The sequence below is a fragment of the Vibrio sp. KUL80 genome (genome assembly GCF_059725495.1).
On record NZ_AP045843.1, the window covers coordinates 57672 to 173014 of the forward strand.

Sequence of the window (115343 nt, forward strand, 5' to 3'; positions counted from 1 at the left end):
ACATAGCCGATATAGGGCGAGCTATTCATTACTTAAAGACAATGCTTTTCGACAAGGGTTTTTGTAGCGCCAGCACTTTCGATGTATGGGCTGATAACTACCAAGCCGATAGGGGTTCCTTAGTTGCAGAGGCAATGCTACTAGAACAAGCGCTTAATAGTGAACAGGATGAATCACCTGACGCCTGTTGGGTCGATTAGTAGATATTGCGATATGGAGAAAGCTCAATGAGCCACAAAATTAAAGTTAACCTATTGCCGTGGTCATTCGACAAAGCTAAAAGAGTGGCTAAAGAAATTGCAATGGAAATGGAAGTTAACGTGTTCCTTGAGCGTGAAGGTAGTGAGTTTTATGTGTGTGCCATGGCCGATCTTGAGGTGATTGGGTATGAACTAACCTGTATCAGGTATCACAAGAAAAAATCTGGCATTGCTGGTCAATCAACCAAAATCTACGACACTAAAGACCAAGCGGAGCGTGAAGCAGTTCGGTTTATTGGAACAGGGCTTAATAGTGACGATCGAAATACAAGTATAACTACAAAATACGCACCACATCCTTATTTAAAGTGGGAAGATTTTCCACATTAGGTTCAGATAGCAACAACTTTAGCCGCTAACTGACTTTAGACTCGGTGTTATAAACTAACCACACGTTGGTGATGCAAAAAGTAACCCTAACAATCAGCGCATCCAAAGCACTTAACTCACAATTGTCCGGTATGTTAGAACACTCAGAATCAAGGTGTGAGATCAACGTCATCCGGAATCGAGGCTCAATGAGGGACAGAAGCGAGTTGCACTTAAGTGAGGGAGGTGCTAACGCCGTAGCCAATTTCCTGCTTATCAACAAGCTCTAAATCGACAGTCCCTCCAAAACTATCAACAACATGGAATTTCATTTTCACCTTATAATTAGGGTATCGTTGATGGCAGGTCGGCCCATATGTCACCCCTGTTATGTACAGTATTGATTCCGTGAACTCCGTAGTTTCAATTATTTTTACGTGTTCATAAAACTTTCTACCCGGTGTTGCAATGTTGTAGTTTCCCCAATGATTTCTTTTTACGAGGCAGTATGCAGGTCCCCAAGTGCCTGAACCACCTGCAAATCCAATATCTCCAGCCCAAAAGACTAAGTAATCAGCACCCATACCATCGTCGCGAAGTTTGACAATTCGAAAGTTATGAGAGGAGGAGCCGATCGTTTCAGCGTGTTGTAATGCGCAACCCGTAACATCTTCCATTTCTTTAGCAGACAACGAAGAGTGGCCATTACCTTCATAATATTTAATAGCCACCTTTTTAGGGTTGTTCTTTGCTGCAACGCTCTCAACAGAAGCTAAAAATTCAGACGAAAAAGCTTCGAAACTGTGCTCTTTGTTTTTAATCGAGAACTCTTCTGAGCCTTTAATAAAATGGGTGTACTCGATGAAATTTGCTGTAGATTTTTCAGTGTTAGAAGCTCTTTTCAATCGGCCCTTCACCTTGTTATGGTGCTTTTTGTACTCGCTTTCATCTAGGTCATAGGATGAATTTTCATTTAAGTATATATCTGAGAATTGTTTAGAAGACCAATCCATAAATTTCAATAAGATTTTGAACTCTTCAATTTTTTGATTTTTTTTGTTCATCACAGTTCTTATTTGTCTCCGATTGTCCCCAGATATACACAAATGTCGCTAATCCTTCAATCATAATGTCCTTGTCATTAGGAAAAAGGAGAAATGACATGACAAACAAAACACCTGCGAATGGGCCAAGCAAAACGGGAATCCATCTGGTCGAGGCCGTGGGAATAATCCGCCTCGTTCAAAATAACTGTATGGATGAATTCAATGAATGAAAACCTTAACTTCGCCATCCTAGTGGATGGCGAGAATGCTCAATCAAAAAAATATGCTGACATTCTTAACGAAGTCGGGCGTAAGGGAAGCATAGCTATTAAATGGGTGTATGCTGACTGGACTCTACCTAACAATAAAGGTTGGAAAGATATTCTGCTCGATACTGGTTCTTCACCAAAGCAGCAGTTCCATATTGCAAAAGATTCGGTTGATCATGCGCTTATCATGGATGCAATAGAGATTATTTGTACCAACGACAAAATTAATGCGCTGTGCATTGTAAGCAGTGACGGTGGTTTTGCGGGCATCGCACAAAGAACGAGAGAGAAAGGGCTCCACGTTATGGCTGTAGGTAAGTCAGACACGCCCTCTCATTTCCGTAATGCGTGTCATAACTTTGTCTATGTAGAAAACCTATCTCTCGACGAAAATGAAGACGAGGCTAGAGAGCTAGGCAATCAACCAGACGACTTGGAAAGTTTGTTGCTAAAAGCTTATTGGCAGCTTGTTGGTGATGCTGACAGCGTATACTTAGGCGACTTAGGTACAAAGCTAAAACAGCTAGATAGTGCTTTTGATTCACGAAACTATGGTTATCGATCGCTGAAAAAGTTAATTCAAAACGCTTCAACACCTTTGATAACTCACAGTGAGAGGGAAGACCGTTGTTACGTTAGATTGATTGAAGAGAAAGGCCATATCAAAGCTACACCCAGACGAGTCAGCAATTTTGCATTTATTCTCAATGAAGGGAAGGAGTATTACTTTAGAAAAGCAGATTTACTTTACAACAATCAATGGGAAAGAATTAAAGAAGGTCAAGAGGTGTCGTTTCAACGTTCGGCTAAATGCGATGGTAAATCACCATGGGCGTCGAACGTAAAATGCACTTAATGTCATGATTTATCAATATGGAGTCTGGCCGTATGGATAAACTGGGCTCCATAGCAAGGTGTGGGACTACTAGTTCGCCGCCCTCAGCAAATCACTTAGTAAATGTTATCAATGCCCAGTAACGACTTTCTCCCTATCAAGTCCTGATGACCTTTACATATCCCACCTATAAAACAGCTCCGGATTGTGGGCTCACAATGGGACAAAAGTGCCTTAGGGAGTCGATCCTTTCAATGTTATTAAATCATAGATGACATTGGATGAATGTGTGTTCTACGATAAATGTGTGTTCAATGAAACTAAGGTGATTCTATGGCCTATCGTGAAACCTCCCTATGGAATGAATTAAATGAATTACGGTGCTTATTGGCCTTCAAGAAACTGGAAAGTTTGGGATTCCCTAGAGGAAAGCAAAGCGAATTTTCTCGTGATATTTCTCAAAAGTCTGGACTAGAGGTCGGTAATATTAGCGCCAAAATTTGTAACTATAAGTCTGTTGCAGGTGTAAACAATGAGTCCAATGCATCGATCAACACCAAACAACTTTATTCCCAATACGGGCATAAAAGTATAGCTGAATTGGAAGAGTTAATTACACTCCACGAAAGAGCTTAGGTCTTCTGCAACTATGGATTTGACATCGTTGAGCGGCTTGCTCTCGGTTGGTTATCTGCCTGTTTTATCAACAGGTTGTCGAGCCTTCCGACTTTCATTGGGACAAAAGCAAGTGAGGAGGCTACTTTATGGCCATTGACATACTTATTACTCACCTGATACTTTACAGACTAGGTTTGACGCCACCTAGACCTGACTCGTGGTCAAGGCGCTTTCATCTTAACTAACTAATGAATCAGTACTCATTGGGAGTAGTGCATGAGAGTCACATTGCATGTCTTTAGCCCAATTAACGAGGATTGATACATGTCTAAAAAAAACAAGTATCCAGTATACCCTTCACAGCTTAAACAATTTAAAGAATCAGCTAAGCAATTTGCAGTCCTGATTTCTAATGAGTCAGAAACTTCTCTAATTTCAGCTTTCAAGCGAAATGATTGGCTTTCCCTTGCGTTAGGCCATAAAGGCCATAGTGACCTCACCTTTTTTGCAAAATCTTGTAGTGACGCCGACTCTTCTGAAGAGTTGTATTTGTTCTGTGATGATGACCAACTTCAGGGTGCGATTATTGACACTTTTTCTTTAAAGCTTCCGAATGTGTCCAAAGAGGTTATTGAAAGGGCAGCATTTCAAATGAAAATGGATGAATATACAAGAATGTTAAGTATGCCATTGACAGACGAAGAAAGTGAAACTCTATCAAAGCTTGGTAGTTACGGTATGGACGATACGTATCGTGGCTAAGCTTAGAGGGGACGGAAACGTCTCCTCTTTTTATTGGTCTGAGTGTCTTGCTCAGGGACAAAAGCAAGGTACGAATTAGGCAGTTAATCTCGTCTGTTTCGTAGAGTTCGTCTTGCCTCATCACGAGGACCACCAATTCCATCAACGTCCATTGTGCGGTGATAACTGTTGTTTGACTCATGCGTGCTAAGGCACTCTATACACAGATAACAACTGGGGGCGATCTTCACTCGCTCAAAGGGGATGACTTCATCACATTCGGAACAGCGCCGTTGTTTGATGTGAGGCTCATTAAAAAGACACTCAAACTCTTTATCAAAATCAGCTTGAACCGTGAACCTAGATGAATGATTCGGCTTTACAATGACCCCTTGAACACCCTCTTGACAAAGAAATTTTGCAAACTTACTTGCTTCAGTGAATGATGCGAGTTCTTTTGAGAGTATCTTGTTTGGCTTCGCTTCCTTTACTCGCACGGCATTCACTCGGATGACTTTACCCTTTTCGAGTCCAAGCTCAACAACAGTCTCATAATTTTCCGGGCAATTGTACATAAAGCTGCTTTTCTTTAAATAGTCTTTTAGCAGTACTAGGTGCCCGGAAAAAAGAGGAAAGAAGTCGATTCCCCTGATCTCTTTATGGTATTCGCCCGTGACAACTTCTTTCCCACAGACATTTTGGCTAGTGGAATTTGAGCCGATGAGAGATATGCTGCACAGGCTCAATCGGTTGTCGGCGTTGATTTGAAATCTGGAGATAAACCCTCGGCTACACCCTGAGAGGAATGCGGTACTGTTGATACCAAGAAACTCACGTGAAAGGAGTTCGGACCCTTTTACAGAGAAAACAGGACATAACAGAAAATCGTCACCCATGAAGGTGATTTTATCCGGTGCAGCTTGTGTCATTATTTACTTTCCACGCTTTGCCAAAAAATGGCTGTATCTAATGGTTAAACGTTTAACTGTGTATTGGATAGATAATGTCAGCACTACACCTATAAAACCACCAGTTAACATATTTAACGCTGCTACACTCATTTACACACTCCCACTAATGAACTGAATTTATACGGCTTCACACCTAAATATTTTATGCCATACGTGAAAGTATCGTGGAATAATTGAAATTCCTTATGGAATCAGAAAAAATCAACCATGATGACCCGTCTAAACCCCTTCTCACGAGAACGTGTATAACTGGAAAGAGACCTGCTAGAACTCCCATATTATATCGCTCAATGGAACAAAAGCGCAGTACGTTCAGATTCGGAATCTAGCATCAAACTCTTCAACGATTCACTAAGTCTTGTAGTTGGCGTAATATGGTAACTAGTCAGAAGGAGTAGTGATTTATACTCTTTGGAGATTACCTAAACTATCTGTCTTGTAGGGAACTGTTTGTGAAGTTTAAACTGTTAAGTGGTTGGGGGATATCTGCCGGAGCCTCCATATTTAATATTTCGGAAGAGTATAGAAAATTAGCCTTAGCAGAGGCAGAGTCTCTTGGTCATTATAGATGCCCTAATAACTTATGGGAGCGACTGCATACTGAGTTTCCAAAATTAACTTACGCTGAATGTAAGAAGAAACAGCACTTTAAGGAGAAATTTTTCAATCAGTTAAAGAGTGATATTGAAGAGGAAATATCGCGCCTGTCTAAGTTGTATGGCTCAGAGGCTAAAGCTCAACCAAGAAAGCCGAGCAAGCTTAAGCCAATATCAAAAGGTATTGCTCAAGCGAGAAATGATAGACCACGCATAGGGCTTGGCTTGGAATCTCAAGTAGTTATTCCAAGGGTAAATGCTAAGGATGTTGTAATAGACAAACATACAAACGCTGAACTGGTAAAAGATAAGCATATTTTGTATGCGGCTGGTTGGAGCTTGGAAGGAGCGTTTACTAAGTAAACTCTCGTTAGGAACGCTTTTGAATTAAGTCCCTGTAAATTATTTTCACTACTTCGTTCTTAGCGCATGACAATGATCGGGACAAAGGCTCCTCAGGCTCAATTAACTTGGTGTCAAAGACTGGTGGTGTTGTGTCAACCTTTGTGATGATATACTTTCGCTTAGATTTAGCTCAGTCCTAAGCTGTCTTTGTCAGTAAGAGATCAACGAATGAAAGAAATGATTATATTGTCGCTCCTAGTTGTTGCTACGCAGGTAAATGCGACTTCTTGTTACAGCGATAGCTACGGAAACACTTCGTGCTCGAATGGGGTGTCGGCTTATAACGACGATTATGGCAACACTACATACAGCGATGGTACGTCGTCGTACTCTGATGGTTATGGTAACACTACGTATAGTGACGGTACTTCATCTTACTCGGATGGCTATGGCAACACCACATACAGTGATGGTACGTCGTCATACACCGACGACTATGGAAATACAACGTTTTCTGATGGCACGTCATGTTATTCAGATAGCTACGGAAACACTACTTGTAATTGATATTGGTTGGCTTAACGCTGATGCACTTCGCCAACACCGAAGTGCATTGGGACAAAAGCGCCTTAGAGTAGTTAACCTTTTAAATCTGTTATGAAGGTACATCTTTAGCGCTAAATGAGAGGTATGATTAGTCTCGGTTTTGCCATTCTTCTGCAATGAGTTGCCAGTTTACCTCACGAGGTTCCGATGTTGAATTAGACCATACGTTCCAGAAATCAGGATCATCAGATTGCGGCCTTTGCTCTTCAGTCAGTTCTTTCATTCGAACTAGAACGGGTAACTCCGAAGCCCATCCTAGTAAAATTGCATGGCGTGATGGCAACGAAGGAAGCTCCCTTAATAAGCCCCTCATGTTATCGGGAACAAGTCTATGGACTTGTTCTTGGTCTCTATCATTGCTGATTCTGTGCAATAGAAAAGTATTGCATTGAGATAAAACCGTCGGGGATAGTTCAGAAGGTCGCTGGGATGATACGACTAGTCCTAAACCAAATTTGCGCCCTTCACGAGCGATTTTTTCAAATACTTTGCAGCACACATCGGAGACAGATTGGCTCTCACTTTCTTCCTTATAACGTTTGATGAATGTATGGGCTTCTTCTGCAACCATTACTGTTGGAAGTGGTTTTCCAGTCATTTTCCGGTAACGTTGAAGGGCTTCAAATGTTACTCTAGAGATAACCGCTGTTACGAGGTGAATAATTTCATTTGGAACGAGAGAGATCGATCACGGTTATTGCACCATGCGTGTCTTTCCCAAGAAAAGTGTCTAACCAGTTTGTTAGGCTGATAGGTTGATCCGAATCTTTAGTGACAGCACTAATTCGAGTATCACCTAACATTGTACGAATTCGAGTTAAAAGAAACTCTACGAACTGCTCTGTTCCTGTTTCTTGTGCTAAAGCTTCTAGGTATGCGACAAAGTCATCCCCTTCAAAACGAACGGGTGTATCTTCACTTTTAGGAAGTAGTTCTTGTTCATCACCGCCGAGAGCGACATGAGATTCTTTTAAATCAGCGATCAACCTGTCTGTATCACTGACTTCTGGCTTAGCAGGCCACTGTATTCCTCTTCGAGAGGACAGAAAAGTGTTTATAGTGCTTAGTAAGCTGTTGAAAGGTTGGCTAGCAATTTTCTCGTTTAGTGTGGACAGACTACTTTCCCATGAAGTCAAGCTCTCAACCAAACCCTTGGCATGACCGCCATTTACATATATCTGACCTTGACTTGCTAGTTGCCTTATAGAAACGAGAAGTATCCCGCAAAAGTGTTTTGCTTGAATTGTTATGTCGTCTTCTGACAAAACATCATTTCTCATGGCTCTCAAAGCACGGCGCAGTAAAGGGAGCTGCACTTTTGAACTTGCTTGAGTGAAAGCTCCCCATTCGGAGCTGTTCCATAGCCATGAAGGTACTTTTAAATCTAGTTCTCCTGCCTCAGAGTTAGCATCAACGCGTAGTAAATTTCCCTTATATTTTGACAGTGGGCCAAATGCTCGATTGTATTCACCATTAGGGTCTAAAATTATAAATCGCGCATTCGGAGTCTGCTCCTGTCGTAACACAGCGTCTAACGACCATTGGATCAACCCTGCAACAGAGCACGACTTCCCACTTCCGGTGTTACCCAAAACAGCTACGTGTCGCCCAAAAAGTCTGTCGGGATCAATTTTAATTTCTGCATTATTGGCTAAGGGGCTATCACCTATCTTAACTCTTCTATTCTCACCTGATTCGATTATCGATCTTAATTGTTGGTCAGTTGGCAGGAGGACTGAATCACCAACAGAGGGAAATGCATCTGTGCCTCTAGAAAATTTGAATCCATCACTTTTTCTATCGCTTCTCAATGTGCCTACAGGATTGATACTCAGCTTTTTTAGTGGGAAAGGTAGATCGATCAATCCAAAATCTTGCAAGCCTTTTCGTTTAGGGTAAGGCGAATGTTCAATTCCAATCCATTCAACTTGTCCAACAAGAAACCCCTCATCGCTGCTTATCAGGACATAGCTGTTTATTCTCGGGAAATTGCGAGGAGAACCTCCTTGGAGAGACACAGAGTCTGGGGAGTCTATTTCTAAGGATACTCTAATTTCGCTCGGAGATACGAAACCAACAGTTCCGATTCGTAGCTGCTCTAATCTTTCAATTGGTAGGTAACTCATAGTGTTACCTCAGGGGTAGTGGTATAATTTGAGGATTCCGACTGGACGAAACCTCGTTGTTTTAGTAGCTTAGCCATTTTTATTGATGCTTTATCTATGGCTGGTTTGGGTAGATAGTTATCAACTAAAGTTTTGAGGTCTCCTAAGTGATCGCCCATCAGTAACGTGATTTGCGCTTTTCTTCCACTTTTTCTGATGAAACTCATAATTCTTCCAAGTGGGTCACCGAAAGCGATAATTACTAGGTGAGTAGATGGAACTGTTAGCATATCCTCAATTACGCGGTTTATGTGCTCATCACCAAAGCTATAGCCATATGTGACCAGCGTGCTGTTTGGACGACTAGTTGCTGCTGCTAAATCTCTAAATAGCTCAACATAGGGGTACTCTGCGGTTTCTCTGTCTTTGACTGAATTAGGGTATATCATTAGCTGTTCATAGCTATTGCTTTCGTGACCTTCAGCTTCTAGAAACGGCTCAACAGAGCGTGCTCCAAAGGGTAGACCAAAACGCCTTATCGCACCCTCTTGCTCATGCCAGTCAAGAGAGCCATGAAGCTTAGTAAAACGGGCCACACCCTCTAAATATCTTGGTTCCCCACGTATTCCCGGAGGGTTATAGTGATAATCAACTTCTAACCTTGAGGATCTAAAAACGGGAGCGATACTTCCAACAAAACGATCTATGAGTCTTAAACCAGCAAGTTCAGCACCAACCTCGATAATTCGATCGTAGTTCGTTGTGAAAATATGCAACCTATCGCGTGTGGCGGTTCTACTCGCAAAGCTCATTAAGAAGCTCACAAGATAGTTGAAAGTTTCTTCTTTCCGTTCTGGTTCAGCACTTTTAATTAAGTATTCTCCGGTACTGACAGATTTTGAGAACTCACCTAGGCATCGAGACAACTCCCCCTTAATCGCATCTAAATCAGCTTTTAGGTCTCTATAGGCTACAAATGGAGCTGGAGGGTTTACAGGTTGCGGGGTATTCAATACCGTCAGAATCTCAAGTCCCTTGATAAGTTCATTAATAGCTCTAATTTGATCTTCTATATTTCCCTGTGCGCGCCCAGCCGCAGTGGCAGCGTTTGTTGCGGATGTATTTATTTCGCTTTGACAGACTGTTAGATCACTGATCCACCCCATTCCTGCGGGTGGTGCACCCGTAGCAGACATTTGAATAGACGTACTCAAACCTGCACCGATCAATAGATTTAAATGTTCGGATTGGAAAAGAGCGGTTAACCAAGGCTCGATATTTTGGCGTAATTTCTCTATTGATATTTCAGAGCCCTGCTCTCCCCATGTGCTATTCGTTGATAGGGTAAAAGGATGAGAGTCACTTTCCTGATTGGGGTTTGGTGTTAGCTCAATAATATCGGGAACACTGCCAACTTTAATGTGCTGAATAGTCATAAATACACTTCTTATATTTGTGTGAAAGATTTAGCGTTGGGGGACTCAAACGACGACCATTTTGTTTACAACTTAAGCCATTGGCCTTGACCCTCACGTCTCACAACTCTCCGAAATCCTTAGTGCATCTTCAATCTCGACACCAAGGTATTCAATCGTGCTTTCTAACTTAGCATGACCAAGAAGCAACTGGATAGCTCGTAAGTTCTTGGTTTTGGCGTAGATCAAAGAAGCTTTGGTGCGGCGAAGTGAATGCGTTCCGTATTGAGTTTTATCTAGTCCAATGTCAGTAACCCATCGATTAACCAATGTGGTGTAGTAGTGATACGAGATGGGCTGCCCCTCTCTGCGTGGACTAGGAAACAAGAAGTCAGTAGGTGACAACGCATTCTTAATGATCCATTGCGATAACGTCTGCTGAGTCTTGGGAGTGATCTCAAAGTGAACTTCTTGGTGAGTTTTCTGCTGTTTAACTATGGTTTTGGACATCACGCAACCACTGCGACTAACGTCTTGCACTTTCAAGTTCCTTAAGTCGCATGACCGAAGCTTGCTATCGATGGCAAGGTTAAAAAGCGCTAACTCGAACAGTCGTTCTTCAAGCTCCAACCGAATTCGAATCCGCCAAATATCCTCTAATTTGAACGCTTTCTTCTGACCAACTCGTTTACCTTTGTTCCAAGCCACCATGATGTGCTCCTTACTTCATAAAAATCACTATTAAGTAAGGCATAAATCAGTGAAAACCCCATGTTTACTGGTAGAATGCACGCATTATTTTCGAAGCAAAGAAAACCGAAATGAACCAACAAGAACAACAATTCCTGAAGGAGCTTGAAAGCAAGCTCTGGACAGCGGCAGACAAGCTACGATCAACGCTAGACGCAGCGCAGTACAAACATGCAGTGTTAGGTCTAATCTTCGTTAAATACGTCTCTGATGCGTTTAAACTGCGTCAGGACGAGATTAAAGCTGACCTTGCTAACCCAGATCACGAATACTACCTAGACCCTGCTGATTTTTCTGAAGAAGAGTTGGCAGAAGAGATTGCTATCGAGCTAGAGCAACGTGACTTCTACACCGAGAAAAACGTGTTCTGGCTGCCGACGGAATCACGTTGGCAGTTCCTACAAGATAACGCACCACTTGTGATTGGTGGTGCTGACCTCGAAATTGACGGTAAAGTGAAGAAGATTACTTCTGTTGGTCACCTTATTGACAACGCTCTTGAGGGTATCGAACGTGACAACCCGAAACTGAAAGGCGTACTTAACAAATCTTACTCAGGTTTGAAGATCGATCAGGCTAAGTTGAATGAGCTTATCAACCTGATTGCTACAATCCCGTTTGTTCATGCTGATCTAAACAGTAAAGACATCCTCGGTCATGTATACGAGTACATGTTGGGTCAGTTTGCGCTTGCCGAGGGTAAGAAAGGCGGTCAGTTCTATACGCCAGCTTCAATTGTATCGCTAATCGTTGAGATGATTGAACCATTTGAAGGTCGTGTCTATGACCCAGCAATGGGCTCCGGTGGTTTCTTCGTACAGTCAGAGAAGTTCATTGAGCGTCATGCTAACGAAAAGAAAGTTGATGCACTGACGCAGAAACAGAAAATCTCTATCTACGGTCAAGAATACAACCACACGACGTGGCAGCTAGCAGCGATGAACATGGCGATCCGTGGTCTTGACTACGACTTCGGCAAAGAGCCTGCAAGTACATACACTAATGTACAGCACCCTGATCTTCGTGCTGACTTCATCATGGCAAACCCTCCATTCAACATGAAAGAGTGGAATACAGGTGTTGATGATAACGATCCGCGCTTCAAATACGGCCAACCGCCAGCAGGTAACGCAAACTTCGCATGGATGCAGCACATGCTTTACCACCTTGCTCCTGATGGTTCTCAGGCGCTTCTATTGGCAAACGGTTCGATGAGTTCGACAACCAACAATGAAGGTGAGATTCGTAAAGCGCTTATCGAGAACGATCTTGTTGAATGTATGGTTGCGCTACCCGGTCAACTGTTTACTAACACTCAGATTCCCGCATGTATTTGGTTCTTAACTAAGAACAAGACTGCTCGTACTGACAAAGCAGGTCGTAAACTGCGTGCTCGCAAAGGTGAAGTGCTGTTTATTGATGCCCGTAACCTTGGTTATATGAAAGACCGTGTTCTACGTGATTTTAACTTTGATGATATCCGCAAAGTTGCTGACCTTTACCATGCATGGAAAACGGGTGAAGAAGTTAATGGCGTTGGCTATGAAGACCAAGCTGGTTTCTGCAAATCAGTAACACTTGAAGAAATTACCAAACATGACTTTGTGCTAACTCCGGGCCGTTATGTTGGCGCGGCTGAGGAAGAGGACGATGGCGTTCCTTTTGCTGAGAAGATGGCAACGCTGACTTCAAAGTTGGCTGAGCAGTTTGCAGAATCAGCAACTTTAGAAGCTGAGATTAAGAAGAACCTAGCGGGGTTGGGTTATGAGCTGTGATTGGGAAATGATTCCATTAGGTGAACTCATTACTTTGCAAAGGGGGCACGATCTTCCCTCTTCAAAAAGGGCTGAAGGAAGTATTCCAATTATGGGTTCGTCAGGGATAACAGGCTACCATAATGAAGCCAAATGCATTGGTGAAGGTGTCATTGTAGGGCGCAGTGGTAACTCAATGGGCGAAGTTTCGTTTGTAGATGAAGACTACTGGCCTCTTAATACATGCCTTTATGTGACTGATTTTAAAGACAATGATCCTAAATATATCTACTACTTATTAAAAACGGTGAATTTCGATCAGTTTAATTCTGGCAGCGCTCAAAAATCGTTAAACCGAAATGCTGTTTATCCTTTTGAAGTCCATGCTACAAGGAATAAAGAGGTACAAAGGGAGATAGGCAGTAGTCTTTCGCGTCTAGAATCCAAAGTAGCTCTCAATACTCAAATCAACCAAACCCTAGAAGAAATGGCACAAACCATCTTCAAGTCATGGTTTGTCGATTTCGACCCAGTCAAAGCCAAGATGAATGGCGAGCAACCAGAGGGTATGGATGCGGCTACTGCCTCGCTATTCCCAGAAAAGCTCGTTGAGTCTGAGCTAGGTTTGATTCCGGAAGGATGGGATATTTCACCTCTATCTAACTACATCAACATCAAACATGGCTTCGCTTTTAAAGGTACATATTTTTCTGACCAAGAGACAGACGACATCTGTGTAACTCCCGGGAACTTTCGCATTGGTGGCGGTATAAAGCTAGATAAGCTTAAGTATTACGATGGCCCTATTCCTGATGACTATATCTTTACCAAGGGAGACCTGATGGTCACCATGACGGACTTGAGTAAACAGGCGGATACTCTTGGGTATCCTGCTTTTGTTCCTGAAAGTGAAGGTAAAACTTATCTACACAATCAGCGAATCGGAAAAGTCGAACTTAAGATCGAACAAGATATCAAAAATTATCTCTATTCATTTTTCTGTTCAAGCGGCTACAGAAATGAAGTTTTGGGCGGTGTGACTGGTTCCACAGTGAAACACACAGCTCCTAAGAAAATAATGGCAATTGAGGTCGCTCTTGATCTGAAGGTTGCAGACAAATTTAGTCAGTTAATTGCTCCTCTATTCGAAAAGAAAGCTCAAAACTTAGTTGAGAATTCTTACCTTGAAAAGCTTCGAGATACGCTTCTTCCTAAATTGCTTTCCGGCGAAATCGAGTTAGAAACGGCAACCGAGAACTAATCAAAAGGACAATAAGACGTGTTTAAGATTGATACCGAATCTAATCGAATTTCTAGGATCGAAACTAAACGTTTTAGTGACTTGGGGTTCAGAGAGCGTGACCATTTGCAGGAGTGGTTAGCTAATCAACCCGACGCACTTGGTGAAGAGTTGCTTATCATCCAGAAGGAGTTTGATGGCTTTGATGATACGAGAGAGCGCCTCGATTTGTTGGCTTTAGACAAAGACGGAAATCTTGTCATCATCGAAAATAAGCTCGACGACACTGGACGAGATGTCATGTGGCAAGCACTCAAATACGCGTCTTATTGTTCTAACTTAACGAAGTCACAAATCGTGGAAATTTTCCAAAGCTATTTGGAGCGCTTCTGCGGTGGTGGTGACGCACGAGCTCTGCTTTGTGAGTTCTTAGATGCCCCCGATCTAAGTGAAGTCGTTTTAAATTCAGGTATCAACCAACGTTTAATGCTTGTGGCTGCAAACTTCCGCAAAGAGGTGACGAGTACAGCACTGTGGTTACTTAATCATGATATCCAAGTTCAGTGCTTTAAAGTTACGCCGTATGCGATGGCTCAGGAGCTGTTTCTCAATGTCGAGCAAATTATACCGACCCCAGAGGCTAAAGAACTGATGATTGGTATGAATGCCAAAGAAGCAGAAGAAAAAAGCACATCTATCGAGATTAAGCACCGCCATAAAATTCGTCACGAGTTTTGGGAGCGGCTACTCGAAAGTATGACCGATAGTTCGTGTCGCATGTTCGATAATATTAGCCCGAGTAAAGACCAGTGGTTAGGTGCTGGTTCTGGTGTGAGAAATTGTCGGTTCAATTTAATATTTGGTACTAAAGAAGCTCGTGTTGAGCTGTACCTCAGTCGACAGGCCCCAGAGGAAAACAATTTTGTCTTTGATGCGTTATTTAAGCAACGATCTGATATAGAGACGAAGTTCGGCTCTCCGATTGATTGGCAAAGGCTTGATGGCAAAAAGGCGTGTCGAATAAAAGTGAGCAAGGAATTTGACGGCTACAACCGCGAATATTGGCCTGAGATCATCGAATGGCTAATACAAAACATGACAAAGTTTGAATTAGCTTTTAAGTCAGCGTTGCTTGAAGTCAATCGTCAGTTGAAAAGCACCAGCTTTGAGGAGCAAGACGCTATATGAAAATAACGGAAGACCAATTGGAACAACTCTGCCTTGATTGGTTCATCGGTGAAGGCTACCTCTATAAAAATGGCTACGACATCGCACCAGATGGCGACACTCCAGAGCGTGATGACTATCATCAAGTGGTGCTCAAAAAACGTTTGCTTTATCAGTTAGAGATCCTAAACCCTGAACTGCCGGAAGAGACTCTCAATCAGGTCGTGAACACGGTAAGCACCCCTGAAACTCCGGTATTAATAAAAAACAACCGAGCATTCCATAAGCTATTGATTGAGGGGGTGCCCGTTGAATACACCGTCATTGAAGATGGTCAGCCAACCCCAAAGCACACCCATGCCCGTTTGATGGATTTCACTAATTCAGATAACAATGAGTTTTTGGTGGTTAATCAGTTCACCATCACAGGTACTAAAGGCAATCGTCGCCCAGATGTGGTCGTGTTTATTAACGGTCTTCCTATCTCAGTTGTAGAGCTAAAGAACCCAGCGGATGAACATGCTGACATTTGGAATGCCTACAACCAGTTACAGACCTACAAAGATGAAATTGGTGAGTTGTTTGCGTTCAACGAAGCCATAGTCATTAGTGATGGTTGGACGGCTCGTGTTGGTTCACTAACAGCAAATAAAGAACGCTTCTTGCCTTGGAAGACTGTCTCTGGTGAAGATGATAAGCCATTGCTTGAGTTCCAGTTGGAGACAATGGTACGCGGCTTCTTCAACCCCGATCTTTTGTTGGATTACATTCGCTATTTTGTCTTATTCGAAACTGACAACGACAAAATCATCAAGAAAATCGCTGGCTACCATCAATTTCACGCCGTTCGGGCAGCAGTAGAAGCGACAGTAAAAGCGAAGCAAGCCGATGCTAACTTGCCTTTGGTGGCTGACAACATTGCAAAATATCAGGTTCAGGCGACAAAAGGCTTAGATAAAATTAAACCCGGAAGTGGTAAGGCAGGTGTCGTTTGGCACACTCAAGGAAGTGGTAAGAGTATCTCAATGGTGTGCTATGCCAGCAAACTGCTTCAGCAGCCAACTATGAACAACCCAACGATCGTTGTCGTCACAGACCGAAATGATTTGGACGGTCAGCTCTACAACACGTTCGGCATGGCACAAGAGACGCTCAAACAGATCCCACAGCAAGCTGATGATCGTGATGCCTTGCGAGAACTATTACTTAATCGTCAATCAGGCGGCATCATTTTCACCACCATTCAAAAATTCGCACTTTTAGCCGATGAAACCGAACACCCAGTTCTATCGGAGCGAGCAAATATTGTTGTAGTTTCGGATGAGGCACATCGAAGTCAGTATGGTAACAAGTCCAAACTGGTTGAAGTAAAGGACGAAAATGGCGCTGTAAAAGCTCACAAGTACGTTTTTGGTTATTCTAAGTACATGCGTGATGCTCTGCCTTATGCCTCGTTCATTGGCTTTACAGGCACTCCTATAGCCATGGATGACAAAGACACTCGCGGTGTGTTTGGCGAGTACGTATCAATCTATGATATTCAAGATGCCGTTGATGATGGTGCAACCGTTCCGATTTACTACGAGTCACGCTTAGCAAAACTTGATATCAATCAGGACAAGATCGAAGGTCTAAATGATGAAGTTGAGGATGAAATTGGAGAAGACGAAGAGACCGCAGATCGTGAGAAAATCAAATCACAATGGGCTGCGTTAGAGAAGCTTGTTGGTGCGGAACCTCGAATACAGCAAGTGGCAAAAGATCTCGTTAATCATTTCACAACCCGTACTTCTACATTTCCCGGCAAGGCGATGATTGTAGCGATGAGTCGTGAGATCTGTGTCGACCTGTACGATGCTATTGTGGCAATAAAACCAGAGTGGCATAACGATGATCCTGAAAAAGGGGCAATCAAAATTGTTATGACAGGTAGTGCATCAGACAAAGAAAAGATGCAGCCTCATATTCATGACAAGAAAACGAAAAAGCTTTTTGAGAAGCGTTACAAAGATACCGAGGACGAACTTCAATTAGTGATTGTGCGCGATATGTGGTTAACAGGCTTTGATGCACCGTGTTGTCATACCATGTACATCGATAAGCCGATGAAAGGCCATAACTTGATGCAGGCTATCGCCCGAGTAAACCGTGTGTTTAAAGACAAACCCGGTGGCCTAGTGGTGGATTATATCGGTATTGCTAACGAGCTGAAAAATGCCCTTAAGACTTATACCAACAGTCAGGGAAAAGGTCAGCCAACTGTAGACACAGCAGAAGCCTTTGCTGTGTTGATGGAAAAGGTCGATATCATTCGAGGCATGTTTGCTACGCCTGTTGATGGTGACATATTCAACTATCGGCCTGACTTTGAAACAGACGCTCTTCGCTTGCTCCCCGGTGCTGTGAACCACTTATCAGGCTTGTCACACAGCGATAGTAACGGTAAAGAAGTGAGAGATGGCAAGCGTCGCTTCCTTGATATCATGGCGGCGCTCACAAAGGCTTACTCACTCTGTAACACAATGGATGAGACCGCTGGCTACAAAAACGAAATTGCGTTCTATTCTGCAATTAAGGCCGCATTCATCAAGCACTCAACAGTTGATAAAAAGCGTACTGATGAAGAGCGTAATACCGCTCTGAAACAGATATTGGATAACGCTGTAGTTGCTGATGGTGTGGATGATATTTTCTCTATGGTTGGTCTTGATAAGCCTAATATTGGACTGTTGTCCGAAGAGTTCCTTGAAGACGTCAAGAACATGAAAGAGAAGAACCTTGCCGTAGAACTATTAGAAAAGCTACTGCGAGATGAGGTCAAAGCTCGCATGAAGAATGATGTGATTCAGGAAAAGAAATACTCTGACCGTATCATGACTACACTTCAAAAGTATCACAACCGCAACATTGAAACGGCTCAGGTTATTGAAGAGCTGATTCAGTGGGCAAAGGAAATGCAGGAAGATGCGGAGTTACTAGATAGACTTAACCTTTCAGTCGACGAAATCGCTTTCTATCGTGCGTTGGTAGAAAACGAGTCTTCGGTTCGAGAGTTGGGGGATGACAACCTACGTAAGCTTGCTATAGAACTGACTAATCAACTTCGTAAGTCTGCAACCGTAGATTGGCAGAAGCGGGAGAGTGTACGAGCTCGAATGCGTAACCTTGTTCGTCGATTATTGCGCCGCTGGAAGTACCCACCTGATGCCGCAGAGGAAGCCATCAAGCTTGTGTTAGAGCAAGCAGAAGTTCTAGCTGACGGCTGGTATAAGTAAATACCAAAGGCAAGGTTCATACCTTGCCTTTTGAATATCTATGCACTTGTCATTTGATTAAAGATCAACTAACCGCCATTTTCAGTCAAAAATAGTAATCAAAATGGAATAAATTAGAGCTATTGATCTAAGTGATTTATGTCCAGAAACGTGTTTCAGTGGATGGTCAAGACAAGAGTAGGGAAGCATTTTGTGATCAGTTTAATATAAGACGCGATGGTCCTTGAAATGGTGTGTATTTTAAGGACCGTTGGGTCCCGCGGGTTGCAGGGCGGCATAGAGCCCTGTCCCGCTTAGGTGATCCAATTGCTTTGCGAGTCCTTTGGGTCGTTTGGACGATGGCTATCGTCTTTGTGGTCGGGCTCCATGGGGTTGCGCTTTACCTTAATAACCACTGTGCCTGCCATTTTGTCATGCCAACCTTGCTTTCTTTTGTCCCAGATAACCCAAAAGAATCCCAGTCTTATTGGAAGCGTCGAGAGGATATAGCCAAAATAACGAATGACTAAACGAAAGGTGGGCGGCTTTCGACCTGTTCTAGCATCGACGATTTTTGCCGACACCAACATTTTGCCTGGCGTAGCCTGATGCTTTATCCAGAAGGTTAACAGCACCACGACGGGAAAGATTGTGTTCATCAACAAATCGAGCACATCGAACCAAATCGAATCTGGATATTCGTCATACCGCCATAGAGCGCAATGAAGATAACGATAAATGAGATGATGCCCCTAAGAATCGAATCGACAATGGTTTCGCCTAACCTCGCCCAAAATCCGACGTAAGTCACCGAGTGTGTTTGTTGCTCGGGTTGATGATCATTCACTATGCTCACCTTGTTGCTTATAGGTTGTTCATCGTGCCCTTGATTGCCGTGGTTTTGAATGATGGATAGCTAGCGATGTTACGCCGCGTGCACCAGAAGCACGGGTAAAGCGAAAGGAAAAGCACATGGTTATTGATGTAGTGCAAGAATTGCTCAAATAAACACCAAGATTGGGTCAGTGTTAGACGTTTAATATTAACCTGATTACATATTGAGGCTATAGTGGTTTGGTTGACACTGGTGTGATAAGTGAGGGTGATATGAAAATTTTATCCGTAACGACAGAGCAAGCGGCAGCGCTTCTTGAACTGACTGAACCTCAATTGCTGCAATGGACCCAAGGCGGTGGCTTGCACTACAAGGGTAAACCGATCATCACGCCGCCGCTTAAAGTAAACGGCAAAAAAGGCGTCAAAAGACAGTTCAACTACACCGATGTGTTGCGAGCGCAAAAAGAACTGTCGTGTGAGAGGTCTGATCGTGATCTCTCGTGGCTTAAAAGAGAAAGCAGCAAGGCATGAAGGTGGCTGCGGATCGTTGAGAGGAGAGTAGGGATGAATTCAGCAAATAGGGATCTGACGAAAGTTCACCATTGCGGAACAGTGTGTATTTGGATGATGCAACGAGAAATGAGTAAGTCGATTGTCAATTTTCGTAGCGCATGCCAAGGCAAAACTTTGGTACGTGATTATGATCCTAACTCTTCCGATCTGGACAATCGGCTGTTGATGTTAGAGTTGCAGGCGAAGTGTATTGAATCATTGGCCGCGTCTCTGGCTAATGATTGCAGTCCTCGCCATGTCTATGATGATCTCGTGAATCAAGAAGTGCTTTCCATATTTGGCAGTGAGAAGACCTTGAATGCTTGGCAAAACTATTGCTCTGAACTTGCCAAGCTAGTCAATCTACCGCTATGCCTCGGTTCGCATTTCAACGAAACTCATTTGGTTCACTAATGATTGTTGGACGAGTCGAGCGGGGAAGCATGGTAAAACGATGCCTTTCTGTTTTGGTACGGATTGGTACTGGTCTGATGCTGGTTATCGTGCTCCATTTTCTTTTTTACGGTGAGCCGGACATTTACGATTTTCTTACGAACTACATGTTTCTGTTTATTTGACTTCTCTTTTTAAGGATGTATGGCATGGAAGTGTTGGTATTTTTAGTCTTGGTCGGTCTGGGTATCAGTACCATTGGTCGTGTGTGGCTTCAATGGCGACAACTTGATGATAGCAAGTTGTATAAAAACCCACGTCGATTGTTTTCAACCAAGAAGCAAAAGCCTATTTTGAGGCTGTTGGTGGTCGGTATCGTCATCGCGATGCTGTCTTATAAACTGATGCTGATTTCTGCTTAACGTCTTAAAGTCACTCTGTTAGCTTTGTTGGGCGTTCTCCCTTCACTTCGTTTCACTGCGCTTCGCTCGGTTCATTTCGCAGCCATGTTGCTCGTATCGCTAACTTGAAGCACAGGCGTTGAGCCAAGCTCAATGTGCTTCTAAGTTCCAGGTACCCAATCACCCAACGCTGACAGCCGGTGCCTAGCACCTGGCTGCGATTCGTCGTGCTGCCTCATCCTATTTCACTTCTGTTTGCTAACTGCGCCTACGGGCCGGTTTTGTTGTGTCCAATACCCTTTCTTTGCGTCGTCTCACCTCGGATGCTCGCTGCCTGTTAACCCTCCTACGTCAGAGCCCCATTAGCAAGGGTATATGAACGCTGCGCGCCCTTGCGAATGCGAACCATGCCGAAGGAAGGGACAGTCAAGCGGCTCCGAAAAGTGATACGACCAACTAAGAAGGACAGCGTTATGACATACCCAAACCCAACCACTACGCGCAGTAACCCAACAAGAAGCGACCAGCGTCTCGCCGCTGGGCGCGAAAGCTCTCCTAAAAATGATGCTCTAAGAGCAAGTTCTGAGCGTGAAGTGGAACGTGCCAAAGAGGAACTGGCCTTTTTAGAGGAACACCACAGCGAATTGAGCGCCGAGGACTTGAACGCGTATTACGCACGTCTTGCCGCTCTAACTTTGACCATCGAGCAACACCCATCCAACCCAGCATAAGGAATAGCATTATGACAACAGTAATCGAACTCAACGCAAGCAGCGCCTACGACCTCACCCTTTTAGAAGATCAAGGCACTCGCATGCTTCCAATTGGCCACCTGTTCTTGTCAGAACTGAACGTTCGCACCGTGAGAACCACCGAAGAACAAGATGCTGAGCTTAAAGCGTCCATCAAAGCGCAAGCCATTATCCAAAACCTTGTGTGTCTACCCGAGACGCAAGACGGCTACGGCGTAGTGGCAGGCGGTCGCCGTTTTCAGCAGTTGTTGGCACTGGTCGATGACGGCGATTTGAGTCTAGATGATGTCGTGCCTGTGAAGGTGCTCACCGAGCAGCAAGCCGAGCACTACGCCGAGCAAATGTCGCTGACCGAAAACATCACTCGCGCCGCGATGCACCCTGCCGACGAGTTCACCGCCTTTGCCAGCATGATTGAGAAAGGGGCGAGTGTCGAAACGGTCGCGCAGCACTTTGGTAAAACACAGCTTTACGTTCATCAGCGCATGAAACTCGCTGGCGTCCATACCGAGGTATTGGAAGCGTACAAGGAAGGCGAGTTAAGCCTTGAGAAAGTCATGGTGTTTACCATCGCGCCCCCTGAACACCAAGCCAAAGTGTGGGAGAGCGTGAAAAAGAATCCGCGCATGTACAGCGATAATCAGCTTCGAACGGTACTCAAAGAGGAAGCACTGGAAGATAGCCATTACTTGGTGAAGTTTGTTGGCCAAGACGCGTATGAACAAGCCGGTGGTCAAGTGACCTCGGACTTGTTCTCTGAAAAAGTGTACTTCGAAGACCGCGCCCTTGTCGAAACCCTTGCCAATGCCAAGCTCGATGAAGAAGGCGACAAACTCAAAGCCCAAGGGTGGAAGTGGACGCAAAACATCTTGCAGCGCACCTTTAACGAAACCAAAGGCTATCTTGAGTTAACACCCAATAAAGGCCAGTACAAGAAAGCCGAAAAAGCGCTGGCTGGTTGCATCCTGACCATCGGTTGGAGCGGCGAAGTGTCAGTGACAAAAGGGCTGGTTGCTAAGTCTGAACGTAAGGCACTCAAAGCGGTACAAGCCGCCGCGAAAAGTAGTGAGAAAGGCAACGCAAAAGGCGAGGGCGGTTCAAGCGAGAGCGCAGCGAGTTCGGTGGAAGTCGAATCCACTTACTTCAATGCTTTGACTGACGATTTGCAAGCGCACCGTTTGGCGATGGCGAAACATGCATTGATGCAGCAAAGCCAACTCGCTATCGATTTGCTGTACTTTACGATTTGCTTAAAAGAGTTCGAAATGTACACCAGTACCCCCGTTGATGCGGCTTTGCATAGCACCTACACCGAGCCAAAGCAGGGTGATTTTGGCGAAAACCTAGCGCACGAACGCATTTTGGCGCTAAGAGAAACACTGGATTCATCATGGTTAGAAGCCGACTCCTATCAAGAACGATTCGACGCGTTCGTGAAGCTCGATGCAGAGGAAAAACAAAAGCAGGTTGCGTTCGCGGTGGCGTCAAGTCTGAAACCATCGATGGCTACAGATAACCACCGATTCAACTATGAGTTCGTGTACCAAATGCTTGAGTTTGATGCCGCCGATTATTGGAGGCCAACAACTGACAGTTTCCTTAAACGCATCAACAAAACGGCATTGCTCGATATCGCTAAACCCGTGATGTCACCGGAATGGTTGGCAATGGGGGAGGCCATGAAAAAAGGCGATATCGTGGCGCAGCTTGATACGTGGCTATCCGGTGGTGACGACTCGCTCACTAAGAAGCAGAAAGATCACTTTGCCAAATGGATGCCCGAAGGGTTCTAACTCACCATGGCCGCTCTTTCGAGGGCGGCTTTGCGCTTGAGTAAGGCCGCAGCAAGTGGCGCGATGCCGTGAGTTCGCCATCGTGCCTCTCTTTACATTGCTGCCGTGGTTTTTCACTCATTAACCCCTGCAACGCTAGGTAAAAAATCCGCACGGTGCCACTCACCACGTTACGATACAATTCAACAAGGAGAACCACGATGGCTAACGATATGAGTAATTCCGGCGACATCACACAAAAAGACTTGCTCAAACTCCTGTTTGACCAAGCGCAGCACAACGCGACCCGTGAAGAGGTGAACGCGTTGGAAGCGCGTATGGAAAAACGCTTCGACAAAGTCGATGAGCGCTTTGAGAAGCTTGAAACCAAGATGGATGACCGCTTCGATAAGGTCGATGAACGCTTTGATAAACTCGAAACCAAGTTCGACAAGTAATTCGACCGCCTTAACTGGCTACTTATCACCACGCTGGTTGGCGTTATCAGTTCGCTTGCCCTTCAGCTGTTCAACTAATTCGCTCTTATCCCCTCCATCGAGGGGATAGCCTTCACTCTGTTTGTCTCGAATCCGTCCATTGCTAAATGTGCTGCAATGGATGGTGTTTTTGCGTCTCCCTGTTTTTCGTGTCCTTGTTACCCCTCCCCGAATCAACGCACCACGGCAAGGGAGGCTTCGCCGCTGTGCGCCCTTGCCGTGGTGCGCCTCTCGGCGTGCGGTCAGTCAGACACACAACAGGGAGTACCACCATGAAAACGCAATCCATGACACGCATTTTTATTGGCGACGCCAACTGGGACTTGTACCTTGACGCAAACGAAACCGTTTGGGCTATCCCAAAGCCAGAGTGCGCGGGGGCGAAGTCGTCGTATTTCGGCAACAAGCAATACCTTTTGCGCTTGATGCAGCAAGGCATATCACAAGGGGAAGTGACCGAAGCGGGCCTTGAGTTTTTACAAGGTCTGCATCACAAGTTTATGCCGGGTTGGAATTGGCTGACTTTCCATCGAGATTGAAGCACAAAGGGCATTGCGCCCTTTTTCTTGCTTGCCTGTATGCATAGCAGAGTTCAAAAACTATTGGTAAAGTGGTTGCCAGTTTCAGGGAAGTCCATCGTTTTTGGGGAGAATATGAGCTACTACGATCTATACCGTCATTTACTATTTGCTATTTTTGTCGTTTTCTCACTCGTAGCGACATTTGGCGGTGTCTATTTGAGCCGCTACAAGAAAGAAGAAAGTGGGGTCGGAAGATATTTTGAGTCTTTCGCTTTTCTTTTTCTTGATAGTCATAAGCTCACAAAGGAAGGAAAAAAGATCCAAGTCGTGTTGAGAAAAATATTACTGGTCTCTGGCTGCCTGTTCTTCTTTGGTTTTTTCCTGCTTGCTATGGGTTTGGTAAGATAACCATAGCAACTTAACAATACCAAGAACGCCACTTCAACTTGTCTTCTGCTCCCTTTGATGGGCGTTCTCCCTTCACTTCGTTTTACTACGTTTCACTTCGTTTTACTACGTTTCACTCGGTTCATTTCGCCGCGCAGCGGCTCGTATCGCTAACTTGAAGCACGGCTATTGAGCCAAGCTCAATGTGCTTCTAAGTTCCAGATACCCAATCACCCAACGCACTCCGCCAGTCCTTCGTTCATGGCTGCGCCTCGGCCTCGCCTCGTTACCTTTCGCGCTTTGAGCGAACGATGAGTAATTCGGTAGTGCGCACGCATGCCGTCTCTTCCTGGCTCCTATCACCACGCCCATCGACGCTGAACTCTAGCTATCTCAAAACGTTGCCCCATTCGCAAGGGAGGGCGAAGCCGCTATCGCGCCCTTGCCAATGTGTCCCCGCCTTGAGGTAGAGGGTTCAGGCGACAAGCGAAGTGATACTCAGACAACCAAGGAGGCCGGTCATGGCTACACACCACTCTCAAACTCATCCTAATGCTCAAAGCGCAACCAACGTATCGCCGTTGGCCACTCAGACAACTGCACAAAATGATATCTATGAGCAAGTCACGCAGCGCGTGATTGCCGCGCTAGAAACCGGCGTGAAACCATGGGTGCAACCGTGGAATGGTGGCGTCTCCTTCATGCCTCAAAACCCTGTCACGGGCACACACTATTCAGGTATCAATATTTTGCTGCTTTGGATTGCGCAAGATGAGCGCGGTTTTTCTAGCAATCAATGGATGACGTACAAGCAAGCGATGAGTGTCAACGCTCAGGTGCGTAAAGGGGAGAAGGGCACCAAAATCATCTTCTACAAAACGTGGGATCGCGAAGACGACAGCGGCGAAATCGAACACATTCCGGTCATCAAAGTCTTCACCGTATTTAACGCTGAGCAAATCGATGGCCTAGCGATAGAGCCGCCTCAAGAGCACTGTGTTGATAAGTTCGAATCCATCGAGGCGCTGGACCGCCTTGCTGAGTCTACTCAAGCAACAATTCATCACCAAGGTATTGAAGCCTTTTATCGCCCTTCGCAAGATTGCATCGTGATGCCGCCCCGTGACGCGTTTCATTTCAGCGCAAGTTACTACGCGACCCTATTCCATGAGCTTACCCACTGGACCGGTCACGCTTCTCGTTGTGACCGCAACATCAAGAACCCGTTTGGCTCAAAAGATTACGCCTTTGAAGAGTTGGTGGCCGAGTTAGGTGCGGCGTTCGTTCTCGCAGAATACGGCGTGGTCGGTGAGCACATCCAACACGAAAACTATCTCGCTGACTGGCTGAAAACCCTTCGAAATGACAAGAAATTCATTTTCAAAGCGGCGTCCCTCGCCAGTAAAGCGCATCAGTTTATTAACGCGTTCAACGCGCAGCCACAAGGAGCCACATCATGAGATTCTGTGATATCCCTAACGGCGAATCGGTGATTTGCCGCATCAACCCCCTTACCGTTCAGCGCATGGAAGACGATCACCCCCATTTCTTCCTGACCGAGTTGCACCCCTTCACTTCCATCCAAGCGCATAAAGCTGTGATAGGGGAGAGCACGAGCTTTTCCCCGATTCATACCTATCAAGTGAGCGTCGATTTTCTGACAACGTGTCTCGGTTTAACGCTGCCAAGAAAAGCGGGCTGCCTCTATGTGCCCCGTACTTACCTGATTTTGGAAATGATTGACGGCACGCCTGTTAACGTCGATGAGCAAGGTGAAATTACCAAGGCGAAACCACTCTGATGGGAGGGCAAAAAAGTGGCGAGCTGATGTCGGTTATACCGTTATCTGGCTCGCCTAGGTTAAAGAACATAAGAATGTATATTAATTTCTATACGAGTTACCCGAAGGCAAACTATTGAATGATCACATCCTACAGAACGGAGGTTGGCCCTGTAGGACGGGTCGCGCTGTTTACCCCTTCCCGCCTTGTACTCTGCCTAGCCGAATCACTTCATAGGAAAATGGTCAGCCGCAGCGAACACAGCATAAACAACACCGTGCATAATAGTGCGCGCTTTTTAACCAGATTAAAGTGATCGGCTTTACACAATCTGTTCCTTTTGGTGTGTTCGCGGTCAATAAGGTGGTCGCCAGTGCATGGCCCTGGCTCCGCTTTCCACCTTGCGATGCCATTGTCGCCGCGCCAATGTCCTCTTGATTTCACCTTTTGGTGAACGGTGAGCGGCAAAGTTGTAATGTCACTTTATAGCAAAGTTAAAATGTCTCCTTTTTAAGTTCTACAGCTACTCTCATTCTTATGTGAACTCATTTAAGGAGCATTGGGATGTTGGTAACTATGAGTGACAAAGACCTTTCGCGTTATAAAGTAATCAATGATGTGTGTGAACGTCGTTTACGTCGTGTGGATGCTGCCGAAATCCTTAATCTAAGTGAACGCCAAGTACAGAGACTTATGAACCGCTTACGGGAATCCGGTGCAGCAAGTTTGGCTCATGGGGCTCGTGGCAAGCCAAGTAATAATCGTCTACCTAGTCATTATCGTCAGACTATCTTGTCTATTGTCCGAAAGCACTATGCGGATTTTGCTCCGACATTAGCGCAAGAAAAACTGTTAGAAGTCCATAATTTACCTGTTTCCAATGAGACATTACGCCAATGGATGATTGCTGATGGTCTTTGGGTTCCACATTCTCAACGTCAGCCTCGGATTTATCAGCCTCGCTATCGTCGTGACTGTCTTGGAGAGCTGATACAAATAGACGGCTCTCACCATGACTGGTTCGAAGGTCGAAGCCCTAAGTGCTGTCTCATCGTGTATATCGATGATGCCACCGGACGTTTGATGAATTTGAGATTCAGCGATACGGAGTCGGCTTACGATTATATGGTGGCTACCAGACAATATATAGATCAGCACGGTAAACCCGTCGCGTTCTACAGCGATAAACATTCCATATTTCGCGTTAACCAAGAGCAGCACAAGCGTGTAGGTATCACTCAATTTGGACGAGTGTTGCGTGATCTAGGTATAGAGCTAATATGCGCTAACAGCTCTCAGGCTAAAGGTCGTGTCGAACGCGCCAATAAGACACTCCAGGATCGATTGGTAAAGGAAATGCGTCTTCATAATATCGATACGATTGAGCAAGCGAACGCATGGCTACCCTACTTCATCGATGACTTTAATTCCCGCTTTGCTAAACCAGCAAATTACCCCAAAGACTTACATCGCCCTATCAGAGAAAATGCAGACGAACTTGATGATATTTTTTCGTGGCAAGAAACCAGAAAACTATCTAAATCTCTTACATTTCAATACGATAAAGTTGTTTACTTCATTGATGCGACGGAAGAAAACACACGTCTGGTGCATGAGGTTGTTAAAGTACTGGATTACCCAGACGGTAGAATTGCTGTTCAATATGGCGAACGTAAGCTGAGTTTCAAGATTTTCGATAAACTCGCGAGCGTTGATCAAACACAGATCGTTGACAACAAACGTCTCGGTAAAGTATTAAAATTTGCGCAGCAACAGCAAGATGAGTTTGAGAAACAGCAAAAGCGAACCCGTAGTAAGTCAGCACCGAAACGGACGGCACAAAAAAGAGCAATAGAGCAGCTAAAAGCACTAAACCCAGTGTTAGTTAACCCTAACGAGTTTAAAGCCAGTTCTTCTAAATGACAAAGCTATATCAAAGCCTAAACAGTACTAATTCAGACCTAAACTACAGCATAAATTTAGGCTTTGATGCTCGCTTTCTCCCAATACTTGCCATACTATGCCTCAACGTTCCTCTGTATCTAGATGAATGTTTATGCAGTTTTCATGTGATGATCGTTTTTACTGCATAGCCGATAAACAATAAACCAGCAATCCTCTCTAAGAGCGGCATAATACGGACTAAATGCGGCTTTACTTTTGGTGCGGTGAACAAAAATGGCACCAATGAAAACCAACCTAAACATATTGCTGTAATAAGTAACCCGCACCCTAATTGGATGGTTAGTTCGCTGTTTGGATTTAAAAACTGACTGAAGACACTTAAGAAAAACAAAGTGGCTTTGGGGTTGAGAAGGTTATTGAGAAAACCTTGCCGCCAATATCCATTTCTCCTGTTAAAGGTCTTAGCCTCCTCAATGTTTAACGATGAGTTTGAGCAAATAGCACCGATGCCAAGGTAAAAAAGATAACATGCACCTGAATACTTGAGTATGCTCATCAGTAGGTCTGAGTTGGCAGTAGCATACTTCACTGTCAGTATTGAGTATGCTATATGGATCCAAATAGCTGACGAAACACCAAAAGCTGTCCTGATGCCACTGAGCCTGTTTCCCGAAATAGTATTTCTTACTACTACGAGAAAGTCGGGACCTGGGGTTACTATAGTTATTGTTGTGATGCTGATAAGTGCAATTAGTTCGTTCCAGTTCATTTCTATCCTTTCCTCTTGAAAAATTGGCGCTTTATGTAAGTTATGGTTCAATATTGTGCCAAAGAGTCCGTGGAAAAATACGGTTGTTTATTGCGTTAAAATGCGAGAAATTAGGAGTAATATTTCCCAAACCCCTTAGATAATGAAAAATACAACCGATAAACTAACTAAAACTGACTTAAATATCCTTGAGGCTCTCCAAGAGAACAGCCGTATCACGGTCAGTGAACTGGCCGAAAAAGTTAACTCAAGTGACACCCCATGTTGGAGGCGGTGGAAAAAGCTGGAAGATAATGGATACGTGCTTGGCTATAAAGCCGTTCTTGATCGAAAGAAACTTGGCTTATCTGTTGTAGGTTTTAGTCAGATTAAGTTGAACAGCCATCACCCAGAAGATACCGAAAAGTTCGAGATTGCCATCCAACAATTTGATTGGGTTCTAACATGCTTCTGCGTAACGGGTGAGGCGGACTTTATGGTTCAAATGGTTGCTGAAGATTTGGATACCTACTATGAAAAGGTTTCTGAGTTGAGGCGCTTACCTTATGTGTGGTCAATTCAATCAAGCGTCGCAATCAAAGAAATAAAAAACTCACACTCAGTACCAGTAAAGAACAAATCTACCGCATAATACGGCTTTAGCGCTGTAGTCTGGCGTGAAAGGATACTCCGAAACCATGTATTGCGCAATAAACCTCGTTAAGTGCTTACCTCAGGAGCTATAGGGTAAATATGACTCAGGGAGCTAATCCATGCTTTGCATGTTTCGCACAATATATTGCATAAAATGAATCTGATACTACGGTTTGGTGATGCAAGCTAATGTCCAAAAACGTTCATCAAGATAACCTCAATATCTTATTTTGACATTCACTCATATCCTCTCACCAACAGGATATTTCTACTTTGCTGGAGGGAGGACATTTTAAAGTGGGATTGACAGAGTAAGCTCGCCAGTCCACACGCATGCCGCTTCTTTGGTGTTGAACCCCTCGTTATTGCTCACTGACTTTACTCCCTCTCAAATCGCTTCCTGTTGCCAAGGGAGGCTTCGCCGCGTTGCGCCCTTGTCAATGCGGGCCCGCTTTGAGGTTGGGAAGTCAGGCAATAAACGAAGTGATTCTCAACCCACAAGGAGGCCCATCATGGTTATGTACTCGACTCACACTCACCTTAACACCCAAAACGCGACCAACGTATCGTCGTTGGACGCTCAGGCAACTGCACAAAGCGATAGCTCTCGCCGTCAAACCCGTTTGACGGTAAAGGCGTTGAAACAGGTTGGCCAAGATTTCGAATTCTATCCGACGACTCAGGCACAAATTGATGTGGTGACCGGTGACGTGTTGTCACTACTGGAAACCCACAGTTTCGATAAGCGTCATCGTCACGATGTTCGATTGCTCGATGTCGGGGCAGGCGATGGGCGGGTATTGCAGGCCATGACAAAAGCGCTGGCTGTGCATGACGAGTGCGAATCAATGAAGCAGTTCGCCATTGAAAAAGCCACCGTTCACACTGACACGTATCGAAGCAAAGACATTACCTTGCTTGGCACGGATTTCGATGAAACCAACTTTATCAGCAAAAACGCGGATATCGCGTTTTGCAATCCCCCTTACAGCCAGTTTTCTCGCTGGATGCAGGCGCTTATTAGTCAACTTAACTTTAAAGTGCTCTATGCTGTTATCCCTGAGCGCTGGCAGCTCGATGGCGGTATCGCTGAGGCTATTAAGCAGCGCGGCATCACCACGACCAAGGTGCTTGCCGAATCGGATTTCTTCGACGCAGACCGCCAGGCCCGTGCGCGTGTTCACGTGGTGCGCTTTGCTTTCAACGACTTTGAGAAAGAGACCGAGCGACACAACCAGCGATGTTTAAGGCGTGATAGCTATCGCTATCGCCCTACCATTGGCCTTAATGCGACGTGTCCGTTTCAGCAGTTCATTGAGAATGAGCTAGGACTCAAGAAAACCTACAGCGAAACCACCAATAAATTCTATGAGCATGCGGAGAAAGAGCGCATTCGCAAGCAAATGCAAACCGAGGGCACGCCATGCTTTGAGGTGGTGAAATCTCGTGGCGTGCTGTGGGCGCTGCTCGATAGCTACGAACGTGAGTTGGCCCACGTTCTCGATGAGTACAAGAAAATCAGTGCCCTCGATGCGGCGTTGCTGCAAGAGCTTGGCGTGAAATACGATTCGATACGTGATGGCGTCAAAGAAAAGCTGTTCGGGTATCGTAATGTCTATTGGGGCTTACTGTTTGATGAACTCGATACCCTCTCAAGCCGGTTAACCCAATCCAATCGCGAAAAAATGCTTAATACCCTCAAAGCCAATGCATTGGATTTCACCTATACCAATGCGGTGTATATCGTCTCGTTTGCCGTCGAAATGGCCAACGAGCTGATAGAAGAAAGCTTGATAGAGGTTTATAAAGATCTCACCAGTGAAGCGGCGATAAGTCGTCACTATGTGTCGAATCAGCACATGTACCGCGATGACTGGCGACACAATCACGATAACCCCAATCAGCAAGCCAAGTATCTGCTGGACTATCGATTCATTAGCAGCCATTGGAACAACTTTGGTAGCTACTCTTATGAGAAAGGGCTCAACGATGGCGCCAAAGGGTTTTGCAACGATTTGATGGTGGTATTTAAGCTGCTTGGCTATGCCAATATCGGCGGGGATTGTGATTACCGGTCGATGAGTGCGGGCGACAAATTAGTGATCACTGGTATTGACCCTCAAGGCAAACAAGTCGTGCTTGTGCATATTCGTTTCTATCAAAACGGTAATCGTCATTTGAAGTTCAATCAACAAGCCATGCTTCGATTCAACGTGACAGCTTCACGATTGCTTGATTGGGTGCGTAGCAAAGCAGAGTTTGAAGCGGAAGCCGAGGTGAAAAAGTCAATCGATGAGGCAACCTGGCGCGTTGGGGATTCGCTGAAAGTGGCCGTGTCCAGTGTGTTGGCGCTGACTAATAAAAAAGTAGCCTAGTAGTCGGTGAGTATCAGTAAGTTTTGGGACGTGACAGCGTCCCTTTTTTTGTTCAAAGTCAGTAGATGGTGGCTACAGCATGGCTCTCGTATGGCCATGCTGTTCGCTTTCTATTTGTAGGAGCTATATCCGACTGAACGCTTTAAAAAAATTCTTTGGGTGTTGGTGAAACCTGATATGATCGTGGTGATTGACCTTTCTCTTACCCTCAAAAGGCTCTGCGATATAGCCCCAGTTTGAACACCTTGAAAAGTAGACCACGTAGTCTATTTTTACCCCATCCCATTTGCTGGACACAACGGTGTTTTCATCATTGCATTCTACCGACTTCACTTGAATTCTGTAGAACAGCTGGCCATCAGAAATCAATACATCGGTTTTCATACCATGGTCAATCATGGGCAAAAAGACTTCCCAACCGTCGTACATAAACCAACTTGCCAACATTGTCTCGTAAGAAAGGCTTTTGTAGTGGATCTGGGCTTCGGATGGAGTGTGGAGGGTTTTTACAGGCATAGTGATATCCTAATAACATGCTCAGTGTTCCGTCAGCAGGAAACACTCAGACAAGCCCACCATGATATGGCAGAACTCAGATTAGGATCCACAATGTCTTGTTAGAGTGATCATTTGCTAGTAATGGGAGCTACCCTGATCGTCTACCGTGTAGTGGCTGCGTAGATCATTAATACTAGTCTTCACATGATATGTGAGTGAATCGATGGATTGCTTTAAAATTAACCGAAGCTCAATATTTAGTCAACAATGGGGCGCTGGCGTTGGCCTTTTCCTCTGTTGGGCGTTACCCTACGGGCACGGCTTTTCGTCGCTCCACTCCTCGTCTCGCTAACTTGAAGCACAGATATTGAGCTGAGCTCAATGTGCTTCTAAGTTCCAGAGACCCAATCCTTAACACAAACCCTAAAACCAAAACCCAAACCCAATTTCACAGTGATTGAGTAAGTGTCCGTAAGGGCAGGGCAAGTGGTGTCCACGTCCGTTCCTGTTTTCTGCCTGAGTATCCCCCCGGCGCTCGCACGCTGTTAACCCTCCTACACCAGAACCCCATTGGCAAGGGTATATGAACGCTATCGCGCCCTTGCCAATGAGAACCATGGTGAAAGCAGGGACAGCTAAGCGGCTCCGAAGTGATACTCAAACAGAAGGAACTTACTATGACACAACTTCACCCAACCCTAACTACCACTAACTCAATCACAGCGACCAACGTGTTGCCGTTGGATTACAAAAGCTCTCCTAAAATGATATCTCTAAGAGACAAAACCCAAGGCTTTAAAATTGCGCCAGACAGTGAAATTCATCCCCTTGAATTACTCTCTTTTGGCTTTTCTATTAAAAACGGTGAATTCTTCCCTGCCGATATTGAAGAAGTACAACGCCGATTTGAAAACCTGTTTATGACGGGAATCATTGAAAAATCGTTTGCCATTCTCGATTTGTCCACTGACTCACAAAAAATATTCTCTTTCGATAACTGCCCGTTTTAACGGGTGGTTTTACCTGTCCTTTGACCAATAAGGAAAATATGATGAAAAGTCTAACTAATTATACTCAAGACCGTCTGACTCAGGCATTTGATAAAGCGAGCGCTTTCTTTGCGTTTTCAAGTAGTCAGCTTAAAAAATCTGCGAAAGAAGGCGTGCGATATGTCAATGCGGGCGCTGGTTTGATTGTGCCAAAACACAATGCTAAAAATTTGCTAGAAGAAATCGACCAAATTCACAAAGAGGGTATCGCGCAAGATATCAAAGAAAATGGTAAACATGCGATTATTCGTCGCGAGCTATTTAATCATGAATGCTTTTACACCGGTGATATTGATGATTGTGTTGATGCGTTAGCGGATTACGGTTACACCGAATCCGATATTTATCATGTGTTCTGCGAAGTCAGACAGACCGAAGATGTTTAATCAAGATGCCTAGATATTAGCGGTCACTAATATCTAGGCGCGTCCATTTGTATGAAACTAATAAGGATTAAGTAAAAAATGAACATTCAAAATAGTACACTAAATTCCGAAGAAATCAAACCCACAACTTATGTTTGTACTGCTGTGCCATTTGAATTAGGCGCCGTCGTGATGACAATGCACATTGCTGAATTTCTTGCGGATGACCAAGCGGTATTAATTCCACTGCTTTTGCGTCACCAACAAGGTGATTGGGGGGATATCTGCATCGAAGACAAAATCGTCAATGATGGAGCAACAAAAACAGGGCAGCGTGTTATGTCCAGCTTTAAAGTCAAGGGCGAAAAAATATGGATCATTACTGAATGGGATCGCAGTTGTACCACGATATTATTTCCGAGTGATTATTAACCTTTTTGTATAGTAGTGATAAAATGGTGTCCTTTGACAGGGCACCATTTTTTGCTTATGAAATACTCATTAATGACATGGCTGATTTTACCGAGTGTTAGCTTTGCTTTCTGTTTTGAAGAAGCAGGTCAGCACTATGATGTTGATCCGTTTATTCTTAGAGCTATTGCTAAAGTGGAAAGTAATTTTAACCCCAACGCGACAAACGAGAATAAAGATAAACACGGTAACGTCGTTAGTCGTGATTACGGCTTGATGCAAATCAATTCCACTTGGTTTCCTAAATTGAGTCAATTTGGTGTGAATGAATCTACCGTGTTTGACCCGTGTTTTAATGTCTCCCTTGGTGCTTGGGTGCTCAGTTCTAATTTTGCTACGCACGGCACGAATTGGAATAGTGTGGGCGCTTACAATGCAGGCTTTAAAGAGAGCAACCAAGCCGCACGCGACATTTATATTCAACAAGTACAAGCCGCGTATTACAGCATGATGCCCCTTACTCGCCTTCAAAAATAAAACCCCTTCCACGATGTTTTCAGATGGCATTCTGTAAAGAGTGCCGCCGCTCGCTTCACGTCAAGTTCAAATCACTGGCGCGCCGCGCCAGGTTCACGCCGTGAACCACTCCCAAGAGCAAAAAAACAAGCGAACCGAGCAAGGACAAGTCGGGCGACTTGGCTCAGTCTTCAAAAAGACCCACACACCACGACATAATCTGGCGATTATGGGTGGTTGTCTGCGGTAAGTGATTGAAAAGTAAGAGGGCCAGAAGTCATACCTTTGAATGAAATGACACTTTTTTGCGGCGTTTTGGCGATTGAGTGTCCCTAAAAAGGGTGCAGAAACAATGAATAAGATACGATTCACTACATCATTTATCGACCAAGTGGCCCTGACAGGTCGAGTTCAAGAGTTCTTTGATGAGGGGGTGCCAGCGCTTTACTTGCGGGTTTACCCCTCTGGTAAGAAGAGCTTCTATATCCGGTATCAACACGACGGAGTACGAGTGCACCGCAAGTTAGGCAACATCAACGACCTCTCATTATCAACGGCTCGAAAGCAAGTGCGTGAGGAAGTGAACCATTCGCGATACCTAAAAGACATTGAAGACTTACCAAGCATAACGCTTAGTGCGTTCTCAGAAGAGTTCTTTCGCCGTTATCCTCGCCACTGGAAACCGAGAACCTTAAAAAAGAATGAGAGTGCCTTTCGCTTACACATTGCACCGATGTTAGGGGAGCGTCCAGTCCACACGCTCGAACGCAGTGATATAGAACGTTGGTTTGGAAAACTGACACACGTTAAAGGCACGGCTAATCAAGCGCTAGTCTTGTTGTCGGTGATGATGAAGCAGTGTGAATCATGGGGTTATCGACACCCCAATACGAACCCTTGTCGTCATTTCAAACGTTACAAAGAAGAAGGCAAGACGCGATACCTTGATGCAGATGAACTGCGGTCATTATGGCAGGCTCTAGACAAGTTTGAGAGTACTCATCCTGCTGTTGTCATGGTGATTCGTTTGCTGATATATACAGGTTGTCGAAGCTCAGAAGTTCGGTTACTGCAATGGAAAGACTATCGGGGAGGGCATTGGCATTTGCCGGATAGTAAGACAGGGGCTAAGACAGTTTACTTGTGCTCCCAGGTGAGAACCTATCTTGAGGCGTGGTCATCAAAAGGGGAGTACCTATTTCATGGTGAAGATAGCGCTAAGCCTTTGTCGAGCAATCAGTTAACGGCAGCTTGGGCAATCATTCGAAAGCAAGCCAAGCTTGAGGATGTGAGACTACATGATTTACGCCATACCTACGCCAGTATCGCGTTACAGTCGAAGGTTAATCTTCTTGTGCTCAGTCGTTTACTTGGTCACGCTGACCCTGAGACGACATTAAAGTATGCACACTTGAGTCGTACCGATATCCATCAAGCGGCCTCTTGTGTCTCAGAGGTGTTAGCTAAGGGGATGTGCTCATGAACTTTGAAAAGCTCACTCAAAAGCGCGTTGACGGCTTAAAGCCACAAGTGACCCCCTATACACTCTGGGATACCAAGCAAGTAGGATTAGGCGTGCAAGTTCACACTGATTCATTGTTTTATGTCATCAGAGCAGAGAAGGGCACAAAACGGATAGCACCTGTTGACAGTCTGCTTCTAAGGCAAGCTCGTGAAAAAGTGAAGCGTGACTTTGAAAAGGCCGCGAACCGCTCCATAGCAGGAAATGTCCGGTTCGATGTGTTTGTACAAGAGGAGTGGTTATCCAACGTCTGTTCAACGTGGAAACCAAGTTCACAGCGGATAGCGCGAAGTGCATTAAGGTGTCACTTAGTCCCTGAGTTTGGTCGGTATCCTCTTCATCGTATCGATAACCGCCATGTGCAGCGCTGGTTCGATGAACTCAGTCGCACCTTTGCAGGTACTGCCAACCGAAACCTTGATGTGCTTCGCTCAATTTTCAGTGCCGCTGTGAAGTATGGATACTGTGACTCTAATCCATGTGACGGTATCAAGCAAAATCGAAAGCGCACTCTGAATCGGTTTCTAAGTAAAGAGGAGCTCGCCCAACTTGATAACGCATTGAGTACCGTGAGTCAGTATGGCGAAATGGAAATGTGCTGCTGTCTAGTACTTCGATTGATTTTGCTGACAGGATGCCGAATTTCTGAAGTTACAGGCTTGCAGTGGTCATATGTTAAAGGCGAAGAATGGCACTTGCCCGACAGCAAGACGGGCGCCAAGGTAGTGTATGTTGGAAAGGAGGCTCAAGCACTCTTGCGACAGGTACGAAAGCGATACTCTGTATCTATCAACAACGTGCAGGATGATGTGTTTCCGCTGCTCAGTCGTTATGTGTGTCGGAAGGTGAAAGTGTCGGTCGTTTGGCAACACGTTAGAAGGCTCGCCCATATCGAAGATGTGCGTATTCATGACTTGCGGCATACCTTCGCCAGTTATGCCGTGATGGAAGGGTATCCTTTGCCAATGGTTGCGAAATTACTGGGACATCAGCGCATATCATCAACGCTTCGTTATACTCATGTCAGTGATACTCAAGTGCAGGATTCTGCACAGTGCATCGGTGATGTATTGAGTAATATAGTATCTAGTAAGCCCGATAAGCCAACCGACAAAACACCTCTAAAGAAACAGCAGCACAACAAAAGCAATAAGAAGACTAAAGTGGTCAAAAATCGCAATAAAGGATCCAATCAATCGACTTTGACTGATGAGGAAATCAGGCGCATCAAAGATGAGTTGGACTTTGCTAGTTGGTAATTGCTTTGATTTAGGAGCGCGTCACAGAAAGAGCCACTTGACGTGGCTCTGGATTAACTTAGTTTTGAACAAAAGCGTTAATTTCCATACCTGGCTTCTCAGTTGTCACATTTCTCAATCGAGGCATGAATAGTGATTAACTTGTTCAAATAGAGCAACACGTCAGTAACATCACTTGATTCAGGGTTGGTGTGAACTAAATAATCTTCCAATTGAATCAGATATTCACGTGCTTTCTGGGAAAGGAGAGGGTCATAAGCGATTGTAACAGGCATAAGTGCCTCCGAGTGTTGCTGACAAGTATTCACCACTCAGAGGTCGTAAGAATGGGTGGTGAACTGAACAAGGTTAGGACTACCGTACACTCGGATACGGCCTGACCGAAGTCAGCCTCGCTCGGTCCACCATCATTAGGTTAGTTCAGCCTAACAAATAGACAAAACCGTGAAATTCAGGGGTGCTAAAGCATCACGAGTTGTCATCAGTTAAGGTAAAAGCTCGTATCGAGTGTTTAACGGGGTCCTAAACCCGCCACCGGATTTTGTTGTTGAATCAACATGTTATTCGTTGAGAAAATAAAATCGATCAACAAGTTAAGTAGGTGGTACACCTCACACCCAAGCTAACCTCATCTGATTCGTTGAGCTTCAGGAGGTAACATTATATAAGTTCTCACAACAGCTATTTCACGCTGAAAAAAGTAGGAAGTGTGGCATCATTTTTCCTATTGGACCGAAAGCCGTAATAGCGGACTATTTTGAAATGTTTATCCAGATACTTAAGCCAGTTGTGTTGTCGATTGAAATCTCTTTGATGAGCCAATCGTCAGACATTCGTCAACAGAGATCTGTTCGATTGAGAACCTTTGATTTCAGCCATAGAGAACAAATGGAACTATGGGGCTGACTTGGCAATGCATCACTGGGTCATGTCACGTTACCGCTGAGTTTGATGGTTCGATTTTAGGTCTGGTATAGGTGCTGCAAAGCTGAGTTTTGGATTTGCAGTGCGGACAATAATTATGCCTATGCTACACCAGTCCTTTCACATATAATCACGCCCACGATAAAAATGAACATTGAGCTTTTGGCTAACTTTAAGTGGAAGAAGTGAAGAACTTACCACTTGATTTAGCAACTTTACATAAGGGTTATAGATAAACTATGGAATTGAAAGAAGGTTATATCTTCGACTATATCAGTGGAACACAGGTCAAAGCTACACCAGAAGAATTAGAAGCCGTCCAGGTTTTTTCCGAAGTTCTAGTAAAAGACTATGGTTACCCTAAGTCGTTGATACAAACCAGACCTCAATGGCGAGTTAAAGCTCGTCCTTCAGATACTAAGAAAGAGTACCCTATTGATATTGGAGTCTTTTCTAGTGCTGAGCATTCTGATGAAAACATCGAAATTGTAATCGAGTGTAAGAAGAAGAATAGAAAAGATGGTCGTGGTCAACTGGAAGACTACCTACGTTTTTCGAAAGCGAGAATTGGCGTATGGTTTAACGGTAGCGAAAGAGAGTTTATATACAAAACTGAAAAGGATGGGAAAGTCGAGTTTTCTCCATTACCAAACATTCCTCGACATGGAGAGCGTGTTGAAGACATTGGTAAGTTTAAGCGTGAGGACTTAAGACCTGCAACGAACTTGAAGTCTGTCTTCAAAACGATCCGTAACTACTTAGCTGCCAATGCGGTTGGTATAACTCGAGATGAAGTTTTTGCACAGCAACTAATAAACCTCATCTTTTGTAAGATCTATGATGAGCGTTTTACTAGAAAAGATCAGATTGTTACTTTTCGTGCAGGTACCGATGAGTCTCCTGAATCGGTAAAAGCGCGTGTAGATACTCTTTTTGAAAAAGTAAAATCTCAATACGATGATGTAATTGAAATTGCAGACTCTATTTTGTTAGATGCTAAATCGTTAGCGTATGTTGTAGGTGAGTTGCAGTTGTACTCTCTTCAAGATAGCTCTCGTGACGCTGTTGGTGATGCTTTTGAGGTATTCATCGGCCCATCTTTAAAAAGGTGGCCAAGGTCAGTTTTTTACTCCGAGAAATGTGGTAAAGATGATCATTGATATGGTCGATCCTACACCTGATATGAAGATTGTCGATCCAGCTTGTGGTAGCGGTGGTTTTCTTGTCGAGGGCTTAAGGCATGTGTGGAAAAAAGTAGAAGAGTCGGGACGGGAGTTCGGCTGGCCTGAAAATGAAATAGAAGCTGAAAAGCAAAAAGTAGCAATTAAAAACTTTAGGGGTATCGATAAAGATTACTTTCTTAGCAAAGTGGCAAAGGCTTATATGGCGATCCTTGGTGACGGTCGCGGTGGTGTATATTGTGAGAATAGTCTCGAGCGACCTGAAAACTGGTCCAACGCAACAAATGATGGTATTCATTTTGGTACTTTTGACCTTGTTATTACAAATCCACCATTTGGGAAGAAGTTAGCTATTGACTCAGAAGATCTCTTGAAAATTTATGATCTAGGCTATAAGTGGAAGCATGACTCGGATGCAGATGAGTTCCTCAAAGGGAACCTTCAAGATAAGCAGCCCCCACAAATACTGTTTATTGAGAGATGTTTAGACCTGCTGACAGATGGAGGGACACTAGGTATAGTTCTCCTTGAAAGTATTTTTGGAATGCCAAAGTACAGATATGTTGTCGACTATATAGAGCAAAAGACTGACATCAAAGCGATTGTTACTATGCCTGAGGACTTATTTCAACCTCATACGCATGCGAAGTGTTGTGTACTAATTTGTGAAAAGAAACCCACCAAGTATAAAGACTCAGATAAGATATTTATGGCTGATGTTAAATGGTGTGGTCATGATAGTCGAGGAAACCCAACTATCAGAAAGAACGAAAAAGGGGAAGATGAGATCTTGGATGATATTCCTAAGGTAGCAGAGATATACAGAGCAGGGATGGCAGGCAAATGATAGGTTATTGGCTGTCATCCGATGACGTTAGAGATAGAGTCTATATCCCTAAATATTACAATCCTGAGATACAAGAGCAACTTGCCGCTTTATCAAGCAGTCATGATATAGTAAAAATATCAACTCTGATTGAAGATAAGGTCCTTGAGATTAGTACGGGTCATGAAATTGGTAAACTGGCTTATGGTACAGGTGATATTCCTTTTGTAAGAACATCTGACATAACCAATTGGGAAACTAAAACATCGCCTAAGCAAGGTGTGAGCGAAGATATCTTTGCTGAATATAAAAAGAAGCAAGATGTTCAAGTAGGCGATATTTTACTAGTTAGAGATGGTACATACCTTATTGGTACTAACTGTATTATTACTGAGTTAGATGAAAAAATAGTTTATCAATCTCATATATTTAAGTTGCGTGTAACAGATAAATCTAAGATTGATCCTTATTTATTGTTCATTCTAATAAACTCACCATTGTTTCAATCACAGATTAGAAGTGTTCAGTTTACTGCTGATACAATAGACACTATTGGCAACCGTCTTTTCGAATTGAAACTTGCAATACCAAAAGATATCTCATTAAGAGAACGTATTGCAAAAGAGGCTAGAGAAGCGATGAGAGCCAGAGAAGTTGGTAAAGCTTTTATTAAACACGCCCCAACTTTGATGGAAGAATGTCTAAGTAAGAATAGCAAAGCTCCGATAGATTTATTCTTAAGTAGCTCATGGGAAACTATATTAAACAACATGAATTCAGATACTGTTACGTCTGAGTTCGGCGAGTTTGAAACATTTTGGCTTGACAAATCATCTATAAATGAAAGTATTTATTTGCCTAAATACTATGATCCTGATGTTTCTAATGAGCTAAACTCATTGGCTGCTACTTGTGACTGTGTATCTATAGGTCAATTAGTAGAAGATCGTGTTCTGGAAATAAAAACTGGTGATGAAATAGGAAAAATGGCCTATGGTACCGGTGATATTCCTTTCTTAAGAACTAGTGATTTTTCTAATTGGGAGATAAAGCATGATCCTAAACAGGGCATTTCAGAGGAAATTTATCAATCTTATGCTAGCAAACAAGATGTTAAACCTGGCGATATACTGCTTGTTAGGGATGGCACTTACCTTATTGGTACGTCGTGTATCGTAACAGAGGATGATTCAAACTCTCTTTATTGTGGTGGTTTATACAAAATAAGGGTTTGTGACAATTCCAGGCTAAGCCAATGGTTACTGTTAGGTCTATTGAACTCATATATTGTAAAACGTCAAATTAGAACCAAGCAATTTACTCGTGATGTTATTGATACGTTAGGGAAAAGATTAGACGAAGTTGTGATACCTATTCCTAAGTCTGACGTGGTGAGATATGAGTTGAGTAATAAGATCAAATCTATCATTGATGATCGAATGAAAGCTAGAAATGTTATCAGCAATTTAGCTGAAAACATCTAATAGGATAGCACAGAGGAAGATTATCAATATGGTGGCTGATTCTGTGCTTGTAATAAAATCAATGTAATAATCTATCCCATATCAATTTAATAACAATAAGTACGTGTTAATTGATAATAGTTGTAAGTCCATGTGAGAAGGATAAATCTGTTTTTCCGGGTGTAAACGTTTATAATTTCATCTTCAGATAATGTTCTATCCAAAACTCTTTCTAAGTTGCTTGGACTATGTGTGATTACCAAGCGACTCCACGGTACTGTCTAGAAGCTGATTTAGTTAAGGAAAGCTCTTGGATAGCTTTGAACTAACATCAACGAAACTTATGAATACCTAATGAGTCGAAATGGGTTTAGGGTTGATTAGGAAGGTAAATGCCCAATAAGTCTATTTAACCCAATCACTTTAGATAAATGGGTCTGAACGTACCCTGTCACTATCGTTTACTCGATGTGACCATGCCAGACCGGTTGCTCTAAATCAGTTCTGCCCCTTTATGTATATGGAATCCACGTATTTGCAAAGTGACAGAGCAGTAAAAGTTAAGATGCGTACGTATATTCGGCTTCTTCTTAAGGGAGCTACCCTCTAGCCTTAGATGTTTGCGCACCTACTGTCCTCAACGAGTTTTCAGCTTGTTTTAGCATTACAGAACGGCCAGGTTTTCAGTAGGTTGGTCTTACCTTTTGTGCTTCATCATTTTGCAAAATTTATTTAATCAGCGTTCAGTAGAATTGGTTTATGAGCTGTCTCATGGCGAAGCATTGCCCATGCTCTTGAGCGAGCTGCCCCCAATAATGGCAACCACCACATCCTTCCATCGCAACGATGGAGGGTTTTGCGTTAGCAATGAACTCTCTAGCTTTTTGTCGGCTAAAAGCTTTGTTAAAAAGAAGTTCACCGTGAACACTGATATAGCAGACCTGAAGAACGTTTTTAGCTAAATCGATAGCGATAACATTAGTAGTAAGCATGGCGGAATCCTCATGTATCTCAGCACTGAACTAAGTGTAGAGTGCGTAGGGGAAAGTGGATTCCATACATCAAGTTTGGTATCGAGAAATTAGTCAGTATTTTCATTAGTAGACCTTATCAACAAACCTTAACAGTTTGGCCTGTGTGCCTTGCCCGCTAGGAAGCCACTCACATTAGAGTTGGTGGCCTTCTAACGGGAAGTATTGTGATTAACTAAGCGTAATATGCATCGTAGTGTGGTTTGTCATTCGTACGAATTGCTTCATCAATTATGTCCCAAACACCTTGCAATTGTGCTTGTAAGGCATCAGGTAGCTCTACTCCAAAAGATATAGATTGTGCATGGCTACGATCATTTATAAATTCATACAAAGTTGTAGCTTTAGCAGAAGAGTTTTCTATCCCTATTAATAAATGTTTTTCTAAGAAACTATTGTTATTTGCTCTGAATGGCTTATTGAATCGAAAAGTAAAATATACCTCTAAGATTTTTCGTACATATGCTTGAACTGAAACAGCATCAAATCGCTCCGGGTTTTGTACGGCTTCTTTTATCTTAGCGATTAAGTAAGCGTATTCAGATTTGTGGTCTTTTAATTTCTTTGGTAATTTCTCTATCATTGAAGCATTCTGCTTTCGATTTACTAAGTAGAACTCAGCTCGTTTAGGTTTAACAACTTCACCATCACGTTTCACCAGTTTGTAGTAATCAAACCATGTCTTCACCAAGTTGAAGAATTCGAAGTTATGCGTTGATATAAACAACTGTTCAACTTTTTCATGATTCAGTTTATCTTTTATAATCCCAAGTACATTGTAAATGTGATTCGAATCTAAACTACAAATCGGGTCATCCAAGTACACTATCGGCTTCGTGTCTTTTAAAGATTCATCTTCCAGTTCAGTGATAAAATATGCGAATGCTATAGCCGTTCGTTCACCATCAGATAGGTGCTTTGCTGGTCGCCCTTCACGAACGAACTGGTAAGTTTCACCAACAGGTTGTATTTCAATGTCAGTCTTACCGAAATACAACCGAAGATTATCATTCAGGTTATCAGCCCCTTGCTTAACATTCCGAAGTTCTGCCTTAATCTCCCTTACTCGGGTATTCAAGCGGATAATTTCAGTTTGGGTGGCTTGGTACTCATCATTGAACGCTTGAATCTGTTTTATCGCTCCCGGATGATCATATTCACTAGTTTCAACATAAGCATAGTGGCGTTTGATCGCATTACGCGCTTTGGTTTGTTCGGCTCCATGCTGTAATGAACGACGATTATGTTCGTTTATTTGCCCATTTAACATCCACGTTAATTTTGACACATCAGGCATTGGATAATCTGATGGTGAAAATGGAACAACTTCTTCCATACGTTCACGCTTATCTTCCAAGGCTTCAATAAGTGAATTCTTAATAACAGTGACTCGTTCATCTAGTGGCTGAATTTTATCACTAAGTGAATCATAGTCTTGTTGTAAGTCTGAATATAGGTTGGTAGCTTTAGGAATAGAGTGCGTTAGTTTAATATCTTGTACTTGCTTGATTGCGTGGTTAATTTTTTTTGATAAATTTCTGTAGGAATCAGAAAAATACGCATTTAGTTCGTCAATACGTAATTGTTCCAAAGGGTTTTTACAGAAGTGGCATACCTCTGATTTGTGATGATGTTTTAGACCATCTTCAACCCATTTACGAAGAACAGCATTGGCTTCAAGTTCGTCGATGGTTGTACGGGTTACAGATTCCACCAGAATCGATTCTATATTACCTAATAAAGTCGTGATATCAGGGATGCTAATGGATGCAGGTGGTACAGTATCTGCTTGCTTGGAACGTGCGGTATCTATCAGTTGATCAAGTTCTACGTCTGTCTTTAAGTCGCTAGCTGCAACTTGCGTCAATAACGGGGTAACGCCTGTACGTGTAAAAGTAGAACCGCCTAAGACGTTCAAGGCACTGACCACTTGACCGACAGTTTTCAGTCGATTATCTTTTTCAGCCTGTTTCTGGATGGCAAACTTTCTATACTGATCACGTTCGAATTCTTTGGCTGGAACATCAACTTCTTCTATGTGTTTTAGCTCTGCTTCTAATTCGATATTAGGTTCGCCGACTATCAACACTGGATTCACACTTGAATTAATAAAGTTAACGTTGTCCTTGATGTAATCAGAATTGAAGACACGAAGATTTTCGATAGGCTCTAATACTGCACTTGATACCGATTCGCCGTCATTACGCTCAAGAGTAAAATTGGCGCTTGCAAAGTCTTCATGAAGGTGTCCTTGCTGCATGGCTCTGAAGATACGTGATAGTGTCGTTTTGCCTGAATAGTTAAAGCCGTATATAAGGTTAAACTGTAGGAATGGTTGACCTGCATTCATTTTGGTGTCTTTGAAGATACCGAAGTTATTTATTGATTTTATACTCTTAAACATCAAGTGATCCCGACTAAAATAATCGGAATATTGTACCATTTTTATTGCTCTAACTATGTGATTTGGGTGTGATATTGTCTTTAGACTCTAGGCAGATTTCGATACATCAAATAATGCAAATTATTGTCATGGCTCACATTCGTAACTCACATTTGTCCACAAATGAGTTGAGAAGGCTATTTTACTTGTGATCACTATGCAATTCTATCACGCCGAAGAAGTGGGTTATAGACAGGGTTAGATGCCTTAGAATCAACAAAAAAATGGCCCTACAAACCATCTAGCGTCGCACATTTTAACGTAGTGTAGTGAGTTTTACATACCCCAACCCTTTCAAAAGAGCGCTAAATCCCCGATAATACAACTGCAAGATGAAAAAGTATGACCTGACAGTAGATCTGTTCAAATTGGCCCTGAACTCTTCTCTAACTCCCCACACACCATTGTAAATCCATAGGAGAGGTTATTGGACAAAGCTCTAGTAGGGGTCACACGACGATTCGGAAAATATTGTACGCTAAGAACTTAACCAGTTGATTTTACTTAGACGGGGCTAAGGTGCAATGGTGTAGTAAACTTTAATTTAAGTGTCCGAATTGACCGTACTATTACAGTTTATACAGACCTTTTGCTTAAGTTAATTAAGCTTGTGAGTACTTATCTCTCTTATTTGACTCTAGGTACGCTTTTGCACAGAAACTTAGCGCTAGAAGCACATATGTAGCTGTTACAAGCGCTATGACAACCTCAAACTCAAAGTTGAAAGCAGTATTTCCTAAATAAATTAGCAGCCCCGAAGCTGGACACACAATGCAGCATGCTTTAAGCACATAGTTTTCAAAACCCAGCCCATTCAATAAATATCTAGCTATTGTTGCCAAGCCAATCATGAGCTGACTTACGGCAAATATTGCCACATGACTCATGCTGTTCAATATCACAGGACTTTTGTTAGTTATAACCGACGGGGAAAGTTCTCCTGAAAACCAGACAATAAAACTATATACAAGCCAAATAATTATAAAACTGTATGCGCTGATTTTGGCGTATTTTGCTATCTCATTTCGATTGTCCATTTCTTTTCTTGTGATTATCAGCAAGGCGCTTCCATATGAATATGACAACATCACGATAACCATAAATATCGTAGTCAAAACCCCATAAGTTGCAGAATTGATAACTCCTGATTTGGATATCACTGCTAATATAAAGAAGTAGAACACTGTAAACTCAAACAAATCTTGGACGAATAGATTTGAGAATAGCTTGATAAGCCTTCTAGAAACCAATGTATCAAAAACAGGTCTTATTCTTATGTCTTTTTGCCTAAAGAATCCATATGAATAAATAACCAAACTTACACTCAATCCTGTTAACGTTCCTATCGCAACTCCTATTGCACCAAGTCTTGGAGATCCGAATTTCCCAAAAACTAGAACGTAGTTTACCGATATGTTTACCAACGAAGAAATAATTGAGCTGTAAGCAAGGATTTTTGGCTTTTCAACTGACTTGAAATATGAAGAAAATGCAAATATTAATATATTTATTGGTACTCCAAACGATAGAAGAATAAAGAAGTTATATGCTATTTTTGTCACATCTTCACTCATTGAAAAGAAGTGCTCAAAAATATATTCGCCAAACAATATGCAGAAAACGATGAATAGCAAACTGATAGTCATCCCAATAACGAGTGTGGTATTAAATACCTTTTCATATTGTTTGTACTGCTTGTCCTCTAAGTGCTTTGCCCCTTGCATTGTCAGAGCCAAAGAAAATGTTCCAATAGAGCCAATGATGTAATACATAATCGTATTTACTATAGTCACTACAGCGTAGCTCTCTATGTTGTATCTACCAATAATCGCATTATCTGCAAATGTGAATGCAACACCAACAAGATACGAAATGTAGATCGGTATCGATAATCTGTGAAACCTACCTAAACTACTCATAGCGAAATATGCTTGTGTTCTATTCCATACCCCCGAAGCTTGTTCAACGTCAACTTCAGGTCTTCCTCTAACACCTCAAGGTCAGCTTCGTACATCAAATGCATCTTTTTGACAGCATCGCCAATCACGATACTTTCATTTAATGCACACACTTGATCTAATCCCACTTCATTTAACTTTATGATTCCTTTTTTGCAAGATATTACACCAGAATTATCCTTATTCTTTCGCATTTTAAAATTGCCTTTAAAGTTCACAATATTCACTTTCATATTATGATTTCTCCTTTAGTGTTCTTACAACGCAAATCGCTACCAAAAATACTATCTGTTGTGGCTTGTGCACAAGCTCTGCATCCACCTTTGCATTTGGCTAATAGATTGCATGATTTACACTCGCCCTTAATGTCACTCAAACCGGAATTTCTTAGAGTTTTAAACATATCAGAGTTATACCATATATTCTGCAAAGAGCTTTCTAATATATTCCCAGCTTTAAACTCCGGTATTGATACCATCAATGAACAACCATAGACATTTCCATAACCATCTATCGCCATGCTAGTTTTGCCCGCTGTACAGCCAAACGAATTTTCAGAAAATGGTTCGATTGTATTCTCATCGACCCATGCAGATAGCAATTCTGGTTGATTTTTGTTAAGCAACGGAAGATAGAGTTCCCACGGATAATTTGACTCACCTGTAGATACGATTCTCAGATTAATGGGCAGATCCCCATTTAACTTATCAGTACTTAGTCTGATTAGTAGTTCAGCCCATTTGCCGAAAGGAACTATATAAGAAGTGTTTGCTGAGCCTACCGATGCTAACAACATAATTGAGGCTGCTTCTATGCCTTGTTCACTGATAAACTCAAGAGTTTCATATAAATACGAGTAGTTAACTGCGGTAAGTGTGATAATTGCTTGAATCGGCACCTCGTGCTTTTGCAACAGAGAAATGGCATTTTCCATTTTATCAAAAGCGCCAATGTACCCTCTGCAACGGTCGTGAATCGCAGCACTTGGACCATCTATGCTAATGCAAACTTGGTTGACATTGGTTCTAGATAACTTTTCCGCAACTGACTCGTTAATCATGCTGCCATTGGTGTTGATGTAGTAAAGAAAATCCAATTCGTCAGCAACTGATAGAATCTCGAATATGTCTTTTCTTAAGAAAGGTTCTCCGCCTTCAAAGCTAACTCGCAGAACATCCATCTCATCCAATTCATGAAGAGCTTTGGTAATTGAGCTTAAACTTAATTGGTGAGTTTTCTGTTTTTTGTCATTAGACGAGGCTGAACAAAAGTCGCAGGCAAAGTTGCAATTAGGGGTAATTAGAAAATCACAATAAATAGGGTTCTCGACGATATTCATCTTTGTTGCTCCTAATTTTCACGGTCTGCTAAATAGCAGACCGTTTTTTATAGTGGATTAGTGTTTGCCCCACGCACCACCGATTTCAACTACAGGCTTTTTGTATTCCTTCTTCATAACGTATTCCTTAACTTTTTCTAAAATGACAACGACATTGTTGACTTACTCACCATATCAAACATGGCGCATATCGAAAGAGTGAATGGTTAAATTATGAGCAGGCATCACATGTTCATGAAAAAAAACAACCTATGTTTGACGTAAATCAAACATGGTTAGTTCAAGTAGGGGTCTGGAATAAAGAAGTAACTTATGTGAGTCAGGCAGTCGAAACGTTGCAGCGTGGGTAGGTTTGGTTCCTTATCAGTACTCTACGGGAGGAAAGCCCCCGAATGCTTGGCATATCTAAGCCAGGAAATAAGGAGCTTCGAGAGCTATTTGTTCATGCCGCACGCGCAGTCATTTGGCGAGATGCGTCGGCAGAAAAGTATTTTGGCTCTTGGCTGATTTAGCTCAAGCGGAGAAAGCCATTTAATGTCGCTCTTGTAGCGTTAGCTAACAAACTGGCAAGGATTGCATGGTCAGTTATGGTCTCCCACAAGGCCTTTGAGATAAGAGCCTAACGAAGATTTGCAGATGATAATGAAAGATGACATAACGGTTAGACCACCAGATTGAAGACCTGATGGACATTTTAGCACTATTAATGCTGTCACATTTTTGAGGACAATCTGGCGCGGATCTCATCGTAGAGCGAAACTAACGCACGTCTAACAAAGACTCTATATACATTAGCGCAAACCAGCTCCGTTATTTGAAGTTATCAACTTGCAAAACGGGGCTTACCATACATTCTGTCCACAAATGATATACGAAGGTTCTTTTGCTTGTGTGATCACCAAGCGATTCTATCGTTCTGTTGAAGTGGGTCATAGAGAGGAATGGTTGCCTTTGAATAGACAAAAAAATGGCCCTGTAAACCATTTTGCTTCGCAGATTTTAACGTAGTGTGGTGAGTTTTGCATACCCTGACCCTTTCAAAAAGGCACTGAATCCCCGATAATACAACAGCAAGATGGAATGTATGACCTAACAGTAAATTTGTCCAAATTGGCCCTGTTACTTCCTTCAACTCCCCACACACCACGGCCGATTGATTCTCAATCGAAATGGTTGTCTGGAAAAACCTAAAAGCAGTAAAAACATAGACTTAAATGGAAAGAAAATAGTAATTCATTAGAGGGGAAAATTTTCAAAAACTCGTTTGGAACTTTAGGATATTTACAATAACATTATTTGGTTTCTCAATGAATTGCTATTTAGCCCATGCATAGTATGGCTTAGAGACCTATTTAAATTGACTTTGAATTGCTTTTCAATGGATTGTCATTTATCCCAATAATGCTCTTACTTTCAGTATGTTTTTGATATTTTTCACAATGGGTTTTAATTGATACTATATTGATGTTCATTGAAGAAAAAGGACTCAACATGTCTCGTTCATATCCATTGCAGTCCTCTTTAAGAGGGCAGTTAGAGAGAGATTTCATTACTTGGAGAGATAGGGAAAGGCTCAGTGATGCAGAAGCGACCCGTCAGCTTTTGTCCCTCGCCCTTCGTATAAAACTGAATGATGTGGAAGACGATAGGCCATCGAACCGCGAGCTGATGGAAGAGATGTACCGACGGATTCGACAAATTCAGGGTGTAGAAAATGCTACACACAGGCAGACCTTTGATGGCCCGTCTTTTCACAGAAATAAAGATGATGCGTTGGAATTGCGTAATATGGTCGTCGCTGATGTGAATGACAAGGTGGATGCGTATTTGGAAGGGGTGAATAAAGAGTCCTAAATTTAACTCTTTATTCACGGGTTGGAAGGGGAGTTAACGCTCTAATTCTTTTTCGAGTTCACGCTCCTCTCGGTCATTATGTTGATGGTCTTGTTTATCAAAGTCTAGTTCGTGCTGAGATTTCGATTGGCTACTTTCAAAGTGTTCCAGTGACTTCGATTCATTCTCTAACATTATGTCTCTCGACTGCCTGTCGAGTTCAGTTTGCTGTGGTTCCTTGTCCTTATTTAAATCATCACGATGCTCAGGATCTAGCTCAGAATAACGGTCTTTTTCATCCATCTTGCTGATGCACTCTTTAATGTTTCTCTCCAAGTTATTTGAGTCGATAATATCAACGTGGCGACCTTGAAGGTTTTCCATGATTTTCGTTATGTTGTTTTGATTTAAATCCGTATTGCCTTGGCTAAGGATAATTATCACATGTTGGCGAAGTTCATCGGCGGAAAGATTCTGAATGTCATTCTTATGATTCACATTGACAATATCAAACTGGCCGCCCGTGTTATCACGAACCTGATACGCATCACTGACAGAAGTCGTGATAATCGACGTGTGCAAATCGCTGCCCTGATGAAAGTCGGTGTGGTGCTTTGATTTCGTTCCTAATAATCGTGGGTTCACCTTTAACTCGTTATTGATATCACCCTCATAAGTGAGATAAGTTATTTCCACCGCTTTGGTTTCTCCTTTACTATCGTGAATGTTCGTGACCATAGCGGGGTGAGTTGAGCGAGTTTCAGACGAATAGACGGCGCCGTGATAGGTCACATTCGGATTATTAGTATCCTTTATACCAAGTTTGGTCAAATAATGCTCAGCGGGTGTGTCGGTAATGGCAATGCTCTCGCTTTGATATTGTTTCGCTCGCGCTTCAAATTGTGCGATATGTTTGGGTTTGGTGGCGGTGAGTTTGTCGTGATTGAGGTTTGCCTCTAATTGATAGTCTTTGGGGTTATCCAACATACTATTCGCATGCGCCATGGCGTCTTTGTAGGACATTGATTCCTTGCTCATAATAAGGTTAATGAGTGAGCCTTTTTCCCCTGTTGTATAGTCTTTGAAATAACCACGATACTCACCCGTTAAGGTCACTTTTAAGGCGGTTTTTCCGGTGCCAAAGGTTAAATAGTCGCGGTCGGATTTTGAGGCATTGGGTTTGCCTAAATAATGCTTCGCAAGGCTTTCGGTGTACTTAGGCAGTTCGGTATCAATACGCGCTTTGTATTTATTCCAGTCAAAGTCGCCACTGGCATTTTGATAGCGAATGTCTTCATGAGGTAGGGGATTATCATTAAAATAAGTATGAATGGTAGGCGGTATTTGATCCGCAGTTTCAATGGCGCTGGCTTTATTCACCTCTTTCGATAGCCAGCTTTTCATCATCGCTTTAGTATTATCGGTATATAAGCGAACGTGCGTCGTGGCTCGGCCAAAATCAATATAAGCACGGCGCAAATCCGTTAATACCCCTTTGCCTTTAATGGCCGTAATAATGTGGTCATACGTTGCCCCCTGCGCCATATCAGCTGTGCGTGTGTACGCGTAATCCCAGTGACCGTCTTTCAAATCATCTGGCTTAATTGATAGTCTTTGGCCATCTGCGTCGATGGCGGTGATGCGCTGTTTTGTCGCACTGGTGACCGTGTACTCAACGTTGGCTTTGATGCCTCTCGCTTTATCGGTAAAACGCGTCATGATGGCGTCATTGGTTGATAATGGCTTTTGTGAAACCGAGAACAGACCGGTGAACTTATGCTCTCGATGCATGGGTAAGAAGGGTTTTTCTTTGCCTGTGTCGGTGTCTTTAATGGTCACGATACCATGCTCGCTATCGACGTGGGTAATGACGCTGTACTCCCCTGGCTTAGTGCTCAGAACCAACCCCTTTTGATACGGCATCATGGTGGCAAGCTCTTCACGACTCGCACCTGTCGAACGCAGTCGGTTGGTGATGATGTTTTCGGTGCCGAGCTCTTTCATGGTTTGTCGTCCTTCGCGTATCGGCTCGGTAATGTCATCCCGCTCTTGGTTGGTGTAGGCGATGATAAGTGTGTTAGCGCGCGTCTCTGGTGTTCGGCTTAGGTAGTCTTGCGCCACGCGATGAGGCAGCATTTCCGTGGCTTGCTGCGCTGCTAGGCGTTTGTTTTTCTGGTTAGGGTCGAGCGTTGAGATGACGTGTTCGGTGATGCCGTTGGTATCAGGCGCTTGCTGTCGCAGTTTATCTAGTGCACTGTCTGGCTGCTTATCGACAATGTTGTGCACGGCGCCAAGCGTTTGTTTATTTTGCTGACGAACGATGTCGGTCATGTAGGCCGTATCGATGCGGCCTTGGTTCATGGCGAGCTCAAACGGTTTACCCGCACTCAGTGACAAAAGCTGCTCTCTATCGCCCAAAAAGGTCGCTTTGGAGCCACTTTGAAGCACAAGGTTGGTAAATTCTTTGGCTTGCTCGTTGCTTACCATCGAACTCTCATCAAGAAAGAACAGGGTATTGTGATAGTTGTCCGGGACTTGGCGACCGCTTCGGATGTCGGTCAAAAGGCTTTCAAGGGTTTGGGCTTTGACGCCTTTGGCTTCAAGCTCACCTACGGCGGCGTGGGTTGGAGCGAGGCCAATGATGCGGTTGGGTTTGGCTTTGCTCGCAGCCAGAGCGTCTGCAGAAAGGCGGATAAGCTCGATATTGGACTCAAGCATGGTTGATTTACCTGTACCGGCTAAACCCTGCACCGCAACAAAGCGGTCTTCGGTACGAGATATCAGGGTGATGGCGTCCTTTTGCCCTTGAGTGAGCCTCGGTTTGCCGTCAAGGTAGCGCGTGATTTGACGCTGAGTGGCAAACGCCGGTGCATCGTCCTTGCCTTTGTCGATGTTGGACAAGATGTGTTTTTCCATTTCGATGGCGGCGTGCGTGGTCCAGCGGGTGCCATCGCTGTATTCTGCCGATAGGGTATCGGTGTGTGCGTTGAGCGCATCGATAATGCTGTTTTTGGTAACGGCATTGCCTTCGACCTCAAAAGCATAGCGAACCGCTTCGACCACGAGCGCTTTTTGGGTAAAACCGGCCTCTCGCTCGGACAAGTGATTCAAGGCAAACTCTACGGCTTTTTCTGCCGTGGTGCGGTTTTGGATTTTAAACACCGTATCGAACGCGGCGGTAATGTCGCTTTTCAGTGTCTCCGTGGTCACCTCTGATAAGTAGCGGTCGTGGGTGGATTGATACGCTGAGACGACTCGCTCAATTGACGAGGGGCGTACCTCGTTCTTATTAAGTAGCACGTTGGCCTTCTCTTGATTATCCGTAAAGATATCGACGCGCTCACTCTTGAGGCTCAGCTCTTCGGTCAACTGCTTTGACAGGGCGTAGCTCTTGGACGAAACAATGGTGTGGGGTTTGTTGTCAATGTGTGTGGCCATTCGCACGTAGTCGTAGTGAAGCGGTGCGTCTTTTAAATCCTGGCGCGAGGTGGTGAACGGCTCACCTTTGTGTGGCGTCAAGGTAATGGTCTCCCCTTGAATGTCACTCACCACATATTGGTTGTGCGCTTTGAGGCCCGATGCAAAATGTGAGGCGGTCGAGTGAAGCCTTTCGCCAATGGCGATATCGAGTCGGTCGGGTTTAAACAGTTGGTAGTTCGCGGATTTAAACGACGCCGATTGAGGGTTTAGTGTCAGCTCATCGCCAGTTTGTTTGTCCATCGCTTGAACGGTATTGCTGTAGGGATTTGAGCCAATCACAAGGTAGTCCACCGGTTTTTTGTATTTCCATGTGCGCAGCGTCATCCCCGCTTTGTAGTGTTGAGCGATTTGCTTTTGACTTGATGACAGGTAATGGGGCACTTGCGTGTCTACTGAAACCGACACGCCCGAGCGTGCCAATTGCCCCTCGTTTTTGAGCTGGTCTCGGATAGCGGTTTCTAGCTGCTTTTGCTCCGGCTTAGAGGTTGCCAAGACTTGCACTTCGGCTTTGTTTGGGGTATCAGCGTACACCTCAGCAATATGCTGCACGTTTTGCTTGTGCAGGTACAAGTGACTGTTTGATTGGCGGTTGTTGACCCACGAAATGGTATCAACGTGCCCTTTTGAGAGGACATCAATCGCACTGTGCGCCTTAAAACCTTGTCGCTTGGAAACGTTATTAACAAACAGTACCTTGGTTTGGGATATTTTTGCTTTCAGTGAGAGTTCAATGAGCTCGTTGGCACTCATTTTCCCCGCATCATCGATGATAAGCACGTCTTTGTTGGTCATGGAAGGGGTGTTACTTAAAAAGCCCGTCATGGTGTGGCGATTGTCCTTTGTGAATAGGTTTTTTATCCAGGTGGCAAAGGTTGGGCTTTTGCGTGTCACCTTTTGGTTGTTGTCATGCGCGGCTTTGCCCGTTTGAGAAATAAAATGAATCCGTTTTCCTGATGCATTGCCGACATTAAGAAGACTCTCGGCGATTTGCTGTGAGTGACCCGCGACATTAATAAGCTGAAATTGCCCTGTGGACTCGTAAACGTGGGTCACTTTGTTTTGGTTTTCTTTGCTCAGCGATAAGGCTTGCATCACATTGCGCTCTGGCCTCACCCTCATATTGGAGGCTCGGCCTTGAGTCACCTCAATGAGCGCCTTCTCGGTATCAAGCAACTGTTTGGTGGTAAAAGTGCCTTTGGTTTCTAAAGGGATGAGCTCGCCTGATTTAATGGCGTGATCAGCGACCATTTTCAAATCTAGAGCATTGGCTTGCACGCCTCCTTTGGTAAAGTCAGAGGCCGCGAGTTCAATGACCTTTTCGAGCCGCAGGGCAGTGTTGTACTGGCCAAGGTGTGCGATGGCTAAGCCAAAGGCTTCCTTGGCAACTTGATTTGGGTCATGTTCCTGCTTGGTGGCTTTTTGCGCCTCGGTCACCAAGGTTTCGGGCTGATAACCGTTGGCCTTGACGGTCTGTTGCCATTTTGTATTGAGGGTGGCATCACTTTGGTGGGTTTTGGCTTTACGGGTATCGAGGGCGGCAGCATCTTTTGACGCCCTCGACTGATAACCCAAATCCAACACGCTTTGCTCTATCTGTTTGCTTCGGGTTGAGAACGCGTCTTTCAAGTTTTCAGGCACGCCAGAAATATCCATCTGGCCGTTGCCCACGCCGTGGGTTTGATAGCCGATAAGCTCGGCATCATGGGCGAGCTTGCTGTGATATAACGCGCCGTAGTACTTTTGAAAGTTGTAGATACGCTCGCTGGAGCCATTAATGACGCCGCCTTTTTGCTTTATGGTCGAGGCGAGGGTGCGAAGCTTGTCTTCATCGTCACGGGTCATGTTGGCCGCCAACGCATGAGAGTGAACTTGAACATCGTTCTCACGGCTGGTTTTGTGGCGAACGACCGCAAAAATCATCGAGTCGGTGTTCACAAACTCGCGCTCCCCTTTGTCATTCTTAGCGACTACCTGCGCGACGTCTTTCTCGATCTCATCAAGCACGTATTTGACAGCATTGTCGTGCAAATCAATCAGACGGCTATCACCGCCTGCAAGGGCGAGAATGGACACGCCTTTCGGGGCTGAAAAGGTCAAGTCTAACCCGCTCTTGTGGTCGCTTCGTTTGCCTTTGATGGTCTCCTCTCCGAGCTGTCCTGACAGCACCGATTCTAAGGTGGCTTGCTCTACGGGTTTGCCAAGCAATCCGGCTTCTTCGGCCAGTTTGCCGTGCCAAAAGGTGTGCTCGCCTTGGCTTTGCTCTTTGAGGTAGTAGTTTTGGGAACTGGAAGACGATCCGTCTTCACGCTCGCCGCTTGGCTCTAGCACCATGTCGGGCAAGTCTTTGGGATCTTCTTCTTTGAGATAATACTGAGACGCGCCAGCGGCGGATTTTAGTGGACTGATGGACATCATAACGGTGGTTTCCTTGTCGTGGAAATCACCAAAAGTAGGGGCGCTTAGACGTGATATCGGCAAAAGGATAAAGGCAGTCGCAAGGGTTTCCCCTTGCGACCTGACCTTATCTTACTTCGCTTCGTAGGCAAGGCTTATTCGAAGGTCATTGGTTTGGCTCTTATAATGAAGCTCACACAGTGAGTCTCGAAAGAGCGCAGTTAATAACACCGTGGTGCAACACAGCACCACGAGCACCACCAGGGCGGTTTTCTTCGGCATAACTTGCCTCCTAGTAAGTAAGAGGCTATTATCAAGTTGCTTATACATGATAGGGCCTCGTTTGAATTTATAGTTCATCCGGGGCTTTTTCACATCTGCATTTAGGCAACGCTTAAACACAGATGGTCTAAGCGCCCAGAGGCATTGTATCAGAATGAAGCAGCTTGACTACTTTTGGTGACATTGATGATCGACGCGTCGAACTCACTGAGGAAAAGATGCTTAGACAGGGTCATCCAAGGCTTAGTTTTGATGTTGTACGCCACACTCAACAGGTTGAAGTCGGGCCTGAAAAGGGTGATACCAAAACCGCCTAGAATATTTTGTACTGGACGGATGTGATTGAAACCCGCCTAAGCATCCTCCAAGACCGTACCATAAAGCAGTAAGTGAGTGATAACGCCGCGAAAAGTTTGATGAAAAATTCACATTCATTCGTTTTATGAATGTAAAGCGAGTTAGATGGCGTGCGCCAGCTTTGGATGTTGTAGACACAGAGGGGCAAACGGAATGTCGTCGTCAAAATCCATCGGTGGCTCATTGTACTGTGGCTGCTGGACGGGCGGTTTTTGCTGAGCGGGTTGCTGTGGCTGTCCCCATCCTTGCTGCTGTGGAAGTGGCTGCTTTTCGCCATTCGCTCGATTACCCAGCATTTGCATGATGCCATTAAAGCCACGCACGACCACTTCGGTGGTGTAACGGTCTTGACCACTTTGGTCCTGCCATTTTCGGGTTTCAAGTTTGCCTTCAATATAGATCTGCGAGCCTTTTCGAAGATAACTTCCCGCGACTTCGGCGACGCCACCAAAGAGCGCGACGCGGTGCCATTCGGTTTTCTCGCGCTGCTCGCCGGTCGCTTTGTCTCGCCACGTTTCTGAGGTGGCGAGGGTGAGGTTGGCGACGGGGTCGCCGTTTGGCATGTAACGTACTTCTGGATCTTGGCCCAAGTTGCCCACCAAAATCACTTTGTTGATCCCACGTGTTGCCATGGTATTACTCCTTGTGTGAGTGATTAATTAGATATCCGCATAGTGGATATTTCGCCAAAAGGTGTTTTGCTTCTTGAGATGTGACGATGAAGTAACGCCACTCTTTTTCGATAAGAATGTCGAGTGTGACAACGTCACATTATTTAAAATCAGTAAGGTCTGTTGCCCAAAAGATTGAGGCTCAGTTGGAAGGGGGTTGATTCTGCTTGAACGCGGCATCACTCGCCTCCCATGCTTTGGTGTGGGCGTTCTTTGAACGTGGGCTCTAACGATTTAAGCCATTTAGGTGTATCCCAACATTCCACACTATTGGCAACGGCGTCATTGAAGGACTTTTTGGCGGTTTCATTGTCCGCAAGCATGGTGTTTGCGCTGAGTGTCAGAGCATAGATAGGGTGGTCAGTGACGATGAATTTCGCATTATCGACCGTCAAAGGAAAATCGCACTTTTGATTTAACGACTCCAAAGTGAGCCTCAATGCCTCTTCACAATGCGGGCAAAATTGCTGCAAGCTCTGCATAAACGCATCGTATGAGTTCAAGCTTTCGGTATCCTGTGCATCGGCCCACAAAGGTGTTGAGTTAAGGGCTGCGACTAGAATAATGAGATGTTTCATTGAAAATCCTCTTGTGATTAGTGGAGATTAGTTTGAAAGGTCATGGACTTCGGGCTCTTGCTGAATCGCCGCTTCTTCCACTTCACGCTGCGCATTCTCTTGATACTGTTGCTCGCGTTTCGCTTCGTCCTCTCGCAGCGCGGTGTTTCGCATATCATTGACCGTGTCACTGGTCATCACAGGGCGAATTTCATCGGTCTCGAAGTGCATTTGCTCATCGTCTTCAAAGCGCGCACGTTGCGCATCGTAAAGCTTTTGAGCTTCTTCGCGGCTAAGGTGAATGCCTGGGGCCACCACTTCGTGATAGACCGTTTGTTCATACGCTTTTTGCATAGCCTTAGAGAGCACAATGTTGCGCTTATCAAACGCTGCAGCGACATCGCGCATCTTATCGAACTGCAAATCAAGGCGAGTGATGTAGCTTGTGCCTGGACTGCGTAGATAACATTGCAAGTCATCGAGCGCTTGGATTTCACTGGACGAGACGACAGGACGGGTGATGGTTTGGTGACCGAGGGACACACCATCACGCAGGGTATTCGCACCATAGGACACGTTCTCTTTCGAGACATCGACCTCTTGCTCGCCCAAATCTTTGGATGAAATTTGCGCCATTTGTGCCGAGGGTGCGCGGAAGTAGAAACGGGTGTTGAGCAGGTCAAACATTTCGTCAGCGGCATTGCGGCCATAGGTTTTGGTGAGCTGCGCGTAGGATTGAAGGCCAATTAAGAAGCAGCCACCAAACTTACGTACCTCGGCAATGATGGAGCCAAGCTCGGGCAGTTTATGAAGGGATGGCATTTCATCCATGATGACCCAAATACGGCGGTTTTCGTCTTCTTTGAGTCCCAAAATGGCGTTCGAGGCAATGGCCAGCCACATGGAGATAAGCGGTCTAAGCGAGGCGTGTTGCTGCGCGTTACTTGATAGGAACAACAACCCTTTTTGCTCATCGTCTTGAACCCACTTGGTGATAGAAAACCGCTCTCTGAGTTTTTCAGGACGCTCTTTGTCATTGAGTCCATCCAAAAAGCGAAGACTTTTGATGTAAGTCGCCAGTACCGATTTGATTGAAATCGCCGTCTTTTTGATGTCATTCGAAACCAATGACGCCGATTCGGTCCCTTTTAGGAAGCTACCAAGGGTTTCAAGCTCAGAGGTCAGAATGAGCGTGAGCAAGCGCTCGGTGGTGCATGGCTTACCATCGAGTGTCATGCGATAAGCCGTGGAGGAAAAAATCGTTCGTGCGGAATCGACCCAGAACGGATCACCGTCGCCGTGCTGCGGAATCAGTGCTGCGGCCATGTTCTCAAAATCGGGCGCTTCAAAGGCATCACTCCACACATCCCAGTTGGTGCAGCGCTTATCAAAGGGATTGAGAATGATGTCTTCGTTTGGATCATAGAACTTGCTTACAAAGGTGCAGCCTTTATCGTAAACAATCGCCTTATCGCCTCGCGCCTTTATCCAGCGGACGATCTTGCGTATCAGTACCGACTTACCGGCCCCTGTGGTGCCGTCAATCAATAGCTGCTGAACTTCAAAGTGTTGCTTAAGTAAGCGGTGACCATCGAGCGAGAATTTGGAAATAGAGCCATCGCCATAGCCGCGCTTTTTGTTGTCTTTGGCGCAGGCTTTGAGCGCTTTGGTGATAACGGCGGGCTCAGCCAGTTGAAAACCCCGAATGTGAAAATCTTTACTTTGCTCTTGGCCTTGGCGCTTAAAAAACCACAGACAGAGACTAAAAATGCCGAACGCTGCTAATAAGCTAATGAGAAAGTAGACCTTGGCGTCATACCAAAGCGCGTCATGCAAATCGAGCAATACTGGATTGTGGAGCTGATTGCCAAGGGTGTCTTTGTAGCGCTGGCCCTCCCAAATAGTGGTGACGTCGCTAGTCAGAGACTTGCCCAATTTCGCGTACATCCAGTTGCGCCAGTAGTAGAACTCGCCGTAAAACGAGTTCGGTTGGGACCGTATCGCCACGAGCGCAAGGGTCATCGCGACCACGCCCCACGCCAGGTACTTAGCCAACACATTGTTCACTTGAACGAACATACGGATGGAATGGAAGGTGATTTGGCCACCTCGTGTGAAGTGACTGCCTTTTTCTCGACTCGGATTGTGCATACGCTCTCCTTGTAGGCACGTAAATAGGCGCGCAACAGGCTCGGCGGCCCGATACGTGACAGGAAAATAACGGTGTAGGGTGGTGCTTAGTCAGGCCGCAAAGGGTGCGGCCTGTGGTTTAGTAAACCCAGTTCGCGATGCGGTGCTCGACTGGAATAGGTCGGAAGCAAGGGTATTTGACTTGTAGCCCGTATTGAACAAGGCCATTGAGTGGCATAAAGGCTCCAGCGCCATTGTATCGAGTAAACAGGTCGGGCTCTTTTTTAAGTCGGTACTCGATGGTCTCGTAAATCAGATTTTCGATAAACTCGGTGCGATTCTGTGCGTAATAACTCGGACCATTAATTGGACCTCCTGGGGGGCAAAACCACGGCGTGACGTTAGTTCGAATTTGGTTGAGATTACTATCCAGCAGCGCCTTTTGGGTGCCCCAAAGGTACGCTTTGAGTACATCATGCTCCGGCGTGCCCCTCTCATTGATGTGCATTATGAAATAGGAGAGGTTGTCGGGTCGCTTCATGTTTCTCTTGTCGATATCAAAAAGCTCGCTCGATGCGTACTGCGTGTTTAGCTGAACTATCAATGTCTCCAGTTGCGGGCTTTTTTGCCACGGCGCGGCGTGAGCGTGTGCCATGCTCAGTAGCAGCACAAATAGGGTCAGTAGTCGTTTCATCGGTGTGCTCCTTTTGTCACCATTTAGGCTATTGTAAGCGTATGGTTGCACACTTTGCTAGAACCGTTGAGAAATTAAGACGACTTATTAGGGTTTTGGTCATGCAATTGATACCCATCGGTTTTCGCGCTCTTTTTTGTCGGGGTAAGGTCGCCATCAATTTGGTTGTTGACCTCGGTTTGTAGCTCGGATTGACCACCATTACTACTGCTTGGTGGCGGCGCCTCGGCTTGGCCTTTAAAGTGACCGCCTTCAAGGATGATGTTGGCCCTTGCATTACGGAAAGTGGCGTCATAGAACAGGTCATCACTGCCTTTGGCTGCTTTGACCTTGGTTACCGTGGTTTCGGTATCGCCTTGATAACTCGCAGCGGTGTCAGCGGCAACCGCTTTTTGCTGCGAGGTCAAGGTCACAGGGTGGCCATCGGCGGTGATGTAATCGCTTTGTAGCTCAGCATAGCGATGGGCAGGGGGCTCGACATCGAAGTTTTTAATAAAACTGTCGCTTTGCATGTATCGTTGATAATGTCCTTTGACTTCCGCCAGTTGCTCAGGAGTGCGGGCGGTCATGAGATTGGCAACTTCACCTTGCGACATGCCGGTACCTTTTTCCAAATAGTCTTGGAAACCAGCAATCGCACTTTGATTGAAGGTCGCGCTGTCGGTTTTCAGTGTAGAGTTCATTTGCGTCAGGGTATCGAGCACGGCGTTGGATTGATTGACGCTGGTCGCCAGAGATTGATTGCGCTGATAGTTGATGGCAAAGTCGTGGGCGTATTGCTCAGCGCCCGTGCGGTTTTCTTTGGTGTCCACTTGACCGGCAGCTCGAACCATCGAGTTGGCGCCTTGGGTGAATTGCTGCGTGCTTTGAGTGAGCGCTTGTTTTTGCTCAGCGGTCATGTTTGAGTACGCTTCCCTCTCTTCATCGCTCCATTTCACGCCAGCATTGGCACCAATCAATCCAAGTACCTTACCTGTTCCCACATCGATACCAGCACTCGCCGCGTGAAGGTAAGCGCGAGACTGGTCTTTAGTCCAGCCGGTGGTCTCTGACAGGGTGTTGACGGCGCTTTGCATCTGCGATTGCCCTTGTGAAATCGTGCCATCGGTGGTGTGGGTATGGCCATCGCCATAGCTTTGGCTGTGGGTCCAATTGTCGTTCCAACGGTCACTGATATTGAGCCCTTTGCTGATGTTGTCACTCAGTGCGGTCATATGCTGCGTCTGCTTGGTTTGGGCGTGGGTGTATTGGTCTTGGACACTGTTTTGGACCATGCTTTGCACCTGCGCTGACCACAGCGGCGTCGATTGGGTGTTTTCCGCATGATAGGTGTGTCGATTGCCATCGCCGTGGTAGGTTTTCGTCAAACTGCCATTGGGGTTTTGTATCGTGGACACGCCCGACATCATCACCAGGTTTTCATCGAACTTATTGGCGTTGGTGTTGTTGAAACTGTGGTTTTGCATCTGCAAGTTACCAAAATCGATGTTACCGGTGGACGCCGATTGTGACACACGGGTGTTGGTGGCGTTTATCATGCTGGCCAGTTGATAGTTAAGTCCTTGCACTACAGCGGCGCCGCCGCTCAGCACTTTCCCGGCCAAGATGGGTATCGACATCATCAAAAAGCCTGTCATGTAGCCAAATCGCTGATGAAGCTCATCGAGCGCATTGGCGTTAGAGAGCGACAGGCCATTAAACGGGTCAGCTCTAGGTATGGACATTTGCTCTAAGCTGATGGTCATGATGCCGTTTAAGATGGCGAACAACATCGGCCACGTAGCGAGATAGAAAAAGGTGCGAAGATAGTTAACCAGCACTAACTTAGTCAGAGACGGTATCATCGCTGCTGCCGCGACTAAGAACGAGACACTACAAAACACAAATAGCATCAAGGTTTGCATCATGGGTAAGAACTCGCGAGCTTGCATGCCGAGCGTTGCCCACGCTGAGGTTTGCTGCATTTTGTTCGCGGTGTACGCATAATTCATGGCGTTCGCAGAGGGGTCAAGGGTGTTGATGCCGTATCGCAAAGCGTTCATGGCCATGTTTTGTTTAAGAATATTGACGGCGTTGTCGCTGATACCAATATACTTGTCGTAGCTTCGATTCAGCGCATTGTTTAAGTGCGCCTGATAAACTGCGGCATTGGGGCCATAGAGGTACGTCGCCATATCGCCCAACACATCGGTCGCTTCGCCCTCTATGCGCTGCTTGAGTGACGGGTATTCTTCTCGGCATGTCTTAAAGGTGCCATCCATTTTTATGATACCGCGAAGTGGGCTCATGGATTGACTATCCAGAAACGCAAAAATGTCCGGTGCACCAAATAACTGAGACCAGGTGTATTTGCGGTTAATCACGACATCATCAATTAGGCAGCTTTTGAAAAAGTCGTTGAAGTCCTTCCTGAGTTCGAGATTTTTAATGGTGGATTGCCTTGAAAGCCGATACAAGCTTGAACCAAACATCATGCCGGTGCGCCCATAGCGCTCATCGTCTACGGTGGTGAACAGCGCTTCCAAATCGTCGGTGATGCCCACCATAAAGGTCGTTGCGGCCCATGAAGGCAGGGCAACCAAAAGCGGCACATTATCCACCGAGTAGATCGAGTGGGGCTCGGTCATATCAATGATTTGCATGCGTACCTTGGTCTCAATCAGGCAAGCGGGCATTAAGGTGAAAATCGCCGCCCAAATGGCTAAATGCTTCGGGTTTCGCGTCGCGGCAAAGTAGAACGTGGTTAACACGGTCCCAATCGCGGCCGATATTAACATCAAGGACGCGAAATTCTCGGTGTTAAAAAAAGTGGCGATGGCGTTGAGGATGGTCGTTATCACCGCGCCTTGGGTGTAGGTGTAGTACTCTAATGTCATCATGTTATTCGTCTCCAAAGGTGATGTTGTCAACCAAATCGCCATTGAGCGTGGAGTAATAGCGGTCATCGGCCATTTTGTGCGTTTCGATAAGCTGCGCTTCTTCCACTAACCGTCGGATTTCTCGGTCGGCCAATCCAGACGTAAACTGTTTGGCGTGATAGATGTTATTGGTGATGATAACGACGTCTTTGGGATCAATGGTGGACGCGCTCATCGACACCTGCACCACGTTCAACATGTCATTGAGGTAGCGATTAAGTAGCTCGACCGCAATCACTCGCGAATGGGCTCCAACGTCGGGGTATTTATAGGCGCGGATAGCGCTTCTAAAAATCACCAACACCGGCGTGGAGGTGTACTCCAAGAACGACTTTTGTTCGTCGGTCAGTGGCTCATCATTGACGAGCTTGGTGTAGATATCGACAAGCAGGTTATGAATGCGAGTTTGTAGCCCTTTTTCTTTGGCGAGTGTGTATTCATCTTTGGTTGGCGCAAGGCAGTCGTCGTACTCATCACAGCGATAGACGTTCATTTTTCCGCCATCGAGCAGTGCATGCATGATGTTGTTGTTGTCCTCAAGCAAGCTGGCGTAATGGCTCGGATTGCCCGCCGCATCGTAGATAAACGTGCCGGACAGAGACATCAAAAACTCGGCCAGTGCATCGTCGCCACTTAAAAAGCCATTGCCTGCAATGGTGGACCACACGAGGTTTTGACTGGTCTTGGTCATCGGTTTCAATGAGGCGTCGTTGTTGGCGTTGTTGAGCTGCGCGGCGGTTTGGCCACCCACACCACACTCGTGCTGCGCCGCGACCCAATCACTGAACACATTGTTATGAGTACCAATCGACGCACAAACGTGCACCTTGGCTTCGTTGCTGGCAAACCCCATCAGCCCGCCTACCGTGGCTTGCGCGGCTTGGCAGGAGCTCATGGATTGATTGAGCCATTTGTCAGCAATGGACTGCAAATTGTCTCGAATTTGTTTGATTTGTGGTGCCCAGGTTTGCAGCGCTAAGTCCACCGCAAAAGGGACGGCATTTTGAACCACCGCTTTACCAAACTGAACCAGTTCATCGGCGTTGATGTGGGAAAAACCACCCATAAAGGCGTCGATACCGCCACAGCCCATTTTGACCGTAGGGAATGTGACGGTGGCGAGCTGCGCGTTTTTGATAGGCGCGCGCACATACAGTGAACCGCCGTTGTAGTAGTTGGCCGATTGCCCTTTGTAGGCGTTGGGCTGCGACACATTGGTGTGATAGCCCAAATCGTTAAAAAACTCATCGAGTGAGCCTGACACGTTCGCCGCCGGTGACGATGCAATGTAACCCATTGTTAATGCGAGTGTTATCGCCTTTATCCCCCATGTGTTCTGCCAAGTGCGCACCGAAAATGGGGATAAGTGGGCGCAGGTGTTGCGGCAATAAGTCTTTTTCATCGCATCGCCTCAATCACTTCAGGGTCGTTTAAAGCGCCTTGCACGCTTTGTGATAGGTCCCATTCATTTACATTGCCGACCGAGATACGTACATACTTGCGCGTATTGACGTTGATTAAAAAGGTGGCAGGAACGGTAATGTTTCTTGGGTTTTCAAAAAAGCTCGACGCAATATCAGGCGTGGATGGGATAGGGGCCGGGTATTCAGGTAGCGAGCGGCCATCGAGCGTAAACGCGTACGTCTCCAACCCCATCCTTTGCGTGAACCGCTTAAGTGTTGGTGCAAACGTCTGGCATTCATGGCACAAACCGGTAAAGAACAAGACCATGGCGTACTGCGGCTCAGTCGTTGACGCATGGACGTTAGACAGACCGAGAAAAAAGGTGAGCACCGCAACGAGGATACGGTCACGGAGTCGGCGGAGAAAGTGAGTCATAATGGTTACCTCGGCAGCATAGTAGTAGTGAAAATGTCAGTGATGAACTGCGCCACGGCCTTGGCCCGCCACGCAGATACGAGCGTGTTCTGTGTTGTCATGGTTATGTCCTGTAATTGAAAGGGTGGCGCATGGAGCAAGCCTGGAATGCCTTTGTAGAAAAGGCGCTATTGGTGGACGACTACGTCCAGATTTTGGTGTTGGTGTTAGTGACTATGGTGTTGTTGTGGTTCGTGTGGGCCACATTTAAGAATTAGCGCACCCTTAATCCATCGATGTCGCGGTCTGCGGATGGACTTTTATCTGGGTGTTTATGAGACGAAATCGTTAAAAATCGGGCACCTGATAGTCGGTGGCGACGTTGTAAAAGCGGCCAAGCAATTCATCTTGTGCGATGAAGCCATAGGCAAGCGGCTTAAATTCGCCCGTGGTCGGGTTCACCAAAATAAGCGCAGGCTCAAAAGGCACCACGACTTTGCCCTCATTGAGACGGTTCTCTCGTATCCCCTCCACAAACACGCCGTCTTCGGACAGGCCCAACAATTCAATGTCGTAAGTATCCGCAAATTGCTGCATCGAGGGGGCAAGCTCTTGGCTAAGCACATCGCCGCCATTGTAGACAAAGAAAAACCCCCACCCTTCGTCTCGCATCTGCGCGACGGCCAATACCTTCTTCGCCCGCTCCATTTCCACAAAGGTGCCCCGTGCCGCTTGCTGAACGGGGTAGTCTTTGGTGTAAGAGAGCTCGGGGTTTTCTGCGAGCACCTTTTTGAAGGTCATACCGGTTTGGGAGGTTTTCTCGCCAATGTATTGATGCAGCTGCATCACCAACTTTTGTTTTTGCTCATCGTGTGGATTGATGGTGGCATCGGCCAGCGCTTCTTGATACATGGCCTGGAACCACGCCAGTTGCTCAGTGGCGCTCAAAGGCTTTGGCGGCGCCGTCTCTACGGGCGGCGCGGTGTTTTGAGGCAGTGGCTTCGGCTCTGGTTTGGGCTCGATCATTCTTGGCTCGTTATACCATCGCCAGCCGGGGGGCTGCTCGGTATTTGCCAGCCCTTGCCATGACAGAATAAGCATGAGAAGGAAAGCAAGAGAACGTCGTTTCATCCGTTGCCTCCATACGCGCTTTGTAGACGCGATTGGATTTCACTGCTGCTTGGCAAGTCTGCATTGGCGTGCATGTCGCCATAGAAGTCCGAGAAATCAATCACGTCAAAGTTAATTTGCTGAAGCTGCTCAGGCGTGATCGGGTCACATTTAGCAGAATTTGGCCCGCCAAAACTGATGCCCAACTGTCCTCTTACCCCTTGTACTTGAATGATGCGAGCAAGCTTGCTGCCGAACACGCAATAACTTTGCTTTTTGCGAAGACAAACACCCAGAACACTCTCTGCGCAGTAATCCCCCAAATATACGGTCACGCCCGCTTCTTTTGCTTCTCCCAAGGCTTGCTCTTCACCGTCACATCCAGCAAGGCCCATGTTGGTGCCCCAACCGCCGTCATCGCAGCAATTGGCAAACCCAAGGGGCTTGTCGGTGCATTGCAAATTCTCGCCCGAGAAGATAAGCGGCGGGTCCCCTAAACCTTTGGCCGCTTCTCCTAGCGCCGCCAAACTCGAAGCGGCTTTGTCAAAATCACTCGATGGCGTTGGCATTGGACTATAGCAATCCCCATCAAGACAGAATGACACTTCACCACATACCATGTTGCTCGCTCGGCATTCGGTTTCGGTGCACTCCTTGGAGAGTTCATTCTCAACACACACACCGTTTAACATCAAGCTGCACGTGGTGTCTAACGTGGTGCACTCGGCAAACTCCCCACAGGTATCATCGAGTTCGCATTGGTGAATGCGTTCGTATTTCCAGCAAGGGAGGAACGTAGGTATCCCATTGACGGTTCGTGTTTCTTCTCCTTCGACGCAGGTTTCAGAGACCATATGACAATCGGCCAATAGCGTGCATAAGGTTTGCCATGTGAACGTGTTACGTACACAGGTGTGCCCCACTAACGTGTAGCTGTCAGGGCACGTGGGAGTTGCGCGTTCGACGTCTTCTACGTGAGCGCAGATTTCCCATGATTTTGTCCACCCTTTATGCTTGCCTTGTCGGCAACTGTAGCTGGTACTGGCCTTTAACTCCCCTTTCCAAGTGGTTATTGGCGGCATTATTGACCCATCCCACCTACGATATGAGGTGGAGTTCATGCAATTCCCCCCTCTTTGATAGTACCTGTTAGCGAAGTCGTAACGACACTCGGTTCGTGTGCGACGACAATCGATGCCATCCAACGTCCATCCTGACTCACACACATACGTCACCCCAATCGAGTCTACGGTCGCGACGGGAACTCTCTCACAAGGGACGGGATTGTTCGTTGGTGCGTTGCACTTTTTGGTCACAGGGTAGGGGTAGCACTGTTGACCTGATTCGCAATCGACATAAGGGTTGCTGTTGCCGTGGGCGATATCGAAAGCATGCTCTTGGCCAATCAAGGCAAACTCATAGGCCGGATCGTTTTGTACATTGGGTTTGCCTTTATTGAAGTTGTCCTGTATTGCCCCTGCCTGCTCATTCGAGAAAAACTCTGTGGTCTTTTGATCGTTGATTTGCGCGCTACTGAGACCACTTTGCGGTGGATTGTGCACGCCACTGACGCACGCTGCGTCAGCGCAGTAATCATTGACGTTAAGATGTCCTTGAGCTTGGTTGGTGATACCTTGCTGTGCGCTCTGTGCCCAACCCACGTTGTTTTGATAGCGCTGCTCTTGACTCAACGCGCTTGCGTTTAAGACGAGAGGAACACTGAAAACCAAAGCCGCAAGCAGTCGATGAATATTGTTCATTGTGATCCCCTTGCAAGAACGGCATTGACTACCTGTGGGTTATCGCCTCGGCTCAGTGTTTGCAAGGCTTGCTCTAGCGATACATTGCCTCGAACAATGTCATAATCGCTCGTTGTACAGGTCTGTTTTGGTAAGCAGTGTCCTGGCTTAATCGCTACAAAGGTCGGCACGTCGTGGATGTTAAAGGTGTGAAACCACTCGGGATTGATGGCAAAGCCGCTTTCAATCAGTGGTTGGTCTGGCTTTGGGTGTACCAAGGATTGAATGCGATTCGCGGTCGCCGGAAACCCTTCGGGCAGTACCCCTCGGATCACCAAAGGCACTTGCCATTTTGCGCTTTGCGCTAACAGTGCACGCAGCGAGCTATCGGGCATGGTGAGTGACACAAAGACCATCACGCCACTTGGCGCCGCGTAAGGATTGGGCGTGGCCTCGGGGATATCGATAGCGCCTTGAAGATGTCGTGGATCAAGTTGCTGTTGCCAATGCTGCTGCATGCGCAGCGCTTCTTCGGCAAACGGCGCACTGGCGTCATTCGCCGCTTGCGTCCATTGCTCGACACTATCGCGCCCTGCAAGCGCCATTTGCTGTTCACGCTGCGCGAGTGCTTGAAGCTCGGCTTGAGAATAACCCAACTCATTCGCGACCACGTTGGCCGCACCGATAAGCGCAAGTATCACCATTGCCTTGTTTGTCATGTTCACGATGCTTCTCCTTATACTTCGGTACTGCCGACCCACTGCTGACCTAGGTACGCCTCAGCGCCGCACACTGTCCACTGCGGTGGAAAACATGCATTCAAGTCGCACAGCCTTTCGTGACTCCAGCCTTCGCGCGGGGCAATAATGAGCGCAAGTTGCTGACCTTCTAAGCTCATCACCAAGAGGTTTTGGTGTTTACATTCGGTAAGAATGTCGGGCTCGTGAGCGGTGAGTTGATTAGTGATAAAGGTGATCATCGTGACCTCCTAGGTTTAACGAAGACAAATTGGGTTTAAAAGCTACATTGACCCTATTTCAATTGACTTATCGTGGTGAGTTCACAGCAGCGGCCTCAAATACCCATGCATACGTCTTTTCAATCTCTTCAATCGATTGATACAAAGGCGGTATGCAAGTGTATCTGGATGCCCATCGAGTTCTGGGTAAGTCACGACCTATCGTTTCATCATCAATATGGTGCTTGCGATAATGTTCAATGAGCGCAACGTCTAGACACTCACCCTTGCCGTGACATTGGCTGCACCAACTGGTATCCGCAACAGTATACCCATAGTACTCAAACAGCCCAGGCGCGCAGCTATCACACACTTGGCAAGGAAACGCTTGCTGGTCGTGATGGTTCATGGCCGTGAAAAACTCGCCAGGGCCAAGCGTCAATCTTGTTAGTGGCTTTAGCTTATTGAGTAGTCGCTTTCGGCTCTTACGTGATAAATGAAGCGGTTCTATTAGCCTATCCAATGATGGCACTTGCTCCGTATCTTTAAAGCCAAAATAGACATTCTGAGCGTCGCATTGTGTTAAGAAGGCATCGAGCACACTCTCTAGCGACGCTTGGCCGGACGGCGTTTGATGCTGTTTTCTAAAAAAACCAAAAAGGTGTCGGATGCTCATGTTCTTCTCCTATAAGAAAACACAGTTGCGTTTACGCCACTGCACAAACCCGAAGTTGTCACCGGTTGTCGGGTTGTCGTGGCCCATTTCCCAAATGGCGGTGGTCGTCGTATAAGGATGACACCATCCCGCATCAGGATACGGCGCACTCATTTGATAGCGATAGCGTGACTTGGGTAAGATTGGCATGGCGTGTTGATAACAAATCGCGCCGTCTTCGCCGCGTGTTTCCCATACGATGCCCTCACGGTGAAGCTTATAATTGAGCCGTTCCATAATGAGCGTACCGGCTTGTATAGGAGTGTCGCGATAGTTCGTCGTGCCCGTCAGTGGGTAGGCGCTCCCTTGAGAGCCAAGACACCAAAACAGCGCATCAAACGGAAGCACGGCGTTACTGGTTGTGGCAATCGCTTCAGGGACGCAGGCCAGTTGAGCAATCGGGTTACCGAACACAATGGCCTCTGGGTTTAAAATGAACGCGAGTTCATCGTCATCCCACAGTGGGTCGATCTCTGTCATATAAGCCACATCAAAGGCATCGGTGGCCATGCACGCACTTGATTGGATCAGCTGTAACCAATAGATCACGGGGTATTTGTACCAATGGGCGTGATAGAAGCCTCCGTCACTGCTGTCGCCTTCCCTTGATGTTGTGCGTCCGCCTATATTCGGATCATTAGCATCGCCAAGCTCCATGCCCATATTCACCATGCAATAGGGTATTCTGGTGACATCGGTTAGCGCGTAGGGCTCCCAGTACCCAATATTGAGTCCAATTTGCATGTAAACAGGGGGCGGCTTTGGGCAATAAGAAATAGGCATGTTGGGGTTGTTGGTATCTGGGTACTGTGAAGGGATGAGTGGCACTGAACCAACCGTCATTGGAAACATACACTCCCAACAAATATCAGAAATCGGGTTAATAAAATGGCCGGTACACATCGCACCAGCGTGAGCGGGAAGAGTTTTGGTGAGCAGCAACGCAAGCAGCATACTCAGTCCTATTAATCCCATTATTTTTTTAAAGGCCGGTTTCATTGGGTGCCCTCTATTGCTTGGATTGGAGCCGCGGTGTCTAGCGGGGCCGCTGAATCTTGTTCGCTCACATCAATTTCACGCACTTGCCAGTAGTGGCCTTTTTGCCTCACCACGCTTGGCACTGCTTTGATGTGCATGCGGCGAGTCAAATCCCCTTGCTGAGCAAAATACAGTCGGGTGTTGAGCACGGTAGCCACCTCATTAGGACTGCCCCCGGTGAGAATCCATTTGATGGGCAAATTACTCTCAAAGCCCTTCGCCCACTCAAGCTGCTGATGGTCGCGCCCATCGAAGAACACTAAGGTCTTTTGGTACTCAAATTGAGGTAGGTCCACACCTTGGGGCCACGTCTTAGTATCAAACGGGTTGATGCGTTGCCCCGCTTTCGCAATGACGACGCCACTTTGGGGTAGGACGATGTCTTTGGCGAGGGTCAAACTTGGATCGACATAGAACACATCAGGCTTTGACGTGCGTCCAATCTCGACGGGATTGGGGGTGTTCACGCTGCGTTTCACTTGCTCCGTAAATTCGTCTTGCATTTGTGCGAGCTTACCGGTTTCCTCAAATCGCCTGAGCCTGGCCTCAATCCACGACAGCATGTCTACTTCACCAACCTCGAAGGTGGCACCCAGGCGGCCCAAATCCTTAGCATTAATGGTCGCAGAGAGTAAAAGCGGAAGTATGATCAAGGTATGTCGGATCATGATTTGTCTTCTTTTTGGTAGTACTCAATGATGGCGCGCTGTATCTCCGGCGTGACGTCGTGAACGCCTTCCACTACTGCGGCATCAACAAAAATTCTGGCGTTGGTTTTGGCTTGGTAATCGGCCAGCACTTGTTTCATGACGGTGGCAAAGTGATTGAGTCTGCGCGATTGCACGTCAAAATCGTCTTCACTTTCGACAAGGGTCTTTTGGTAGCTATCAAAGGTGCCTTTCATATCAAATCTCACCAATGGCGCCTCAGTAGGGGCGATTAACCAGTGCGTGAGTACGGTCGTGGTGATGCTCACACTGATGGCGATGAGAATGAGGGCGAGGGTTCGGTTCATACAACCTCCTGTTTTCGGCGCATTGCTTGTTCGAATTTGGCGATGTCGTCACCGTAATAATGCTGTGCGGTGGCTTCGATGGCGGGCATGAGCGCCATGCCTTGGTTCATCAAATCCTCACAATAGGTAAACTCGTGAGGCTCAGTACTCAAACAGGCCCGAGAGAACGGATCTGAGAACACGCGGTGATAGCTCACTTGGCTACCCGCCTTGATGCGCGCACAGCTGTATCCGGCTTTATTCGCTCGTGGGAAGTTCTTGATGACACGCTGCTCATATTCGGTGAAGGTTTTCGGGTTTTCTTTAACAAAGGTTTCAAATCCTTCCCCTTGTCTCAATGTGATATGAATATCGGAGTTGTTGTAACAGGCCCGCGCTTCGGCATTAGAGAAGAAGTCCTCAATCCCCTGTGTGACCGTGCAAAATGAGCCACCAAACTTACGCGCGGTTCGATAGCCTTCATTGATAAACGATTGCGCCTGTGCGTTGGTGCCTGACATCAAGCTCCACGCTTCCTCGATGATGCACATTTTCTCGCGAGAGCGGTCCCCTGACAGGTACATTTGTTGGTTGATCGACACGATGAGCGCAAAAATGACGGGTCTTAGTACTTCATCACTGAACCCATCGAGCTCTAGAGTGGTGATGTCGATGTTGGGGTCAAGCATCGACGGTTTGTTGAAGGTTTCCCCGTAAATGCCGTCGGTGCAATACTTGTTTAGCTGAATACCAATGTCACGGATTCGTTGGTCGTTGTTATGCTGCTTCGCGTGCTCAAACAGGGCGTGTTGTACATGGTCCACTAACGTGTCGGTGCCATGGGTTTCCCAAGCGTCCATGATCGCATCACCTAGCACCGCATTTTGCAGACCACTCAATGCTTCATAAGGCGAGGCGATGGTCGCAAAAAGTGCCGTGATGTTACTGAGCACTTCTTTCATCGGATCGACGGTGTTGCCCTCATCGTCCTTATGCATCCCTTTTTTGGAGGCTTGTTCCACCAAGGTGCCCAAATGGGTAAAAGGGTTAAGAAAGATGCGGGTATGGTCGAGATAGGTGCCCTCAAGCATCAGCGTGAGCTTCTTATAGCCCGCGCCTTTATCGAGAATCCACACCTTGCCGCCTTTGGCGTACACCATTTTCGCCAGCTGCTCGACTAAGAAGCTTTTTCCCGCGCCCGAGCCGCCGGTTAGGGCGATGTTTTTGTTGTCGGTGCCACAATTGAATGGGTCAAAAAAGGTGATTTGCCCGCGAAGCGTCGGCAGCATCAATCCATTGGTGAAGCGTTTGGCATCCAAAACAACCGGAAAGAAGTTCACCAAATTACTGCTTTTGAGCGGGTGCATGCGACCGGCGCGCACTGCGTCATTCCAGAACCCATCGGTCATCATGAACGGCAGCGTGGCAAGCAAGGCTTGAGACTGGATCATGATGAGCGGGGTCAGCGTTAATCCTGTCGAGGCGAAGGTGTTGGTGGCCGCCGTGGTATCAATGAGCTGCTGCTCCGGGGTGGTAAAGAGCGTCAAGGTCATCGCCATGGTTGATAAGGTGTAGTCCCTATCGGCGAGTCCTCGCTGCAGCTGTTGACGCTCTTTGAGCTCATCGCCAGCTGTCGGTGAAAACATGGCCATCGGGGATTTCAAGGTCTTGGTTAAATCCGCAATTTTGCTGTTGTTGGATTGCTCAACCTGTCCCGTGACCTCTTGTCTGAAATTCAACGTCAATAAATGGGGGCAGCGAAGGTGCTTGGCAACGTCTCGAATGGAAGAAAAACACTCCGGCATCATATAGAGGCGAAAATCCCCAGGCATGCGCGTCAGCCCAAGCGAGACAATGCGCGATTGACGCTCAAACCCTTGCTCATTGGTGTGACGAGTATCAATGTGACGGCGGTTGATCAAATACTCCCCATCGGGGGCCAGCATTTGTTGATTGAGCGGCGCGTAGGGGTTGTATTGCTTGCCCTTAACGTGGGTTTGCTTGGCATCGAAGTTCAGCACATCGCCCACAAAGCTCTGCAAGGATTCCGGCGTCATGCGCTCGCTGTAAATACCCAACTGCGTAAAGGCGGTTTCGACGGTGTAACGAAGATGGGTAAGCGTCTCTTCATCGTCCACCTTTGTGGTGGAAACGAAGAAGAACGCGTGATAATCGCGTAAGTCAAAATGGTGCGGCTGGTTGTGAAAAAACCTTCGGTGGCGGCGAACTCGGCGTACTCGCGCTCTTGTTTGGCAAGTCTGGCACAAATGCCACCGCGACGGGCCATGACTTCCTCATTGGCGGCGAGGTAATCGGCCACTCGGTTATGTCCAAATAGAGATAATTGATAGTCCCATTTGTCCCCTTGAGGGAGGTCGCTCACCACCTTGTTCAAATCGCGGATAAGTTCGTCATTAGCCCCGCTTAATACACTGAGTGACAGCCCAAACCCAATCGAGCCGGTGTTATGAAACACATTAGAAATAGTGTCAAAGGTGCGATAAGGCAGTTCATGATGAAGGTGCGCTTGCTCGGTTTTGGCATCGTCATAGAGCCCTGAGAAGTCTTGGCCACTCGCTTGCTTAAAAAGCCGATTTAGTACATTCATGCGTTAGTCCTTCCATATAGCGCTGGCAGGGCGACCGGTCCATCGACTCTCATCGAGAATGAAATAAATGTGCGTGGTATCGATGTAACGGCCATCTTTGTCGGTGAACGGAAAGATGGTGACTTTCTTTTTCACTTCCATGGTGCGCTCAGGCTCACCGTGGCGGTTTCGCATTGGGAGAGTGGTGAACGACGGGGCCCCGGCGTTGACCGAAATGTTGGGTTGGGCTTGACCTGGCACATTGCCTGTGGCGTACACATCGAGGTTGTCACGCACCTCGTTCATCGTGGTACAGCCAGCCACGCCGCCGACCTCATTACAGCTAAAGTCTTCACCCAGCCCTGCTGCGCACCCTCCTAGTAGGCATAGAAGCAGTGGCATAGCAAGTGTTGAAAAGGTTGAAAATTGACTCATGGTTTGACTCCTAATGGGTGACACCAAACGAGGTCGGGGTCGAGTTAGACGGTACTGGGGTCGCTGCAGGTACTTGAATGCCGCGTTTTAACACATCGTTAGCCAGTGGGTTCGTTGGGTTGGATGCTGTGGTTGTCCCGCCTTGCTGCGCGCCCACTGGCATGACTTGGCCAATGACATCCAGCACGCTATTAGAGCGAGAGGCGTTTTCAGCGGCGGCCATCACTTTGGCTTCGTAATCGTCAGCAAGCAGCGGATCTAATGGAAAACCGTCCAAAAAGACGATATTGACCACGGCGCCCGGATTGACTTCGACGATAGGGTGGTACATTTCAGCCAGCTTGATGTAGTAATCTGCGAGCTTCGCTCCCACACTGGAGGTGGCGTTACCAAGCAGGTTCAGCGCGGCGTCTTCGCCTTGAATGGTTTGCACCGAGCCAAGCGCTGACGTAGACGTACTTTGAGACAGCGCCTTACCCGTTTCGCCAAGGCCAGTGAGAATGCCCGCGACGCCCGCCATTTGGACAATCTCCCCATTTTTAAGAATGGTGGTGCCGCGTATGCCGTTACGACCAAAGTTAAAGGCGGTGCCTCTCACCGGTATGTCTAGAATATCGCCCTTGGGCTGAATGCAGCTCATACGGTGCGTCCGGGTGATGCCACGGCTTGAGGATATCTCACCGTATACGGAGCCTGTAATGGTGCAGTCACCGAGTTTCGACTTTTGACCGTTCGGGAGTATGCCCTCGTTGACGGTCTGAAACACGATGGGGGAGGTATCGCCTTGACCAAGCACACCCGCATTTGCATCGGCGCCACCGGTGACCACGGCGGTGACAAACGTGCCCGTTGGCACGTAGTTATCAATATTGCGCTTACCCTTGGCTTCATCCACGGACGCTTGCCAGAAAAAATCGAAACTGTCGAAGGCGTTTTGAGCAAAGCGGCCTTCATCGGTTTTGTTGTAGCGAAGCGTGTTCACATCGGCGTCTTTGTAGGTGGCCTCGATAGACGGTCGAGGGGGCAGCGGTCGTGCGCCAAAGGTCTCGCCGCCTACCACGGTGCCATCTGGCGGGGTATAAGTGCTGTCACCCTCTGCCGAGTATGGAGCGTCCTCATCGGCACTTTGCCTGTCAATAAGCCCAGTTAGACGAGCAATTTCCCCTTCGAGGGACGCGATTTTATCTTGGTTCTCACCGCGTACTTGGTCTGTCACGGCGCGTTCGGTTTCTCTGCGGTTTTTACTGAGCTGCTCTAAGGTATCGTTTTTAAGACGGCGTAACTCCCCGACCAGCCCTTTTACCGTGTCAGTCAAATCGTCGATGGTTTGCTGCTGAAGCATTAGAGCGGATTGATTGTCTTTGTCGGTAAAGTCGGACTCGATAATGGCCCCGAACTCCACAGGTTCGACTTGCTTGGCCTCGACTGGGGCTTTCTTTTGCGTCAGTTTGTAGACGCTCAGCGCGGCCACGGCGACCAAGACCAGTGCTATCACGGTAATGGATTGGTTTCGTGAGCGGGTTTTTTTGTTGATGGCGCCGCCATCTTCAAAGCCGCCTTCTTCATCGCGAAACCACTTTTTCTTTAGGTTATCGAACATGCGACGCTCCTCCACCGGTAATGAGGTAAAGGACAGTGTGCTCACCTGGCTTTAGGTCGTAATCATCGAGGGCAGCGCTTCGAGCGGCATAGCTGTAGAACTGCGCGGTGGTTAAGGTCATCGCTTTATTCGATTGATTGCGCACTTCGTAAATGATGCCGGAATAGTCTTTACCCACGAGGACCGTCTGTGGCACCACGGCGAGCGGTGAGGTGTCTTTGGGTAGCGTTTTTGGATCAACAGGGTGAATGCTAAACCCCGACACTGGCGTGCCATCACGATAATGTATCATCATCGCCTCAGTGAACGCGGCGATAGCCGTAGGGTAGTCGAACTCCAAATCAAACACTGTCGGTTCGCTGTGCTGATGAAATTGCGGCACAAACTCGGTGACAATCGACGGGGTTGCCTTGGGTGTGATGAACAGGGCGAATAAGCGCCCTTTTTCTGTGGTTAAGTGCGCGGTAAAAGGCAATCCCACATTGAGCTTGACTGAGACGGAGCCAGTTTTATCGTTTTGGTTACCCGTGGCGGTACAAAATCCTGGCGGGCAAGTGATGTTGATGATGCGATCATTTTTCACCACCAAGCGGTTAATGTTGACCGATGACAGACTCACAGTAATGGTGTCGCCATCGGTAAAGGTGTAGGACGCTTTGGAGACGTTGTCCGCCAGAGCGGTCGCCGACAAGACCAGCGCGAACCACGCCAGTAACGTTTGTTTGACCATGCGTTAATCCTCTTTTTTGATGCCGACGAGCTCTATCGTGCCATTGGTGTAGGCCATCTGGACCCAATAGGTGACTTGCTCTGGTTCAAGGGGGCGTTTGCCCACTGCTTTGGACAAGGTGCCGGTTTGTTTAAATTGAAGGTGCTCTAAATTGACTTCGGTTCGATTGGGGGCAGGCGCAAAGGTGCTTGATACGCCGCCCTGTTTGATGTTTTTCGCATCCAACATCAATACCGGTTGCACGCTCGGGTACGAGGTTGGCGAGACGTAATCGAGTAACAATCCATATTGGCGTGTTACGTTTTGTGGTGTGACGTTGAGTTTTAAGTAGAGAAAGTATTCCCCCATCATCTGTAAGTAGGCCGCGTCTACCGTGCCATGAGACACCGAAAAAGCGCGAGAGAGAGTAGGGGGCGTCAGTGTGTTCGTCTTGGTTTTGTAGGCGTACACAAGTCCGAGCCCCAAGAGTGCGTTAAGGACGCACATCACCAGAAAGCCTGTTTTTAAAATCGCGTTGAGATTTTTTACTCGGGTGATGGCGTCGTGTTCATGGTGAATATCCATGAGCAACCATCCTTTGACATTGATGAACTAAGAGAGCCAGTAACGGCGAAACGCAGCAGGCGTTCGTTTGAAGAAGGTTTTATTGGCAGAGGCGTCCCCCCACCAATAAAAAGCCAGTGCGATGATGTGTTGTCCGTATTGCAGTTTGATAAAGCCCAACCCGAAGAACCAACCCACAGCAAGACACAGTCCCACCATTTGGTGCTTCGCCATGAACAACAACACAAATATCACCGCAGCAGGCAGTCCTTGGTCTAGAGGTAGACCAAATAACGATTTTCCTCTGTTCAAATACTTGGGTATGACATATTTGTTGTCGTTCTCGTTGGACATGATGTCGTCTCCTTAGGTTAGGCCAACCAATGGTTTCGCGATTTCCCAGAAAATCATCGTACCCGCAAAGCCACCGATACCGACAAGCCAGTTGCGCTGCATACCACCGGCAATCAAACCGATAACGGCGGCAACCACCAACAGAACAAGCTCAACGGTCGAGTCTTCACCGGCGGTCTCTTGCACGACTGATTTACCCGCCGCAAAGAGGTCGGCGGCATGTACAGGAGACACCAACGTGAACAGTGCAAAACAAGCGAAAAGTAGCGCGGTTTGCGGTTTCTTAACGCATTCAAGTAATTGATTCATAATAACTCCATGATCTATCAATAAGATCTTCTATCATTAAAAACTACGCATTTGGCTCTTGGATGGGTTGCTCCCAGCGAGGGCCAAAGCGAGTGAGGTGGTCAGAGAGCCGTCTTGCGGCCTCTTCCCGTTTTGTACAACCGCTCGCTGCTTTTGAGCGGTTGAGCAAATCGTTGACTGTCGGCGTAAGCGTAGCGATGACAGACGTGCCACCATCTACAACCGAATGTTTCGCCGGTAACCCCCAATGAGCACCGAAGCGCGTGAGGTGATCAGACAGTCGTTTGGAGGCTTCTTGCTTTTTTCGGCGGCCGCTGAGTCGTGCTGAACGATCGAGCTTGTCGTTCATCGCCGACTCAAGTACAACGTTAATGGTGATTGTGGTATTTCCCATAGACCCTTCTCTACGTTGATTATTTTCCTTTAGACAAAGCTACCGCCGGAATGTGAACACATACTATTTTGAAAAAAAATGAATTGTTGTGGCAATATAATGACCAGTAAAACGATGTCGTTATTTGCGTTATCTGTGTGATTAGAAAATACGTTCAAAAGGAGTGAGTCATTCTCGTTTGAATGTTTATTTTCTACACTTTATAACTCTTACAAATTTTTATATTATTGGCTATGGGTCAATTGGCCCGATTTCGCAAATAATTTTTTTTGTTGACGAATTGTCGACGAACTGTCGACGAGTTTTCGTCAACAAAATTCATTAATTCATAAAGTTACAACGGTTTTCTAAAAATATGTAAATTGTCCGCAATGTGATATAAATCAAGGAAACGATATGAGTATGTACAGCAAGAACGGGGTATTATGGGGTATAGTTTTATTAGTAGTAACATTCTTTATTTATGATTTTTACAATAATACAACATCTGATAGTATTAACAATAAATTGAAAGGGAAACCACTCGCCGCTTATGAGTTTTATCCCATCATTGAACTAGAGGGTGGAGCGATAACTCTAGATAGAAATAAGCTCAATGAGGCCATTACCGTTCTATCAAATAAAGCAACAGAAGATCCAAAAGCAGCCAATGACTTGGTGTACCTCATCGAAAGTAACTCCGCCTCTCTACTCGTAGATGGTGATAATAATGGCAAGGTTGCAGACTTGAAGAAGCGTTACTATCTAGGCGAACCCGATCACCAGGAAATGCTATTGACGTTAAAAGAAATTGTCGCCGGTGTCGGGAAAACACTGAGTGGGACGCCAATAGAAGTGGTTCTTCATGATACGCGAAACCCAATCAAATCGATCGTTGCAGTGGAGAACACGATTACTGGTAGACGGGTTGGGGATAGCGTCACCAATCTCGGTGTAGAGTTGGTTAAGAAGTACGCTAGAAACGATATTAAGAACACCAATATTGTTGCTTACCCTTTGAAATTGAGTGATGGTCGTCTTGTGAAAGCGACGACAATACCGGTTTATGAAGATGGGATTTTGGTAGCGTTCATTTGCATTAACATCGATGTCTCGCAGTTCAGAAATAAAACAAAGGTGAACGAGATAATTGATAATTTAGTTAGGTTGTCACCAACAGAAAATTACACGGAAATTCAGGAGCTTGTATATATGCTGAGTCAAGAAGAGTCGTTCTTGTCATCGGATCGACTAAATTATCAATTAGAGAAACCATTACTGATAATTCAGGAAAAGAACGGCTTGCTAGCCTGTGCTTATATTAACCCTGAGACTTGTACGAAAACAGGTGAGGCTTGTGCTATTGTTTCTGGTGTGAATAAATACGAAGACATGTTGAACGCAAAGGTTATTGCGGTGTCTGAACGGGCTAGTGAGCTAGGTATCAATGTCGGAGATACAGGGCAGTCTGCATTAAATAAATTTAAATAATAGTAGAGTTAATATAATTATAATGGTCGATATTGTCAGTCTTCATCATTTTTTGTTTCTAATAGTGTTACTTATATTGATACATTTAACAAATGGCCGATGTGTACCAATTGTGGTTGCGTTCGGAGGTGTGGAAGCACTTAGTCATTTGATTAGAATCGATTTACTGCTCAAGATATCTTTATTCGTCAATGTTGTGGTGTTGTACTATCTTGCTCGATTGGTTGTTTTCCAACGGTGCAATAAAGACTATAACGAAGTTGAGACTGAGCTGGGTAAAGTAACGCCTAACATTGTAATTGCTATCTGTCGCACCCCTTATGTCTACGCTTACTTAGAGACAGGAGAGGTCATCAGGTTACGTGATTCTCTAAAAAAGGTAATCAAAAAAAATATATATTTGAATAGTCTGTCCAGAGCTATAGCGACCTGCCCCGAAGTTACGTGCGTTGGGACAGGTCGTTACCTCTATAATGGTATTACTTTAACAAGTGAATCCATAGTAGCAAGGGGTAAAGAGGCGAGTAAGAAACACAGTTCTTAAGTCTGAGTTTGTCTCTGCTTCGAACAAGCTCCTCATGGTAAAGATATTGTTTCTTACCGTTTTGGGAGAGCAACCCAGTAGTTTGCTGGTATTTAAGCTCGACATGCCGAGAGAGTAAAAGAACAAACATCTAAACTGATGTTCCGTGAGTTCAGGAAACACTCGATGCAACTGGCTCTCTTTTTCTTCTGGTAAAAGTTGGCGCAGATTCATGACACGCCTCCATTTTCTGATACAAAAATGCAGGTAACGTGCTGAAAAAAAAGGCAAATGGGGTTAACGATCGTGACAGATTCACGACGAGCAGGTACTATCAACATAGCTCTTTCCTTATTTACGGATAAGGTTGAGTTAGCTTGTTGTCGGTGTTCCACCACCGGCAGCAAGCGCCTGTCGATTAGATTACCACCAATTAGTATAATAAACAATCAAAGCACTGTATTTAAAAACAGTCATTCGTATGCATATACAAACTACCTCCAGTACTATTTAAGTTCTTAAAATCAGCAAGCTACAGTTCGAAACATTCTCCACGCCGAATTTCTGGTTAACTTTTGATCAAAAAAGCACTTGATCTTCGCTCGATCTTTGTTTACCGTAAATATGCAACATGTGGCCTAGTCAACCACGTGGATGTGCTTTCCGGAAGGCGTTGTGTGTGGGTCGAAAGACCTATGCACAACCTCCGAGTTACGTTGTAGGTAATATTTGCGCGAGAAGGTTTGCGCAATGAAGGAAGTTCACCATGAAAATGACTAACCCAATACAAAAGAAAAAGCCAAGTGTTCTTCTCGTTAACGAGAGCACTTGGCTTTTTTGCGTTCTAAGGAGGCCAACACAAGCGACCATACCTTAATTATTGCAACGAATCGGTATCTTTTGCGCCACAGCCTTTGCCCCATCACAAGCGAACGCTAGCAAATAGATACTCATCGTCGTTGTCTACAACTGATTTTCCAGAGAAAGGAGACAGATTGTAGAAAGCTATTCATTTAACACGAATCTTGCCAATTGAGTGTAACTGGCGAGAAGGCTTTTTACAACCCAAATTTATGGGACTAATTGCTTATAATGCCAATGCGCACGCTCAAGCCCCCTTGAGTAACAAAGAGCGGTTCTTTGATGAACTGCCTTACTACTGTCATTGCTCATTAATGAAAGGGGCAGTAGTGTCGCGCTCACGATTGGAAGCGGTGCACTATCCTTTCGTTCAAGCGAATCGCAAGGACATGCGGTCTTGGATGATTTTTGATCTCGACCACGACAACGCGTTTATTTGGTCTGATGTTGGTTTGCCGCCACCAAACATGATCGTGTCGAACCGTCACAACAATCGCTCTCACCTCTACTATGCCATTGACCCCGTTTACTTTGGGCCAAGAGGACGGCAAGGGCCGAAGAACCTATTGGCAGCGGTCTATTACAGAATGCGCACCATGTTACAGGGTGACGTTGGCTATTCCCACTACATTTCAAAAACGCCCTTTCATCCTCGATATCGAACCTCTGAAATTACAAACCATGTATATTCATTGGTTGAGCTCGCGGACTACGTGGACTTTAACCAAAGCACCTTCACGGTGGTGAACGCTACAAAGCAACTCGACCATTGTAAAGAGGGGCGAAACTCAGCGTTATTTAATGCAATTCGACATTATGCCTACTCGCTGGTTAGCGACTATAGAGAAGACCGTAACTACCAAGGTTTTTTCCATGCGCTGTTGAGTTACGGACGTTCGATCAACCAGACCTCATCGTTTTCAAAGTTGAAGAATCAGACGCCGCTCGATGCCAAAGAATTGAAAGGGATCGTTAAATCTGTGGCGAAATGGACGTTTGAACGCTACGAACGCGCCACCATCGTTAAGAAAGTCGCCAAGGGCGTGATGAACCTGGCAGAGACTGACCTAAGTTTGGTGGACAAGCAATCTCTGTCGGCAGATCGCACCAACCAATGTAGAACTCAGGGAACGCGTCAGGCCATCATCGATGCGACCTGGAAATTGGCTGCGTCTGTGGGAAAACAGCGTATTACTCAGATACAAGTTGCTAAGGTCGCGGGAGTTTCAAGACAGACAGTGAGTCGTTATCGTGGGGTAATCCACGAAGTCATTGGCAAGGCCAGCTACCACATTCCTTTGCTGAGTCTTGGCCAGTGTTTTGGAGCGAAGCCAGTTGTCAATTACGGTGGTTTTCAGTTACTACGCCTTTGCGAAGGCACGGTTAATCAGTTCAAGGTAAAAGTCGCTCGGTTATTGATTGTACTGCCTAAAGGGTTCGCTTTACGCCGGACTGATTTTTGGCCTCGTTCGTTGAACGATTGTCCTTGATTGACGAAGCTCAATTAGAGGGTTGATTGTGTTCGACACGACATTAAGGCAGTAAGGAGTGCGTTGAAAATACAGCAGTGGCCACTAGGGTACTTTTTGTCCCCTTGGTAATTAAGATGCGACAGAATCGCTTGGTGATCACAAACAAAACCTGGGGCCCGGTAACTCGGTTATGGACACAACCTAGTTAGAGTACTGAGTCTAACTAGGTTCGTCCAGATGAGAAAAGTGTCTTACAACCTTAAACACTTGTATGTTTATTCATCACCAGGGGGAGCATTGACATTTGATGGGCTATTGTCACTGTTTTCAGGTGGTTGATAGCCAAACCTCCCGTTGTCACTAGATGAATCTGATGATGGTTGATAACCTTTTTTATTTCGTTCAGGTTGATAACCATTATTTTGCTGCTGTTTGCCATCAGACATATTTACTCCTTTATCCTTTTCGTAACTCTACATGTGAGATTTCACTCGCTAGTATGATAATACCAGCTGTTCCATTTTTCGGTCTTTCAAACTTTCCAGTTTCAGATAGGATCCAAGTTTCTTCAAGATAGATTTGTTCTTCATTGGGAGCACTTGAGGCGAATGACTTATCTGAGTATTTTCCGCCTAACACTTCTCCATTTTTCAATGTCACTTTTACCCAAAACGGCTGCTCTTGAGAAAAAACGTAATCCCACGGCTTACCAATAGGATGAATGGAGTTACCCTTGATGATTTTCAATTTCCTTACTTTTATCCAGATCCAGGATAATAATATTGGGTTAATCAAAATCATGTACAAACTAGAAACGATAAACCAGTGTTCATGAGACTTAGTGAATTCTTGGTTGGTTGTGGCAATGAGCAATGGAAGGCAGACTGCGTAGTTTATACAGCTATATGCAACCGTATCGATTAACTGCTTACTTGTATCTCTATTAGTATCGGCAATGAAAATAGAGTACACCTTCAGGCTTATAAAGCCAGGTATAACAAACGCGATAAAGATTACTAGCTTATCAAATTCCCAGATACTCATAAATTCCCTTGTTTAAACATTACAAGTGACATCGGCCTCCCCCATAAGGTACTGCTACACTTAACGTGATGTGTAAAGCACCTGAGACACCATGTCACACCACAACTATTTCGTCGAATTCAACTTAGCTAGTTGTTGCGTTTTCTACAGCCTTTTCTCATTTACCAAGCGCCAATATTGATAGCCGAGTGCGGTTAATCGGCAGGAAGTAGAATTAATGGCTGCAAAGTACATAAATTCTGCGTCTACAGGTACTACTAAACCCACACTTTGGTACTTTTGCAGGTCTTTGAATATCTTAACCTTCTCAGGATCTGCGCTTGCATCAGTATCTTCGTAGGAAGGGTCTAACTTATGCTCAGAATCTGGAGTTGGAAAATATTGGTTTATTTTTCGAAGGGTTTCAAATGGTACTTTAGGTGGAATAACACGTAATGGGGTAAAACTAGTGACGTTAGTTTTAAATATTGGTCGCTGATCCCAAGCCCCAAGCCCCAAGGGCCTCATCAACGTACGCATACAGTGAACCAGGAGTAATATTACCACGAATGTCCGCAGCTCCCCCTTTGAGAGCATCAATCAATAGTGAGGTGAATATTCCTGCGCCGTTTGCTTCCAAAGCAAATTCACTATCTCTACTGGCTGTTAATACGGACATTCCTTCTGCTAATTGTGCAGTACCATTTCCCGATAGGCTTGGTGAACCCATGGCACCAGAATGACAACAGTCGAATATTATAACCTTGTTTCTAGCCTTTGACTGATTGGCCAAAGCTAATATTTCATCCATGGAGACACCTTCATCGTACTTTTTAGCGTCAGTTGTGACCAAGTATCCACCTGTACTCTTAATATAGCCATGACCAGAAAAATAGAGCAATGCCATATCGCTATCGCCCGTAAAAAGCTGTTCAATCGCCTCACGAAGCACAGACCTTGTAATAACTATGCTTGGGCAGGTTATCGTTTTTACCCCAAAGTTAGGGGAGCCGTCTCCATTAGATTCCAATATCGCAGCAAGAGTATTTGCATCGTTAACACACCCACCCAATGGCGACGATGGATAATCGTTTATCCCTATGATCAATGCTTTTTTCATAAGTCAAACCTACTTGTTCTTTCCTTCACCCATCATTTGCTCAATAGCTGATGCTATTTTATCCCAGTCCCAGCTTATAGTTCTGTTACGCTGCAATCCTGAAGGGAGGTTACTAGTTGTATTGGCTCCATCAACATATACACCAAATACAGGGACATTTTGATCTTTAGCCATTTTTATTTCTTTAACCACTCCAGTTGCACTCGCCATAGTTTTACCACTTAAAACGATAAGCATATTACATTTGCCAATCTTGCTTTTTATCAGTGCTTCCCATTGTGATTGAGGCAGCGAAGATTTCGACGACCAATCTTCGATTGCGAACGGGGTTTTTGAGTTCTTAGATTGGCCTACAAATAGATTCTTTTGAGTGACATTGTGATCAAAGTCAAAACTGATAAATGCTCTTGGGTTTGCCATCTTTTTTCTTCCTTATCTGTTTGATTAGTTGATTACAGCAGGATCGATATAGCCAAGAACCACTTCAATCATGATGTGACTCATAAACAAGGCAAAGTATTACACTTCACAAATCCGTTACCTGCACTAATTAACTGACCACATTAGCAAACCTTCATTCTACGTGTATATGATATAAGTCACATTGCATTTAGTTGATATTGAAAGGTGATTTGACTAAGTCTTTTTAACGGATTAGTAGAGCGATTTATAACAGAGATGGGACGTAAACGTTCCTAACGAAAAGGCTGGCACCAAGTTGCTTCAAATTTTGCTTGCGTCTTTGCTAATTAACTAAGGTATGGCAAAGTGGCTTAGTTCAATGTCCAGCCAGGCTGGAGCAGATCATCATGATTACAACGTACTTACTTCGAATAATTTTTCGTAGGGCAAACTCGCGTTAAAAGAATGTGAATGAGCAAAACTACTAACCAGAAAAGGGGCATTTTTGATTAAGAGTATTTTGTGCAGCAGCCTGTTGCACAAATTGGGAAACAGCCTGTTTCACAAGTAAATCTCGTGATGGTTTCATTCGTTCTAAACACGTATTGGGGCAAAACCTTCGCAGAGAAGAAGGCAAACTAAGACAAAAAGCACCGAAAAGTTTCGAACTTTGTCCGCCGACACTTGCTATTTTTCGGTTGAAGTTCCGTGGCCCCTTAACGTTTGCCAATCTACAAAGATGCGGCCTTTGTATCGCAACGCAGGATAAGGAATTGTGAAATATGCACTTTGTCCACATTGGTTGCAGGTGTGTGGAAGTTGATTGTGTTGTTCAACGATTGGTATCAATGAGTTGTAGCGGAACAGACCGTTCCCACATTCGCAGGGGAACTCGACCCTCTCTACACCACCATCCAACATTTTGAAGATCTGTTTAGGTCTATGCTTTCTCATAACTAACGCACTATAACTATATTTACCTATAACAATGGATACAACCAAATTCAACTGCGCTATAACCTCTAGACCACATGATACAAGCTATTTAGAAACACAGAACTTTGAAATCCCCGACTCATTCGTGAATCGACGGTGAACGAGTTTGTCCTGGTCCAACAGCAAGTAAACCGCACATTCGTTTTCTTCGAACACGCCGACGCAGTATCCGTTATTGTCAACTTGAGTTGGTCGCGCATAATCATCAACAAAAAAAGCTTCTACATTGACGACTTTCACGAACTGAACCGGCAATAGCGAATCTCTGTACTTCTCAAAATCCCGAAATCCTTTGAAATTGAAGGACTTTTTGAGCCCGTTCGAGAGAAGTACCTCCACGACTGCTCCAAATGAAGAGTTATTGTCGATAGCGACACCCCTATCATTGAGCGTCAGTGTGTTTGATTGTGAGCGGATTCGAATAGAAGGCATAAGGTGAAAGTGCCTGTGATTATATACAGGTATTATGGTTGGTTATTCTATCCAAAGCAAGACTGCTGTCAGCACGTTTTACTAAAAAGTACACTAATCTTTGATCGTATAGTGAATAAGCTTCATACTTTTCACTTTTTGGGGCCAAGCATTCTTTAAAGAAAAGTAAGTATTACAGAACTCAGAAACCAACTCATCTCTCTCTTCTTTGGCATCTTCGCTGCCCTTGAGTTTTTTTAGTTTCTCAGAGATTTCAATTAAATGCTCTATCTGATCGTCCACTACGATTTTTTTGAAGCTCGAATAGTTTGAAACATGTGTAGTGTACAATGCGGAAAGTTTATCACCGCAAGCAATACACTCATATTCGCTTTTCCGTAAACTACTAGTATTAAAATGGTCCTTAAGACCAGACAGCGATTCGTCTAGATCTTTATAGAACTTATTGTTTCTGTGTTTGAAACCCCATACCCAGCCGCCTAGGGTCCCTATCACCAAACAGACTAATCCCCAAATTGCGTTGCTCGCAATACCGACCCCAATTGATCCCCAATCCATAGTTGAACCTCGTTAAAAACTTTAATAAACATAATGTTAAGCGACGACGCCTAGTGCTCGACTTTTGGTTTACTTAGATTGACTCAACGGATGAAGAAGAATGTGGGCCTGATAAGAATTTTGATTCCATTCTTTCATTTCCGCTACAAACATCCCATGTTGGTTGATCGCATCAATCAACTCTGGCGCCCGCTCCAATTGAATAAGCAGAGAAATTGGCGAAACTTGATTGTCGTTCTCATCAATGCAGTTGATAATGTGATCTTCAAGAACGTACAAAATACCTGGCTGCGCTGCAGCGCTTTCATCAACCAGTTGAGACTCAAGACCTTCTTGCTCGTTAAGGTAAACCAACAAGTTATACAGTCGCTCCGCACCTTCAGTCTTGGTTTTCTTTGCTTTTTCGTTGAGTTCGTACAAACGTTCCTCCAAATTTCCGTTTACATGACGTCCTACTTGAAGCATCTGCTTCAACTCTCTTTTGATGTTGTTGTACTGCTTCATCTTGAGTTTCGGTTTCAAATAACGAACGAGTATTTCATTTCGCTTAGCAACAGGCATATGCCGCGACGAACCAGCGACCTTGAAAAGCAAATGTAGAAGTGAATCGCTCACCACTTGGTGGAGATTACGGTAGTAGTCGAAGTCTTTCAAAGAACGCATGTAGTTTATGAGTCTGTTATATCACCGATAAGTGGCGGGAATAATATCAGGAACGAAAACCTAGCTTCCTTGATCTACCCGAGTTTTCTTAACGCTTGCTATGGTCGAACGGCTGCAACCAAGCAAGGTTTGGATTTGAGACCAACTTTTCCCTTCGTCCAACAACAAAGCAACATTATTCCTCAGTTGGTGATCGGGCTTTCTGCCTTTGTACTTACCAAGGGCTTTTGCTTTCTCAATTCCCTGAGCCTGGCGTTTTCGCCTTGTTTCGTAATCATCCCTGGCCATCGCTGCCGCCAAATCGACCATGAACTCAGTTAACACTTTTGAGATCATCGAGCCTTCGATACTCTCAGTAAGAACAGTATGAGTCATCGGTTGGTCAACCACCACAATATGGATGCCAGCATCAACTAATCGCTGCTTGAGCACCTTCCATTGTTCATAAGGTAGTCTTGAGAGTCTATCGACCTTTTCGATAAGCAAGACATCATTTTTATGTGCGTCATCTATTAATCTTGCAAGTTCAGCTCTTTCCAGATTTGAACCTGATTGATTCTCCACATAGAAACTCGCTATATGTACACCTTTTTGCTTAGCGAACGATAAAAGCTCACCTTTTGCCCTTTCTGCGTCACGTTCAGCAGTTGATGCTCGTAAGTACGCTCTGATGAACATGATTACCTCTCTTGGTTCATTTTGAGTCTAGTTCGCATTAGTAGTTCGCGTAGGGTATGAATTCTTGATTTTTCGAACCAATTCTACCACCTAAATGAATGGTTCGCATTAGGTATACTGTAAGTAAACCAACTTATCTTGCTTAATTTTCTATCGGTGCAACGAATATCACTTAATGATCATCTTTGTTGCAACTTGCAACCAGTGGTGTTTGAGGCTACAATTTTGATATTGCATTTAGATCTGACTAAGGTCGGTTTATCATTTAATTCAACGAGGAATGAGTTATGGCAACTACGGGCGTTAGGCTTGATGAAAGCCTTGTAGATCGAGCGGCGATTATGGGTAAAGCCCTAAACCGTACCACCCCGAAGCAAATTGAGCATTGGGCAAAGATCGGTGAAATGATGGAAGATAATCCAGAACTCACTTATGAGTTAGTATTACAGGCAATCATCAGCAAAGCTGAAATAGAAGCAGGAAAAACGACAGCTTATGAGTTTGATGAAAGTATCGAAGATTGAGCAAACCAGCTCATTTGCCAAAAAGGTAAAGAAGCTTCATAAAAATCAAAAATCGGATTTAGACAAAGCCGTGCGCGCTATTGTTGATAATCCAGCTTTAGGTGAGTTGAAGAAGGGCGATCTAAGTTTCCTTAGGGTTTACAAGTTCAAGATGGCTAAGCAACTTACTTTGCTTGGTTATAGCTATGATGAGCATGGAACCTTGACGCTTACTCTTATGGCTGTCGGTAGCCATGAGAATTTTTATCGAGATATGAAAAACTCAATGTATTGATCGCAACGGGCTTGTCGCAATAAGGGAGGTTCTTTGATTCTAAGGGGGTTGTTGCAAAAACTCAGCTCAAGGTTGAAACTATCTTCGTCTGTGGTGATGATTGGTGAGTTCGATGACCAACCCTGAGTTCAAATGGAAACACTTTGCCCCTGAAATCATTCTTTGGTGCCTTCGTTGGTATGGTTCAACGACAATGAGCTATGCCAACCTCAGCGACATGCTGCAGGAGCGAGGAATCTCGGTCAATCGCTCAACCATTTATCGTTGGTTCATTGAGTATGCCCCGGTACTACGTAAGAAACTGCGCCGTTATCAGCTCATTCGAGCAGACTCTGCGTGGCAGCTCGACGAGACCTACGTTAAGGTAAAAGGAAAATGGCATTATCTGTATCGAGCTATCAACAAGCAAGGCGAGACCCTGGACTTCTATTTCTCCCATAAACGTAATAAAGACGCAGCTTATCAGTTCTTCTCGAAACTGTTTGGTATCTGTAGCACTGTGAGTTTGTTAAGTGCTTTGGTTATGACATGTTGCATCTATTTGAGGAAAATCTTAAATTAATAGTTCATTCGATTTCTGCAACATAGCCTGCTTTAATACTCAGAAAATATTGATAATTTTGAGGAAAGATATGACTATTAGACCTCAGATAAAATTACTTCCACAAAAACTATGAATCTAAAAGCTCTTAGAGTGTTTGTCTCTGTAATGGAGGAAGGAACTTTAGCTCGATCTTCCGTAAAGCTACATATCAGCCAACCTGCAGCGAGCCGTTTACTAATGCTTCTCGAAGATTCTATTGATCTAACGTTGTTTATAAGGCATCGAAAAAGACTCATCCCGACACGTGAAGCTGAGGCTTTCTTACATGAAGCAAGGCTAGTTCTTGCTTCTATTGATAACATTCCTTCTGTCGTAAAAGACATCAAAGCTCAAATCAGCTCTAAGTTGAGAGTTATATGCATGCCGCGACTGTCTGATAGCCTTGTAATGCCAGCTGTTAATGAGCTTTTAAAGAGTAACCCAGATGTTCGAGTACAGGTTACTCTCCAAGACTTTCAAGGTTTAGAGCGACGGTTGAACTCAGAGCAGTTTGACATTGGGGTAACCTCAAACATCGTACAAGGACAAAAAGAACACACGGAATGGATAGGTCACCTTCCCATTTGCGCTATTGTCTCGCGAAAGTCAAGACTGGCTACACGACGAAGTATATGTGCTAAAGATGTGATAGAGCTTCCTTATATCGCTTTAACAGAAAATACGATGATAAGGCCACTGGCGGATCGCCTCATTTCGGAATGTGGACATCTAATCAGACCCAAAGTTGAAGTTTCGGCAGTGAGTGCTGCATGTCGAATGGTTAAAGAAATGGAGGGTTTCTTTATAGCGGATTTTGCTTCAGCTGATTGGACCACGCAACCTGATCTCATCGCTATACCGTGGGAACCCTCAACGACACTAGACGTTGGTATTTTCTATCCCACTACGTTCGAGCCTCCGGAGATGGCTAGGAAGTTTGTTGAACATTTACGTAACGTATCTGATCACCTGATTACAAAACATGCGCCTTATTGAGCTTGGCTTCTATAGTAACTTAGGTTTCAACGTTGTGAATAGCTAAAAAGTGTCGGTAACCACCCGTCAGATTGCATGAGTAACCTTTTCCCAAAAGCAATTCTTTCACGCGGAGGGATTCGAGGTGTCTCTTTCTTAATCTTGAAAGCCTTAAAGTACGATGAACGCGATTAGGTTCAATTAAGTCTATTCAGTGAGGTTATTTCCATCTAGCTATTGCCAAATCATCATTCCAAATGTTGAGTAAATCTCTGTTTAAAAGTATTTTTTCTCTACTTCCTGTTCACGGTTTAGTCGCAAGACGTCTACATCAAACCAAAATCCGTTAGGGTCACGACTCTGGGTGTGAGATGGACTTAGTTCATTTTATCTCTATATCAAAGCCGCTATCAAAATCCAAAAATGACTGATAGGAATGCTCCGAAATATGCACTAATGCTATCGGATTCCTAGTTTCGATAAAAAGTTAATAACCTATTTGTATGAAATCATCCAAAAGTTCGAATTTAAACATGACGTTTATGTGGTTACTGTTAATAAGTCGGTTGTCGATGTAGCAGGCTGCTATCGTGTCCAACCGTTTTCAAAGGGAGATTGAATTATGAAATTAGTGCGAAATATTCACCATATGATATTAGTGGTCACAGCTGTCGTTGCTTTTGGTATGACGGTCTCGACGAATGCTTATTCGAAAGACTATCCCAGTAAGCCTATCACGGCAATAGTACCTTTCGGCGCAGGCGGAGGGACTGATAATTATGCAAGGACATTGGCGAGTTCTGCTGTTGAAGTACTAGGTCAACCAATAGTAGTCGTCAATCGCCCTGGAGGCGGGGGCTATCTAGGTGCTAAGTTCGCTGCAGATGCAAGGAAAGACGGGCACACCATATTGTTTCAGTCAGGTGGATCTTTTATTCTTGGCGGTATGATGCAGCGCCGTCCAGTGGACCCGTTCCAAGACTTCGAGCCGGTCGCTATAGTGGGGCAGGTTAACACGGGTTTAATTGTTAGTAAAAATAGTCCTTACGAAACGATACAAGACCTCATCGAGTCTGCAAGAACAAATAGGTTAACATGGGCCCACTCCGGCCGTGGTGGAGTGCATCATATGGCGGGTGCTGCATTTCAGAACATACAAGCTTTTAACGCGAAAGATGTTCCCTACAAAGGAGGCGGTAATGTTCGCACAGCGGTAATGGGAGGTCAGGTTGATTTTGCGTGGGCGGGAGTCCAACAAATAGCAGGTTTTGAAAGTGAACTGCGTGTTTTAGGTGTAGCAAATAAAGAACGTGACCCAGTTCAAAACGACTTCAAGACGTTTGAAGAGATCGGTGTTGATTATGCGCGTTTTGCTTCACCAGTAACAATTTATGTTCCTAAGGGAACAGATCAGGAGTTGATTGACAGATTGTCGAGCCAAATACAGGACATACTAGCTCAAGAATCATTCAAAACTAAAGCTTCAGCCGCTGGATTGCCAATTATGTATATGGGGCCTGAACAGACAAAAGACTACTTAAAAACGCTAGCTGAAGAGTGGGAGCCTATAGTAGAAAAAGTGAAAACAGAACTGTCGAAAAGTTAACATAGCCGGGAATATCACATTATGATAATTAATCATGAAGAGACAAGTGAGCAAAGGTGGAGCAATATTGTCGTTCTAGCGCTATTTATGACTGTAGGCTTTTTGTTTTTCGTATTCTCTTTTTCAATCGATGATAGCTATAGTGGAGAGGGGGTAGGACCTCGTTTGGTGCCACAGATAGCCTCAATATTACTTATCTCTATTTCTATGGGAATGCTGTTTTTTTCACTGAAACACAGGTTTTTTTTTCTAAGACTAAAGTTGAAAAAAAATTTTATTTCTTCACCTATCTCTGAAGAGAAAGGTCCAAGTTTAACTGATAAACTTGGATCAATAAATAGATCAAACGCAATCTCCTTAAGGGTGTTACCACTTAAAATACTGTTGGTTAGTATCATATATATATATCTGTTCCAATGGTTGGGATACCTGTTATACCCGTGATCATTGAAGGTGCTTGATTTTCCGTAGAAACAGGATCATGCTACACATCATGAAAATAACGCTATCCTCCAAGAAGAAAAAAGAACTCGAAGCGATGCACGACTCAACTCGTGATGGTCGAGTGCGTGACCGTATTAAAGCGGTTCTTCTTACTTCTGAAGGCTGGAGCAGCGCAATGATTTCTCAAGCACTTCGTATCCACGAAACAACCGTTGTGCGTCATATCAATGATTACCTTCAGTCTGAGAAGTTAAAGCCCGATAATGGTGGTAGCCAAAGCCGACTTTCTGCCGCCCAAACCATGCGGCTCATTGAGCACTTGGCTGAGTACACGTACTTTCATACCCATCAAATTGTTGCCTATGTGGAAACCGAGTTCGGTATTCGTTACACTGTTTCGGGTATGAATAAGTGGCTGCACCACAATGGTTTTTCTTACAAGAAACCCAAAGGTGTGCCACACAAATTCTGCCCTGAGAAACAGCGGAATTTTGTTGAGTATTACAATAACTCCCTGAAAAATAATGAAGCCCCCGTTTTGTTTATGGATGCCGTTCATCCTACTCAGTCAACAAAGCTCAGCTATGGCTGGATTCAAAAAGGTCAGGATAAGCTCATCGATACAACGGGTAGCCGTACACGCCTAAACCTTATTGGTGCTCTGTCACTGGAAGACATTGGCGCAACGGTCACTGAAACGTATGACACCATTAATAGTGAGAGCATTGTTCGTTTTTTCTGGAAGCTAAAGAAAGAACACTATCCACTGGAGCAAAAAGTACACCTAATCTTAGATGGAGCGGCCTATCATCGAGCCGAGTTGGTGAAAGATGCAGCAAAGGTGCTCAATATTGAACTTCATTACTTACCGCCCTACAGTCCGAACTTAAATCCGATAGAACGGCTCTGGAAAGTAATGAATGAGACTGTATATGACTGTGGTGGGTTAGGTAAGGCATTGAAAGTTTTTGCGCTGCCGATGGAGATGAATAACCAACCGGTGTCAATTCAACGGACTCTAAAACTTGAAGCTAACAAAGAGTCTAGGCTTTTCGTAAGGGTTACCCAGGAAGATGGTCACCGAGCTTGGACAAGCCCAATTTATATAAACAAGAGTATGACTAAAAACACCAACTAAATTTAGAGCATGGCTTATAACGGGATTGTTGCAACAATCCCCTCGAGATACCCAGATCCTTTGCGATGCGGTGGATGCTTCGCCCTTGCTGACGTAAAACGTGTATTTCCACTAGTTGCTCCTGATTGATCATAATCCGCCGCTTTGTCCATGTTACGAACGGATAGTTTGCCTCAGGTGGGTCAACTTTAAATCGGCGTTAGTGGGTCATTTTTACATCGGCGCTGACAATGTGGTTCGTTTGGCAATAATCATGCTGTTTAATCAAAGATTAAATTAGTATTTCATACCATATAACTTTATGGTAAATAGCTTATGTTTAATGAAATGCAAGAAGCAGAAAAAGCAAGAGGTGGTGTGCAACATTACAATCACCCAAGATTTAACATAACATACATAATGCGCACTAAGGGGTAGAATTTAACCTAGCAAAATGTACTAAGTTCTTGAGTTGATTTGATATCTCTAACTTATCTTCAGAATCAAGATTGGGATAACAATCCTTTAGTTTTGAAATTTCAGCAACAAGAGATTCAGGAATGCGAACCTGAACGGTTTTTTCTTTTTTTGGGCGACCTGCACCCTTACGAACACCACCATGTTTAGGCTTGTTATTCAAGAGATACGACATTGCATCATTGAGAACAAGAACAGGATAACGTTTTGCTGAGTAGTAACAAAGGAACTCAGGCTCATCATCGATACATCGAATGCACAATTCCTTTATCATCATATGCTTACGATGTAGTTTTTCAGGGTTTTTCTCGCCAATAAAAGAATCTTCTATCTTTTTAAGCTCGTATTTAAATACCTTAACTTTACTCGAAATGCTCATAATTCCCTCTCTTTGTATATATAAATTATAGCTGAGATCTTGATTTTTGCACCATTAATCAAGTGATGAAGATCTAAAAAATGGCGCTTGATTTTTGCACCATTTTTCAAATTGACGTAATTAACGTATTAGGCATATGCGCAGTTTGATGTAAGAGTAAATTAGAAATATCCTTACGAGCTGACGCGCGGTTTTTAGCATCTGTTTACTGATTTAGCTATGGTTCCGCTTGTCTGCTCATGCTAGTTATTGAAAGATGGAGCTTTTCAACAACTAACACGAGCCCAATTTAACTAATCTAGTGAACGACGAAACGCATGACTGTAAATACTCGATATCCTAGTCTGAGCTTTTTCTATAGCAAAGGCACAATAAACAAGCTCTTGCAGTTCTTCAAAATACAAGTCAGAGAAAAACTCACCATAAGCTTTCTTAGTCTTTGGATCTTCTATAGCTAGCTTGCTCATATTGATTGAGTCATTCATAAACCTTTCACCAACTTGATCGAATAACGCAATATACTGACGAATATCGGCTAGATCGCTATCATTTATACGAAGTAATGCTGCAACATAAGCACAACGTTCTTCTCCCCAATCACGACTCATAGCATTTTCTGTGTGTTTTCTGAGCTGATAGATTAACCTACTAGATTTTTTGAAGCCTTCCGACAAAACAACCTCTTAAATATTCAAAAAGCTACACAGACTAAGGAAAAAACAAGATAAAGCAAGCTAATACTGACTTTGAGAACGAAAAACCTTCGTTATGGACGTCATAGGATAAGAGGCAGGAACAACACCTTTGCAGTAAACCAACTTCGTGCGCTGTTAGTAAGTCGTGCAAGGCAAACCACTCAACATAATTCTTATCCCATAATGCGCACTTGGGTTTTAAATTGTAGACAAGTGTTATTGTAGATTCGCCATCGCACTGATAGTTGATTGCGCCAAAGAGAAATCATTTAATACCGATATTTTAGACTCTCGTTTGTCCTTTGATGGTGATAAGCGACAAGAAATTTTATAGGGTTCTCCTGAATAAGTCTTAAGCCAAGCATCACACGGTGATGACGCAGTCAGCGTTAAACCATAATAAAGATAGTCAAAAGAACGGTCATATCTATCATGCAATGCGTAATCATATGTGACTGTACCATCATCACTAATAATCATTACATACCCTGTGATATAAACCCCTTGTAAATAATCAGGCACGAGACGAACGAGTTGAGATTGAGCCTTATTTTGTACTGTGCTTTGTTCTGTCGCTGCACTCTTAGGTAATTCAGGTTCATCTTGTAAAACGAGCGACCAAACATAGAAAGGCGATATAAAAAAGAAAAACAATGCCATGATGCGAAAATATAACCATGAGTGTTTAGGCTTCTCTGTAAGCTTTGACGGTTGGCTATACCAATGTTTAAGCGTCTGGCCTGATAGATAACTAAACGGTGCTCGCATATCAACCTGTTTTCCGTTAAAATCTTCAATATCGATCTGAAAGATTTGATTCGTATCGTATGTGCCAAAAAAGTCTTTCGGTCTGTAAGTTTCGGTATAATACGGTTTGTTGCCCTGCTTTGATTTCCCTCGACGGTAAGAGGCTCTATTGATATGAGGTAATATTGAGCTTGATTGCTGTTTCCCTTTTGACTTAACGAGTTTATAGAAATCATAGAGCGTTGAAAAAATAGGGATACGAAAGTGATCGAGTCGGGTACAGCAAATGAAGTGCTCACCCAGTGCATTCAATGCCTGTTTATCAACAGATTCAGGGTCTTGAACCGCAATATAGATATCCCAACCTAATTTACGAATCATCACGAGCTTTTGGATAAGTTCTCTACGCCCTTTTTGATTCCAATCCCTCGAATTTAACCAAAAGACACCCTCATCAAGAAAAAGCCCACCAAGTTGTTTTTTCTCTTCTTCTGGACACCCTCGCCCTAACTGGTCTAAGTCTTCTAATCGAAACACAGAGGGAACACGGCTAATGACCTCTGCTGTGTTAGGACAGAGATTTTCAGGAAACACGTCTACATTGGTAGCGACACGTGAACCACGAGCTAGGTACTCTTTCATCTTACGCGCTAGAAATATACCTTTACCAGCTCCTAAAGTTCCATAGACAAAATAACAGGACATATTATAAAGCCCCCTTAGACGCTAAGTTAATTATTTTACTCTTAATTAAAAACACATGACTGGTAATATGAGAGACAGCCATAATATTAAAACACTGAAAAATATTACCAGGCAACAAAGAAAGACCGGCAGCAACATTACCAGTTGGCTGAACTATTGTAACTAAAGAAATACCTTCTATTGCAGCCATAAAAGTCAAATACAAACCCACATACATGGTAATTAAAGGTAGTGGCTTACGCCCTCCCCACCTACGCCCCGCGCTCGCGGAGCGGCGCAAAGCGCAGGAGCGAAGTGCGGAGAAACTAAAGCCAACAAGAAACGAAAGGTTTAATGGGTTCCTGTTGGATGACTCGCCATTAACGCTTTGATGCTCTGCAAGGCTAGTTTAGCAAGTGATGAAGGATGTTTTGCGATTGCTTTGATGGGGAGTTATGGCTTCGGGCATTTGAAGTAGTCACGACCAAAAACGGCAGTGGGTGCCCTTTTCCCTTCGGGAGGATCGAGTTTTTGAGTCCATTACTTCCACTTGTTAAAATATGTTCATGTTCCCAAAGAAGAGAAAGAAGACATGAACTCATCACTGCAACTAGGTACTTATTATAATGTACAGTTCGTTGCGACATTACCTGCATTTTTAGATCTTAAACATGAAGACTTACCAAAAGATAGAGTAGTTCTTAGTATCAACAAAGAAGACATACCAAGTGAACACCAATTTGACTGGTATAGAAATACGAAAGTTATCAAGTACGATGTAGAAAATTGGAAGTGTGTAAACCTTGAACACTTGAGTGAATCAATTGAGGAGGTGACACTCAAGCCCATAAGTTAATGCGCATTACAGGAATTATGTTACGGGCTCCATTTATAAAGCGATTCTCTTTCCTAACATGTACGGTGCCGCGCTGGCACCGACAATGAGTAAGTCTCTCGCCCACCCTTTACTGCATTGCGGCCAAGGCAAACCACTCAACATAATTCTGAACACATAATGCGCAGTTTGATTTGATTGATGCTGTGAGAATGAGCTTTTGACGTTCTTCATTAAGCGGTACTTCGTGTGGGAATACGCTCACTTTATCCGACGCTAATACCTTGCTGCGTCGAATACCCACAAACTGATTAGCCGCGTGTCGGTGGACATTAAAGTTTGAAACTTTTCTAATTCCGACGTGCGTTACTATCGTGGCTACCAGAACCCAATGCTGACAATAAAGATCGAAACTTAGACTCAACCAACGTAGCTATCCAATGAAAGTGGGACAACAAAGTTTGAAACTCGCTTTTGGACATAAATGTTTCAGGTGCTTTGCTAATTTAGCGACATACGGATAACTTTTGGTATGGCAAATCCATTTGATGCAGTGTTCAATTTCACTAGAATTGCTTCTCAAAGCAGAGTCCTTAGGCGTTGTTATCTAGGTGAGTCAAATAACGCCTATCACCCATTTGGGTGATGAACTGTCTCTTGCCATCATCTACGTTACATGTGAGTACCCAAATAACACCACTACTTACTTATAAGGGAATATTGGAGGTATTTATGAACTACTCACAGAAAATAAAATTTACCGTGATTTGCCTAGGCACAATCACTCTATTCGGGTGTGGCGGTAGTGACTCACCTACCGTGCAAGGTGAAGAAGTCATGGGTAAACTCATTGATGGTTATGTATCTGGTGCGAAGATTTTTATGGACTTAAATTTCAACTCCATACATGATTCTAATGAGCCTTACACCATTACTGGAAGCGACGGGTCGTTTCAATTTTCAGAGTCAGAAACTAGCTCTCAACCGTGTTGGAAACATGTTCCAATAGTAGCATTTGTGCCTATTGGTGCAATAGATAGTGATGAGCCTGCCATTCCCATCGCTGAACCTTACACAATGACTTACCCGCCATTGTCCTTTGCCCAAAGTAACTCTGAGATTTATGTCACCCCTCTGACTACTAGAATCTGGAATGGAGCAAATGATGCTTTGCACATTGATGGCCTAGTTTCAACTTGCACTGACTTACTTGATAATGAGAGCGTTGTGCAAAATCTCAGCCAAATTATTGCAACAGAAGAATCAAATGTGGCAGAGACTTTCTCTACAACAACATTGAATCTATATTCAGACTACATTGCAACGGGTAATACTGAACTTCATGCTAAAGCCAAAGAATCAGTAAGTAAACTAAAGGAAGCGTATAATAGTGAAGCAATGCTACGGGAGAGCACACCAGATGCAACCTATATTCGAGTGAGTTATTTTGTAGATGATGGTGATACCATAAGGTATCAAAATATAACTACCGAAGATGGCTATATTATCAAGTATGATCATGTTGATAGTGATGATGTCAGCTTTGTGATTTCCAGTGAAACACATGAAATTATGAACTACAGCTATAATGATGATAGAACCATCAAGCTAGAAACCAGTTTTTTATTAGACGATTTAACCATAGATACAAGAACTTACTCTTGCACCTACGATGAAACGTACAAGCAAATGGGTAATGGATTAACTTACAGCATTGAGAATCAAGCCCATGAAGATAACATTATCGATATGGATGATTGCAAAACCATAACGTTAGCATCTTCCCCATCAAGGCAAGTGCTGGGTGTACGAACACGCACTAACTCATTGTTAACCAACAAAACTCGCCTAAAATATCCTGCAGATTTACTTCACCCCGAGTATGAACGGTATTTTGATCTTGGTAATAACCCTAACAACATTTCTATGACAGAACTTAACTCATTGGCTTTCATTGAAATCGATTTTGAAAGCGAGCAGAGTTATGGCGCTCCAAGCTGGGCAAGGGCGCGTTATGACTATACTCAGTCAACTAACTATCTCGTAAAGGAAGTACATGAAAACGATAGTTTTTATGCAAGAGTAATTGAGTATTTCGACGGTCAAGTTGAAACTATCTGTGGCGACTCGCTGGAAAGCTTAGATAGCAACTTACCTAGTGATTGTTACTAGTAGTAATAGTTAGAATTACCAATAAAAACTGGGATTACTACTTAAATATTCGCTTATCAGCTGGTTTTGATGGCGCGCACCTAGCTTAGAGAGAATTTGCTTAATTTGGGTGCGTGTCGTTTCTTTCGATACACCTCTAATTTCAGCAACTTCCGAACCATTAAACCCTTTAATCAATAGTATAAACACTTGGTACTCTGCATTACTCAATTTCTCAAAGATAACCTTATCAAATACATTTTTCTGATAGCGTTCCCAGTTTTTTTCTAAGTGTTTTTGTGCAAGCCAGCTGTCCGCCCAGCAGCACATTACTTCCCATATCTGACCCAACTGGACACTCTGTGTTAGTGTAAGTTGACTACTACAGTGTGTACTCAAAGCCATTGTGTATCCATCTGGCATCCTATAGAGCCCACTATAACTGTGATTATAGCCGATAGTTGGAACTAAAATGTCTAGAAATGGTTCATTCTTGATGTGCCTGAAAGGAAGCATTTCTTGAAGATATACCAATTTATTGTCCAACTTACGTTGGAGGTAAGTTTTTAGGTAAATATCATGCTCTTGAAGTGCTTGATAGATGTTGATTTGATGTTGACTAAACCCATTCACACATTGAACAATCGCGTTATGTTGTCTATCCAAGATAGACAACAATGTGCTTTCAAGGCCCAGATTGGGCAGCTCTTTTTCGATTAAATTTCCAATGAAAATAGATGGAGCATAGCTATTGGAATCATTACCAGATGATAGCTTTATGCTTCGCATATTTATCCTTCTTGGCAGTTAAGAAACTACGATACTTTTCGCTTAGAAAATAGCCCATTCATGCGACGACCTATAGTTCACCGCTTACTCACATTTGAACAGCGTAAACTCGATAATAAAGTTACCCGCTTCCCTGTGTGCCTCACAAAAACAGTATGTACTCTTATACTTGATATTTCAAATAAAGTCAGCCCACCAGAAGGGTTGGTGGTGAGCTTACAATGAAGATAAGAGCCAAAAGTGTTGCTAAGTGGTCGAAGTAGGCATGTATTGAAGCTATACAACCAGTCATTAGTAAAAATAAGGCTATTTCTAATAGGTATTACTCGCGTATTTGTTACGCAAGCTTGGAATGGGGCAAAACCTTCTTAGAGTAGAAGGCAAACTACGACAAAAAAGCCCGAAAAGTTTCGAACTTTATTGTCATAGTTCTAGTCTTTATTGTCGAGTTTCAAACTTTAATGTCCACCGACACCGCGATTTTCTGCACGGGCATGGACTCAATGCGCACGTATTGTTTTTCTGCAATCGTCACGGCAGGCAATGCCGCTACGCCCACCTGTTGACCCGCTGCAATTTGAACGTCTGGCAGTGTATTGAAGCCGATTTCCTGCCCACTTGCCAAGCTGATAACGGGAATTTGTGACGCTGTAACTTGTTGATTGGGTGCGATTTCCACTGCTGGCTGATTAGCAATGCTCACTTGTGGTAACGACTGGATAGTCACTGGCGGCAAGCTTTCAATCGTTACATCTGGCATGGATTGCACCGCTAATTGCTGACCTTCTACAGGTGGGGTGAAATCACCGGTACCATGCTCAAGCTCTACCTGACCAACACCTGTAATGAGCAAACGGCCGAACGTCCCTTTGTTAGACTTGTAGAGCAATTTACGGCCAAGCTTGACGCGTTCGCCGGTTTCTTGGATTTCGACCTCTAACTTGCCTTCTTTCGATTCGATATACGGGTCAAAGAAAACCACTTGTGCGCCTTTGGGTACTGTATCTAACTTCTTAACGGCGTTAGTCTTGCCACCGCCCGTGGTTGCCACATACAAGGTGTGTTGTGGTGGTAGCCGAACATTGCTGTTTTTCGCTCAGGTAACCTAAGCGGCTTCGACTTTTTTCGCATCTTTTCCCCCTTTCAAAGCGGCATCGTTAGCGGCTTTTTCAGCTTGTAGCCGCTTAGTAGTGGTAAAGCCTGAGAACCCAAGACCGAAGTTGGCGACACCGAAAAGAATCTCTTCTTTGTACTGCTCAAACCAACCAAGCCATGTTAGCCCGTATTTTTCAACCAGCGGTGCGGTGGCTTCTAAGGCCTTCTGTTTGGCTTCTTCATCAAACTTGAAATCGACGCCCGCCGCATTCGAGAGGTATTGCTCCGACAGGAATAAGCCCATTTGTGTCATACCGACAACGGCGGCACTATCAATGGTTTCCTGTTCGGTTTCTTCTGTTTCGGTTGGCTCGCCACTTTGCTCTGTATCGATTTCGGCTAAGTCGTTTAAGGCAGCTTGGTAATTGGCATCATTAGCGGTGCTCCTTGGTTTCATTAACATATAGATGAACGAGATAATGCCAACGAGGGCTAACAAGTAAGTTATAGTGCGTTGGCGTGATGGATTAGGTGTAGCTACTTCGTTGGCTTCAAGCTTTGTTGGCTCTGGGTTTGAAGCCACTTCAACTACCAGTTTGGGTAACGGCTTCGGGTCAGCTTCTTTCGGTGACGTGGTCACTTAATCAAAGTCCGATTTGATTGCCTTCATATGGCTAGTTATCCAATCTTGGAAGGTTTCCCCTTTACCTTGCTGAAAACCGCAACTTGGACAGTTGTAATACAACCGCCCTGTATTGAGTTTGTTTTTAGGTGGCTGACCATCTTTCAATATGCGGTGTTCTCCCACCGCATGAACGGACGCCACGTGATTGCAATCAGCCATGTGGCATCGCACATACCCTTTGATTGGGTTCTTACTCGCCATTCACGACCCCTTCTAATTGCTGCAATCGCTCGTTGGTAAGCTTCATCCACACCAAGCACAGCCTCAGCGGTGCCATCAGCTTTTTGGCAAACGGGTTGGATGAGATTTGTTTAACTTCCTGCTGTGACTACTCATCGCCCGCTCAAAGGCGGTGAGTAGTCACCCGCTCTCTTCCCCCCAAATTTGTCTAAAGCTACCAAAACCTAACTGTTAACTAACCTAAGTTTGCTCTCACATCTGCAATTGTAATGAAGAGTTTGTTTTCAGCGTCTTGAAATGAATGAAAACCATAGCGTTCATAGAAATGTTTTGCACCGTCTTTAGCATCTACGATAACTACTGGAAATGCAACGCTGTCACTAGCAGCTAATAGCTTTCTGAGTGCATCGACAAGCAGCCACTCACCAAAGCCTTTCCCTTTGAATCGCTCATCGACAGCGAGACGGGCAATTAAACCACCAGATGTGGAAGACTGGTGCTTTTTTTGTAACTTGTCGGGCAATACCTTTAAGTCAATTGGTGTCATTGTTAGCGTGTAAAAGCCGATGACTTGTGAGTTGTCATTATCATCTTCCAATACAAACGTTCTTGTGTTGTCTTTCTTTGCTTGCTGACTCGCCATTACTTTGAAGTAGTTATTAAGAGCTTCGATGCCACAGTTGAACTGGTTTCTATCGTGTTTAGCTTTATCTAGAAGTACCGTGTTCATCATTGAGTTTTGTTCTCGTATCGCCCGGCAGCAGTTTTTAGTTTCGCATTCTGTGTTACAGGATGATCCAAAGCTTCCATTAGCAACATAGCATCAGCTTGACTCAGCTTTAAAGCCTGTTCACGTTCGATGACTTGTTTAGCTTTTTCGATAGCAGCGCTTAAAACAAATGAGTTGATGCTAGACATGCCTGAGATTGCGGCGGCCTTAGTTAGTAAGTCTTGTGTATCGACATCAACTCTAGCGGTAATGCGGGGCAAAGTGGTAGCCATAATGTTATCTCCTGTTGTGTCAAAATGTCACATCGAGATTATGGTCTTAAAATGCACATTAAGCAATAGCTGTGTCACTTTGGCACGCAAGCTAACAAATAACTCAGTGTGGGAAATGCTCTGTGGTATCATATTTACCTTATCAAGGCTTATTCGAATTCCTACCATTCAGTAGCAACCCAAACACGAAATGATGTGATGGACGCCCCCGTTAACGGCTTCGATGAGCCAGAATTAAGGTGTTAGCACTTAATTACGAAGGAGCATCCATCATGAACATTAAAGTTGTTGGTATCGATATTACCAAATCCGTCTTTCAAGTTTGTGTCCTACTTCATTACTTCATTACTTCATTACTTCATGATAACAAGGTGGCATGGAACAGAAAGATCACCAGAAGTGATTTGATGAAAAAGCTGAGTCTGCTTCCTGAAAACACTCTCATCACTGGGCTCGGCAAACGCAGAAACATGGATTTGAGGTCGTGTTGATTCCTGCTCAATTCGTTAAGCCGTTTGTGGGTCACCAGAAAAATTATGCGAATGATGCCAGAGCTATATGCGAAGCATCTCAACGACCAGGTGTTCATCCCGTGCAACTGACTTCTTCCCGCCCTATCGGGCGAGGGTTTTCATATCGTTAGGAGAACAATTTCTAGTTCATCACGCTTTCACTAGACTGGATTGCTCCAATCCCCGATCCAGTCGCTCCCTAGACTAACCCGCCAGTCCGGCGGTTTTTATATTCTGTGCTGCATTGATTCATGTACGAACCCACAACCATAACAACGCTTTGAGCTAGGGAAGAAGCGGTCTATCTCTGCGATAGTGCATCTAGCCCATTCCACTTTGTACTTCAATTGGCGAACGAACTCGCCCAATGAAGCATCAGCGATATGCTTTGCTAGTTTTGGATTACGGGTCATGTTCTTCACAGCTAACGACTCAACACAAACGACTTGGTTTTCGTTAATGAGTTTGCGAGACAACTTGTGCAAGTTATCTAATCGACTATCAGCAATTTTGGCATGTAGACGTGCTACTTTCTGGCGTGCCTTGTCGCGGTTCTTACTGCCTTTTTGTTTCTTGGTTAGTTTACGCTTTAGGTAGGCCAGTTTCTTTTCGTAGCGTTAGGTGTGGCGAGGATTATCAACTTTCTCACCGCTATCTGTGATGAATAATAGGTTATTTAAACGCTGCCTTAGTCAGTCTGATTGATTGCTTGTCATGCTTTGAATTTTGGGTACTTGGCTCGCTTTTCCCAGAAGTTCTTGAACGCATCTTGCTGGTCGCGCAAAGCCTGTTGAAAGATAACGCTCGATACTTCTTTGAGCCATTCAAACTCTAGCTTTAGAGGTACTAAGCGTTTTTTCAGAACTGAATGAGCGATAGATTCACCGCTCTCATAGTATACGTCAGTGCGATACTTGAGAGAGTTATTCCAGACAAAGCGACTACAGCCAAACGACTTTGCTAGTAGTTCAGCTTGCTGCTCTGTTGGGTAGAATCTTTCTTTGAACTTACTCATTAGTGAAGGAACGCCCATGATTTAAAACATTCTTCCCAACATCACTGGATAAATCAGCTTGCTGTAAAGCAATCACACCAATGACCTATTCACGACCTAGTTTGTGACTACTGACCGCCCTATTGGGCGATGCTTCTTATTTCGTTAGCCGTTGCTCGATAGTATCGAGACTTAAGCGGCTTCCATAAGCAGAGACGATTGCCCAACCGCCTTTAATTCCAGAATGCCTTTGTCGCGGATATTCAGGGCGGCATTTAAGTCGCGATCTATATCCGTTGTGCCACAAGATGGACAGTCCCACTTGCGAACCGATAAGGACATTTCTTCCATTTTATGACCGCAACAATGACAAGTTTTAGAGCTGGCGTACCACTGATCGAGCTTTACTAGATGCTTACCTTCCTCTTTCAGTTTGTACTCTAGCTTAACGACAAAGCTATGCCATGAGGCATCCGCTACGTGTTTCGCCAGTTTGCGGTTTTTCATCATATTGGCTGATTTGAATGTCTCAACTATCACCGCTTGGTTTTCGTCAACGAGAGTTCGAGAGAGTTTGTGTTGAAAATCAGCACGAGCGTTAGCCACTTTTTCGTGGCTCTTCGCCACAAGTAATCGTGCTTTCGCTCGATTGGCGCTCCCTTTTGCCTTGCGGGATAGCTGACGCTGCTTGCGTTTGAGGTTTTTCTCAGCGCGTTTTACAAATCGTGGAATGGCTGTCTTCTTGCCGCTCGACTCAATGGCAAAGTGAGACAAACCTAGATCAATGCCTGTAACTTTGTTTACCGTATGGAGCAGGTTAGGTGCATCCAGACCATCATCAACGAGGATAGATGCGTAGAACTTGCCCGTCTTGCTCAAGCTGACAGTAATGCTCTTAACCTTGCCTGCGATCTGACGGTGAATGTTCGCCTCTACAGGCTTAATTTTCGGGAGCTTTATTGCACCATCAAGTACCTTTACGCCTACACAGTGATAACTAGATTGCTTCCCGTGCCTACGCTTAAATTGGGGATACTTGGCTTTCAGCTTCGGGTTAAAGAAGTTATCAAAGGCTTGATGAAGGTTGATTACCGACTGCTGCAAAGCAATTGAGTCATATTGCTTTAGCCAATGATATTTGCGGGATTTCTTGGCGACAGCAAGCAGTGGCTTAATGTCCTTTTTAGGATTCAATGCAACGCCATGCTTGTGGTACATGTGAGATTTTAAATGCAGAGCTTTGTTGTACGCGAACCGGACAGCACCGAACTGAGCCATTAGAAACTCAGCTTGCTCCTGTGTTGGGTAAATGCGTACTTTGGTTGCTCTTAGCACTTAAGTTACTACACTGTATGTATATACAGCATTATACTTGCTTGATTATGCCTGTCTATTTTAAAGTGCTATCGCACTTTCGCCTTATATCCCCGCCCTCATCGGGCGAGGGTTTACGGCGAGATTGCTAAATTAATTAATATTTCTGTAAGAAAACCATCAAAAACACTCTTTATAGTCCTGTCACGTTTAGTATTAAGAAGTATAGAGATATGATAAAAAAGGCAGCATTGGCATTAACGATTACAGGATTTTTGTTAGCGGGCTGTAACAGCAGTACTGACGACAAAGAAGCACCCCTAGGTGAAAAAGGGAAAGAAGAGTACCTTAGCTTTGCTGCTGGGGAAGTTCACTGGGTCACGGTCGGTGATTTGATGCCAACACAAAAAACATTGGGTTTACTTCAAAATGACTACAAATTGGGTCGTTGGCAACTAGAAGAAGAGAAGTTATTTGAAGAGTTTTGCGAAACTTACGGCCTGCGCGATTCTGTAGATGACTTTGATGAAGATAGCGATTTCAATGATCCAGACAGCTTTGTGTGTAAAGACCCACGAAACGAAGATGGTGAGATCTCGGAAGATCAGAACGGTGTTGAGCGCATAATGAGCTGGGTTAATCCAGTGATTGTGGGTCCTGATGGTGCCCTTTATCTGACCGATGGTCACCACACTTTTAGCCGCTTCAATGATATGGCTGAGGGTGGTCCAGATACCAAAATTTTAGTTCGCGTAGCAGACAACTTTGCCTTTGATGCCGAGAACAAACGTATTGACATGAACGCATTCTGGCAAAAAATGCAAGACACAAAAAATGTTTACCTGTTTGATAACGGCGAAGCAATCAAACCAAGTGACCTTCCTAAAGACCTTGGGAAAGCCGATGAAGATAATCCAAAAGGATTAGTCAATGATGACTATCGTGCCCTTGTTTACTACACGCGTGATATAGGTTGGCATAAAGGAAGCGCAGAGTCGATTCCATTTCTTGAATACTACTGGGCCGAAGAACTGCGCAACATCATCGCTGTAGAGGGCGCTGACACTATCGATGAGTACAGTAAAGTGGTTCTTGATGCATCCCGATACATGGTGAGCTTACCTGAATACTATATCTTAGGGGATAGTGAAAAAACGGCGGCGGAACTTGGCCAACTCTCTGAGCTTGAGTTCACTGACACACAAAGTGTTATTGAGGAAATCATTTGTGAGTGGGACGAAGATGATGCCAAAGACGGGAAATTGAAACTGGGTAAACTCGGTTGGGCATTTTATCAAAATGGTACCGATATTGAGGACTTCCCTTTCCCTTGTAACAACCTAAGTGATTACGAGAACCGTTACGACTTAGCCCGCTAATCCTGAAGGGATGCAAGCATAATTCGGCTGATAAAGCCGTTATGAGTGCTTGCATCTAGCACTCTCTAACCCGTTGTCACTGCGCAGTAAACAGTAATAACAACAAGAATTACACCTAAGCTAATGTACGCCTATTTTTTGCTTTACAGCTCAGAGCAAGGTCATTAGTATGCGCACAAACTACGAAGAGAAGGCAGAGTGGGTCAATCATCGCTGTTGACAGTCGATAAACGTTAATGACTCATCAAGGGTCAACGTCTCTCAAGCTCCACCACTTTTAGAAAAGGCCGCTGTTTTTACCAGCGGCTTTTTGTATGAATCTCTTTCCCCTGAACCGCCAACCTGTGAGGATCTGATTTGAGCACTCTATTTAGTGAAAGCCGTATTGGCAAGATGACCCTAAAAAACCGTTTTATTCGCGCGGCAACATGGGAGAATATGGCAACAGAAGACGGCCGTCTGACCAACAAGTTATATGCCATCCATGAGGAGCTCGCAAAGGGTGAAGTCGGCTTGATTGTCACCGGCTACGCCAATATTGTCGCCGAAGAAAAGCCTAACGCAGGCATGATTGGAATGTACAGCGATACGTTTATCTCTGAATATCAAAGACTGACTGATCTGGTGCATCAACATGGCAGCAAGATAGTAATGCAGCTTGCCTATGGCGGTACCAAAACTACTTACCAGGTGGGTGAGCGGGTGATCTTTGCGCCGAGTGATGTTGCAGAGAAAGGAACTCAGACCCAAGGTAAGGCAATGACTAAGGCGGAGATTGACTACATCGTCACTGCTTTTGCCAATGCCAGTCTGCGCGCTAAACAAGCTGGTTTTGACGGGGTTGAGATCCATGCGGCTCATACCTACCTGATTAACCAGTTCCTTAGTCCTTATTATAATCGTCGTGATGATGAGTATGGTGGTAACCTAGAAAACCGGATGCGATTCTTGCTTGAAGTCTTTGCCGCGACTCGTGCTGCGGTCGGTGATGACTTCCCTATTATGGTAAAACTGACTGCCAGTGAGTTCTTTGATGGTGGTTTGAGCTTTGCTGAAACCCGTGTTATCTGCAAGCAATTGGACGCGATGGGGGTCGATGCTATTGTGGTCTCGGGTAATGTACACGGTAAGGCCGACAGCATGGTCGGTGAAACCCATGACGGTTATCAGATCCAGTCAGAAGGCTATTTTGCTCATTACGGTGATGTGATCAGCCGCGAGATCAACGCCCCAGTGATCACTGTGGGTGGACTGACCGATATCGCCGCCATCGAGCAGTTAGCAACCAACACCAATATTAGCTACTTTGCCCTGTCACGTCCCCTGTTGTCAGAGCCGGATCTGATCAAGCGTTGGCAACAGGGAGATCGTCGCCCGGTGAATTGCGAGCGTTGCTCGAAGTGCCGAACCAAACGTGGCAATTTCTGTGTGGTGAATAAAGACAGGAAAGCCATCTTAGCTGAGATGTAACCGAGATTCCGCAGCATATTTAAGAATAAACCAATTCATACAGCTTTCCTAACAAATTCAGCAGCCTCGTTTGATGCTCTTGCAAGCCGGTGATGAAGCGCTGCTCCCCAAGGAAAGCGTATCGATCCCCTCAAACTTCAAAAACACTCACCGTGCTGTGGGTTTTGACGTGGTTTTGTTAGGGACAAACTGTAAGCGCATCATAAACCCCGCATTCTAATCGCCAAGCACCAATAATAAGATCAAGTCTCCAACCAAAAGGAGATTTTATAATGGCAAAACGATGTTCTAACCAAGAATGGCAAGCTCTCTTAGAACAATATGAAAGTAGCAATATTACTCAACGCGTTTTTTGCGAACAGCACGGACTGAGTTTATCGACATTCTTCGCCAAACGGCGCCAACTTCAAACCGCAATACGACCAACGCCAGTTGGATTTGTCAGAGCTGAAGTCGTCGAAAAGACAACAAAGTATCAAGCTAAATTAGGAACGGCTAACATGACGCTGCTAGTCAATGATGTTGAACTTAGCATCCCCCAAGGCACGCCAGCAGTCTATCTGGCAGAACTTGAACTCACCAATCATCACCACAGACGATGATAGTTTTAACCTTGAGCTGATTTTTTGCAACAAGCCCTTTTAAGGAAAGTGTAGAACTAACTTTGCTCAATGTGGTTGCTGATTGCCTGAATCGCTTGGGTCAAGGGTAGAATTTGCTCGGACGGTAGAGGTATAGCTGTTCGGATTGGAGGTATAATCAAATAAGCCATACCTCCTCCATACGGAGTCAAAGTACATTCAACCGAACCGTCTCTTACATCGATAGATAAGCTATCAAGATCGACGGAAAGCAGCATTTTTTTTAGTTCATTATCTGCATCCAGAGTGGATAGAAGCCGAGTGCAAAAATCTCCACTTGTTTTGCCAGTAAACATTCCCCCGCGACAGCCTTTGAACACGATATTCCCCTGACATGAATGAGTCGTGTTATGGGAAAAAACAATATTCATTGCACACGTGCCACCCATCCAACGCTTGCTGAACTCTGGTTTAATCTGCAAAGTTTCCAGGCCATCGGGTAAGCCACTAAAGTGTACCGTTCCTTCGTCTGACTGCTCAGCATCTCCCCAATAAGGGGAAAATGCTAATGCATGATTATAAAGGGCTGACTGCGCCATGCTAAGGGTGTTAGGTTTTGCACTCATGAAATCCTACCTACGTCCATCTATTATTCGTCGTCCTGTTCTCCAGTACGGATGTTATAGGATTCCGCCACTGGAATAACAAACACACGACCATCACCACGATTACCATCACCAGTTCGAGCTGTTTTTATGATGGTCTGAACCGCATCATCTTTCATGTAGTCTTCGACAACAGTCATAATCATCTCTTTTGGTAGGTCTTTGTAACAAATGTCGCCAACCTTAAGACCACTCTGACGACCTCGACCAATCACAGGCACTTTGGTGAGTGCTTGAATATCCGCTTCAGCTAATGCGTCGGTTACTTCTGCCATTTTTTCTGGTCGGATAATAGCTTGAATTAAAAACATAATGTCATCCTCTATATTCATTTATACCTGTGATTACGCGGTTTTAGCATGCGATTCTGGTTCAATTACAAATGTGGCTTGGATACCGGTAGGCACCAGATCATCATTAATTTTTCGCCACTCAACTTGAGCTTCTTTGATGCCTAAAGGCTGGAACAGAGGTTGCTTGACCACAAATTTCAGCCAGACAACAGCATATACAAGAGCCAACGCCACCATGATTCCGACTAGGTTATAGATTGCGTCTGCCATTTCTGGCACTGGGGCAATATTTAAGATGGCATAGCCAATACCTAACGAGCCAATAATTTGCGGAACAGGGTAGAAGCTAGCCTTATATGGACGACGAGCTTTTGGATATCGGAACCGTAAGATGATGACATTGAGGTGCGCAATGATGTAGCAGAATAGCCAGGCACAACACGCAGACAGAATGTAAACAATCAGGTTCGGTGAGTTAACAATGCCTCCAAAGAAGAACGCTGCAATACCACCAGACATAAACAGGATGCCAACCCACGGGGTTCTGAATCTTGGGTGAATTTTGCGAAATACTTTAGGGAGTTCGTGACTCAAAGCCATACCATAAAGCATACGTGGAACAACGCCAATCACGGTGTTAATGGTACTGGCACTGGCAAAAATTGACACGATTGAAATCCAGATCATACCGGGCTTACCAAGTACGGCGAGTGCCATGTCAACGTGTGGATGATTCGAAGAGGCAAGCTGCTCGGCTGGTACGTATTTCAATGAGGCAAACCCATATACAAGGTTAACAGCAAAGATAACGACCAGACCGGCGATCATGGCGCGTGGAATATTTTTCTCGGCCTTTTTGGTTTCCTGAGCTAAAGGCGTTACAAACTCAATACCAATGTACAGCCAAATCGCTAGCGCCGTTAAGCTGAAAACCCCTGTGCCCATAGCATTAAATGGTATTTCAGCAATTTCCGGGGCTGGTAGAGCGCCTATTCCGGTTAGCCCGATAAATCCTAAAAGAGCAATCGAAATGATCATGGTAAGAGCGAATACAATCTGCACGCGAGCAAAAATATCAACTCCTACAATGTTCATCACCATTAGAAATCCCAGAATTAGTCCCCCGAGTAAAACCGGTGACAGGCTGGGGAAAAAGGTTTCGCTTAGCACTGCTCCTGCAACGGTAAGCTCGGCCGGTGCAGCTAACAGATTTGGCACCAGGTAGCCAAGTAAGGTGGCTACCACTGCTGGTAATGCCCCCATCGCAACACGCGTGTAGGTGCGAATACCACCGGACGCAGGCATCATACATGCCAGCTCAGCATAGCTTTGGGCAGAAAAATGTTGCAACAACCAAGCTGCTATCATTGCGATAACAAAGCCACCGCCTGCGATACCCATGCCTTGTCCCAGTGAAACTAACGTACTCGAAGCAACTACACAACCGACTGCAACCGCGAAACAAGACCAAAACCCTAGGGTCTTTTTGAGTTTAGTACCCATCGTTGTATCTCCTTTACATTTTTGAGTGCTATCAAACACTCATATGACAAGCTACTAAATATAAAAGGTTGAGAGCAGCTTGTGGCCCTATCTATGGGCATCGACACGCTTAGTTAATTTCTAAACGCCAGCTCTTTGAACAACAGCTTTCTTTCATACTATTGGTCGCATTACCTCTTGTATTGAATTTTTGCGACATGTCATTTTGAAAACTGGTTTAACTCGCTTATAAGGTGCGACCAGCAAAGCGCTCATAGCCTAGTTCGCTGATATCGATAGAAGGTGTTTCGTCACATGTTAGTTCTGCTAACACCGTCCCCACAGAAGGGGAAATGCCAAAACCATGCCCTGAAAGTCCGCATCCCAAAACTAATCCGGGTACATCTTCTACTTTGCTTAGGACTGGTACCTTGTCCTCACACCAATCAATTATTCCAACCCAGCTACGTACAACTTTTGCGTGTTTAAGTGCAGGAAGGTAACTAAGTATTCCCTGACATGTTGCTGCAGTGGCTTCTATTGGTGTGTGATCTGCTGTACTACTTACAAGGTCTGAATTCAGCGGAGAACCGCCCCCAAAAACGAAAGAGCCATGAGTTGTTTGGTGACCATAAAAGTCAGCCATTGCAGTGCCAAGCATTTGATAAAACATTGGTGGCTGTGCGTCAGTCACCAGTGTATCCAGTGCGACTGGCTTCATAGGAACATCAACGCCAACAGTCTGGGATATTCGCCGGCTTTCAAGCCCTGCAGCTAACACAACTCTGTCGGCTTCGAATACTCCCTCGGTTGTGACGACTTTGCGTAACTCTCCTGCCACCATTTGTAATGACAGCACATGCTGCTCTGTCAAAAATTGAACGCCAAGTTTACGAGCAGCGTTATGGTATGCTAAAGTGGTTTGTAGTGGGTTTGCATGACCATCAGAGGGACACCAACTCGCTCCAATAACTTCATCGGACAGGTGAGGGCAGATTTCTCGGACTTCTTCTCCACTGACCATCTTTACATCTAGCCCTTGAGCAACCGCGGTAGCCGTCAAGCCTTTGAGAATTTCGATGTGATCATCCGTTTTACCCAAGCGCAGGTTTCCATGCTGATAGTATTCAACATTGGTTCCTAATTCCTCTGAGAGATGTGGCCAAAGGTTCTCTACCCCATACATAGCGAGTGCAAGTTCACGTTTGTCTCGTCCAGATTGACGTACTCCACCGCCATTACGCCCTGAGCCTCCGTATCCGAGCGCCGCACTCTTTTCAAGAACGATGACCGATTTTCCCTTTTTTGCTAGATAGTAGGCGGTAGAACATCCGATAATTCCACCTCCTATGATGATGACATCAGCTCTTGTTTTCATTGTGTCTTACTCCTTCTCACCAAATTCCATGTTGGCATATTGCGCTATACTCAAAGGTTTTAGTGGTGTTCGAATGCGCATGGCTCCAACCTCGGTTATATCCAGTGAACAACTATCTGCAATGATTTCGGCAATGGTTACGGCGCACATGCGTCCCTGACAGGGGCCCATTCCAGCCCGGGTTTTGCCTTTGATTTGAGCAGGGTGTCGTGCGCCCTGAGCGATAGCTTCACGGATTTGGCCTGCAGTGATTTCTTCACAGCGGCAGACCATGGTTTCGTCGTCTGCAGGAACCAGTGTTTGACGGTTTGGTGGAAAAACATGATCAAGAAATGGGCGAATTACTTGCTCTTTTTGAAGGTCTTTCTTGTGTTTTATCGCTAGTTTGTCTCGTTCGCTGGCACTGATTTTCTGTAATTTGTACGCACTGTCGAGAGCAGCTAAATGTCCTTTGGCTGCTGCCATTGGGCCACCACCAATACCAGAGGAGTCGCCTGCAATAGAGATTCCTTCTGCGCTGGTTTGTCCCCATAGGTCGAGAACAGGTTTCCAGT

At 44.9% G+C, this 115343-nt stretch carries 107 protein-coding genes and 9 pseudogenes (2 of these 116 cut by a window edge); 50 read left to right on the forward strand and 66 right to left on the reverse strand.

What is annotated here, in order from left to right; genetic code table 11:
- Window positions 1–200 carry the 3' portion of a hypothetical protein gene (locus tag AC6I8U_RS25455; RefSeq protein WP_498019824.1) on the forward strand. Its footprint begins 43 nt before the window's first position, so 200 of the gene's 243 nt are visible here — the last part of the coding sequence; its start codon lies off the left edge, out of view; its stop codon occupies window positions 198–200.
- 27 nt (window positions 201–227) lie between these two features.
- Window positions 228–590, forward strand: a complete 363-nt coding sequence (locus AC6I8U_RS25460) for a hypothetical protein (protein ID WP_498019825.1) — start codon at window positions 228–230, stop codon at window positions 588–590.
- Window positions 591–802: 212 nt separating this feature from the next.
- Here the strand turns inward: AC6I8U_RS25460 and AC6I8U_RS25465 are convergent, their stop codons facing one another.
- Window positions 803–1633, reverse strand: coding sequence for a hypothetical protein (locus AC6I8U_RS25465; RefSeq protein ID WP_498019826.1), 831 nt, complete (start codon window positions 1631–1633; stop codon window positions 803–805).
- 204 nt (window positions 1634–1837) lie between these two features.
- On the opposite strand from AC6I8U_RS25465, the gene AC6I8U_RS25470 reads away from it, so the two are divergent.
- The 3 genes from AC6I8U_RS25470 (at window position 1838) to AC6I8U_RS25480 (ending at window position 4099) form a co-directional block, all read left to right on the forward strand.
- Window positions 1838–2740: an NYN domain-containing protein gene (locus AC6I8U_RS25470; protein WP_498019827.1), complete on the forward strand. Its 903-nt coding sequence runs from the start codon at window positions 1838–1840 to the stop codon at window positions 2738–2740.
- Between the two features lie 312 nt (window positions 2741–3052).
- Window positions 3053–3355: a hypothetical protein gene (locus AC6I8U_RS25475; RefSeq protein WP_498019828.1), complete on the forward strand. Its 303-nt coding sequence runs from the start codon at window positions 3053–3055 to the stop codon at window positions 3353–3355.
- Between the two features lie 306 nt (window positions 3356–3661).
- Window positions 3662–4099 (forward strand): hypothetical protein, encoded by a 438-nt coding sequence (locus tag AC6I8U_RS25480; protein ID WP_498019829.1) that lies wholly within the window; start codon window positions 3662–3664, stop codon window positions 4097–4099.
- Between the two features lie 83 nt (window positions 4100–4182).
- Here AC6I8U_RS25480 and AC6I8U_RS25485 read toward each other — a convergent pair whose 3' ends face one another.
- Window positions 4183–5007 (reverse strand): TraR/DksA C4-type zinc finger protein, encoded by an 825-nt coding sequence (locus AC6I8U_RS25485; RefSeq protein ID WP_498019830.1) that lies wholly within the window; start codon window positions 5005–5007, stop codon window positions 4183–4185.
- Between the two features lie 494 nt (window positions 5008–5501).
- On the opposite strand from AC6I8U_RS25485, the gene AC6I8U_RS25490 reads away from it, so the two are divergent.
- Window positions 5502–6008: a hypothetical protein gene (locus tag AC6I8U_RS25490; RefSeq protein WP_498019831.1), complete on the forward strand. Its 507-nt coding sequence runs from the start codon at window positions 5502–5504 to the stop codon at window positions 6006–6008.
- 334 nt (window positions 6009–6342) lie between these two features.
- Complete coding sequence (locus tag AC6I8U_RS25495) at window positions 6343–6651, forward strand: hypothetical protein (RefSeq protein WP_498019832.1); 309 nt, start codon at window positions 6343–6345, stop codon at window positions 6649–6651.
- Between the two features lie 33 nt (window positions 6652–6684).
- Here the strand turns inward: AC6I8U_RS25495 and AC6I8U_RS25500 are convergent.
- The 3 genes and pseudogenes from AC6I8U_RS25500 to AC6I8U_RS25510 all read right to left on the reverse strand — a co-directional run bounded on the left by AC6I8U_RS25500 (window position 6685) and on the right by AC6I8U_RS25510 (window position 10827).
- Window positions 6685–8722 (reverse strand): annotated as a pseudogene (locus AC6I8U_RS25500) (ATP-binding protein).
- Window positions 8719–10137: an SIR2 family protein gene (locus AC6I8U_RS25505; RefSeq protein ID WP_498019833.1), complete on the reverse strand. Its 1419-nt coding sequence runs from the start codon at window positions 10135–10137 to the stop codon at window positions 8719–8721. Before AC6I8U_RS25505 ends, AC6I8U_RS25500 begins: the two are co-directional and overlap by 4 nt.
- A 93-nt stretch (window positions 10138–10230) precedes the next feature.
- Entirely contained in the window at window positions 10231–10827 is a 597-nt protein-coding gene (locus AC6I8U_RS25510) for a tyrosine-type recombinase/integrase (protein WP_498019834.1), read from the reverse strand.
- Window positions 10828–10937: 110 nt separating this feature from the next.
- On the opposite strand from AC6I8U_RS25510, the gene AC6I8U_RS25515 reads away from it, so the two are divergent.
- From AC6I8U_RS25515 to AC6I8U_RS25530, 4 genes are read left to right on the forward strand one after another with little or no spacing between them, the layout of a single operon-like run.
- Window positions 10938–12641, forward strand: a complete 1704-nt coding sequence (locus AC6I8U_RS25515; protein ID WP_498019835.1) for a class I SAM-dependent DNA methyltransferase — start codon at window positions 10938–10940, stop codon at window positions 12639–12641.
- Entirely contained in the window at window positions 12631–13881 is a 1251-nt protein-coding gene (locus tag AC6I8U_RS25520) for a restriction endonuclease subunit S (RefSeq protein ID WP_498019836.1), read from the forward strand. The genes AC6I8U_RS25515 and AC6I8U_RS25520 overlap by 11 nt, the downstream gene beginning before the upstream one ends.
- A gap of 18 nt (window positions 13882–13899) precedes the next feature.
- Window positions 13900–15048: a DUF4268 domain-containing protein gene (locus AC6I8U_RS25525; RefSeq protein WP_498019837.1), complete on the forward strand. Its 1149-nt coding sequence runs from the start codon at window positions 13900–13902 to the stop codon at window positions 15046–15048.
- Window positions 15045–18302: a type I restriction endonuclease subunit R gene (locus AC6I8U_RS25530; RefSeq protein ID WP_498019838.1), complete on the forward strand. Its 3258-nt coding sequence runs from the start codon at window positions 15045–15047 to the stop codon at window positions 18300–18302. Before AC6I8U_RS25525 ends, AC6I8U_RS25530 begins: the two co-directional genes overlap by 4 nt.
- Before the next feature lie 293 nt (window positions 18303–18595).
- Here AC6I8U_RS25530 and AC6I8U_RS25535 read toward each other — a convergent pair whose 3' ends face one another.
- Together AC6I8U_RS25535 and AC6I8U_RS25540 are read right to left on the reverse strand one after the other, a co-directional pair.
- Window positions 18596–18940: an RDD family protein gene (locus tag AC6I8U_RS25535; RefSeq protein WP_498019839.1), complete on the reverse strand. Its 345-nt coding sequence runs from the start codon at window positions 18938–18940 to the stop codon at window positions 18596–18598.
- Complete coding sequence (locus AC6I8U_RS25540; RefSeq protein ID WP_498019840.1) at window positions 18940–19128, reverse strand: hypothetical protein; 189 nt, start codon at window positions 19126–19128, stop codon at window positions 18940–18942. Before AC6I8U_RS25540 ends, AC6I8U_RS25535 begins: the two co-directional genes overlap by 1 nt.
- A gap of 260 nt (window positions 19129–19388) precedes the next feature.
- Between AC6I8U_RS25540 and AC6I8U_RS25545 the strand changes: the two genes are divergently transcribed.
- The 11 genes from AC6I8U_RS25545 (at window position 19389) to AC6I8U_RS25595 (ending at window position 28097) form a co-directional block, all read left to right on the forward strand.
- Window positions 19389–19649 carry a hypothetical protein gene (locus AC6I8U_RS25545; RefSeq protein ID WP_498019841.1) on the forward strand — a complete coding sequence of 87 codons (261 nt, stop codon included), beginning with the start codon at window positions 19389–19391 and terminating at the stop codon, window positions 19647–19649.
- 33 nt (window positions 19650–19682) lie between these two features.
- On the forward strand, window positions 19683–20084 hold the full coding sequence (locus AC6I8U_RS25550; RefSeq protein ID WP_498019842.1) for a hypothetical protein: 402 nt from the start codon (window positions 19683–19685) through the stop codon (window positions 20082–20084).
- 188 nt (window positions 20085–20272) lie between these two features.
- Window positions 20273–20485 (forward strand): hypothetical protein, encoded by a 213-nt coding sequence (locus tag AC6I8U_RS25555; protein WP_498019843.1) that lies wholly within the window; start codon window positions 20273–20275, stop codon window positions 20483–20485.
- Window positions 20486–20937: 452 nt separating this feature from the next.
- Complete coding sequence (locus AC6I8U_RS25560; protein WP_498019844.1) at window positions 20938–21195, forward strand: hypothetical protein; 258 nt, start codon at window positions 20938–20940, stop codon at window positions 21193–21195.
- A gap of 11 nt (window positions 21196–21206) precedes the next feature.
- The gene (locus AC6I8U_RS25565) at window positions 21207–23009 is read left to right on the forward strand and encodes a ParB/RepB/Spo0J family partition protein (RefSeq protein ID WP_498019845.1); all 1803 of its coding nucleotides are present in this window, start codon (window positions 21207–21209) and stop codon (window positions 23007–23009) included.
- Between the two features lie 200 nt (window positions 23010–23209).
- Window positions 23210–23446, forward strand: coding sequence for a hypothetical protein (locus tag AC6I8U_RS25570; RefSeq protein ID WP_498019846.1), 237 nt, complete (start codon window positions 23210–23212; stop codon window positions 23444–23446).
- A gap of 311 nt (window positions 23447–23757) precedes the next feature.
- Complete coding sequence (locus tag AC6I8U_RS25575) at window positions 23758–24024, forward strand: hypothetical protein (RefSeq protein WP_498019847.1); 267 nt, start codon at window positions 23758–23760, stop codon at window positions 24022–24024.
- Between the two features lie 114 nt (window positions 24025–24138).
- The gene (locus tag AC6I8U_RS25580) at window positions 24139–24414 is read left to right on the forward strand and encodes a hypothetical protein (protein WP_498019848.1); all 276 of its coding nucleotides are present in this window, start codon (window positions 24139–24141) and stop codon (window positions 24412–24414) included.
- A gap of 500 nt (window positions 24415–24914) precedes the next feature.
- Window positions 24915–25853 carry an ArdC family protein gene (locus AC6I8U_RS25585; protein WP_498019849.1) on the forward strand — a complete coding sequence of 313 codons (939 nt, stop codon included), beginning with the start codon at window positions 24915–24917 and terminating at the stop codon, window positions 25851–25853.
- Complete coding sequence (locus tag AC6I8U_RS25590) at window positions 25850–26194, forward strand: hypothetical protein (RefSeq protein ID WP_498019850.1); 345 nt, start codon at window positions 25850–25852, stop codon at window positions 26192–26194. Before AC6I8U_RS25585 ends, AC6I8U_RS25590 begins: the two co-directional genes overlap by 4 nt.
- Window positions 26195–26750: 556 nt before the next feature.
- Window positions 26751–28097, forward strand: a complete 1347-nt coding sequence (locus AC6I8U_RS25595) for an ISNCY family transposase (RefSeq protein ID WP_498019876.1) — start codon at window positions 26751–26753, stop codon at window positions 28095–28097.
- A 142-nt stretch (window positions 28098–28239) separates the two neighbouring features.
- Here the strand turns inward: AC6I8U_RS25595 and AC6I8U_RS25600 are convergent, their stop codons facing one another.
- The gene (locus tag AC6I8U_RS25600) at window positions 28240–28848 is read right to left on the reverse strand and encodes a LysE family translocator (RefSeq protein WP_498019851.1); all 609 of its coding nucleotides are present in this window, start codon (window positions 28846–28848) and stop codon (window positions 28240–28242) included.
- 142 nt (window positions 28849–28990) lie between these two features.
- Between AC6I8U_RS25600 and AC6I8U_RS25605 the strand changes: the two genes are divergently transcribed.
- A complete protein-coding gene (locus AC6I8U_RS25605; protein WP_498019852.1) occupies window positions 28991–29479 on the forward strand; it encodes an Lrp/AsnC family transcriptional regulator in 489 nt (162 codons plus the stop codon).
- Window positions 29480–29993: 514 nt separating this feature from the next.
- The gene (locus AC6I8U_RS25610; RefSeq protein ID WP_498019853.1) at window positions 29994–31856 is read left to right on the forward strand and encodes a class I SAM-dependent methyltransferase; all 1863 of its coding nucleotides are present in this window, start codon (window positions 29994–29996) and stop codon (window positions 31854–31856) included.
- A gap of 123 nt (window positions 31857–31979) precedes the next feature.
- Here AC6I8U_RS25610 and AC6I8U_RS25615 read toward each other — a convergent pair whose 3' ends face one another.
- Complete coding sequence (locus AC6I8U_RS25615) at window positions 31980–32372, reverse strand: hypothetical protein (RefSeq protein ID WP_498019854.1); 393 nt, start codon at window positions 32370–32372, stop codon at window positions 31980–31982.
- A 659-nt stretch (window positions 32373–33031) separates the two neighbouring features.
- Between AC6I8U_RS25615 and AC6I8U_RS25620 the strand changes: the two genes are divergently transcribed.
- From AC6I8U_RS25620 to AC6I8U_RS25645, 6 genes are all read left to right on the forward strand, one after another.
- Window positions 33032–33364 carry a hypothetical protein gene (locus AC6I8U_RS25620; protein WP_498019855.1) on the forward strand — a complete coding sequence of 111 codons (333 nt, stop codon included), beginning with the start codon at window positions 33032–33034 and terminating at the stop codon, window positions 33362–33364.
- Between the two features lie 41 nt (window positions 33365–33405).
- Entirely contained in the window at window positions 33406–33789 is a 384-nt protein-coding gene (locus tag AC6I8U_RS25625) for a DUF7659 family protein (RefSeq protein WP_498019877.1), read from the forward strand.
- 78 nt (window positions 33790–33867) lie between these two features.
- Window positions 33868–34200, forward strand: a complete 333-nt coding sequence (locus AC6I8U_RS25630) for a type I restriction endonuclease subunit M (protein WP_498019856.1) — start codon at window positions 33868–33870, stop codon at window positions 34198–34200.
- Window positions 34201–34257: 57 nt separating this feature from the next.
- Window positions 34258–34716, forward strand: a complete 459-nt coding sequence (locus AC6I8U_RS25635) for a lytic transglycosylase domain-containing protein (protein WP_498019857.1) — start codon at window positions 34258–34260, stop codon at window positions 34714–34716.
- 331 nt (window positions 34717–35047) lie between these two features.
- On the forward strand, window positions 35048–36178 hold the full coding sequence (locus AC6I8U_RS25640; protein WP_498019858.1) for a tyrosine-type recombinase/integrase: 1131 nt from the start codon (window positions 35048–35050) through the stop codon (window positions 36176–36178).
- Window positions 36175–37476, forward strand: a complete 1302-nt coding sequence (locus tag AC6I8U_RS25645) for a tyrosine-type recombinase/integrase (protein WP_498019859.1) — start codon at window positions 36175–36177, stop codon at window positions 37474–37476. Before AC6I8U_RS25640 ends, AC6I8U_RS25645 begins: the two co-directional genes overlap by 4 nt.
- A 98-nt stretch (window positions 37477–37574) precedes the next feature.
- On the opposite strand, the gene AC6I8U_RS25650 is transcribed toward AC6I8U_RS25645, so the two are convergent.
- Window positions 37575–37751 carry a hypothetical protein gene (locus tag AC6I8U_RS25650; RefSeq protein WP_498019860.1) on the reverse strand — a complete coding sequence of 59 codons (177 nt, stop codon included), beginning with the start codon at window positions 37749–37751 and terminating at the stop codon, window positions 37575–37577.
- A gap of 888 nt (window positions 37752–38639) precedes the next feature.
- Here AC6I8U_RS25650 and AC6I8U_RS25655 point away from each other — a divergent pair.
- From AC6I8U_RS25655 to AC6I8U_RS25665, 3 genes are read left to right on the forward strand one after another with little or no spacing between them, the layout of a single operon-like run.
- Window positions 38640–39560 carry a type I restriction enzyme HsdR N-terminal domain-containing protein gene (locus AC6I8U_RS25655; RefSeq protein ID WP_498019861.1) on the forward strand — a complete coding sequence of 307 codons (921 nt, stop codon included), beginning with the start codon at window positions 38640–38642 and terminating at the stop codon, window positions 39558–39560.
- On the forward strand, window positions 39550–40428 hold the full coding sequence (locus tag AC6I8U_RS25660) for an HsdM family class I SAM-dependent methyltransferase (protein ID WP_498019862.1): 879 nt from the start codon (window positions 39550–39552) through the stop codon (window positions 40426–40428). Before AC6I8U_RS25655 ends, AC6I8U_RS25660 begins: the two co-directional genes overlap by 11 nt.
- Entirely contained in the window at window positions 40425–41891 is a 1467-nt protein-coding gene (locus AC6I8U_RS25665; RefSeq protein WP_498019863.1) for a restriction endonuclease subunit S, read from the forward strand. Before AC6I8U_RS25660 ends, AC6I8U_RS25665 begins: the two co-directional genes overlap by 4 nt.
- Before the next feature lie 764 nt (window positions 41892–42655).
- On the opposite strand, the pseudogene AC6I8U_RS25670 reads toward AC6I8U_RS25665, so the two are convergent.
- From AC6I8U_RS25670 to AC6I8U_RS25690, 5 genes and pseudogenes are all read right to left on the reverse strand, one after another.
- Window positions 42656–42862, reverse strand: a pseudogene (locus AC6I8U_RS25670) (IS110 family RNA-guided transposase); the annotation flags it as partial.
- A gap of 214 nt (window positions 42863–43076) precedes the next feature.
- A complete protein-coding gene (locus AC6I8U_RS25675) occupies window positions 43077–45305 on the reverse strand; it encodes an AAA family ATPase (RefSeq protein ID WP_498019864.1) in 2229 nt (742 codons plus the stop codon).
- 641 nt (window positions 45306–45946) lie between these two features.
- Window positions 45947–47263, reverse strand: a complete 1317-nt coding sequence (locus tag AC6I8U_RS25680) for an MATE family efflux transporter (protein WP_498019865.1) — start codon at window positions 47261–47263, stop codon at window positions 45947–45949.
- The gene (locus AC6I8U_RS25685; protein WP_498019866.1) at window positions 47260–47535 is read right to left on the reverse strand and encodes a hypothetical protein; all 276 of its coding nucleotides are present in this window, start codon (window positions 47533–47535) and stop codon (window positions 47260–47262) included. Before AC6I8U_RS25685 ends, AC6I8U_RS25680 begins: the two co-directional genes overlap by 4 nt.
- A complete protein-coding gene (locus AC6I8U_RS25690) occupies window positions 47532–48641 on the reverse strand; it encodes a radical SAM protein (RefSeq protein WP_498019867.1) in 1110 nt (369 codons plus the stop codon). The genes AC6I8U_RS25685 and AC6I8U_RS25690 overlap by 4 nt, the downstream gene beginning before the upstream one ends.
- A gap of 319 nt (window positions 48642–48960) precedes the next feature.
- On the opposite strand from AC6I8U_RS25690, the pseudogene AC6I8U_RS25695 reads away from it, so the two are divergent.
- Window positions 48961–49264: pseudogene (locus AC6I8U_RS25695) on the forward strand (transposase); the annotation flags it as partial.
- A gap of 868 nt (window positions 49265–50132) precedes the next feature.
- Entirely contained in the window at window positions 50133–50495 is a 363-nt protein-coding gene (locus AC6I8U_RS25700) for a hypothetical protein (RefSeq protein WP_498019868.1), read from the forward strand.
- 33 nt (window positions 50496–50528) lie between these two features.
- On the opposite strand, the gene traI is transcribed toward AC6I8U_RS25700, so the two are convergent.
- The 9 genes from traI to traF (AC6I8U_RS25745) all read right to left on the reverse strand — a co-directional run bounded on the left by traI (window position 50529) and on the right by traF (AC6I8U_RS25745) (window position 65796).
- A complete protein-coding gene (traI, locus tag AC6I8U_RS25705) occupies window positions 50529–56369 on the reverse strand; it encodes a conjugative transfer relaxase/helicase TraI (RefSeq protein ID WP_498019869.1) in 5841 nt (1946 codons plus the stop codon).
- Between the two features lie 111 nt (window positions 56370–56480).
- The gene (locus AC6I8U_RS25710; protein ID WP_498019870.1) at window positions 56481–56630 is read right to left on the reverse strand and encodes a Hok/Gef family protein; all 150 of its coding nucleotides are present in this window, start codon (window positions 56628–56630) and stop codon (window positions 56481–56483) included.
- 458 nt (window positions 56631–57088) lie between these two features.
- A complete protein-coding gene (locus AC6I8U_RS25715) occupies window positions 57089–57619 on the reverse strand; it encodes a single-stranded DNA-binding protein (RefSeq protein WP_498019871.1) in 531 nt (176 codons plus the stop codon).
- Window positions 57620–57837: 218 nt separating this feature from the next.
- The gene (locus tag AC6I8U_RS25720; RefSeq protein ID WP_498019872.1) at window positions 57838–58236 is read right to left on the reverse strand and encodes a hypothetical protein; all 399 of its coding nucleotides are present in this window, start codon (window positions 58234–58236) and stop codon (window positions 57838–57840) included.
- A 27-nt stretch (window positions 58237–58263) separates the two neighbouring features.
- Complete coding sequence (traD, locus tag AC6I8U_RS25725) at window positions 58264–60366, reverse strand: type IV conjugative transfer system coupling protein TraD (RefSeq protein WP_498019873.1); 2103 nt, start codon at window positions 60364–60366, stop codon at window positions 58264–58266.
- Window positions 60367–60484: 118 nt separating this feature from the next.
- Complete coding sequence (locus tag AC6I8U_RS25730; RefSeq protein WP_498019874.1) at window positions 60485–61039, reverse strand: hypothetical protein; 555 nt, start codon at window positions 61037–61039, stop codon at window positions 60485–60487.
- A gap of 74 nt (window positions 61040–61113) precedes the next feature.
- Window positions 61114–63918 carry a conjugal transfer protein TraG N-terminal domain-containing protein gene (locus AC6I8U_RS25735; protein ID WP_498019875.1) on the reverse strand — a complete coding sequence of 935 codons (2805 nt, stop codon included), beginning with the start codon at window positions 63916–63918 and terminating at the stop codon, window positions 61114–61116.
- Between the two features lies 1 nt (window position 63919).
- Window positions 63920–65359 (reverse strand): conjugal transfer protein TraH, encoded by a 1440-nt coding sequence (locus AC6I8U_RS25740; RefSeq protein ID WP_498019682.1) that lies wholly within the window; start codon window positions 65357–65359, stop codon window positions 63920–63922.
- The gene (traF, locus tag AC6I8U_RS25745) at window positions 65356–65796 is read right to left on the reverse strand and encodes a conjugal transfer protein TraF (protein ID WP_498019683.1); all 441 of its coding nucleotides are present in this window, start codon (window positions 65794–65796) and stop codon (window positions 65356–65358) included. Before traF (AC6I8U_RS25745) ends, AC6I8U_RS25740 begins: the two co-directional genes overlap by 4 nt.
- A gap of 131 nt (window positions 65797–65927) precedes the next feature.
- Here traF (AC6I8U_RS25745) and AC6I8U_RS25750 point away from each other — a divergent pair, with 131 nt between their 5' ends.
- Window positions 65928–66053: a hypothetical protein gene (locus tag AC6I8U_RS25750; protein WP_498019684.1), complete on the forward strand. Its 126-nt coding sequence runs from the start codon at window positions 65928–65930 to the stop codon at window positions 66051–66053.
- A 70-nt stretch (window positions 66054–66123) separates the two neighbouring features.
- On the opposite strand, the gene traF (AC6I8U_RS25755) is transcribed toward AC6I8U_RS25750, so the two are convergent.
- The 16 genes and pseudogenes from traF (AC6I8U_RS25755) to AC6I8U_RS25830 all read right to left on the reverse strand — a co-directional run bounded on the left by traF (AC6I8U_RS25755) (window position 66124) and on the right by AC6I8U_RS25830 (window position 79281).
- Window positions 66124–66906, reverse strand: a complete 783-nt coding sequence (gene traF / locus AC6I8U_RS25755) for a type-F conjugative transfer system pilin assembly protein TraF (RefSeq protein ID WP_498019685.1) — start codon at window positions 66904–66906, stop codon at window positions 66124–66126.
- Entirely contained in the window at window positions 66903–68645 is a 1743-nt protein-coding gene (traN, locus tag AC6I8U_RS25760; protein ID WP_498019686.1) for a type-F conjugative transfer system mating-pair stabilization protein TraN, read from the reverse strand. The genes traF (AC6I8U_RS25755) and traN overlap by 4 nt, the downstream gene beginning before the upstream one ends.
- Entirely contained in the window at window positions 68642–69343 is a 702-nt protein-coding gene (gene trbC / locus AC6I8U_RS25765) for a type-F conjugative transfer system pilin assembly protein TrbC (protein ID WP_498019878.1), read from the reverse strand. The genes traN and trbC overlap by 4 nt, the downstream gene beginning before the upstream one ends.
- A 17-nt stretch (window positions 69344–69360) precedes the next feature.
- On the reverse strand, window positions 69361–69603 hold the full coding sequence (locus AC6I8U_RS25770; RefSeq protein WP_498019687.1) for a hypothetical protein: 243 nt from the start codon (window positions 69601–69603) through the stop codon (window positions 69361–69363).
- Between the two features lie 67 nt (window positions 69604–69670).
- Window positions 69671–70258: a hypothetical protein gene (locus tag AC6I8U_RS25775; protein WP_498019688.1), complete on the reverse strand. Its 588-nt coding sequence runs from the start codon at window positions 70256–70258 to the stop codon at window positions 69671–69673.
- Between the two features lie 9 nt (window positions 70259–70267).
- Window positions 70268–71251, reverse strand: a complete 984-nt coding sequence (traU, locus tag AC6I8U_RS25780) for a conjugal transfer pilus assembly protein TraU (protein WP_498019689.1) — start codon at window positions 71249–71251, stop codon at window positions 70268–70270.
- A gap of 41 nt (window positions 71252–71292) precedes the next feature.
- Window positions 71293–72003 carry a type-F conjugative transfer system protein TraW gene (gene traW, locus AC6I8U_RS25785; RefSeq protein WP_498019690.1) on the reverse strand — a complete coding sequence of 237 codons (711 nt, stop codon included), beginning with the start codon at window positions 72001–72003 and terminating at the stop codon, window positions 71293–71295.
- Window positions 72000–72350, reverse strand: coding sequence for a TrbI F-type domain-containing protein (locus AC6I8U_RS25790; protein WP_498019691.1), 351 nt, complete (start codon window positions 72348–72350; stop codon window positions 72000–72002). Before AC6I8U_RS25790 ends, traW begins: the two co-directional genes overlap by 4 nt.
- Window positions 72347–74937: pseudogene (gene traC, locus AC6I8U_RS25795) on the reverse strand (type IV secretion system protein TraC). The gene AC6I8U_RS25790 and the pseudogene traC overlap by 4 nt, the downstream one beginning before the upstream one ends.
- A gap of 3 nt (window positions 74938–74940) precedes the next feature.
- Window positions 74941–75351 (reverse strand): type IV conjugative transfer system lipoprotein TraV, encoded by a 411-nt coding sequence (gene traV / locus AC6I8U_RS25800; RefSeq protein ID WP_498019692.1) that lies wholly within the window; start codon window positions 75349–75351, stop codon window positions 74941–74943.
- Window positions 75352–75361: 10 nt separating this feature from the next.
- Window positions 75362–76951, reverse strand: coding sequence for a TraB/TrbI/VirB10 family type IV secretion system protein (locus AC6I8U_RS25805; RefSeq protein ID WP_498019693.1), 1590 nt, complete (start codon window positions 76949–76951; stop codon window positions 75362–75364).
- Complete coding sequence (gene traK, locus AC6I8U_RS25810) at window positions 76941–77681, reverse strand: type-F conjugative transfer system secretin TraK (protein ID WP_498019694.1); 741 nt, start codon at window positions 77679–77681, stop codon at window positions 76941–76943. The genes AC6I8U_RS25805 and traK overlap by 11 nt, the downstream gene beginning before the upstream one ends.
- Window positions 77682–77684: 3 nt before the next feature.
- On the reverse strand, window positions 77685–78245 hold the full coding sequence (gene traE, locus AC6I8U_RS25815; RefSeq protein ID WP_498019695.1) for a type IV conjugative transfer system protein TraE: 561 nt from the start codon (window positions 78243–78245) through the stop codon (window positions 77685–77687).
- Window positions 78246–78272: 27 nt separating this feature from the next.
- On the reverse strand, window positions 78273–78578 hold the full coding sequence (gene traL, locus AC6I8U_RS25820; RefSeq protein WP_498019696.1) for a type IV conjugative transfer system protein TraL: 306 nt from the start codon (window positions 78576–78578) through the stop codon (window positions 78273–78275).
- A gap of 12 nt (window positions 78579–78590) precedes the next feature.
- Window positions 78591–78887: a type IV conjugative transfer system pilin TraA gene (locus AC6I8U_RS25825; protein ID WP_498019697.1), complete on the reverse strand. Its 297-nt coding sequence runs from the start codon at window positions 78885–78887 to the stop codon at window positions 78591–78593.
- Window positions 78888–78930: 43 nt separating this feature from the next.
- On the reverse strand, window positions 78931–79281 hold the full coding sequence (locus tag AC6I8U_RS25830; RefSeq protein ID WP_498019698.1) for a TraY domain-containing protein: 351 nt from the start codon (window positions 79279–79281) through the stop codon (window positions 78931–78933).
- A 396-nt stretch (window positions 79282–79677) separates the two neighbouring features.
- Between AC6I8U_RS25830 and AC6I8U_RS25835 the strand changes: the two genes are divergently transcribed.
- The gene (locus AC6I8U_RS25835) at window positions 79678–80751 is read left to right on the forward strand and encodes a DUF1805 domain-containing protein (RefSeq protein ID WP_498019699.1); all 1074 of its coding nucleotides are present in this window, start codon (window positions 79678–79680) and stop codon (window positions 80749–80751) included.
- Window positions 80752–82347: 1596 nt separating this feature from the next.
- Window positions 82348–83625 (forward strand): replication initiation protein, encoded by a 1278-nt coding sequence (locus tag AC6I8U_RS25840; protein ID WP_498019700.1) that lies wholly within the window; start codon window positions 82348–82350, stop codon window positions 83623–83625.
- A gap of 257 nt (window positions 83626–83882) precedes the next feature.
- On the opposite strand, the gene AC6I8U_RS25845 is transcribed toward AC6I8U_RS25840, so the two are convergent.
- The 8 genes and pseudogenes from AC6I8U_RS25845 to AC6I8U_RS25880 form a co-directional block, all read right to left on the reverse strand.
- Window positions 83883–84053: a hypothetical protein gene (locus AC6I8U_RS25845; RefSeq protein ID WP_498019701.1), complete on the reverse strand. Its 171-nt coding sequence runs from the start codon at window positions 84051–84053 to the stop codon at window positions 83883–83885.
- A gap of 10 nt (window positions 84054–84063) precedes the next feature.
- Entirely contained in the window at window positions 84064–84651 is a 588-nt protein-coding gene (locus AC6I8U_RS25850) for a DUF6338 family protein (protein WP_498019702.1), read from the reverse strand.
- 144 nt (window positions 84652–84795) lie between these two features.
- Window positions 84796–85750: pseudogene (locus AC6I8U_RS25855) on the reverse strand (caspase family protein).
- Window positions 85751–85759: 9 nt separating this feature from the next.
- A complete protein-coding gene (locus AC6I8U_RS25860; RefSeq protein ID WP_079324622.1) occupies window positions 85760–86170 on the reverse strand; it encodes a TIR domain-containing protein in 411 nt (136 codons plus the stop codon).
- Between the two features lie 1023 nt (window positions 86171–87193).
- Window positions 87194–87580 carry a hypothetical protein gene (locus AC6I8U_RS25865; protein ID WP_498019703.1) on the reverse strand — a complete coding sequence of 129 codons (387 nt, stop codon included), beginning with the start codon at window positions 87578–87580 and terminating at the stop codon, window positions 87194–87196.
- 93 nt (window positions 87581–87673) lie between these two features.
- A complete protein-coding gene (locus tag AC6I8U_RS25870) occupies window positions 87674–88138 on the reverse strand; it encodes a hypothetical protein (protein WP_498019704.1) in 465 nt (154 codons plus the stop codon).
- Between the two features lie 69 nt (window positions 88139–88207).
- Window positions 88208–88801, reverse strand: coding sequence for a DUF2913 family protein (locus tag AC6I8U_RS25875; RefSeq protein WP_498019705.1), 594 nt, complete (start codon window positions 88799–88801; stop codon window positions 88208–88210).
- Between the two features lie 60 nt (window positions 88802–88861).
- Window positions 88862–89479, reverse strand: coding sequence for a recombinase family protein (locus AC6I8U_RS25880; protein ID WP_498019706.1), 618 nt, complete (start codon window positions 89477–89479; stop codon window positions 88862–88864).
- Window positions 89480–89766: 287 nt separating this feature from the next.
- On the opposite strand from AC6I8U_RS25880, the gene AC6I8U_RS25885 reads away from it, so the two are divergent.
- From AC6I8U_RS25885 to AC6I8U_RS25910, 6 genes and pseudogenes are all read left to right on the forward strand, one after another.
- Complete coding sequence (locus AC6I8U_RS25885; RefSeq protein ID WP_498019707.1) at window positions 89767–90003, forward strand: TA system antitoxin ParD family protein; 237 nt, start codon at window positions 89767–89769, stop codon at window positions 90001–90003.
- Window positions 89975–90277, forward strand: coding sequence for a type II toxin-antitoxin system RelE/ParE family toxin (locus tag AC6I8U_RS25890; protein ID WP_498019708.1), 303 nt, complete (start codon window positions 89975–89977; stop codon window positions 90275–90277). Before AC6I8U_RS25885 ends, AC6I8U_RS25890 begins: the two co-directional genes overlap by 29 nt.
- Before the next feature lie 112 nt (window positions 90278–90389).
- Window positions 90390–90755 (forward strand): annotated as a pseudogene (locus AC6I8U_RS25895) (IS6 family transposase); the annotation flags it as partial.
- A gap of 195 nt (window positions 90756–90950) precedes the next feature.
- Window positions 90951–91856, forward strand: a complete 906-nt coding sequence (locus tag AC6I8U_RS25900) for a LysR family transcriptional regulator (RefSeq protein WP_498019709.1) — start codon at window positions 90951–90953, stop codon at window positions 91854–91856.
- A gap of 601 nt (window positions 91857–92457) precedes the next feature.
- On the forward strand, window positions 92458–93441 hold the full coding sequence (locus tag AC6I8U_RS25905; RefSeq protein ID WP_498019710.1) for a tripartite tricarboxylate transporter substrate binding protein: 984 nt from the start codon (window positions 92458–92460) through the stop codon (window positions 93439–93441).
- Between the two features lie 493 nt (window positions 93442–93934).
- Window positions 93935–94816 (forward strand): annotated as a pseudogene (locus tag AC6I8U_RS25910) (IS630 family transposase); the annotation flags it as partial.
- Window positions 94817–95429: 613 nt separating this feature from the next.
- Here AC6I8U_RS25910 and AC6I8U_RS25915 read toward each other — a convergent pair.
- From AC6I8U_RS25915 to AC6I8U_RS25930, 4 genes are all read right to left on the reverse strand, one after another.
- Entirely contained in the window at window positions 95430–95858 is a 429-nt protein-coding gene (locus AC6I8U_RS25915) for a basic helix-loop-helix domain-containing protein (RefSeq protein WP_498019711.1), read from the reverse strand.
- 293 nt (window positions 95859–96151) lie between these two features.
- Complete coding sequence (locus AC6I8U_RS25920) at window positions 96152–96532, reverse strand: hypothetical protein (RefSeq protein WP_498019712.1); 381 nt, start codon at window positions 96530–96532, stop codon at window positions 96152–96154.
- Between the two features lie 237 nt (window positions 96533–96769).
- Window positions 96770–98005, reverse strand: a complete 1236-nt coding sequence (locus tag AC6I8U_RS25925) for a zonular occludens toxin domain-containing protein (RefSeq protein ID WP_498019713.1) — start codon at window positions 98003–98005, stop codon at window positions 96770–96772.
- A gap of 1 nt (window position 98006) precedes the next feature.
- Window positions 98007–98195, reverse strand: a complete 189-nt coding sequence (locus tag AC6I8U_RS25930) for a hypothetical protein (RefSeq protein ID WP_498019714.1) — start codon at window positions 98193–98195, stop codon at window positions 98007–98009.
- A gap of 381 nt (window positions 98196–98576) precedes the next feature.
- On the opposite strand from AC6I8U_RS25930, the gene AC6I8U_RS25935 reads away from it, so the two are divergent.
- Window positions 98577–98840, forward strand: coding sequence for a hypothetical protein (locus tag AC6I8U_RS25935; RefSeq protein ID WP_498019715.1), 264 nt, complete (start codon window positions 98577–98579; stop codon window positions 98838–98840).
- Window positions 98841–99551: 711 nt separating this feature from the next.
- Window positions 99552–100991 (forward strand): hypothetical protein, encoded by a 1440-nt coding sequence (locus AC6I8U_RS25940; protein ID WP_498019716.1) that lies wholly within the window; start codon window positions 99552–99554, stop codon window positions 100989–100991.
- A gap of 15 nt (window positions 100992–101006) precedes the next feature.
- Here AC6I8U_RS25940 and AC6I8U_RS25945 read toward each other — a convergent pair whose 3' ends face one another.
- The 6 genes from AC6I8U_RS25945 to AC6I8U_RS25970 form a co-directional block, all read right to left on the reverse strand.
- A complete protein-coding gene (locus AC6I8U_RS25945) occupies window positions 101007–101759 on the reverse strand; it encodes a helix-turn-helix transcriptional regulator (RefSeq protein ID WP_498019717.1) in 753 nt (250 codons plus the stop codon).
- A 451-nt stretch (window positions 101760–102210) separates the two neighbouring features.
- Complete coding sequence (locus AC6I8U_RS25950; protein WP_498019718.1) at window positions 102211–102810, reverse strand: hypothetical protein; 600 nt, start codon at window positions 102808–102810, stop codon at window positions 102211–102213.
- A 54-nt stretch (window positions 102811–102864) separates the two neighbouring features.
- Window positions 102865–103494, reverse strand: coding sequence for a hypothetical protein (locus tag AC6I8U_RS25955; RefSeq protein ID WP_498019719.1), 630 nt, complete (start codon window positions 103492–103494; stop codon window positions 102865–102867).
- Window positions 103495–103740, reverse strand: coding sequence for a hypothetical protein (locus AC6I8U_RS25960; RefSeq protein WP_498019720.1), 246 nt, complete (start codon window positions 103738–103740; stop codon window positions 103495–103497).
- Window positions 103741–103954: 214 nt separating this feature from the next.
- Window positions 103955–104452, reverse strand: a complete 498-nt coding sequence (locus AC6I8U_RS25965) for a GNAT family N-acetyltransferase (protein WP_498019721.1) — start codon at window positions 104450–104452, stop codon at window positions 103955–103957.
- Entirely contained in the window at window positions 104449–104721 is a 273-nt protein-coding gene (locus AC6I8U_RS25970; RefSeq protein WP_498019722.1) for a type II toxin-antitoxin system TacA family antitoxin, read from the reverse strand. Before AC6I8U_RS25970 ends, AC6I8U_RS25965 begins: the two co-directional genes overlap by 4 nt.
- Window positions 104722–104993: 272 nt before the next feature.
- Between AC6I8U_RS25970 and AC6I8U_RS25975 the strand changes: the two genes are divergently transcribed.
- On the forward strand, window positions 104994–105212 hold the full coding sequence (locus AC6I8U_RS25975; RefSeq protein ID WP_498019723.1) for a hypothetical protein: 219 nt from the start codon (window positions 104994–104996) through the stop codon (window positions 105210–105212).
- 263 nt (window positions 105213–105475) lie between these two features.
- Here the strand turns inward: AC6I8U_RS25975 and AC6I8U_RS25980 are convergent.
- Both AC6I8U_RS25980 and AC6I8U_RS25985 read right to left on the reverse strand, forming a co-directional pair.
- Window positions 105476–106248 (reverse strand): annotated as a pseudogene (locus tag AC6I8U_RS25980) (RNA-guided endonuclease TnpB family protein); the annotation flags it as partial.
- A gap of 171 nt (window positions 106249–106419) precedes the next feature.
- The gene (locus AC6I8U_RS25985) at window positions 106420–107562 is read right to left on the reverse strand and encodes an RNA-guided endonuclease InsQ/TnpB family protein (RefSeq protein WP_498019724.1); all 1143 of its coding nucleotides are present in this window, start codon (window positions 107560–107562) and stop codon (window positions 106420–106422) included.
- Between the two features lie 212 nt (window positions 107563–107774).
- On the opposite strand from AC6I8U_RS25985, the gene AC6I8U_RS25990 reads away from it, so the two are divergent.
- Together AC6I8U_RS25990 and AC6I8U_RS25995 are read left to right on the forward strand one after the other, a co-directional pair.
- On the forward strand, window positions 107775–108920 hold the full coding sequence (locus tag AC6I8U_RS25990; protein ID WP_498019725.1) for a ParB/Srx family N-terminal domain-containing protein: 1146 nt from the start codon (window positions 107775–107777) through the stop codon (window positions 108918–108920).
- A gap of 357 nt (window positions 108921–109277) precedes the next feature.
- Entirely contained in the window at window positions 109278–110390 is a 1113-nt protein-coding gene (locus AC6I8U_RS25995; RefSeq protein WP_498019726.1) for an NADH:flavin oxidoreductase, read from the forward strand.
- A gap of 19 nt (window positions 110391–110409) precedes the next feature.
- On the opposite strand, the pseudogene AC6I8U_RS26000 reads toward AC6I8U_RS25995, so the two are convergent.
- A pseudogene (locus AC6I8U_RS26000) lies at window positions 110410–110576 on the reverse strand (IS1634 family transposase); the annotation flags it as partial.
- A gap of 86 nt (window positions 110577–110662) precedes the next feature.
- On the opposite strand from AC6I8U_RS26000, the gene tnpA reads away from it, so the two are divergent.
- The gene (tnpA, locus tag AC6I8U_RS26005; RefSeq protein ID WP_498019727.1) at window positions 110663–110992 is read left to right on the forward strand and encodes an IS66 family insertion sequence element accessory protein TnpA; all 330 of its coding nucleotides are present in this window, start codon (window positions 110663–110665) and stop codon (window positions 110990–110992) included.
- Window positions 110993–111048: 56 nt separating this feature from the next.
- Here tnpA and AC6I8U_RS26010 read toward each other — a convergent pair whose 3' ends face one another.
- The 5 genes from AC6I8U_RS26010 to AC6I8U_RS26030 all read right to left on the reverse strand — a co-directional run.
- Window positions 111049–111597, reverse strand: a complete 549-nt coding sequence (locus tag AC6I8U_RS26010; protein ID WP_498019728.1) for a DUF3156 family protein — start codon at window positions 111595–111597, stop codon at window positions 111049–111051.
- 23 nt (window positions 111598–111620) lie between these two features.
- On the reverse strand, window positions 111621–111947 hold the full coding sequence (locus AC6I8U_RS26015) for a P-II family nitrogen regulator (protein WP_498019729.1): 327 nt from the start codon (window positions 111945–111947) through the stop codon (window positions 111621–111623).
- 33 nt (window positions 111948–111980) lie between these two features.
- Complete coding sequence (locus AC6I8U_RS26020) at window positions 111981–113432, reverse strand: APC family permease (protein ID WP_498019730.1); 1452 nt, start codon at window positions 113430–113432, stop codon at window positions 111981–111983.
- 226 nt (window positions 113433–113658) lie between these two features.
- Entirely contained in the window at window positions 113659–114789 is a 1131-nt protein-coding gene (locus AC6I8U_RS26025; RefSeq protein WP_498019731.1) for an NAD(P)/FAD-dependent oxidoreductase, read from the reverse strand.
- A gap of 6 nt (window positions 114790–114795) precedes the next feature.
- Window positions 114796–115343 carry the final stretch of an FAD-dependent oxidoreductase gene (locus tag AC6I8U_RS26030; protein ID WP_498019732.1) on the reverse strand. Its footprint extends 847 nt past the window's final position, so the window shows 548 of its 1395 coding nt (coding positions 848–1395); the start codon falls outside the window, past its right edge; its stop codon occupies window positions 114796–114798.

Excerpts from the sequence above, each read along its gene's own strand:
- traU (WP_498019689.1), bottom strand. The coding sequence starts at position 71,251 with ATGCTGCTTGCGTTGCTGCTCACCAAAACTCTTCCCGCTCACGCTGGT.
- AC6I8U_RS25625 (WP_498019877.1), top strand. The coding sequence starts at position 33,406 with ATGAAAAGTCTAACTAATTATACTCAAGACCGTCTGACTCAGGCATTT.
- AC6I8U_RS26025 (WP_498019731.1), bottom strand. The coding sequence starts at position 114,789 with ATGAAAACAAGAGCTGATGTCATCATCATAGGAGGTGGAATTATCGGA.
- AC6I8U_RS25600 (WP_498019851.1), bottom strand. The coding sequence starts at position 28,848 with ATGAACTGGAACGAACTAATTGCACTTATCAGCATCACAACAATAACT.
- AC6I8U_RS25915 (WP_498019711.1), bottom strand. The coding sequence starts at position 95,858 with ATGAGCATTTCGAGTAAAGTTAAGGTATTTAAATACGAGCTTAAAAAG.
- AC6I8U_RS25970 (WP_498019722.1), bottom strand. The coding sequence starts at position 104,721 with ATGGCTACCACTTTGCCCCGCATTACCGCTAGAGTTGATGTCGATACA.
- AC6I8U_RS25730 (WP_498019874.1), bottom strand. The coding sequence starts at position 61,039 with ATGAAACGACTACTGACCCTATTTGTGCTGCTACTGAGCATGGCACAC.
- AC6I8U_RS25550 (WP_498019842.1), top strand. The coding sequence starts at position 19,683 with ATGAATTCAGCAAATAGGGATCTGACGAAAGTTCACCATTGCGGAACA.
- traV (WP_498019692.1), bottom strand. The coding sequence starts at position 75,351 with ATGAGTCAATTTTCAACCTTTTCAACACTTGCTATGCCACTGCTTCTA.
- AC6I8U_RS25655 (WP_498019861.1), top strand. The coding sequence starts at position 38,640 with ATGGAATTGAAAGAAGGTTATATCTTCGACTATATCAGTGGAACACAG.
- AC6I8U_RS25850 (WP_498019702.1), bottom strand. The coding sequence starts at position 84,651 with ATGAGTATCTGGGAATTTGATAAGCTAGTAATCTTTATCGCGTTTGTT.
- AC6I8U_RS25575 (WP_498019847.1), top strand. The coding sequence starts at position 23,758 with ATGAAAACGCAATCCATGACACGCATTTTTATTGGCGACGCCAACTGG.
- AC6I8U_RS25890 (WP_498019708.1), top strand. The coding sequence starts at position 89,975 with ATGAGTTTGATGAAAGTATCGAAGATTGAGCAAACCAGCTCATTTGCC.
- AC6I8U_RS25825 (WP_498019697.1), bottom strand. The coding sequence starts at position 78,887 with ATGAATCAATTACTTGAATGCGTTAAGAAACCGCAAACCGCGCTACTT.
- AC6I8U_RS25630 (WP_498019856.1), top strand. The coding sequence starts at position 33,868 with ATGAACATTCAAAATAGTACACTAAATTCCGAAGAAATCAAACCCACA.
- AC6I8U_RS25590 (WP_498019850.1), top strand. The coding sequence starts at position 25,850 with ATGAGATTCTGTGATATCCCTAACGGCGAATCGGTGATTTGCCGCATC.
- AC6I8U_RS25990 (WP_498019725.1), top strand. The coding sequence starts at position 107,775 with ATGATAAAAAAGGCAGCATTGGCATTAACGATTACAGGATTTTTGTTA.
- AC6I8U_RS25870 (WP_498019704.1), bottom strand. The coding sequence starts at position 88,138 with ATGGATTGGGGATCAATTGGGGTCGGTATTGCGAGCAACGCAATTTGG.
- AC6I8U_RS25585 (WP_498019849.1), top strand. The coding sequence starts at position 24,915 with ATGGCTACACACCACTCTCAAACTCATCCTAATGCTCAAAGCGCAACC.
- AC6I8U_RS25605 (WP_498019852.1), top strand. The coding sequence starts at position 28,991 with ATGAAAAATACAACCGATAAACTAACTAAAACTGACTTAAATATCCTT.
- AC6I8U_RS25775 (WP_498019688.1), bottom strand. The coding sequence starts at position 70,258 with ATGAGCATCCGACACCTTTTTGGTTTTTTTAGAAAACAGCATCAAACG.
- traK (WP_498019694.1), bottom strand. The coding sequence starts at position 77,681 with ATGGTCAAACAAACGTTACTGGCGTGGTTCGCGCTGGTCTTGTCGGCG.
- AC6I8U_RS25635 (WP_498019857.1), top strand. The coding sequence starts at position 34,258 with ATGAAATACTCATTAATGACATGGCTGATTTTACCGAGTGTTAGCTTT.
- AC6I8U_RS25945 (WP_498019717.1), bottom strand. The coding sequence starts at position 101,759 with ATGCGAAGCATAAAGCTATCATCTGGTAATGATTCCAATAGCTATGCT.
- AC6I8U_RS26020 (WP_498019730.1), bottom strand. The coding sequence starts at position 113,432 with ATGGGTACTAAACTCAAAAAGACCCTAGGGTTTTGGTCTTGTTTCGCG.
- AC6I8U_RS25470 (WP_498019827.1), top strand. The coding sequence starts at position 1,838 with ATGAATGAAAACCTTAACTTCGCCATCCTAGTGGATGGCGAGAATGCT.
- traW (WP_498019690.1), bottom strand. The coding sequence starts at position 72,003 with ATGATCCGACATACCTTGATCATACTTCCGCTTTTACTCTCTGCGACC.
- AC6I8U_RS25545 (WP_498019841.1), top strand. The coding sequence starts at position 19,389 with ATGAAAATTTTATCCGTAACGACAGAGCAAGCGGCAGCGCTTCTTGAA.
- AC6I8U_RS25665 (WP_498019863.1), top strand. The coding sequence starts at position 40,425 with ATGATAGGTTATTGGCTGTCATCCGATGACGTTAGAGATAGAGTCTAT.
- AC6I8U_RS25460 (WP_498019825.1), top strand. The coding sequence starts at position 228 with ATGAGCCACAAAATTAAAGTTAACCTATTGCCGTGGTCATTCGACAAA.
- AC6I8U_RS25615 (WP_498019854.1), bottom strand. The coding sequence starts at position 32,372 with ATGCCTGTAAAAACCCTCCACACTCCATCCGAAGCCCAGATCCACTAC.
- AC6I8U_RS25960 (WP_498019720.1), bottom strand. The coding sequence starts at position 103,740 with ATGGCGAGTAAGAACCCAATCAAAGGGTATGTGCGATGCCACATGGCT.
- traE (WP_498019695.1), bottom strand. The coding sequence starts at position 78,245 with ATGGATATTCACCATGAACACGACGCCATCACCCGAGTAAAAAATCTC.
- AC6I8U_RS25735 (WP_498019875.1), bottom strand. The coding sequence starts at position 63,918 with ATGATGACATTAGAGTACTACACCTACACCCAAGGCGCGGTGATAACG.
- AC6I8U_RS25905 (WP_498019710.1), top strand. The coding sequence starts at position 92,458 with ATGAAATTAGTGCGAAATATTCACCATATGATATTAGTGGTCACAGCT.
- AC6I8U_RS25595 (WP_498019876.1), top strand. The coding sequence starts at position 26,751 with ATGAGTGACAAAGACCTTTCGCGTTATAAAGTAATCAATGATGTGTGT.
- AC6I8U_RS25965 (WP_498019721.1), bottom strand. The coding sequence starts at position 104,452 with ATGATGAACACGGTACTTCTAGATAAAGCTAAACACGATAGAAACCAG.
- AC6I8U_RS25925 (WP_498019713.1), bottom strand. The coding sequence starts at position 98,005 with ATGTCCTGTTATTTTGTCTATGGAACTTTAGGAGCTGGTAAAGGTATA.
- AC6I8U_RS25570 (WP_498019846.1), top strand. The coding sequence starts at position 23,210 with ATGGCTAACGATATGAGTAATTCCGGCGACATCACACAAAAAGACTTG.
- AC6I8U_RS25520 (WP_498019836.1), top strand. The coding sequence starts at position 12,631 with ATGAGCTGTGATTGGGAAATGATTCCATTAGGTGAACTCATTACTTTG.
- AC6I8U_RS25485 (WP_498019830.1), bottom strand. The coding sequence starts at position 5,007 with ATGACACAAGCTGCACCGGATAAAATCACCTTCATGGGTGACGATTTT.
- AC6I8U_RS25715 (WP_498019871.1), bottom strand. The coding sequence starts at position 57,619 with ATGGCAACACGTGGGATCAACAAAGTGATTTTGGTGGGCAACTTGGGC.
- AC6I8U_RS25860 (WP_079324622.1), bottom strand. The coding sequence starts at position 86,170 with ATGGCAAACCCAAGAGCATTTATCAGTTTTGACTTTGATCACAATGTC.
- AC6I8U_RS25565 (WP_498019845.1), top strand. The coding sequence starts at position 21,207 with ATGACAACAGTAATCGAACTCAACGCAAGCAGCGCCTACGACCTCACC.
- AC6I8U_RS25645 (WP_498019859.1), top strand. The coding sequence starts at position 36,175 with ATGAACTTTGAAAAGCTCACTCAAAAGCGCGTTGACGGCTTAAAGCCA.
- AC6I8U_RS25555 (WP_498019843.1), top strand. The coding sequence starts at position 20,273 with ATGGAAGTGTTGGTATTTTTAGTCTTGGTCGGTCTGGGTATCAGTACC.
- AC6I8U_RS25560 (WP_498019844.1), top strand. The coding sequence starts at position 20,938 with ATGACATACCCAAACCCAACCACTACGCGCAGTAACCCAACAAGAAGC.
- AC6I8U_RS25660 (WP_498019862.1), top strand. The coding sequence starts at position 39,550 with ATGATCATTGATATGGTCGATCCTACACCTGATATGAAGATTGTCGAT.
- AC6I8U_RS25495 (WP_498019832.1), top strand. The coding sequence starts at position 6,343 with ATGGCAACACTACATACAGCGATGGTACGTCGTCGTACTCTGATGGTT.
- AC6I8U_RS25835 (WP_498019699.1), top strand. The coding sequence starts at position 79,678 with ATGAGTATGTACAGCAAGAACGGGGTATTATGGGGTATAGTTTTATTA.
- AC6I8U_RS25530 (WP_498019838.1), top strand. The coding sequence starts at position 15,045 with ATGAAAATAACGGAAGACCAATTGGAACAACTCTGCCTTGATTGGTTC.
- AC6I8U_RS25900 (WP_498019709.1), top strand. The coding sequence starts at position 90,951 with ATGAATCTAAAAGCTCTTAGAGTGTTTGTCTCTGTAATGGAGGAAGGA.
- AC6I8U_RS25720 (WP_498019872.1), bottom strand. The coding sequence starts at position 58,236 with ATGAAACATCTCATTATTCTAGTCGCAGCCCTTAACTCAACACCTTTG.
- AC6I8U_RS25675 (WP_498019864.1), bottom strand. The coding sequence starts at position 45,305 with ATGTTTAAGAGTATAAAATCAATAAATAACTTCGGTATCTTCAAAGAC.
- AC6I8U_RS25685 (WP_498019866.1), bottom strand. The coding sequence starts at position 47,535 with ATGAAAGTGAATATTGTGAACTTTAAAGGCAATTTTAAAATGCGAAAG.
- traD (WP_498019873.1), bottom strand. The coding sequence starts at position 60,366 with ATGCACAATCCGAGTCGAGAAAAAGGCAGTCACTTCACACGAGGTGGC.
- traN (WP_498019686.1), bottom strand. The coding sequence starts at position 68,645 with ATGAACAATATTCATCGACTGCTTGCGGCTTTGGTTTTCAGTGTTCCT.
- AC6I8U_RS25830 (WP_498019698.1), bottom strand. The coding sequence starts at position 79,281 with ATGGGAAATACCACAATCACCATTAACGTTGTACTTGAGTCGGCGATG.
- tnpA (WP_498019727.1), top strand. The coding sequence starts at position 110,663 with ATGGCAAAACGATGTTCTAACCAAGAATGGCAAGCTCTCTTAGAACAA.
- traF (WP_498019685.1), bottom strand. The coding sequence starts at position 66,906 with ATGAAACGACGTTCTCTTGCTTTCCTTCTCATGCTTATTCTGTCATGG.
- AC6I8U_RS25650 (WP_498019860.1), bottom strand. The coding sequence starts at position 37,751 with ATGCCTGTTACAATCGCTTATGACCCTCTCCTTTCCCAGAAAGCACGT.
- AC6I8U_RS25930 (WP_498019714.1), bottom strand. The coding sequence starts at position 98,195 with ATGGCTGCAATAGAAGGTATTTCTTTAGTTACAATAGTTCAGCCAACT.
- AC6I8U_RS25610 (WP_498019853.1), top strand. The coding sequence starts at position 29,994 with ATGGTTATGTACTCGACTCACACTCACCTTAACACCCAAAACGCGACC.
- AC6I8U_RS25805 (WP_498019693.1), bottom strand. The coding sequence starts at position 76,951 with ATGTTCGATAACCTAAAGAAAAAGTGGTTTCGCGATGAAGAAGGCGGC.
- AC6I8U_RS25940 (WP_498019716.1), top strand. The coding sequence starts at position 99,552 with ATGAACTACTCACAGAAAATAAAATTTACCGTGATTTGCCTAGGCACA.
- AC6I8U_RS25535 (WP_498019839.1), bottom strand. The coding sequence starts at position 18,940 with ATGAACACAATCTTTCCCGTCGTGGTGCTGTTAACCTTCTGGATAAAG.
- AC6I8U_RS25975 (WP_498019723.1), top strand. The coding sequence starts at position 104,994 with ATGAACATTAAAGTTGTTGGTATCGATATTACCAAATCCGTCTTTCAA.
- AC6I8U_RS25790 (WP_498019691.1), bottom strand. The coding sequence starts at position 72,350 with ATGAACCGAACCCTCGCCCTCATTCTCATCGCCATCAGTGTGAGCATC.
- AC6I8U_RS25515 (WP_498019835.1), top strand. The coding sequence starts at position 10,938 with ATGAACCAACAAGAACAACAATTCCTGAAGGAGCTTGAAAGCAAGCTC.
- AC6I8U_RS25510 (WP_498019834.1), bottom strand. The coding sequence starts at position 10,827 with ATGGTGGCTTGGAACAAAGGTAAACGAGTTGGTCAGAAGAAAGCGTTC.
- AC6I8U_RS25845 (WP_498019701.1), bottom strand. The coding sequence starts at position 84,053 with ATGTCTGATGGCAAACAGCAGCAAAATAATGGTTATCAACCTGAACGA.
- AC6I8U_RS25680 (WP_498019865.1), bottom strand. The coding sequence starts at position 47,263 with ATGAGTAGTTTAGGTAGGTTTCACAGATTATCGATACCGATCTACATT.
- AC6I8U_RS25480 (WP_498019829.1), top strand. The coding sequence starts at position 3,662 with ATGTCTAAAAAAAACAAGTATCCAGTATACCCTTCACAGCTTAAACAA.
- traL (WP_498019696.1), bottom strand. The coding sequence starts at position 78,578 with ATGTCCAACGAGAACGACAACAAATATGTCATACCCAAGTATTTGAAC.
- traF (WP_498019683.1), bottom strand. The coding sequence starts at position 65,796 with ATGACTCACTTTCTCCGCCGACTCCGTGACCGTATCCTCGTTGCGGTG.
- AC6I8U_RS25935 (WP_498019715.1), top strand. The coding sequence starts at position 98,577 with ATGAACTCATCACTGCAACTAGGTACTTATTATAATGTACAGTTCGTT.
- AC6I8U_RS25875 (WP_498019705.1), bottom strand. The coding sequence starts at position 88,801 with ATGCGTTCTTTGAAAGACTTCGACTACTACCGTAATCTCCACCAAGTG.
- AC6I8U_RS25865 (WP_498019703.1), bottom strand. The coding sequence starts at position 87,580 with ATGCCTTCTATTCGAATCCGCTCACAATCAAACACACTGACGCTCAAT.
- AC6I8U_RS25620 (WP_498019855.1), top strand. The coding sequence starts at position 33,032 with ATGACACAACTTCACCCAACCCTAACTACCACTAACTCAATCACAGCG.
- AC6I8U_RS25465 (WP_498019826.1), bottom strand. The coding sequence starts at position 1,633 with ATGAACAAAAAAAATCAAAAAATTGAAGAGTTCAAAATCTTATTGAAA.
- traI (WP_498019869.1), bottom strand. The coding sequence starts at position 56,369 with ATGATGTCCATCAGTCCACTAAAATCCGCCGCTGGCGCGTCTCAGTAT.
- AC6I8U_RS25475 (WP_498019828.1), top strand. The coding sequence starts at position 3,053 with ATGGCCTATCGTGAAACCTCCCTATGGAATGAATTAAATGAATTACGG.
- AC6I8U_RS25770 (WP_498019687.1), bottom strand. The coding sequence starts at position 69,603 with ATGATCACCTTTATCACTAATCAACTCACCGCTCACGAGCCCGACATT.
- AC6I8U_RS25690 (WP_498019867.1), bottom strand. The coding sequence starts at position 48,641 with ATGAATATCGTCGAGAACCCTATTTATTGTGATTTTCTAATTACCCCT.
- AC6I8U_RS25885 (WP_498019707.1), top strand. The coding sequence starts at position 89,767 with ATGGCAACTACGGGCGTTAGGCTTGATGAAAGCCTTGTAGATCGAGCG.
- AC6I8U_RS26010 (WP_498019728.1), bottom strand. The coding sequence starts at position 111,597 with ATGAGTGCAAAACCTAACACCCTTAGCATGGCGCAGTCAGCCCTTTAT.
- AC6I8U_RS25700 (WP_498019868.1), top strand. The coding sequence starts at position 50,133 with ATGTCTCGTTCATATCCATTGCAGTCCTCTTTAAGAGGGCAGTTAGAG.
- trbC (WP_498019878.1), bottom strand. The coding sequence starts at position 69,343 with ATGACAAACAAGGCAATGGTGATACTTGCGCTTATCGGTGCGGCCAAC.
- AC6I8U_RS25710 (WP_498019870.1), bottom strand. The coding sequence starts at position 56,630 with ATGCCGAAGAAAACCGCCCTGGTGGTGCTCGTGGTGCTGTGTTGCACC.
- AC6I8U_RS25640 (WP_498019858.1), top strand. The coding sequence starts at position 35,048 with ATGAATAAGATACGATTCACTACATCATTTATCGACCAAGTGGCCCTG.
- AC6I8U_RS25750 (WP_498019684.1), top strand. The coding sequence starts at position 65,928 with ATGGAGCAAGCCTGGAATGCCTTTGTAGAAAAGGCGCTATTGGTGGAC.
- AC6I8U_RS25880 (WP_498019706.1), bottom strand. The coding sequence starts at position 89,479 with ATGTTCATCAGAGCGTACTTACGAGCATCAACTGCTGAACGTGACGCA.
- AC6I8U_RS25740 (WP_498019682.1), bottom strand. The coding sequence starts at position 65,359 with ATGAAAAAGACTTATTGCCGCAACACCTGCGCCCACTTATCCCCATTT.
- AC6I8U_RS25505 (WP_498019833.1), bottom strand. The coding sequence starts at position 10,137 with ATGACTATTCAGCACATTAAAGTTGGCAGTGTTCCCGATATTATTGAG.
- AC6I8U_RS26015 (WP_498019729.1), bottom strand. The coding sequence starts at position 111,947 with ATGTTTTTAATTCAAGCTATTATCCGACCAGAAAAAATGGCAGAAGTA.
- AC6I8U_RS25580 (WP_498019848.1), top strand. The coding sequence starts at position 24,139 with ATGAGCTACTACGATCTATACCGTCATTTACTATTTGCTATTTTTGTC.
- AC6I8U_RS25840 (WP_498019700.1), top strand. The coding sequence starts at position 82,348 with ATGGGACTAATTGCTTATAATGCCAATGCGCACGCTCAAGCCCCCTTG.